The 111,834-nt window shown below is 71.4% G+C and carries 109 protein-coding genes (1 of these 109 only partly in view); 38 read left to right on the top strand and 71 right to left on the bottom strand.

Annotation, left to right across the window (positions count from 1 at the left end; all coding sequences use genetic code 11):
• Positions 1-262: 262 nt before the first annotated feature.
• Positions 263-418, bottom strand: a complete 156-nt coding sequence (locus tag ACERZO_RS30715; protein WP_167379779.1) for a hypothetical protein — start codon at positions 416-418, stop codon at positions 263-265.
• A 116-nt stretch (positions 419-534) separates the two neighbouring features.
• On the opposite strand from ACERZO_RS30715, the gene ACERZO_RS30720 reads away from it, so the two are divergent.
• Together ACERZO_RS30720 and ACERZO_RS30725 are read left to right on the top strand one after the other, a co-directional pair.
• Positions 535-1,308: a crotonase/enoyl-CoA hydratase family protein gene (locus ACERZO_RS30720; RefSeq protein ID WP_372668416.1), complete on the top strand. Its 774-nt coding sequence runs from the start codon at positions 535-537 to the stop codon at positions 1,306-1,308.
• Between the two features lie 221 nt (positions 1,309-1,529).
• Positions 1,530-2,060: a GNAT family N-acetyltransferase gene (locus ACERZO_RS30725; protein ID WP_372668418.1), complete on the top strand. Its 531-nt coding sequence runs from the start codon at positions 1,530-1,532 to the stop codon at positions 2,058-2,060.
• Here ACERZO_RS30725 and ACERZO_RS30730 read toward each other — a convergent pair.
• Together ACERZO_RS30730 and ACERZO_RS30735 are read right to left on the bottom strand one after the other, a co-directional pair.
• Complete coding sequence (locus tag ACERZO_RS30730; RefSeq protein WP_372668420.1) at positions 2,057-3,193, bottom strand: CaiB/BaiF CoA transferase family protein; 1,137 nt, start codon at positions 3,191-3,193, stop codon at positions 2,057-2,059. The two genes, ACERZO_RS30725 and ACERZO_RS30730, sit on opposite strands and share 4 nt — an antisense overlap.
• Positions 3,194-3,204: 11 nt before the next feature.
• Entirely contained in the window at positions 3,205-4,356 is a 1,152-nt protein-coding gene (locus tag ACERZO_RS30735) for an acyl-CoA dehydrogenase family protein (RefSeq protein WP_372668422.1), read from the bottom strand.
• A 94-nt stretch (positions 4,357-4,450) separates the two neighbouring features.
• On the opposite strand from ACERZO_RS30735, the gene ACERZO_RS30740 reads away from it, so the two are divergent.
• The 3 genes from ACERZO_RS30740 (at position 4,451) to ACERZO_RS30750 (ending at position 7,877) form a co-directional block, all read left to right on the top strand.
• Positions 4,451-5,068 (top strand): TetR/AcrR family transcriptional regulator, encoded by a 618-nt coding sequence (locus tag ACERZO_RS30740; protein ID WP_091389735.1) that lies wholly within the window; start codon positions 4,451-4,453, stop codon positions 5,066-5,068.
• Between the two features lie 84 nt (positions 5,069-5,152).
• Positions 5,153-6,154, top strand: a complete 1,002-nt coding sequence (locus tag ACERZO_RS30745) for a hypothetical protein (RefSeq protein ID WP_372668424.1) — start codon at positions 5,153-5,155, stop codon at positions 6,152-6,154.
• A 112-nt stretch (positions 6,155-6,266) separates the two neighbouring features.
• Positions 6,267-7,877 (top strand): succinic semialdehyde dehydrogenase, encoded by a 1,611-nt coding sequence (locus ACERZO_RS30750; RefSeq protein WP_372668426.1) that lies wholly within the window; start codon positions 6,267-6,269, stop codon positions 7,875-7,877.
• 6 nt (positions 7,878-7,883) lie between these two features.
• On the opposite strand, the gene ACERZO_RS30755 is transcribed toward ACERZO_RS30750, so the two are convergent.
• From ACERZO_RS30755 to ACERZO_RS30790, 8 genes are all read right to left on the bottom strand, one after another.
• Positions 7,884-10,907, bottom strand: a complete 3,024-nt coding sequence (locus tag ACERZO_RS30755) for a helix-turn-helix transcriptional regulator (RefSeq protein ID WP_372668428.1) — start codon at positions 10,905-10,907, stop codon at positions 7,884-7,886.
• A 61-nt stretch (positions 10,908-10,968) separates the two neighbouring features.
• Complete coding sequence (locus ACERZO_RS30760) at positions 10,969-11,175, bottom strand: hypothetical protein (protein WP_372668430.1); 207 nt, start codon at positions 11,173-11,175, stop codon at positions 10,969-10,971.
• Between the two features lie 175 nt (positions 11,176-11,350).
• Entirely contained in the window at positions 11,351-11,554 is a 204-nt protein-coding gene (locus ACERZO_RS30765) for a DUF397 domain-containing protein (RefSeq protein WP_372668432.1), read from the bottom strand.
• Between the two features lie 12 nt (positions 11,555-11,566).
• The gene (locus tag ACERZO_RS30770; RefSeq protein ID WP_086678774.1) at positions 11,567-12,469 is read right to left on the bottom strand and encodes a helix-turn-helix domain-containing protein; all 903 of its coding nucleotides are present in this window, start codon (positions 12,467-12,469) and stop codon (positions 11,567-11,569) included.
• Positions 12,470-12,847: 378 nt separating this feature from the next.
• The gene (gene tesB, locus ACERZO_RS30775; RefSeq protein WP_372668434.1) at positions 12,848-13,744 is read right to left on the bottom strand and encodes an acyl-CoA thioesterase II; all 897 of its coding nucleotides are present in this window, start codon (positions 13,742-13,744) and stop codon (positions 12,848-12,850) included.
• Positions 13,745-13,780: 36 nt separating this feature from the next.
• Complete coding sequence (gene pyk, locus ACERZO_RS30780) at positions 13,781-15,205, bottom strand: pyruvate kinase (protein WP_372668436.1); 1,425 nt, start codon at positions 15,203-15,205, stop codon at positions 13,781-13,783.
• Positions 15,206-15,331: 126 nt separating this feature from the next.
• Positions 15,332-15,997 (bottom strand): DUF2461 domain-containing protein, encoded by a 666-nt coding sequence (locus tag ACERZO_RS30785; protein WP_372668438.1) that lies wholly within the window; start codon positions 15,995-15,997, stop codon positions 15,332-15,334.
• Between the two features lie 56 nt (positions 15,998-16,053).
• Entirely contained in the window at positions 16,054-17,268 is a 1,215-nt protein-coding gene (locus tag ACERZO_RS30790; RefSeq protein ID WP_372668440.1) for a glycoside hydrolase family 18 protein, read from the bottom strand.
• 170 nt (positions 17,269-17,438) lie between these two features.
• Between ACERZO_RS30790 and ACERZO_RS30795 the strand changes: the two genes are divergently transcribed.
• Entirely contained in the window at positions 17,439-17,756 is a 318-nt protein-coding gene (locus ACERZO_RS30795; protein ID WP_372668983.1) for an ArsR/SmtB family transcription factor, read from the top strand.
• A gap of 43 nt (positions 17,757-17,799) precedes the next feature.
• Here the strand turns inward: ACERZO_RS30795 and ACERZO_RS30800 are convergent, their stop codons facing one another.
• A complete protein-coding gene (locus ACERZO_RS30800; RefSeq protein ID WP_372668442.1) occupies positions 17,800-18,141 on the bottom strand; it encodes a winged helix-turn-helix transcriptional regulator in 342 nt (113 codons plus the stop codon).
• A gap of 64 nt (positions 18,142-18,205) precedes the next feature.
• Between ACERZO_RS30800 and ACERZO_RS30805 the strand changes: the two genes are divergently transcribed.
• From ACERZO_RS30805 to ACERZO_RS30820, 4 genes are all read left to right on the top strand, one after another.
• Positions 18,206-18,679 carry a group II truncated hemoglobin gene (locus ACERZO_RS30805; RefSeq protein WP_372668444.1) on the top strand — a complete coding sequence of 158 codons (474 nt, stop codon included), beginning with the start codon at positions 18,206-18,208 and terminating at the stop codon, positions 18,677-18,679.
• Positions 18,680-18,714: 35 nt separating this feature from the next.
• Positions 18,715-20,151, top strand: a complete 1,437-nt coding sequence (locus tag ACERZO_RS30810; protein ID WP_372668446.1) for an aromatic amino acid ammonia-lyase — start codon at positions 18,715-18,717, stop codon at positions 20,149-20,151.
• 65 nt (positions 20,152-20,216) lie between these two features.
• Positions 20,217-20,789 carry an RNA polymerase sigma factor gene (locus tag ACERZO_RS30815; protein WP_372668448.1) on the top strand — a complete coding sequence of 191 codons (573 nt, stop codon included), beginning with the start codon at positions 20,217-20,219 and terminating at the stop codon, positions 20,787-20,789.
• Between the two features lies 1 nt (position 20,790).
• Entirely contained in the window at positions 20,791-21,645 is an 855-nt protein-coding gene (locus ACERZO_RS30820) for a CU044_5270 family protein (protein WP_372668985.1), read from the top strand.
• Between the two features lie 51 nt (positions 21,646-21,696).
• On the opposite strand, the gene ACERZO_RS30825 is transcribed toward ACERZO_RS30820, so the two are convergent.
• Entirely contained in the window at positions 21,697-22,722 is a 1,026-nt protein-coding gene (locus ACERZO_RS30825; RefSeq protein ID WP_372668450.1) for a 6-phosphofructokinase, read from the bottom strand.
• Positions 22,723-23,004: 282 nt separating this feature from the next.
• On the opposite strand from ACERZO_RS30825, the gene ACERZO_RS30830 reads away from it, so the two are divergent.
• Positions 23,005-24,087, top strand: coding sequence for a 3-deoxy-7-phosphoheptulonate synthase (locus ACERZO_RS30830; RefSeq protein ID WP_372668452.1), 1,083 nt, complete (start codon positions 23,005-23,007; stop codon positions 24,085-24,087).
• 35 nt (positions 24,088-24,122) lie between these two features.
• Here ACERZO_RS30830 and ACERZO_RS30835 read toward each other — a convergent pair whose 3' ends face one another.
• Positions 24,123-25,001, bottom strand: a complete 879-nt coding sequence (locus ACERZO_RS30835; protein WP_372668454.1) for a DMT family transporter — start codon at positions 24,999-25,001, stop codon at positions 24,123-24,125.
• Positions 25,002-25,110: 109 nt separating this feature from the next.
• Between ACERZO_RS30835 and ACERZO_RS30840 the strand changes: the two genes are divergently transcribed.
• Positions 25,111-25,566, top strand: a complete 456-nt coding sequence (locus ACERZO_RS30840; protein ID WP_372668456.1) for an Lrp/AsnC family transcriptional regulator — start codon at positions 25,111-25,113, stop codon at positions 25,564-25,566.
• 3 nt (positions 25,567-25,569) lie between these two features.
• On the opposite strand, the gene ACERZO_RS30845 is transcribed toward ACERZO_RS30840, so the two are convergent.
• Complete coding sequence (locus ACERZO_RS30845; protein WP_372668458.1) at positions 25,570-26,058, bottom strand: polyadenylate-specific 3'-exoribonuclease AS; 489 nt, start codon at positions 26,056-26,058, stop codon at positions 25,570-25,572.
• Between the two features lie 17 nt (positions 26,059-26,075).
• Positions 26,076-26,837 carry a lysophospholipid acyltransferase family protein gene (locus ACERZO_RS30850; protein ID WP_372668460.1) on the bottom strand — a complete coding sequence of 254 codons (762 nt, stop codon included), beginning with the start codon at positions 26,835-26,837 and terminating at the stop codon, positions 26,076-26,078.
• Between the two features lie 209 nt (positions 26,838-27,046).
• Here ACERZO_RS30850 and ACERZO_RS30855 point away from each other — a divergent pair, with 209 nt between their 5' ends.
• Genes ACERZO_RS30855 through ACERZO_RS30865 form a run of 3 tightly spaced genes read left to right on the top strand, consistent with a single transcriptional unit; the run spans position 27,047 to position 29,479 of the window.
• On the top strand, positions 27,047-27,814 hold the full coding sequence (locus ACERZO_RS30855) for an alpha/beta hydrolase (RefSeq protein ID WP_372668462.1): 768 nt from the start codon (positions 27,047-27,049) through the stop codon (positions 27,812-27,814).
• A complete protein-coding gene (locus ACERZO_RS30860; protein ID WP_372668463.1) occupies positions 27,811-28,329 on the top strand; it encodes a hypothetical protein in 519 nt (172 codons plus the stop codon). The genes ACERZO_RS30855 and ACERZO_RS30860 overlap by 4 nt, the downstream gene beginning before the upstream one ends.
• Positions 28,330-28,339: 10 nt before the next feature.
• The gene (locus ACERZO_RS30865; protein WP_372668465.1) at positions 28,340-29,479 is read left to right on the top strand and encodes a glutamate--cysteine ligase; all 1,140 of its coding nucleotides are present in this window, start codon (positions 28,340-28,342) and stop codon (positions 29,477-29,479) included.
• Here the strand turns inward: ACERZO_RS30865 and ACERZO_RS30870 are convergent.
• The 7 genes from ACERZO_RS30870 to ACERZO_RS30900 form a co-directional block, all read right to left on the bottom strand.
• Positions 29,476-30,318, bottom strand: coding sequence for an NUDIX domain-containing protein (locus tag ACERZO_RS30870; RefSeq protein WP_372668467.1), 843 nt, complete (start codon positions 30,316-30,318; stop codon positions 29,476-29,478). The genes ACERZO_RS30865 and ACERZO_RS30870 overlap by 4 nt on opposite strands.
• 270 nt (positions 30,319-30,588) lie before the next feature.
• The gene (locus ACERZO_RS30875) at positions 30,589-31,527 is read right to left on the bottom strand and encodes an ROK family protein (protein WP_372668987.1); all 939 of its coding nucleotides are present in this window, start codon (positions 31,525-31,527) and stop codon (positions 30,589-30,591) included.
• A 15-nt stretch (positions 31,528-31,542) separates the two neighbouring features.
• Positions 31,543-31,947 carry a hypothetical protein gene (locus ACERZO_RS30880; RefSeq protein WP_372668469.1) on the bottom strand — a complete coding sequence of 135 codons (405 nt, stop codon included), beginning with the start codon at positions 31,945-31,947 and terminating at the stop codon, positions 31,543-31,545.
• Entirely contained in the window at positions 31,944-33,071 is a 1,128-nt protein-coding gene (locus tag ACERZO_RS30885) for an ArsA family ATPase (RefSeq protein ID WP_372668471.1), read from the bottom strand. The genes ACERZO_RS30880 and ACERZO_RS30885 overlap by 4 nt, the downstream gene beginning before the upstream one ends.
• 4 nt (positions 33,072-33,075) lie before the next feature.
• Positions 33,076-33,510, bottom strand: coding sequence for an SRPBCC family protein (locus tag ACERZO_RS30890; protein WP_372668473.1), 435 nt, complete (start codon positions 33,508-33,510; stop codon positions 33,076-33,078).
• A gap of 27 nt (positions 33,511-33,537) precedes the next feature.
• Positions 33,538-34,332: a metallophosphoesterase family protein gene (locus tag ACERZO_RS30895; protein ID WP_372668475.1), complete on the bottom strand. Its 795-nt coding sequence runs from the start codon at positions 34,330-34,332 to the stop codon at positions 33,538-33,540.
• Between the two features lie 10 nt (positions 34,333-34,342).
• The gene (locus ACERZO_RS30900; RefSeq protein WP_372668477.1) at positions 34,343-34,753 is read right to left on the bottom strand and encodes a polyketide cyclase / dehydrase and lipid transport; all 411 of its coding nucleotides are present in this window, start codon (positions 34,751-34,753) and stop codon (positions 34,343-34,345) included.
• Between the two features lie 127 nt (positions 34,754-34,880).
• Between ACERZO_RS30900 and ACERZO_RS30905 the strand changes: the two genes are divergently transcribed.
• Complete coding sequence (locus tag ACERZO_RS30905) at positions 34,881-36,677, top strand: AMP-dependent synthetase/ligase (RefSeq protein WP_372668479.1); 1,797 nt, start codon at positions 34,881-34,883, stop codon at positions 36,675-36,677.
• 4 nt (positions 36,678-36,681) lie between these two features.
• Here the strand turns inward: ACERZO_RS30905 and ACERZO_RS30910 are convergent, their stop codons facing one another.
• From ACERZO_RS30910 to ACERZO_RS30935, 6 genes are all read right to left on the bottom strand, one after another.
• Positions 36,682-37,143 carry a peptidoglycan-binding domain-containing protein gene (locus tag ACERZO_RS30910; protein WP_372668481.1) on the bottom strand — a complete coding sequence of 154 codons (462 nt, stop codon included), beginning with the start codon at positions 37,141-37,143 and terminating at the stop codon, positions 36,682-36,684.
• A 71-nt stretch (positions 37,144-37,214) separates the two neighbouring features.
• Positions 37,215-38,165: a helix-turn-helix domain-containing protein gene (locus tag ACERZO_RS30915; protein ID WP_372668483.1), complete on the bottom strand. Its 951-nt coding sequence runs from the start codon at positions 38,163-38,165 to the stop codon at positions 37,215-37,217.
• Positions 38,166-38,275: 110 nt separating this feature from the next.
• Positions 38,276-39,634, bottom strand: coding sequence for a GH1 family beta-glucosidase (locus ACERZO_RS30920; protein ID WP_372668989.1), 1,359 nt, complete (start codon positions 39,632-39,634; stop codon positions 38,276-38,278).
• 17 nt (positions 39,635-39,651) lie between these two features.
• Positions 39,652-40,536 carry a carbohydrate ABC transporter permease gene (locus ACERZO_RS30925; protein WP_372668485.1) on the bottom strand — a complete coding sequence of 295 codons (885 nt, stop codon included), beginning with the start codon at positions 40,534-40,536 and terminating at the stop codon, positions 39,652-39,654.
• A 9-nt stretch (positions 40,537-40,545) separates the two neighbouring features.
• Positions 40,546-41,478 (bottom strand): carbohydrate ABC transporter permease, encoded by a 933-nt coding sequence (locus ACERZO_RS30930; protein ID WP_372668487.1) that lies wholly within the window; start codon positions 41,476-41,478, stop codon positions 40,546-40,548.
• Positions 41,478-42,761, bottom strand: a complete 1,284-nt coding sequence (locus ACERZO_RS30935) for an ABC transporter substrate-binding protein (RefSeq protein WP_372668489.1) — start codon at positions 42,759-42,761, stop codon at positions 41,478-41,480. The genes ACERZO_RS30930 and ACERZO_RS30935 overlap by 1 nt, the downstream gene beginning before the upstream one ends.
• 160 nt (positions 42,762-42,921) lie before the next feature.
• Between ACERZO_RS30935 and ACERZO_RS30940 the strand changes: the two genes are divergently transcribed.
• Entirely contained in the window at positions 42,922-43,965 is a 1,044-nt protein-coding gene (locus tag ACERZO_RS30940; RefSeq protein ID WP_372668490.1) for a LacI family DNA-binding transcriptional regulator, read from the top strand.
• 32 nt (positions 43,966-43,997) lie between these two features.
• Here ACERZO_RS30940 and ACERZO_RS30945 read toward each other — a convergent pair whose 3' ends face one another.
• The 4 genes from ACERZO_RS30945 to ACERZO_RS30960 form a co-directional block, all read right to left on the bottom strand.
• Positions 43,998-44,897: an aminoglycoside phosphotransferase family protein gene (locus ACERZO_RS30945; RefSeq protein WP_372668492.1), complete on the bottom strand. Its 900-nt coding sequence runs from the start codon at positions 44,895-44,897 to the stop codon at positions 43,998-44,000.
• Positions 44,894-45,988, bottom strand: coding sequence for an FAD-dependent monooxygenase (locus ACERZO_RS30950; protein ID WP_372668494.1), 1,095 nt, complete (start codon positions 45,986-45,988; stop codon positions 44,894-44,896). The genes ACERZO_RS30945 and ACERZO_RS30950 overlap by 4 nt, the downstream gene beginning before the upstream one ends.
• A gap of 67 nt (positions 45,989-46,055) precedes the next feature.
• The gene (locus tag ACERZO_RS30955; RefSeq protein WP_372668496.1) at positions 46,056-47,024 is read right to left on the bottom strand and encodes a ferritin-like domain-containing protein; all 969 of its coding nucleotides are present in this window, start codon (positions 47,022-47,024) and stop codon (positions 46,056-46,058) included.
• 116 nt (positions 47,025-47,140) lie between these two features.
• Complete coding sequence (locus ACERZO_RS30960; RefSeq protein WP_372668498.1) at positions 47,141-48,382, bottom strand: aminotransferase class I/II-fold pyridoxal phosphate-dependent enzyme; 1,242 nt, start codon at positions 48,380-48,382, stop codon at positions 47,141-47,143.
• 63 nt (positions 48,383-48,445) lie between these two features.
• On the opposite strand from ACERZO_RS30960, the gene ACERZO_RS30965 reads away from it, so the two are divergent.
• On the top strand, positions 48,446-48,925 hold the full coding sequence (locus ACERZO_RS30965; protein ID WP_372668500.1) for a hypothetical protein: 480 nt from the start codon (positions 48,446-48,448) through the stop codon (positions 48,923-48,925).
• Between the two features lie 759 nt (positions 48,926-49,684).
• Here the strand turns inward: ACERZO_RS30965 and ACERZO_RS30970 are convergent.
• The 14 genes from ACERZO_RS30970 to ACERZO_RS31035 form a co-directional block, all read right to left on the bottom strand.
• Entirely contained in the window at positions 49,685-50,911 is a 1,227-nt protein-coding gene (locus ACERZO_RS30970; RefSeq protein ID WP_372668502.1) for an HNH endonuclease signature motif containing protein, read from the bottom strand.
• Positions 50,912-51,087: 176 nt separating this feature from the next.
• Positions 51,088-51,570, bottom strand: coding sequence for a hypothetical protein (locus ACERZO_RS30975; RefSeq protein ID WP_372668504.1), 483 nt, complete (start codon positions 51,568-51,570; stop codon positions 51,088-51,090).
• The gene (locus ACERZO_RS30980) at positions 51,567-52,043 is read right to left on the bottom strand and encodes a hypothetical protein (protein ID WP_372668991.1); all 477 of its coding nucleotides are present in this window, start codon (positions 52,041-52,043) and stop codon (positions 51,567-51,569) included. The genes ACERZO_RS30975 and ACERZO_RS30980 overlap by 4 nt, the downstream gene beginning before the upstream one ends.
• Positions 52,044-52,045: 2 nt before the next feature.
• Complete coding sequence (locus tag ACERZO_RS30985; RefSeq protein WP_372668506.1) at positions 52,046-53,281, bottom strand: MCE family protein; 1,236 nt, start codon at positions 53,279-53,281, stop codon at positions 52,046-52,048.
• Complete coding sequence (locus tag ACERZO_RS30990; RefSeq protein WP_372668508.1) at positions 53,278-54,423, bottom strand: MCE family protein; 1,146 nt, start codon at positions 54,421-54,423, stop codon at positions 53,278-53,280. Before ACERZO_RS30990 ends, ACERZO_RS30985 begins: the two co-directional genes overlap by 4 nt.
• Positions 54,420-55,613, bottom strand: coding sequence for an MCE family protein (locus tag ACERZO_RS30995; RefSeq protein WP_372668510.1), 1,194 nt, complete (start codon positions 55,611-55,613; stop codon positions 54,420-54,422). Before ACERZO_RS30995 ends, ACERZO_RS30990 begins: the two co-directional genes overlap by 4 nt.
• Positions 55,610-56,641, bottom strand: coding sequence for an MlaD family protein (locus tag ACERZO_RS31000; RefSeq protein ID WP_372668512.1), 1,032 nt, complete (start codon positions 56,639-56,641; stop codon positions 55,610-55,612). Before ACERZO_RS31000 ends, ACERZO_RS30995 begins: the two co-directional genes overlap by 4 nt.
• The gene (locus tag ACERZO_RS31005; RefSeq protein ID WP_372668514.1) at positions 56,638-57,675 is read right to left on the bottom strand and encodes an MCE family protein; all 1,038 of its coding nucleotides are present in this window, start codon (positions 57,673-57,675) and stop codon (positions 56,638-56,640) included. Before ACERZO_RS31005 ends, ACERZO_RS31000 begins: the two co-directional genes overlap by 4 nt.
• A complete protein-coding gene (locus ACERZO_RS31010) occupies positions 57,672-58,994 on the bottom strand; it encodes an MCE family protein (RefSeq protein ID WP_372668516.1) in 1,323 nt (440 codons plus the stop codon). The genes ACERZO_RS31005 and ACERZO_RS31010 overlap by 4 nt, the downstream gene beginning before the upstream one ends.
• Complete coding sequence (locus ACERZO_RS31015; protein ID WP_372668519.1) at positions 58,991-59,833, bottom strand: MlaE family ABC transporter permease; 843 nt, start codon at positions 59,831-59,833, stop codon at positions 58,991-58,993. Before ACERZO_RS31015 ends, ACERZO_RS31010 begins: the two co-directional genes overlap by 4 nt.
• The gene (locus ACERZO_RS31020) at positions 59,833-60,564 is read right to left on the bottom strand and encodes an MlaE family ABC transporter permease (protein ID WP_372668993.1); all 732 of its coding nucleotides are present in this window, start codon (positions 60,562-60,564) and stop codon (positions 59,833-59,835) included. The genes ACERZO_RS31015 and ACERZO_RS31020 overlap by 1 nt, the downstream gene beginning before the upstream one ends.
• A 141-nt stretch (positions 60,565-60,705) precedes the next feature.
• Complete coding sequence (locus tag ACERZO_RS31025) at positions 60,706-61,470, bottom strand: glucose 1-dehydrogenase (RefSeq protein ID WP_372668521.1); 765 nt, start codon at positions 61,468-61,470, stop codon at positions 60,706-60,708.
• Entirely contained in the window at positions 61,467-62,324 is an 858-nt protein-coding gene (locus ACERZO_RS31030) for a 3-oxoacyl-ACP reductase (RefSeq protein ID WP_372668523.1), read from the bottom strand. Before ACERZO_RS31030 ends, ACERZO_RS31025 begins: the two co-directional genes overlap by 4 nt.
• A gap of 82 nt (positions 62,325-62,406) precedes the next feature.
• A complete protein-coding gene (locus tag ACERZO_RS31035) occupies positions 62,407-62,598 on the bottom strand; it encodes a ferredoxin (RefSeq protein WP_372668525.1) in 192 nt (63 codons plus the stop codon).
• 70 nt (positions 62,599-62,668) lie between these two features.
• Between ACERZO_RS31035 and ACERZO_RS31040 the strand changes: the two genes are divergently transcribed.
• The 3 genes from ACERZO_RS31040 to ACERZO_RS31050 are packed head-to-tail and all read left to right on the top strand — an operon-like array spanning position 62,669 to position 65,962.
• Entirely contained in the window at positions 62,669-63,832 is a 1,164-nt protein-coding gene (locus ACERZO_RS31040; protein WP_372668527.1) for an acyl-CoA dehydrogenase family protein, read from the top strand.
• Positions 63,833-63,841: 9 nt separating this feature from the next.
• Positions 63,842-64,873, top strand: coding sequence for an acyl-CoA dehydrogenase family protein (locus tag ACERZO_RS31045; RefSeq protein WP_372668529.1), 1,032 nt, complete (start codon positions 63,842-63,844; stop codon positions 64,871-64,873).
• A gap of 39 nt (positions 64,874-64,912) precedes the next feature.
• The gene (locus tag ACERZO_RS31050) at positions 64,913-65,962 is read left to right on the top strand and encodes an LLM class F420-dependent oxidoreductase (RefSeq protein WP_372668531.1); all 1,050 of its coding nucleotides are present in this window, start codon (positions 64,913-64,915) and stop codon (positions 65,960-65,962) included.
• 34 nt (positions 65,963-65,996) lie between these two features.
• On the opposite strand, the gene ACERZO_RS31055 is transcribed toward ACERZO_RS31050, so the two are convergent.
• The 4 genes from ACERZO_RS31055 to ACERZO_RS31070 all read right to left on the bottom strand — a co-directional run bounded on the left by ACERZO_RS31055 (position 65,997) and on the right by ACERZO_RS31070 (position 72,505).
• A complete protein-coding gene (locus tag ACERZO_RS31055) occupies positions 65,997-67,133 on the bottom strand; it encodes a serine hydrolase domain-containing protein (RefSeq protein ID WP_372668533.1) in 1,137 nt (378 codons plus the stop codon).
• Between the two features lie 2 nt (positions 67,134-67,135).
• A complete protein-coding gene (locus ACERZO_RS31060; RefSeq protein ID WP_372668535.1) occupies positions 67,136-69,817 on the bottom strand; it encodes a bifunctional acetate--CoA ligase family protein/GNAT family N-acetyltransferase in 2,682 nt (893 codons plus the stop codon).
• Between the two features lie 2 nt (positions 69,818-69,819).
• On the bottom strand, positions 69,820-70,989 hold the full coding sequence (locus ACERZO_RS31065; RefSeq protein WP_372668538.1) for an acetoin utilization protein AcuC: 1,170 nt from the start codon (positions 70,987-70,989) through the stop codon (positions 69,820-69,822).
• 670 nt (positions 70,990-71,659) lie between these two features.
• Positions 71,660-72,505, bottom strand: a complete 846-nt coding sequence (locus tag ACERZO_RS31070; protein WP_372668540.1) for a sulfurtransferase — start codon at positions 72,503-72,505, stop codon at positions 71,660-71,662.
• 215 nt (positions 72,506-72,720) lie between these two features.
• On the opposite strand from ACERZO_RS31070, the gene ACERZO_RS31075 reads away from it, so the two are divergent.
• The 3 genes from ACERZO_RS31075 to galE all read left to right on the top strand — a co-directional run bounded on the left by ACERZO_RS31075 (position 72,721) and on the right by galE (position 75,677).
• Positions 72,721-73,437, top strand: a complete 717-nt coding sequence (locus ACERZO_RS31075) for a metal-dependent transcriptional regulator (protein WP_329049808.1) — start codon at positions 72,721-72,723, stop codon at positions 73,435-73,437.
• Positions 73,434-74,618, top strand: coding sequence for a galactokinase (galK, locus tag ACERZO_RS31080; RefSeq protein ID WP_372668542.1), 1,185 nt, complete (start codon positions 73,434-73,436; stop codon positions 74,616-74,618). Before ACERZO_RS31075 ends, galK begins: the two co-directional genes overlap by 4 nt.
• A 78-nt stretch (positions 74,619-74,696) precedes the next feature.
• Positions 74,697-75,677 carry a UDP-glucose 4-epimerase GalE gene (galE, locus tag ACERZO_RS31085; protein ID WP_372668544.1) on the top strand — a complete coding sequence of 327 codons (981 nt, stop codon included), beginning with the start codon at positions 74,697-74,699 and terminating at the stop codon, positions 75,675-75,677.
• Between the two features lie 102 nt (positions 75,678-75,779).
• Here the strand turns inward: galE and ACERZO_RS31090 are convergent, their stop codons facing one another.
• Together ACERZO_RS31090 and ACERZO_RS31095 are read right to left on the bottom strand one after the other, a co-directional pair.
• Complete coding sequence (locus ACERZO_RS31090) at positions 75,780-76,940, bottom strand: DUF4192 domain-containing protein (RefSeq protein WP_372668546.1); 1,161 nt, start codon at positions 76,938-76,940, stop codon at positions 75,780-75,782.
• A 159-nt stretch (positions 76,941-77,099) separates the two neighbouring features.
• Positions 77,100-77,954, bottom strand: a complete 855-nt coding sequence (locus ACERZO_RS31095) for a M23 family metallopeptidase (RefSeq protein WP_372668549.1) — start codon at positions 77,952-77,954, stop codon at positions 77,100-77,102.
• Between the two features lie 96 nt (positions 77,955-78,050).
• On the opposite strand from ACERZO_RS31095, the gene ACERZO_RS31100 reads away from it, so the two are divergent.
• Together ACERZO_RS31100 and ACERZO_RS31105 are read left to right on the top strand one after the other, a co-directional pair.
• Entirely contained in the window at positions 78,051-79,166 is a 1,116-nt protein-coding gene (locus tag ACERZO_RS31100; protein WP_372668550.1) for a sensor histidine kinase, read from the top strand.
• Positions 79,163-79,804, top strand: coding sequence for a response regulator (locus ACERZO_RS31105; RefSeq protein ID WP_372668552.1), 642 nt, complete (start codon positions 79,163-79,165; stop codon positions 79,802-79,804). The genes ACERZO_RS31100 and ACERZO_RS31105 overlap by 4 nt, the downstream gene beginning before the upstream one ends.
• A 1-nt stretch (position 79,805) precedes the next feature.
• Here ACERZO_RS31105 and ACERZO_RS31110 read toward each other — a convergent pair whose 3' ends face one another.
• The 3 genes from ACERZO_RS31110 to ACERZO_RS31120 all read right to left on the bottom strand — a co-directional run bounded on the left by ACERZO_RS31110 (position 79,806) and on the right by ACERZO_RS31120 (position 83,720).
• Positions 79,806-81,203, bottom strand: a complete 1,398-nt coding sequence (locus tag ACERZO_RS31110; RefSeq protein WP_372668554.1) for an FAD-binding oxidoreductase — start codon at positions 81,201-81,203, stop codon at positions 79,806-79,808.
• Positions 81,204-81,276: 73 nt separating this feature from the next.
• On the bottom strand, positions 81,277-81,924 hold the full coding sequence (locus ACERZO_RS31115; RefSeq protein WP_372668556.1) for a YdcF family protein: 648 nt from the start codon (positions 81,922-81,924) through the stop codon (positions 81,277-81,279).
• Positions 81,924-83,720 carry a Xaa-Pro dipeptidyl-peptidase gene (locus ACERZO_RS31120; RefSeq protein WP_372668558.1) on the bottom strand — a complete coding sequence of 599 codons (1,797 nt, stop codon included), beginning with the start codon at positions 83,718-83,720 and terminating at the stop codon, positions 81,924-81,926. The genes ACERZO_RS31115 and ACERZO_RS31120 overlap by 1 nt, the downstream gene beginning before the upstream one ends.
• 83 nt (positions 83,721-83,803) lie before the next feature.
• On the opposite strand from ACERZO_RS31120, the gene ACERZO_RS31125 reads away from it, so the two are divergent.
• Positions 83,804-85,354: a DUF4139 domain-containing protein gene (locus ACERZO_RS31125; RefSeq protein WP_372668561.1), complete on the top strand. Its 1,551-nt coding sequence runs from the start codon at positions 83,804-83,806 to the stop codon at positions 85,352-85,354.
• Positions 85,355-85,367: 13 nt separating this feature from the next.
• On the opposite strand, the gene ACERZO_RS31130 is transcribed toward ACERZO_RS31125, so the two are convergent.
• From ACERZO_RS31130 to pdxR, 4 genes are all read right to left on the bottom strand, one after another.
• Positions 85,368-86,282 (bottom strand): hypothetical protein, encoded by a 915-nt coding sequence (locus tag ACERZO_RS31130; RefSeq protein WP_372668562.1) that lies wholly within the window; start codon positions 86,280-86,282, stop codon positions 85,368-85,370.
• A gap of 131 nt (positions 86,283-86,413) precedes the next feature.
• Complete coding sequence (locus tag ACERZO_RS31135) at positions 86,414-86,845, bottom strand: CBS domain-containing protein (RefSeq protein WP_372668564.1); 432 nt, start codon at positions 86,843-86,845, stop codon at positions 86,414-86,416.
• Between the two features lie 102 nt (positions 86,846-86,947).
• Entirely contained in the window at positions 86,948-87,394 is a 447-nt protein-coding gene (locus ACERZO_RS31140; protein ID WP_372668567.1) for a hypothetical protein, read from the bottom strand.
• Positions 87,391-88,797: a MocR-like pyridoxine biosynthesis transcription factor PdxR gene (pdxR, locus tag ACERZO_RS31145; RefSeq protein WP_372668569.1), complete on the bottom strand. Its 1,407-nt coding sequence runs from the start codon at positions 88,795-88,797 to the stop codon at positions 87,391-87,393. Before pdxR ends, ACERZO_RS31140 begins: the two co-directional genes overlap by 4 nt.
• 77 nt (positions 88,798-88,874) lie before the next feature.
• Between pdxR and ACERZO_RS31150 the strand changes: the two genes are divergently transcribed.
• Positions 88,875-89,447, top strand: a complete 573-nt coding sequence (locus tag ACERZO_RS31150) for a TIGR03086 family metal-binding protein (RefSeq protein WP_372668571.1) — start codon at positions 88,875-88,877, stop codon at positions 89,445-89,447.
• On the opposite strand, the gene ACERZO_RS31155 is transcribed toward ACERZO_RS31150, so the two are convergent.
• Positions 89,440-90,420, bottom strand: a complete 981-nt coding sequence (locus ACERZO_RS31155) for a neutral zinc metallopeptidase (protein ID WP_372668995.1) — start codon at positions 90,418-90,420, stop codon at positions 89,440-89,442. The two genes, ACERZO_RS31150 and ACERZO_RS31155, sit on opposite strands and share 8 nt — an antisense overlap.
• Positions 90,421-90,547: 127 nt before the next feature.
• On the opposite strand from ACERZO_RS31155, the gene ACERZO_RS31160 reads away from it, so the two are divergent.
• Positions 90,548-92,560: a prolyl oligopeptidase family serine peptidase gene (locus ACERZO_RS31160; protein WP_372668572.1), complete on the top strand. Its 2,013-nt coding sequence runs from the start codon at positions 90,548-90,550 to the stop codon at positions 92,558-92,560.
• On the opposite strand, the gene ACERZO_RS31165 is transcribed toward ACERZO_RS31160, so the two are convergent.
• Entirely contained in the window at positions 92,550-92,864 is a 315-nt protein-coding gene (locus ACERZO_RS31165) for a DMT family transporter (RefSeq protein ID WP_372668574.1), read from the bottom strand. The two genes, ACERZO_RS31160 and ACERZO_RS31165, sit on opposite strands and share 11 nt — an antisense overlap.
• Positions 92,864-93,475, bottom strand: coding sequence for an FMN-dependent NADH-azoreductase (locus tag ACERZO_RS31170; protein ID WP_372668576.1), 612 nt, complete (start codon positions 93,473-93,475; stop codon positions 92,864-92,866). Before ACERZO_RS31170 ends, ACERZO_RS31165 begins: the two co-directional genes overlap by 1 nt.
• 77 nt (positions 93,476-93,552) lie before the next feature.
• Between ACERZO_RS31170 and ACERZO_RS31175 the strand changes: the two genes are divergently transcribed.
• Entirely contained in the window at positions 93,553-94,092 is a 540-nt protein-coding gene (locus tag ACERZO_RS31175; RefSeq protein WP_372668578.1) for a TetR/AcrR family transcriptional regulator, read from the top strand.
• Here the strand turns inward: ACERZO_RS31175 and ACERZO_RS31180 are convergent.
• Positions 94,089-94,823 (bottom strand): ferritin-like domain-containing protein, encoded by a 735-nt coding sequence (locus ACERZO_RS31180; RefSeq protein WP_372668579.1) that lies wholly within the window; start codon positions 94,821-94,823, stop codon positions 94,089-94,091. The two genes, ACERZO_RS31175 and ACERZO_RS31180, sit on opposite strands and share 4 nt — an antisense overlap.
• A 101-nt stretch (positions 94,824-94,924) precedes the next feature.
• Between ACERZO_RS31180 and ACERZO_RS31185 the strand changes: the two genes are divergently transcribed.
• The 3 genes from ACERZO_RS31185 to ACERZO_RS31195 all read left to right on the top strand — a co-directional run bounded on the left by ACERZO_RS31185 (position 94,925) and on the right by ACERZO_RS31195 (position 96,454).
• Positions 94,925-95,083, top strand: coding sequence for a ribbon-helix-helix domain-containing protein (locus ACERZO_RS31185; protein WP_372668581.1), 159 nt, complete (start codon positions 94,925-94,927; stop codon positions 95,081-95,083).
• Entirely contained in the window at positions 95,080-95,394 is a 315-nt protein-coding gene (locus tag ACERZO_RS31190) for a VOC family protein (RefSeq protein WP_372668583.1), read from the top strand. The genes ACERZO_RS31185 and ACERZO_RS31190 overlap by 4 nt, the downstream gene beginning before the upstream one ends.
• Before the next feature lie 277 nt (positions 95,395-95,671).
• On the top strand, positions 95,672-96,454 hold the full coding sequence (locus ACERZO_RS31195) for a hypothetical protein (protein WP_372668585.1): 783 nt from the start codon (positions 95,672-95,674) through the stop codon (positions 96,452-96,454).
• Positions 96,455-96,506: 52 nt separating this feature from the next.
• On the opposite strand, the gene ACERZO_RS31200 is transcribed toward ACERZO_RS31195, so the two are convergent.
• Positions 96,507-97,208: a TetR/AcrR family transcriptional regulator C-terminal domain-containing protein gene (locus tag ACERZO_RS31200; protein ID WP_372668587.1), complete on the bottom strand. Its 702-nt coding sequence runs from the start codon at positions 97,206-97,208 to the stop codon at positions 96,507-96,509.
• Between the two features lie 91 nt (positions 97,209-97,299).
• On the opposite strand from ACERZO_RS31200, the gene ACERZO_RS31205 reads away from it, so the two are divergent.
• Both ACERZO_RS31205 and ACERZO_RS31210 read left to right on the top strand, forming a co-directional pair.
• Positions 97,300-98,841 carry an FAD-dependent monooxygenase gene (locus tag ACERZO_RS31205; protein WP_372668589.1) on the top strand — a complete coding sequence of 514 codons (1,542 nt, stop codon included), beginning with the start codon at positions 97,300-97,302 and terminating at the stop codon, positions 98,839-98,841.
• Between the two features lie 4 nt (positions 98,842-98,845).
• Positions 98,846-99,637: an isocitrate lyase/PEP mutase family protein gene (locus ACERZO_RS31210; RefSeq protein WP_372668591.1), complete on the top strand. Its 792-nt coding sequence runs from the start codon at positions 98,846-98,848 to the stop codon at positions 99,635-99,637.
• 27 nt (positions 99,638-99,664) lie between these two features.
• Here ACERZO_RS31210 and ACERZO_RS31215 read toward each other — a convergent pair whose 3' ends face one another.
• From ACERZO_RS31215 to ACERZO_RS31225, 3 genes are all read right to left on the bottom strand, one after another.
• The gene (locus ACERZO_RS31215) at positions 99,665-102,484 is read right to left on the bottom strand and encodes a vitamin B12-dependent ribonucleotide reductase (protein ID WP_372668593.1); all 2,820 of its coding nucleotides are present in this window, start codon (positions 102,482-102,484) and stop codon (positions 99,665-99,667) included.
• A 31-nt stretch (positions 102,485-102,515) separates the two neighbouring features.
• A complete protein-coding gene (gene nrdR / locus ACERZO_RS31220) occupies positions 102,516-103,010 on the bottom strand; it encodes a transcriptional regulator NrdR (RefSeq protein ID WP_086676168.1) in 495 nt (164 codons plus the stop codon).
• A gap of 625 nt (positions 103,011-103,635) precedes the next feature.
• The gene (locus ACERZO_RS31225) at positions 103,636-104,100 is read right to left on the bottom strand and encodes a LysM peptidoglycan-binding domain-containing protein (protein ID WP_372668595.1); all 465 of its coding nucleotides are present in this window, start codon (positions 104,098-104,100) and stop codon (positions 103,636-103,638) included.
• A 353-nt stretch (positions 104,101-104,453) separates the two neighbouring features.
• On the opposite strand from ACERZO_RS31225, the gene lexA reads away from it, so the two are divergent.
• Positions 104,454-105,113, top strand: coding sequence for a transcriptional repressor LexA (lexA, locus tag ACERZO_RS31230; RefSeq protein ID WP_051736098.1), 660 nt, complete (start codon positions 104,454-104,456; stop codon positions 105,111-105,113).
• 275 nt (positions 105,114-105,388) lie between these two features.
• On the opposite strand, the gene ACERZO_RS31235 is transcribed toward lexA, so the two are convergent.
• The 3 genes from ACERZO_RS31235 to ACERZO_RS31245 are packed head-to-tail and all read right to left on the bottom strand — an operon-like array spanning position 105,389 to position 108,429.
• On the bottom strand, positions 105,389-106,387 hold the full coding sequence (locus ACERZO_RS31235; protein WP_372668596.1) for a hypothetical protein: 999 nt from the start codon (positions 106,385-106,387) through the stop codon (positions 105,389-105,391).
• Between the two features lie 53 nt (positions 106,388-106,440).
• Entirely contained in the window at positions 106,441-107,883 is a 1,443-nt protein-coding gene (gene hflX / locus ACERZO_RS31240; protein ID WP_372668598.1) for a GTPase HflX, read from the bottom strand.
• Positions 107,884-107,925: 42 nt separating this feature from the next.
• Complete coding sequence (locus ACERZO_RS31245) at positions 107,926-108,429, bottom strand: ArsR/SmtB family transcription factor (protein WP_372668600.1); 504 nt, start codon at positions 108,427-108,429, stop codon at positions 107,926-107,928.
• A 64-nt stretch (positions 108,430-108,493) separates the two neighbouring features.
• On the opposite strand from ACERZO_RS31245, the gene ACERZO_RS31250 reads away from it, so the two are divergent.
• Together ACERZO_RS31250 and valS are read left to right on the top strand one after the other, a co-directional pair.
• Positions 108,494-109,747, top strand: coding sequence for an MFS transporter (locus ACERZO_RS31250; protein WP_372668602.1), 1,254 nt, complete (start codon positions 108,494-108,496; stop codon positions 109,745-109,747).
• A 9-nt stretch (positions 109,748-109,756) separates the two neighbouring features.
• Positions 109,757-111,834 carry the 5' portion of a valine--tRNA ligase gene (valS, locus tag ACERZO_RS31255; protein WP_372668605.1) on the top strand. It continues 436 nt past the right edge of the window, so only the first 2,078 of its 2,514 coding nucleotides appear in the window; its start codon is at positions 109,757-109,759; the stop codon falls past the right edge of the window.

The following is a 111,834-nucleotide window of genomic DNA, read 5'->3' on the forward strand; positions in this document are numbered from 1 at the left end:
CTGCGTACCGGGGGTCTCCGGGGGGAGGGCGAACCACCCGATCACGCAATGTGAGCACCGTAGGGCCGGGGTGGTCTCCTTCGCCAGACCCCGGCAGGCACGAATTCGCCGACCTGCGCGTTTTCGGCCGCAATCCACCCGGATGGTCGAGTGCCGGGGTCCGAAATCCGAGATTCGTGACGCACAGTGATTTACCGTCCGCTAACACTCAGGGTGACGACCGGCGCCGCGGTTCGCGGGGCCGGTGAGCGCAGAGCGCGGGTCAGGAGAAGAGCGACCGGAAGAACGTGACGATGGCTTCGGCGCCGTCCTTCAGCCAGCCGAGGACGCGGTGCACGAAGTCGGCGGACTGGTTGGGCTGGGTGATCAGGAAGAAGAGCACGAGCGCGACGACGCCCACGATGAGAACTTTCTTCATGCCGCTCGACATCGGCTTCCTCCCCGGCTCGCCGCGCCCGTCCTGGGAGTGGCCACGTCAATACTCTAGGGAAGGCGTGCCCGGAAGACACCCCGATCAACCCCCGAGGAGCGGCGATGACGCGGAACGTCCTGGTCGAGCGCGACGGCGAAGTGACGACGGTCACCATCGACCGCCCGGCCGCCCGCAACGCCGTCGACGGACCGACCGCCGCCGAGCTGGCGGAAGCGTTCCGCGAGTTCGACGCGGACCCGGAAGCCGCGGTCGCGGTCCTCACCGGATCGGGTGGCGCGTTCTGCGCGGGCGCGGACCTCAAGGCGATCGGCACCGACCGGATGAACCGCACTCACCCGGACGGGGACGGCCCGATGGGCCCGACCCGGCTGCGGCTCGGCAAGCCGGTGATCGCGGCGGTGCACGGGCACGCGGTGGCGGGCGGGCTGGAGCTGGCGCTGTGGTGCGACCTGCGGGTCGCGGACGCGACGGCGGTGTTCGGGGTGTTCTGCCGCCGCTGGGGCGTGCCGCTGATCGACGGCGGGACGGTGCGGCTGCCGCGGTTGATCGGCCAGTCGCGGGCGATGGACCTGATCCTGACGGGCCGGGCGGTCGAGGCCGAGGAGGCGTTCGCGATCGGTTTGGCGAACCGGCTCGTGCCGGCGGGCGAGGCGGTTTCGGCGGCGCAGGAGCTGGCGCGGCAGCTGGCGGCGTTCCCGCAGGCGTGCATGAGGGGTGACCGGCGGTCGGCGCTGGAGCAGTGGGGGAAGTCCGAAGAGGACGCTTTGACGGCGGAGTTCGGCGCGGCGATGGGGCCCGGGGTGCTGGCGGCCGAGGCGGTCGACGGCGCGGCTCGTTTTGCGGGCGGAGAGGGACGGCACGGCAGCTTCGGCTGACACGGAAGGCACGCTCGGCCCACGCGGGCCGGCCGCCGAAGCGGACCACGGCGCGGCTCGCTTCGCGGGCGACAAAGGTCGCCACGGCAGCTTCGGCTGAGCTGAGCGGCGCGCTCGGCCCAGGTGCGAAGCCGGCCACTGTCCGCAACCCCCGTTCACCGGACCGGCTGGATCGCGCGCCGTCGCCTCGGTTCCGGTCAAGCGGCCGATAAGGTCGCCCGATGGACGACGATGTCGACAGAGTCGTGCTCCGGCCCGTGGCCGAAGGCGATCTCGACCTCCTGGAACGTCTGACCAACGATCCCGCCGGCGCCGGGGAGCACCAGTGGTTCGGCTGGCACGATCCCGGCTACCTGCGCCGCCGGTGGCTGGAAACCGGGATGCTCACCGCCGAGACCGGCATGCTCGTGCCGACGCTCGGCGGCCGCGTCCTCGGGCTCGTCTCCTGGCACCGCAGCCGGAGCGGGCCGGCGTCCTACTGCTGGAACGCCGGCCTCGTCCTCGCCCCGGAAGCGCGCGGCCACGGCTACGGCACCCAGGCCCAGCGCCTGCTCGTCGAATACCTCTTCGCCCACACCCAGCTCAACCGGGTCGAAGCGACGACCGAGGTCGGCAACCGCGCCGAACAGCGCTCGCTCGAGAAAGCCGGCTTCACGCGCGAAGGAATCCTTCGCGGCTACGACTTCCGCGACGGCGAGTGGCGCGACCACGTCATCTACTCGGTCGTGCGCTCCGACCTGGCGAAGAACTAGGCGATCGCGCCCGCCGAACGCAGGCCCTCGAGGTCCGTGACGCCCAGTTCGGCGAGCACCGCTTCGGTGTCGGATCCCTTGGCGCGCGGGGCTTCCGGCGTCGACGGCGGCGTGCGGTCGAACCGCGGTGCCGGCGCCGGCTGGACCATTCCGCCGATTTCGACGAACGTCCCGCGCGCCGCGTTGTGCGGGTGCGACGCCGCTTCGCCCGGGGCCAGCACCGGCGTCAGGCACGCGTCCGTCCCCGCCGCGCGGGCCACGAGGTCGTCGCGCGTGTACTTGCCGATCGCCGCCGCGAGGATCTCGCGCAGCCGGGGCCACTGCGTCTTGTCCACGTGCAGGGGCAGCGAATCCGGGTCCAGTTCGAGGACCTTCACCAGGTCGCCCCAGAACCGCATCTCGATCGCGCCGACGGCGACGTACTTGCCGTCCGCGGTCTCGTAGGTGTCGTAGAACGGCGCCCCGCCGTCGAGCATGTTGTCGCCGCGGTCGCCGCCCCAGAGCCCGGCGGCGGCCATGCCGTGCAGGCTCGTCGTGAGCAGCGCGGCGCCGTCGACCATCGACGCGTCGACGACCTGACCGCGACCGGACGTGTTCCGCTCGTACAACGCGGCCAGGATGCCCATCGCCAGCAGCAGCCCGCCGCCGCCGAAGTCGCCGACGAGGTTGAGCGGCGGCACCGGCCGCTCGCCCGCGCGCCCGATCGGCTCGAGCGCCCCGGCGATGCCGATGTAGTTGATGTCGTGCCCGGCCGCCTTCGCCAAGGGACCGTCCTGGCCCCAGCCGGTCATCCGGCCGTAGACCAGCCGCGGGTTGCGGGCGTGCACGACGTCGGGGCCGAGGCCGATCCGCTCGGCGACGCCGGGGCGGAAGGGTTCGATGAGGACGTCGGCGGTCTCGCACAGCTTCAGCACCAGTTCGACGCCTTCGGGCGTCTTGGTGTTGATGCCGACCGACCGGCGGCCGCGGGCGAGCGGGTCGGTCGGGATGCCGAGCACGTCCTCCCCCGGCGTCGCGCGGTCGACCCGCACGACGTCGGCGCCGAGGTCGCCGAGGATCATCGCGGCGAAGGGCCCGGGGGCGAGACCCGCGAGCTCCACCACCTTCAGGCCGCTGAGCGGACCTGCTTTCATGGTCGGTCCTTTCAGAGCGAGCGGGAGATGATTTCCTTCATGATCTCGCTGGTGCCACCGAAGATCCGCGAGATGCGGACGTCGGCCCAGGCGCGCGCGATCGGGTACTCGGTCATGTAGCCGTAGCCGCCGAAGAGCTGCACGCAGTCGTCGATCACCTTGTTGACGCGCTCGGTCGTCCACAGCTTGGCCATCGCCGCGCCCTGGACGTCCAATTCACCGCGCAAGTGACGTTCGATGCACTGGTCGAGGAACGCGCGCGACACCGCGGCCTCGGTGGCGGCCTCGGCGAGGGTGAACTTGGTGTTCTGGAAGCCGAAGAGCGGCCGGCCGAACGCCGTGCGCTCCTTCGTGTACGCCAGCGTGAGGTCGACCGCGGCCTCCAGCCCGGCCACCGCGGTGACGGCGATGATCAGCCGTTCCTGCGGCAGCTGCAGCATCAGCTGGAAGAAGCCCTGTCCCTCGGCGTCGCCGAGCAGGTTGGCGGCGGGCACGCGGACGTCGTCGAAGAACAGCTCGGCGGTGTCCTGGCCCTTGAGGCCGACCTTGTCCAGGACGCGGCCGCGGCGGAAGCCGGGCGTGTCCGTCTCGACCACGATCAGCGAGACGCCCTGCGCGCCCGCGTCCGGGTCGGTCTTCACCGCGACGACGACCAGGTCGGCGTGGAACCCGTTGGTGATGAACGTCTTGGCGCCGTTGATGACGTAGTGGTCGCCGTCGCGGACCGCGCGCGTCTTGATGCCCTGGAGGTCGGAGCCGGTGCCGGGTTCGGTCATCGCGATCGCGCCGACCATCTCGCCGGTGGCCAGCTTCGGCAGCCACTCGCGCTTCTTCTCTTCCGAGGCGTAGGCGAGCAGGTAGTGCGCGACGATTCCGTTGTGGACGGTCACGCCCCACGCGCTGTCGCCGGCGCGCGCCTGCTCTTCGTAGAGCACGGCCTCGTGGGCGAACGTGCCGCCGCCCCCGCCGTACTCCTCGGGGATGGAGAGGCAGAGCAGCCCGACCTCGCCGGCCTTGGTCCAGAACTCGCGGTCGACCTTCTTCTCGGCCGCCCAGCGCTCCTGGTGCGGCACGGCCTCCTTCTGCAGGAACGACCGCGACAGCTCGCGGAGGTCTTCGAGCTCGGTGGTGCTCCAGGAGCTCTTCGGGAGTTGAAGCGGCACGGGACCCTCCTGCTGGAAAACATGACGATCAGCATGTAAGTTCTCTGCGGAATGTACATCCGTACCGGCCTGTAGGTAAAGCAGGGAGGCCGCGGTGACCGAGACGGCGCACCGGACCCAGGCGCAGCGGCGCGAACAAACCCGCACGGCGCTGCTCGACGCGACCATCGACTGCCTGGTCGACGTCGGCTACGCGCGCACGTCGGTGCAGGAGATCTGCGCCCGGGCGGGCGTGTCGAAGGGCGCCGTCCAGCACCACTTCACCGCGAAGGCCGAGCTGATGGCGGCCGCCGTCGAGCACCTCACGACGAAGCTGCGCCGCCAGCTCGCCGCGTCGCTGGACGAGCTGCCCAGCGGCGGTACCGGTGTCGCCGCGGCGATCGACCTGCTCTGGACCGGCTACTCGGGCACGCTCTCGACCGCCGTCACCGAGCTGTGGGTCGCCGCCCGCACCGACCCCGAGCTGCGCGCGGCCATCCGCCCGGTCGACCGCGCACTCGGCCGCGCGACCCTCGAGCACGTCACCCAGGTCGCCGGCGAGCTGCCGCCCGAACGCGCGGAAATGCTGTTCTGGCTCACCGTGAACCTGACCCGCGGGCTGGCGCTGGACGCCGAGCTCGGCGGCGACCCCAACCGGCGCCGGCAGCTCCTGGAGGAGTGGAAGCGGATCGCCGTCCTGCTCTACCAGGACGCAGCCACTGCGCCAAGCTGACCAGCGGGGCACCGCAAGGGCTGGAATGCCCCTTATCCGCCCGGCGGATTCGTGGTCCAATCCCCCCGATAGAGGGGAGCTTCCATGACCGCCACGCCGTACCAGAACCCCTACGGCCCTCCCCCGGGACAGCCGCCGCGGCCGCCCGCCGACCCCGGTGCGCGCCTGCGGCTCGTCGCCGCGATCGTCGGCGTCGTCGCCGCGGTGGTCGTGCTGGCCGGGTCGTTCCTGCCGCAGACGAAGTTCGAGCAGATCGTGAACGGCAAGACCGAGAGCAGCCAGGAGATCAGCGCCTGGTCCCGCTCGTTCGCCGTCGAACCCGGCGACGAGGCCAAGAAGTTCTACGAGAACACCCACGTCGCCCGCTACGGGATCCCGCTCTCGGCCGGTGCGCTGGTGCTGCTGGCCGGCGCCGGCCTGGCGGTCGCGGGCGCGCGGCGTTCGGCGGGCAACGGGGTGCGCTCGGGCGCCCGGACGGCGCTGGTGGCCGGCGGTGCGGGCGTGGCCGCGGCGGTGTGGATGCTCGGCATGGACGTCTCGGCGACGTTGAGCTACGAGTCCGACGACGACACGCTCAAGTCGCTCTACTCGACCGGCCTGGGGTTCTGGATCCTGCTCGGCGGTGGTGCGCTGGCCGTGGTCACGCTGGTCCTCGCGGCGCTGGCCGGCCGCCAGGCGCGGGCGACCGCACCGGCCGGGCCGCCGCCGGGACCGTACGGCGGGCCGTACCAGCAGCAGTCGAGGCCGTACCCGGTGCCGCCGCAGCAGTTCGCGCAGCAGCCGTACCCCGGCGCGCAGCCCCCGTACCCGGCGCAGCAGCCCTACCCGGGCACGCCGCCGTCCCAGCCGTTCCCGGCGCAGGGCGGCCCGGCCTCGCAGCCGTTCCCGGCCCAGAGCGGTCCGCCGTCGCAGCCCTTCCCGGCGCAGTCCGGGGAGCCGTCGCAGCCGTTCCCCGCGCAGTCCGGCGGGCTGTCGGCGCGGCTCGAAGACCCCTACGGCGGTGCGACGCAGGCCCACCCGCCGCCCAAGCAGGACCCCACCGAGCCGAACTACCAGCTCCCGCCGCTCAACCCGCCCAATACGTGAAAGATATTCATATCAGGCTGGACATCTGACGTACCGACGGTATGGTGTACTCGTCGGTAACCCCTGCGCGGCGTCGCGCCCGGACCTCCGGACGCCGCGGAACGGAGACGTCATGACCAGCACGACCCCCGCGAACGCGCTCGAAGACACCCCGCTGCCGCCGACCGTCGGCGGCGTCGCCGGGGCGCCCGATTCGGCGCGGGCGGCCCAGCTCGTCGCCCGCGTGGCCGGGGGCGCCGACTCGGCGCCGATCCGCATGCACGCGCCCTTCACCGGGCAGCCGATCGCGACGCTGCCCCAGGCCACCGACGCCGACGTCCGCGCGGTGTTCGACAGCGCCCGCACGGCCCAGCGGGCCTGGGCGGACCGCTCCCCCGCCGACCGCGCCCGCGTCCTCACCCGGCTGCACGACCTCGTGCTCGCCCGCCAGGACGAGGTCCTCGACCTGGTCCAGGTCGAGGCGGGCAAGGCGAGGCTCGACGCGTTCGACGAGGTCAGCGCGACGGCGCTGGTCGCGGCCTACTACGGCAAGCACGCGGCCAAGATCCTCGCCCCGCGCCGGGTCGCCGGCGTCATCCCCGGCCTGACCCGCGCCGGCGAGCTCCGCCACCCCAAGGGCGTCGTCGGCGTCATCTCGCCGTGGAACTACCCCCTCGCGCTCACCGCGATGGACGTCCTGCCGGCGCTGGCCGCGGGCAACGCCGTGGTGCAGAAGCCGGACAACCAGACCGCGCTTTCGGCGCTGTGGCTGCACGAGCTCGCCGAGGAGGCCGGGCTGCCGGCCGGGACCTGGCAGATCGTGCTCGGCCGCGGCTCGAAGATCGGCACGGCGCTGGTCGAGGAGTCGGACTACCTGTGCTTCACCGGTTCCACGCCGACCGGCAAGGAGCTGGCCGGGCAGGTGGCGAAGCGGCTGACGTCGTACTCGCTGGAGCTCGGCGGCAAGAACCCGATGATCGTGCTGCCCGACGCCGACATCGCGAAGGCCGCGACGGGCGCGGTGACCGCGTGCTTCTCCTCGGCGGGCCAGCTGTGCGTGTCGGTCGAGCGGATCTACGTCCACGAGGACATCCGCGACGAGTTCACCCGCGCGTTCGTCGCGCGGACCGCGGCGCTGAAGCTCGGCGGCGCGCTGGACTACCACGCCCAGATGGGGTCGCTGACGTCGGAAGAGCAGCTCGCCGCGGTGTCCGCGCACGTCGAGGACGCCCGCGCGAAGGGCGCGTCGGTGCTCACCGGCGGCCGCGCCCGGCCCGACCTCGGCCCGCTGTTCTACGAGCCGACGGTGCTTTCCGGCGTCACCCCGGACATGGCGCCGTTCGCGGACGAGACGTTCGGGCCGGTCGTCTCGATCTACGGCTACACCGACGTCACCGACGCCATCGACCGCGCCAACGACACGCCGTTCGGGCTCAACGCCAGCGTCTGGTCGCGCAACGGCCACGCGGGCTGGGAGGTCGCGGCGCGGCTCAAGGCCGGGACGGTCAACGTCAACGAGGGCTACGCGGCGACGTTCGGCAGCGTCGGCGTCCCGATGGGCGGTATGAAGGACTCGGGCGTCGGCCGCCGCAACGGTGCCGAAGGCCTGCTGAAGTACACCGAGTCCCAGTCGATCGCGCTGCAGCGCGGACTGGCGCTGCGGCCGCCGAAGCGGGTCCCGGGTTCGCTGTGGTCGCGCGGCATGACGGTCGGGCTCAAGGCCCTGCGCCGCCTGCCGCGCTGACGCACCTCAGGCGTGTTCGGCCGTGGGCGCCGTGAGGAGCCCACGGTCGTACGCGATCGCCACCGCCTCCGCGCGCCTGCTCGCGCCGAGTTTCGCCATCACGCGGGACAGGTGGACGCTGACCGTCTTTTCGCTGATGTACAGCTCTTCGCCGACTTGCCGGTTCGTGCGGCCGAGGGCGACGCGCTCCAGGACGTCGCGCTCGCGGTCGGTCAGCGGGTCCGCCACCGCGCGCACCGGCGCCACGGGTTCGGCACCCGCCAGCTCGACGCGGGCGCGGTGGGCCAGGTCGCGGACCGCGTCGCGCAGCGGGATCGCGCCGAGCCGGACCGCCACCGCGTGCGCCGCTTCGAGCGCCGGGCCCGCGTCGCCGTCCGCCGCCAGCAGCGCTTCCGCCTCGTGCCAGCGGCAAACCGCCTGCTCGTAGACGGCGCCGTAGCCGAACGCCGCCACCGCGGCCGCCCACTTCTCCGCGTCGCCCCGGCCGGTCAAGCAGGACGCCGCCGCCTCCAGCCGGGCCAGCCAGGCCCGGCCCTCGGGCCCGAGCGTCCCCGACCGCGGCTGCCCGACGACCGAGCACATCCGGCCGTGCGCCAGCAGCCGCTCGCCCGCCGCCACCGCGGCACCGGCCGCGGCCTGGTCGCCGCGGACCCGGGCGTCGGCGGCCAGCGCGGCCGCGGCGGACACGCCGAGCGCGGCCATCCGGATGCCCGCGAGCAGGCCGGGTTCGATCCGCTCCAGCCAGCCGATGGCCTCCTCGGCCCGGCGCACCGCCTCGGCGTGCTCGCCGCGCCAGTACGCCAGCTCGATCCCGGCGCCCCCGGCCGACAGCGGGATCTGCATGTCCGCCGTCCAGTGCTGCCGCAGCCCGGTGATCAGCTTCGCCGCGTCGTCGAACCGGCCGCGGGCCACGACGAACTGCGCCCAGATGGCCTGGATCCGCGCGGCGACCGCGCTGGACACCCCGCGTCCGGTCCGGCCGGCGCTCTCGTCCGGCCACTCGCCCATGACGTAACGCAGGACCAGCTGCCCCGCCCGCAGTTCGAGCCCGAAGGAGCTCCAGCTCAGCCCGGCTTCTTCCGCCCGCGCGACGCCGCGCGTGGAGTGCTCCAGTGCCTCGGCGAACTCGGCCTGGTCGTGGTAGCTCAACGCCAGGAAGTAGGTCGCGCGGATCTCGGTGTTCGGCGCCCCGGCGTCGCGGGCCTTCCGCTCGGCCTTGCGCAGCCACTCGCGGGCCTCGGCGGCGTCGCCGCGTGAGTCGGCCAGCGTGCCCAGCGTGACCAGCGCCGACGCCTCGGCACCCGCCGCCCCGACCGCCTGCGCGTCGGTGACCGCGGTGCGCGCGCTGTCCAGCGCCGCCTCCGGCTCTTCGAGGATCCGGAGGAACCCGGCCCGGCTGGCCAGCACCCATGCGCGAGTGCCGCTCGGCTCGGTGTCCTTCACCAGGTCCCACGCGCGGTCGATCGCCGCGACCGCCTCGTCCAGGGTGCCTTCCAGCGCCAGCAGCGCCTCCGCCAGCCGCCGCCACGTCTTCGCGGCGCGGTCGGCCGAGGTGTCCGGGGTCAGTGCCTGGGTGGCCGAGCGCGCGAACGCGGCCGCCCGCTCGGGCTCGCCGGACGTGCCCGCGAAGTAGGACGCCTCGTGCAGCAACCGCAGCTCGTCGAAGCCCTCGGGCCGGTCGGCGGCCGGCACGGCGTCCCAGATGGACAGTGCCTGCTCGACGTGCTGCAGCGCCGACCCGGGCGCGCCGAGCTTCTCGGCCTCGTCCATCGCGCGCAGCAGCGCCGGCAGCGCGGTGACCAGGTCGCTGCTCTGCATCGAGTGGTAGGCCAGCTTCGCGTCGTGCCCGCGGCCCTGCGGCCGCGCCACGATCCGGGCGGCGTAAGCGGCGTGCGTGCGCGACCGCTCCCCCGGCAGCAGATCGCCGTACACCGCTTCCTGCAGCAATGCGTGCCGGAACGTGTAGGAACCGTCGGAAAGCACCACCAGGACGTGGTGCTGGACGGCTTCGCGCAAGGCCTCGTCGAGCTCCAGGTCCCCCAGCGCGGAGACCTCGGCGAGCGCCGCGTGCATCACCGGCTCGTTGGCCACCGAGATCACCCGGGCGACCCGCCGCGTGTCCGGCGAGAGCCGCTCGAGCCGGGACAGCAGCACCTCGGCCAGTCCGGCGGGCAGGTCGTTGCACTCGGTCTTCGTGGCGAGCAGCTCTTCGGCGAAGAACGGGTTGCCCTGGGAGCGGGTGACGATGTCGGCCACGACGTCGGCGGACAGCGGCTCGTCGGCCAGCGCCTCGACGAACCTGCGGGCGTCGGCGGCCCCGAACGGGCGCAGGTCGACGCTCTCGACGGTGGCGAGCCGGACCAGCTCGGACAGCAGGCCGCGCAGCGGGTGGCGCCGGTGCACGTCCTCCTCGCGGTAGCTGCCCACGACCAGCAGCCGCTGCGCCCGCAGCCTGCTGAGCAGGAATGACAGCAGGTTGCGGGTCGAGGCGTCGGCCCAGTGGAGATCCTCCAGCAGGATCACCACCGGGCGCGCCTCCGCGATCTCGGTCAGCACCCCCAGTACCGCGTCGAACAACTGCAGCTGACCGAGATCCTGCTCGAGCCGGGGACGCACCATCGTCTCCCGGTCGTTCGAGGTCATCGGCGGGTGTTCGGCCGGGCGCGGTTCCTCCACGCCCTGGCCCTGCGGCAGGAGCCGCCCGAGCGCGGGCCGGAGCCGCACGGCGGCGGCCACCGCCGGGTCCGCCGCGCTGCCCAGCGGGGCGAGCGCTTCGGCGAACGGAAGATAAGGAAGACCGCCTTCGCGGACGTCGATGCAGCGACCGGTGAGCACCAGCCCGCCGCACGCCTCGACGTGCTCGGCGAGCGCGGTCAGCAGCCGGGTCTTGCCGACGCCGGCGTCCCCCGAGAGCAGCACCGCGCCGGCTTCGCCCCGTTCGGCACGGGCGAAGGCGGCGCGGAGCCGCCGCATCTCGTGGGTACGGGCGACGAGCGGGATTCCGGAGCCGAGTCGGGGCACGAGGAGCATTCTTGCTCACCCCACCGACAGTTTCCGACCGCTTATCGCCTTTGACACCATTACCCGGCCCTCACCGGGCGGTTTCGACGCCGGCGGTCTCCCGCGCGGCCTCGCGGCGCTGCTGCGCCGGTACCTCGACATCCGTCCTCGTGGCCCTGAAGTGCCGGGCGGCGCGACGGGCGCGGGCGGCCCAGGCGCTGCGCCCGGCCTTCCGCAGTTCCTCGGCCCGGTAGGCGGCTTCGGCTCGGACCGCGTCCAGAAGCAGATCGCTGTGCATTGTGTTCCCCTGTCCCTGAGTTCACCGGTTTGGTAGTACTCAGGTTCGTCCTGAGGGGGCACCTCAGGCATCGGGTGATCACGCAGCCCTAGGCGCGAAAAGACCCCTTACTCCCGGTCGAGCCCAGCTCGGCGGGGGTAAGGGGTCTTCTCCCAGTGCCTTGTTCCCGAGTGCCTCAGTCGTGCGCCGGGCCGCCGGTCCGCACCGCGGCCAGCAGCCCCCGCCAACCCGACGCGGGCAGGCGGAACGCACCACCTTCGGGGTCCTTCGAGTCGCGCAGCGCGGCCCCACCGTCGACGAACGCGACCTCGACGCAGTCGTTCCCGCCGCCGCTGTGGCTGCTCTTGCGCCACCGCGCCCCGGAGAATCCGTCTTCCATCGTCCCCACTCCTTACTGTGTCCTCGGTTCCAGTTGGTGCACCGGAGCCGGTACGGCCGCCTGTTCGGCGAACCGCCCGGCGGCCTCGGCGATCAGGTCCACCGAGTCGTCCGGCTTCAGTGCGGCCGCGCGCAGATGGTCGAACATCAGCCCGTAGCGCCGGACGTCTGTGGGTTCCTCCAGGTAGAGGCCGCTGGACGTGCTGTCGTCGACGTAGACGACGTCCGGGTCGGCCTGCTCGGGGAACCCCATGATCAGGAAGGGGCCTTCCATGCCCGGGTGCGCGCCGGCCCCGAACGGCACGACCTGGATGGTCACGTTCGGCTTCTCGGCGACCGCGACCATGCGGTAGAGCTGCTCGGCCATCACCTCGGGACCGTCGACGACCCGGCGCAGCACGGCTTCGTCCATCACCGCCCAGTACTCCGGCGGCGGGGTGTCCGACAGCAGCTCCTGGCGGGCCATCCGGGCGGCGACGCGGCGGCGGATCTCGGCGTCCTCGGCGTCCGGCCGCAGCGCCCGGATCACCGCCCGGGCGTAGCGCTCGGTCTGCAGCAGCCCCGGCACCAGCAGCGCCTGGAAGGCGCGCAGCGAGCTGGCGTCGGCCTCGAGCCCGACGAACGTGCCGGTGAAGACCTCGTTGTAGGCGTGCCACCAGCCGCGCTTGCGGGCCTCCCGGGCCAGCTGGACGAGGGCTTCCTGCTCGTCGCCGGTGATCCCGTAGAGGGCCAGCATGTCGCGGGCGTCGCGCGGGGTCACCCCCACGTGGCCGGTCTCGATGCGGCTGATCTTCGACGCCGAGCACTCGAGCTTTTCGCCCACCTCGTCGATCGTCAGGTCCGCGGCTTCGCGCAGCCTGCGCAGCTCGCCCGCGAGCCTCCGGCGGCGAACCGTGGGGCTCTGTCCCCTTGCCATGGCGCACCTCCGGGTGTCGACGGCGTCGTAGCCGAACGCTCGCTGCCAGTATCCAACATGAACGGTCGAGTAATCGCACGGCACCGATTACCCGACCCGGTCCCGCGCCGCTTCTGCAATTTGCAAAATGCTTCTGTATGCTCGCACCCTGCGCGACGACAGGACGCGGCCGGGGCGCGGCGGGCTTCTCCCCCAGCCCTGCGCCGAGCCTGTGATCAGCGTAGACGATGACCGGGCGGTACGCCGCGCGATCATCCGCGGAGAGGCCCGGGGCCGTCCCCCGATCGGTCCCGGACCTCTTCCCCGACGTCGATGCCTTATTGGCGGAATGATTATTCCGCGCATTTGTCGCCCGTAAGGGTGATTTCCCGACAGGCGTCAGAGGACGCGCAGGAGTCCTTCTTGGACGACCGTCGCGATCAGCGTGCCGTCCTCGGCGAAGAACCGGCCCGTGGCCAGGCCCCGCGCACCCGACGCGGTCGGCGAGACGCTGTCGTAGAGGAACCACTCGTCGGCGCGGAAGGGCCGGTGGAACCAGAGCGCGTGGTCGAGGCTCGCGCCGAGCACCTTGTCGGTGTCCCAGTAGACGCCGTGGCGCGCGAGCACCGAGTCCAGCAGCGTCATGTCCGAGGCGTAGGTGAGCACGCAGACGTGCAGCAGCTGCTGGTCGGGCAGCTTCCCGTCGGCGCGCATCCACACCTGGTTGCGCGCGGGCAGCTCCCCGGTTTCGCGGGTGACCCACGGCGGTTCGTTGACGTAGCGCAGGTCGATCGGCCGCGGCCGGCTGTGCGCGCCGATCGCGTAGCCCTCGGCGCGTTCCATCAGCGTCGGCAGCGTTTCGGGCGCGGGCACGCCTTCCGGCATGGTCTCGGCGTGCTCGATGCCCGGTTCGTCCTTCTGGAACGACGCCGAGAGCGAGAAGATCGCCTTGCCGTGCTGGATCGCGACGACCCGGCGGGTGGTGAACGACCGGCCGTCCCGGATGCGGTCGACCTCGTAGATGATCGGGACGCTGGGGTCGCCGCCGCGGATGAAGTACGCGTGCAGCGAGTGGACCCGGCGTTCCTCGGGGACCGTCCGCCCGGCCGCGACCAGCGCCTGGCCGGCGACCTGCCCGCCGAACACCCGCACCGGCGAGTGGGCGGGCGAGACGCCGCGGAAGATGTTCTCCTCGATCTTCTCCAGGTCGAGCAGCGCGATCAGGCGGTCCAGCACCGGCTGGCCGCCACCCGGGATCTCCAGTTCGGTGGCGGCCGTCCTGGCCATTTCAGTCATGGCCAGACCCTATGTGCTGCGGGGGCAAAGCGTCCCTTATGCGTGGTCGTCTTCACCGAGGCGGTGCACGTGGATCAGGTTGGTCGAGCCCACGGTGCCCGGCGGGGAGCCGGCGACGATGACGACCAGGTCGCCCTTCTGGTACTTGCCCATCTCGAGCATGGCGTGGTCGACCTGCTGGATCATCTGGTCGGTGGACTCCACCCGCGGCACGATGTGGGTGTTGGTGCCCCAGGTCATCGACAGCTGGCTGCGCACGCAGTCCTCGGGGGTGAACGCCAGCAGCGGCAGCCGCGTGTGCAGCCGGGCCAGGCGGCGCACGGTGTCGCCGGACTGCGTGAAGGCGACCAGCGCCTTGGCGTTGAGCCGCTCGCCGATGTCGCGGGCGGCGTAGGAGATCACGCCGCGCTTGGTGCGCGGGACGTGCGTCAGCGGCGGGACGACCGGCGAGTCGGTCTCGACCGCCTCGACGATCCGGGCCATGGTCTGCACGGTCTCGATCGGGTACCGGCCGACGCTGGTCTCGCCGGACAGCATGACCGCGTCGGTGCCGTCGAGGACCGCGTTCGCGACGTCGGAGGCCTCGGCGCGGGTCGGCCGGGAGTTGTTGATCATCGACTCGAGCATCTGCGTCGCGACGATGACCGGCTTCGCGTTTTCGCGGCAGATCTGGATGGCGCGCTTCTGCACCAGCGGGACCTGCTCCAGCGGCAGCTCGACACCGAGGTCGCCACGGGCGACCATGACCGCGTCGAAGGCCAGCACGATGGCCTCGAGGTTGTAGACGGCCTCGGGCTTCTCGATCTTGGCGACGACCGGCAGCCGGCCCTTGCCGACCCGGTCCATCACCTGGTGGACGAGGTCGATGTCGGCCGGCGAGCGGACGAACGAGAGGGCGACGAAGTCGACGCCCAGCTCGAGCGCGAACTCGAGGTCCTCGATGTCCTTGTCGGAGAGGGCGGGCACGGAGACGTCCATGCCGGGCAGCGAGACGCCCTTGTTGTTGCTGACCGGGCCGCCTTCGGTGACCTCGCAGACCACATCGGGGCCCTCGACGCCCTTGACCACCAGGCCGACCTTGCCGTCGTCGACGAGCAGGCGGTCACCGGGCTTGGCGTCCTTCGCCAGGCCCTTGTAGGTGGTCGAGACGCGGTCGTGGGTACCGGCGACGTCCTCGACGGTGATCCGGACGATGTCGCCGTTGTGCCACTCGACCGGCCCGCCCGCGAACGTGCCCAGCCGGATCTTCGGGCCCTGCAGGTCGGCGAGGATGCCGACCGCCCGGCCGCTCTCGGCGGCGGCGGTCCGGATGAGGTCGTAGACCTCCTTGTGGTCGCCGTGGCTGCCGTGGCTGAAGTTCATCCTGGCCACGTCCATGCCAGCGTCGACGAGGGCCCGCATCTTCTCCGGCGTGGCGGTGGCGGGGCCCATGGTACAAACGATCTTCGCGCGTCGGCTCACGTTCGCACAGCGTAGTCCCTCTTCGCGCGTTCGTCTGTACCGATCCCGAAAAGTTCAGAGAAACTGTTCAGAAACCGGTCCCGTCCAGGGGGCATCTCCTGAGGTGCCCAGTCGGGGTCGACCGGGCTAGCGCCGGGGTAACTCGCTCGGCCCGACGCGGTCGCGGGCCCACTCGTTGAACTCGCGCACCTGCCGCCACGCCTTCTTCACCCGCTCGAGGGCGCCCCGCTCGTGCAGGACGTCGTCCGGCTCCCAGACGCGGACCGCGTACACCGAGCGGTAGCGCAGCAGGTCGAGGCGGGGGTGGTCGGCGTCGAACCCGCGCGGCTTCGACTTCAGCCGGTCGCCGCGGATCTCCCAGCCCGCGCGCCGGAGCTTGGCGAGGATCTTCTCGAGCGCTTCGCCGTGCAGCTCGGTGTCGACGGCCTTGCGGAACCGCGCGATCTGGTCGGCCGCCAGGTGGAAGCAGCCACCGCCGACGCGCAGCCCCTCGGGACCGACCTCGACGTAGTACGCGCCGCCGCCGCGGCCCTGTTCGATCACCGCGCCGCAGTGGGTCTTGTACGGCGTCTTGTCCTTGGCGAACCGGACGTCCCGGTAGGGGCGGAACACCTTGGGGTCGCCGAAGCCGTCGGAGAACTCCGGGGCCAGCTCGGTGAGCAGCGCCTCCATCGGGGCGCGGACGTCGGACTTGTAGGTCTCGACGTGGTCGTCCCAGTAGGGCTTCGAGTTGTCCTCCACGAGACCGTCGTAGAAGTCGACGGCGTACTCGCCGAATCCGCTGAACTTCACGGGGAGGAACGATAATCGGGGGCACCGACACTTTTCGCGCCGGTGCCCCCGGGGTCCTACTTCGCGACCGCCGTGATCAGCTCGCCGTTCGTCGTGTCGCCGGAGAGCTCCCAGAACATCGCGCCGCCGAGGCCCTGCGTCTTCGCGTAGGAGATCTTGCCCGCGATCGTCGACGGGGTGTCGTAGCTCCACCAGTTGCTGCCGCACTTCGCGTACGCGGTGCCAGCCACCGTGCCGGTCGACGGGCAGGACGTCTTGAGCACCTTGTAGTCCTCGATGCCCTGCTCGTACTTGCCCGGCGCCGGGCCGGTCGCGGTGCCGCCCGGGGCACTTTGCGTGACGCCGGTCCAGCCGCGGCCGTAGAACCCGATGCCCAGCAACAGCTTGCCCGCCGGGACGCCCTTGCTCTTCAGCTTCTGGATCGCCGCGTCGGAGTAGAAGCCGGCGGTGGGGATGCCGGAGTACGACGTCAGCGGCGAGTGCGGAGCCGTCGGCCCCTGCGCCGCCCAGGCGCCGAAGTAGTCGTAAGTCATCACGTTGTACCAGTCGACGTACTGCGCCGCGCCGCCGTAGTCGGCCGCGTCGATCTTGCCGCCGCTGGTGCCATCGGCGGTGATCGCCGAGGTGACGAGCTTCGACCCGAACTTCGCGCGTAGGGCGGCCATCAGGTTCTTGTAGGCCGCGGCACCGCTGGTGTCACAGGAAAGGCCGCAGGAGTTGGGGTACTCCCAGTCGATGTCGATGCCGTCGAAGACGCCGGCCCAGCGCGGGTCGTTGACGAGGTTGTAGCAGGAGTTCGCGAACGCCGTCGGGTTCTGCGCAGCCTGCCCGAAGCCGCCGGACCAGGTCCAGCCGCCGAACGACCAGAGCACCTTCAGCCCGGGGTGCTTCGCCTTGAGCTTCTTGAGCTGGTTGAAGCTGCCGGCGAGCGGCTGGTCCCAGGTGTCGGCGACGCCGTCGACGCTGCCCGCGGCGTCGTAGGTCTTCTGGTAGTCGGCGTAGGCGTCGCCGATGGCGCAGCCGCCGTTCGTCACGTTGCCGAAGGCGTAGTTGATGTGGGTCAGCTTGCTCGCCGAACCGGAGGTCTCGATGTTCTTGACGTGGTAGTTGCGGTCGTAGACACCCCACTCGGTGAAGTAGCCGACCACCTTGCCGACGGAGGCCTCGGTGGCGGCGGTGGCCACCGGAGCGGTCGCGGCACCCGCGACGAGGCCCGCGGCGGCCGCCACGGTCAGCAGTGCCGAGAAGCTCTTCCTGCGGAAACGGGACATGCCTTCTCCCTTCGGAGAATAACTGACAACCAACGGGGACCACGTGGTGGAGACCACACCTACCGTAAGTGGACTAGACCACTAGGTCAATGGTTCAGACCAAGAAGCCCGGTGGTCGGTGCGTGCATTCCTTGACAGGAATATGCCCGGCGGAGCACATTTCGGGGGTGATGCAGACGTTCGAGGTGCTGGCCGAGCCCCGCCGCCGCACGATCCTGGACCTGCTGCGCGCCGGCGAGCGGTCGGTCGGCGAGCTGGTCGACGAGCTGTCCCTCAGCCAGCCCGCGGTGTCCAAGCACCTGCGGGTGCTGCGCGAGGCCGGGCTCGTGACGGTGCGCGTGGCGGCCCAGCGAAGGTGCTACGCACTGCGGCCGGAGCCCCTGGCCGAGGTCGACGCATGGCTGGCGCCGTACCGCGCCTTCTGGTCGGACCGGCTCGACGCGCTGGAACGCCGGCTGGCCGAGACCGACACCGGGCGTAGTGAATGACTCATTCCTGTCGTCTGGTGACAGGAATGAGTCGTTCACTACATCACGTCGGCGGCGCCGGGTCGAAGGCGAGCCCGCGGTCCGCCGCGCGGCGCTCGCCCCACTCGTACAGCGCCTGCAGCGCCGGGCGCAGCTCCTCCCCCACCTCCGTCAGGTGGTACTCCACGCGCGGCACCCGGCCGTCGAACTCCACGCGGCGCACGATGCCGTCCGCCGCCAGCTCGCGCAGCTGCTGGGTCAGCATCTTCTCGCTCACCCCCGGCATGCGCCGCCGGAGTTCGCCGTAGCGGTGCGCGCCCTCCTTCAGGTGCGCCAGGATGACCGGCTTCCACTTGCCGCCGATCAGGTCGACCGCCAGCTCCACCGCGCAGTGGTACCGCTTCATCTCGCTCCTACGCACCGGAAAGTACGTGGTTGCCCGCCCGGAAAACCACTGGTTGCCTGAGCGGGTGATCGTGCCAGAAACCCCCACCCTCTACGACTGGGCCGGCGGCCACGAAGCCCTCGTGAAGCTGCTGACGATCTTCTACGGCCACGTCCTGGAAGATCCGCTGCTCGAACCCGTTTTCCGCGGCATGGACCCGGAGCACCCGAAGCACGTCGCGGTGTGGCTCGGCGAGGTCTTCGGCGGGCCGGCCGGGTACTCCGCGAACCGCGGCGGCCACGCCCACATGGTCGGGCGCCACCTCGGGCGCGGCATCACCGAAGAGCAGCGCCGCCGGTGGGTGACGCTGCTGCTCGACGCCGCCGACGAAGCCGGGCTGCCCGCCGACCCCGAGTTCCGCGCCGCGTTCGCCGGCTACCTCGAGTGGGGCAGCCGGCTGGCCGTCATCTTCTCCGCTCCCGGCGCCGAGCCGGACCCGCACGAACCCGTGCCGCACTGGGACTGGCCCAGACCGCCCTGGCAGCCGTCCACGTCCTAGCCGCATAGTGAGGGGCAGCTGAAAGGAGGCTGCCTTTGATCCGGGTGGACGGCCGGACCCTCAGGTGCGCCGACGTCGTGACCGCGGCGCGCACCGATGGGCCGCTGGGTATCGACGTCTCGATCGCCGCGCTGCGCGCTGCCGAGCACGCGTGGAAGCTCGCCGAGGACCTGAGCACGCGGCGGGTGGTCTACGGGCGCACGACCGGCGTCGGCGCCAACAAGGACGACACCGTCGAGAGCTCGCGCGAGCACGGCCTGCGCCTGCTGCGCAGCCATGCGGGCGGCAGCGGCGAGGTGATGCCGCCCGGCCAGGTGCGCGCGATGCTGCTGATCCGCCTCAACCAGCTCCTCACCGGGCGCTCGGGCATCAGCCCCGAGCTGATCGGCGCGCTGGCCGACGCCGTCCGCACCGGCGCGTTGCCGCTGGTGCACCGGCTCGGCGCGATCGGCACCGGCGACCTCGCGCCGCTCGCCGAGGCCGCGCTGGCGCTCACCGGGGAACGCGGCTGGGTCGGCGGGCACGTCCCGCCGGTGCCGGTGCACGCGGGCGACGCGCTGGCGTTCATGAGCAGCAACGCCGCGACGCTCGCCGAAGCGACCCTCGCCGCGATGCGGCTGGACACGCTCACGCGCGCGAGCCACGCCGTCGCGGCGCTGACGTACGTCGCGCTCGACGGCAACCCCGAGGCGTACGCGACGCCGGTGCACGAAGCGCGTCCGCACGCCGGGCAGGTCGCGTGCGCCGCGGAGATGCGGCGGCTGCTGGGCATGCACCAGACGCCGAAGCCGGGCCGGCGGATCCAGGACCCGTTCGGGCTGCGGGCGTTCCCGCAGGTGCAGGGCCCGGCGCTGGACGCGATCCACTACCTGCGGGACGTCCTCGCGGTGGAGATCAACGCCAGCACCGAGAACCCGATGATCTCGACGGTCCACGGCGACGCCTACCACCACGCGCACTTCCACACGGCGTACGTGTCGACGGCGCTGGACCAGGCGCGCGCGACCGTGCATCAGGTGGCGGAGCTGTCGGTGGCGCGGCTCGGCGACCTCGTCGAGCCGGAGTTCACCGGGCTGCGGCCGTTCCTCGCGGCGGGCCCGGCGGGCAGCTCGGGCGTGATGATCCTGGAGTACGTGGCGCACGACGCGCTGACCGAACTGCGCCAGGCGGCGCTCCCGGCGACGCTCGGCACGGCGGTGGTGTCGCGCGGGATCGAGGACCACGCGAGCTTCTCGACGCAGGCGGCCCGCGCGGCGACGGCGGCCTGCGGCGCCTACCAGCAGGTGCTGGCGTGCGAGCTGGTGGCGGCGGTGCGCGCGCTGCGGATGCGCGAGGCCGACTTGGTGGACCTGCCCGTGCGCGACGCGTTCGAAGCGGCGTCTTCGGTGCTGGACGAGAGCGTCGACGACCGCCCGCTGACCGGCGACATCGCCGCCGCGGTCGGCGTCCTGGACGCCCTCGCCCGGATCTAGCGTCAACCCGGACCGCCCGCTCCGCCAATAACGGGAGCACGTGGCGGACGACAGGCGGGCGGTTCATGAGTTCACCAGGCGCGGCCGGCGCGGAGATCATCGCGGCGTCGGTGCGGCACCCCGAGCGGTTCGCGGCGGTCTTCGACCGGCACGCCGCGCACATCCACCGGTACCTGGCCCGGCGGCTCGGCGGCCAGCTCGCCGACGACGTCCTCGGCGAGACGTTCCTGGCCGCCTTCACCGGCCGCGGCCGGTACGACCCGGACTTCCCGGACGCGCGGCCGTGGCTCTACGGCATCGCCACCAACCTGGTCGGCAAGCGCCGTCGCGAGGAGGCGCGCGAGTACCGGCTGCGCGCCGCGCTCGGGCCGCCCGCCGCCCAGGAGGGGCACGCGGACCGGGTGGCCGCGCGGGTGAGCGCGCAGGCGATGAACGACCGGCTCGCCGCCGCGCTGAACGGGCTCGCCCGGGGTGATCGCGACGTCCTGCTGCTGATCGCCTGGGAAGGCCTGGCCTACGACGAGGTCGCCGCGGCGCTGGACATCCCCGTCGGCACCGTCCGGTCGCGCCTGAACCGGGCCCGCAAGAAGGTCCGCGCGGAACTCGCGCCCGCCGAGGAGGTCTCGAACCGTGGATGAGATGCAGCTGCTGCGCGACTTCGCCGGACCGGCGGAACTCCCGGCGCGCGACGACCTGGCCCGGCGGCGAGCCGATCTGCTCGCCGCCACGGCCGCGCGACGACCCGCTCGGCGCTGGGTGTGGGGCTCGGTCACCGCGGCCGGGCTCGCCGCGGCCGCCACCGCCGTCTTCGCCCTCACGCCGGCCGCCCCGCCGGCCCCACCGGCAGCCGCCGGCCCGGTCGAATTCCTGTACCGCGCCGCCGCGGCGGCGCGCGCCCAGCCGGACGTCGAGCCCCGGCCGGACCAGTTCCTCTACACCAGGACACGGCTCGCGGACGGCCGGGAGAACGAGTTCTGGGCGTCGGCGGACGGAACCCACGACGGCTTCGAGGTCCTGTTCGGCCACGAATCGGTGATCGCGGGCTGCCGCGACGGGAAGCGCGTGCAGCGGGAGGGCCGCGGGCGAACGGTGACCAGCCGGTGCGAGCCGCGTCCGGCCGCCCACCCGGACCTGCCGACGGACGCCGACGCCATGCTCGCCTACCTGCACAAGAGCACGTACGGCGAAGGCGACACCCGGCACGACCTCGGCACCGAGGTCGTCGACCTGGCCGGTGGCTACCTGAGGCCGGCGGCGCGGGCCGCGCTCTACGAGGCGGTGGCGAAGGTGCCCGGGCTGGTCGCCCGCACCGACGCGCAGGACGCCGCGGGCCGGCCGGTCCTCGGGATCACCTGGAGCAGCACGACCGAGCACGGGATCGGCAACCAGGACGAGTTCCTGTTCGACCCGGTCACCTTCGCCTACGTCGGCTCCGGGACGACCGGCGCGGTCGTCGGCCAGGGCATCGTCGACGAAGTGCGGCAGCGCCCCTGAACGCGCGAAGGGCCGCCCCGGAACTCCGGAGCGGCCCTTCGTCGCCGAGACTCAGCCGAAGAAGACTTCGGCTTCCTGGTAGCGCTCGGCCGGGACCGTCTTCAGCTCGGCCGTCGCCTCGGACAGCTTCACGCGGACGATGTCCGTGCCCTTCAGGGCCACCATCACGCCGAAGTCGCCGTCGGCCACCGCGTCGACCGCGTGCAGGCCGAAGCGGGTCGCCAGGACCCGGTCGTACGCCGTCGGGGTGCCGCCGCGCTGGACGTGGCCCAGGACCACCGCGCGGGACTCCTTGCCGGTGCGGTGGGCGATCTCGTCGGCCAGCCAGGTGCCGATGCCGCCGAGGCGGACGTGCCCGAAGGCGTCCTTCTCGCCGGTGAGCAGCTTCTCCTCGCCGCCCTCGGGCAGCGCGCCCTCGGCGACGACGATGATCGGCGCGAACTCCTTCTCGAAGCGGCTCTCGACGTAGGAGACTACCTGGTCGACGTTGAAGTGCCGCTCCGGCACCAGGATCACGCTCGCGCCGCCGGCGAGGCCCGAGTGCAGCGCGATCCAGCCGGCGTGCCGGCCCATGACCTCGACGACCAGCGCGCGGTGGTGCGACTCGGCGGTGGTGTGCAGCCGGTCGATCGCTTCGGTCGCGATGGAGACCGCGGTGTCGAAGCCGAAGGTGTAGTCGGTGGCGCCCAGGTCGTTGTCGATCGTCTTGGGCACTCCCACGACGCCGACGCCGTCGTCGGTGAGGCGCTTCGCGACGCCGAGGGTGTCCTCGCCGCCGATCGCGATCAGCGCGTCGACGCCCTGGTCGGCCAGGACCTGCTTGATCTTCTCGACGCCGCCTTCGACCTTGTACGGGTTGGTGCGCGAGGACCGCAGGATGGTGCCGCCGCGGGTCAGGATGTCCTCGACGTCGTTGAGGCCGAGCGGGCGGCTGTCCCCGGTCAGCGGGCCGTTCCAGCCGTTGCGGAAGCCCACGAGGTCCCAGCCGTGCACCTCGATGCCCTTACGCACCACGCCGCGGATCACCGCGTTGAGCCCCGGGCAGTCGCCGCCGCCGGTCAGCACACCGACACGCATGAGAAGCCTCCGTCTGTTCTCTGGAGATGACAGTCACATTTCGTCCAGGGCCAGCGTAGCGGCAAACGTCTTGATCGGTGCAGCCCGGACCACCTGCCGAATCGGTCCGGCTCCGGTCTGTGCTACCTTGGCGCCGTGCAGCGCTATTTCTGGTTTACGAAGCCGGCCCCGGGTGGGCACGGCGGCGTGAACCTGCGCTGACCTCCACCCCGAGCCGGATCTCGAAACCGGCTCGGCGAATCTTCCGCGGGTCGGTGTCCACCAGGAAGGACCACCCCCGCGATGACGCTCTCCGCCGGACCCGCCGCCATCGGCGACCTCGACGCCGCCCGCACGACGTCGATCAGTCCGCTCATTTCGCCCGCGCTGCTGCGCGAAGACCATCCCGCCGGCCCCGCCGTCGCCAAAGTCGTGCGGCAGGGCCGCGCCGAGACGGTCGACATCCTCGACGGCCGGGACGACCGGCTGCTCGTGGTCGTCGGCCCGTGCTCGGTGCACGACCCGGAAGCCGCGCTCGACTACGCCCGCCGGCTGGCCGCGAAGGCCGACGAACTGCGCGACGACCTGCACATCGTGATGCGCGTGTACTTCGAGAAGCCGCGTACCACGCTGGGCTGGAAGGGCCTGATCAACGACCCGGACCTCGACGGCACGTTCGCCGTCAACAAGGGCCTGCGGATGGCGCGCAAGCTGCTGCTCGACGTCTCCGAGCTGGGCCTGCCGGTCGGCTGCGAGTTCCTCGACCCGATCACGCCGCAGTTCATCTCCGACATCGTGACGTGGGGCTCGATCGGCGCGCGGACCGCGGCGAGCCAGGTGCACCGCCAGCTGTGCAGCGCGCTGTCGATGCCGGTGGGCATCAAGAACTCGACCGAGGGCGACGTCCAGGTGGCGGTCGACGCGACCCGCGCGGCCGCGGCGAGCCACGTGTTCCCGGGCATCAACACCGACGGCCTGGCGGCGCTGCTGACGACGAAGGGCAACCCGGACTGCCACGTGATCCTGCGCGGCCACGCGGGCGGCCCCAACTACGACGCCGGGACGGTCACCGACACCCTCGCCCGCCTGGCGAAGTCCGGCCTGCCGGAGCGCGTGATCATCGATGCTTCGCACGGGAACAGCGGCAAGGACCACGTGCGGCAGGCCGGCGTGGTGCGCGAGCTGGCGGCGCGGATCGGCGGCGGCGAGCGCGGGATCGCGGGCCTGATGATGGAGAGCTTCCTGGCGGCCGGCCGGCAGGACCTCGACCTGGGGCACCCGGAGAAGCTGACGTACGGCCAGTCGATCACCGACGCGTGCTTGGCTTGGGACGACACCGCTCCACTGCTGGACGAGCTGGCTTCGGCGGTCCGGGCGCGCCGCTGAGAGGTCCCCGGCCTAGGGGTCCCCCGGTTTTTACGTTACCGGGGGACCCCGACAGTTTTCGGCGGTCGGCGCAGGCTGCCGAGGAACACTCCGGTGAGCACGACGGCCCCGCCGGCCAGCTGCCACCAGGACAACCTCTCCCCCGCCAACACCACCGCCCAGCCGAGCCCCGCCACCGGGACCACGTTGAGCAAGTTGACCGCGACGCTCGGCTCCAGCCCGCGCAACCCGTGGTTGTACAGCAGAAACGCCGCCACCGAACAGAACACGGCGAGAAAACCGATCCGCAGCACCGTCCCACCGGACGGCACGCTCCACCGAGAAGTCTCCGTCAGCGACAACACGACGAAACCACCCGCGCCGGCCAGCGTCTGGTAGTACGTCACCACGATCGGCGAAGCGCCCGACGAATCCCGGCGCACCACGATGTTGTAGACCGCCCACGCGACACCACCCGCGATCAGCAGCACGTCGCCCCACAGCCGGTGGCCTCCGCCGGTCTGCTCCCGGACGACCAGCCAGACCCCGGTGAGCGCCACCAGCATGCCCACCAGCCGGACCGGCGAGAACGCCGTGCGGCCGGACAGGGCCAGCGTGATGATCGGGTACGCGGCGACGATCAGCGTCGCGTCGGACGCCGTCGCCAGGTCGACGCCCGCGTTCTCCAGCGCGAAGTACGCCGTGATCCCGAGCAGGCCCGCGAGGCCCATGGACCGGCGTTGCCGAGGCGACGGCCGGGGAAACCGGCGCGCCGCGACGCCGAGGACGAGCGCGGCGAGCACGAACCGCAGCGCGCCCAGCGTCATCGGCGGGACCTCCGTCAGCGCCACCTTGGTGACCGCGAACGAGCTGCTCCAGATCAGCGCGGCGGCCAGGACGGCGGCCACCGAGAGGCCACGCGTTTCTGTGATCATGGGGCGAGACTAAGCAGCGAACGGACGCACCCCGACGAACAGCGTGCTAGATTCGGCAACCTACCAGGAACACCGAATTCGACACCGACGCGAGGAGAACACGGGCCGGATGGACGAACTGGATTCGGCGCTGCTGACCCTGCTGCAGGAGGACGCCAAGCAGACCAACAAGGAGCTGGCGCGCAAGCTGCACATCGCGCAGTCGACGTGCCTGGAACGGGTGCGGGAGCTGACCCGGCGCGGGATCGTGCGCGGGCATCACGTCGAGGTCGACCTGAAGAAGATCGGCCGGCCGGTGCAGGCGATGGTCGCGGTGCGGCTGCGCCCGCCCGACCGCGCGGTGATCGAATCGTTCCGCGCGTTCGTGGCGGGGCTGCCGGAGGTGCTGTCGGTGTTCGTGATGTCCGGCAGCGACGACTTCCTGCTGCACATCGCGGTCGCCGACAACGACCACCTGAGCGGGTTCGTCCTCGACCGGCTGACCCAGCGCAAGGAGATCGTCGACGTGCGGACGTCGGTGATCTTCAGTCACGTCCGCCGCACGGTCGTCACCCCGGTGGAGTGAAGGTCAGCGGCGGTGGAAGTACTCGTCGATGACTTCCCAGCGCGCGAGGTTGTGCTTCGCGTCCGCGAGCGCGTCGTGCTGGTCGGTGGGGGCCGACGGGAGCTTCGGCTTCCCCGCGTCCTCCCACCGCTGACGCAGGTCGCGGGTGAACCGCGGCAGCTGGCGGGGCAGCGCCGGCATCGGGCCCCACAGCTGGGCCAGCGCCACGTGGTCGTAGGCGGCGAACCAGGCCCACAGCTCGATGCCGCCCGGCGGCTTGCCGAAGAACTCCAGCAGGTCGGTGCGGATCTTCTCGCGGCTGCGCCACGCCTTGTCGGCGGGCGACGGCAGCTTGTCCAGGACGTTGTCCCGTACCCACGGGCCCGCCTTCGACGGGTCGAACTCCGTCGAAACCGCGTAGAACTCGCGGCCGCGCTCGTCAACGACACCGATGGAAACCAGGTCGATCGTGACGCCGTCTTCGATGAACTCGGTGTCGTAGAAAAAACGCACTGGTGAACAGTAGTGGGTCAGCCGACCTTGGACTCCGGCACCCGGGCCGCGTCCCGCGCCGCGGGCTGGGCCGGCACCGAAGGCTTCACCCCGGCGGCTTCGGCGGCCAGCAGCTCCTTGGCCTTCGCCGCGTAGATGTCCACGTACTCCTGGCCGGACAGCTCCATCAGCGCGTACATGATCTCGTCGGTGATCGACCGCTCGATGAACCGGTCACCGGCCAGGCCCTCGTAGCGCGAAAAGTCGAGGGGCTTGCCGAAGCGGACCTCGAGGCGGCGCGGCCACCACATCTTCGAGCCGATCGGGTTGACCTTGTCGGTGCCGATCATCGCCACCGGGACCACGACGCCGCCGGACTCCAGGGCGATCCGGGCGACGCCGGTCTTGCCCTTGTACAGGCGGCCGTCCGGGGAGCGCGTGCCCTCCGGGTAGATGCCGAGCAGGTGGCCGTCCTTGACCAGCCGGGTCGCGGTGTCGAGCGCGGCCTGCGCCGCGTTGCCGCCGGACCGGTCGATCGGGAACTGGCCGACGCCGGTGAAGAACCACTTCTTGAGCAGGCCCTTGAAGCCCGGCTCGGTGAAGTACTCGGACTTGGCCGGGAAGGTCACCTTGCGCTTGACCCGCAGCGGCATGAAGAACGAGTCCGCGACCGCCAGGTGGTTGCCCGCCAGGATCGCGCCGCCGGACTCGGGGATGTTCTCCGCGCCGACGACCTTGGTCGGCCACAGCGTCTTGAGCAGCGGTCCGATGAATACCCACTTCATGAGCCAGTACAGCACCGGTGCCTCAGTCCTCCATCGCAGCTCAGCCCCATTCACCCGCGCGGGACAGCCTACGAACCCCGGTGGCCGGCGCACAACGGAGACCACCCGGTTACCCCACGGGGGCGATCGATCTCACAGGGAATTCCGGGCCCGGCCGGACCCCCACAACGCCCGCGAGCCGTGAGAGCATGGACGAATCCACCGCTCACACGGAAGGCGATCGCATGGGCGTGCTCGCCGGCGCGGAACCGTTCGGCCACACCGGTTCGGCCGAGACCGGGTTCCTGCTCTGCCACGGGTTCACCGGCACCCCGGCGAGCATGCGGGCCTGGGGTGACCACCTGGCCGGGGCCGGGTTCACCGTGCGCTGCCCGCTGCTGCCGGGGCACGGCACCCGCTGGCCGGACCTCAACCGCACGACGTGGGAGGACTGGTACGGCGCCGTCCGCGAGGCGCTGCTCGCGCTGCTGTCGACGTGCAAGACGGTGTTCGTCGGCGGCCTGTCGATGGGCGGCACGCTGACCCTGCGCCTGGCCGAGGAGTTCGGCGACCGGATCGCCGGGATCGTCCTGGTCAACCCGTCGGTGACGCGGCTGAAGTGGGACACGCGGCTGCTGCCGGTGCTGGGCCGGATCGTGCCGTCGGTGCCGGCGATCGCGAACGACATCAAGAAGCCGGGCGAGACGGAGCTGGCCTACCCGCGCACGCCGGTGCGGGCCGCGGCGAGCCTGGCGAAGCTGTGGGCGGTCGTGCGCGCGGACCTGGCGAAGGTGACCCAGCCGGTGCTGCTGCTGCACTCGTCGGTGGACCACGTCGTCGAGCCGGTGAACTCGCAGCTGGTGCTGCAGGGGGTGTCCAGCACCGACGTCACCGAGGTCGTGCTGGAGAACAGCTACCACGTCGCGACGCAGGACAACGACGCCGAAGTCATCTTCACGCGTAGCGTCGAGTTCGTGAAGGCGCACGCGGCACAGCCCGAGGAGACCGCATGAGCCGGGGGAAGGACGGGCCGGAGGACGTCGACGCGACGTTCGCCGAGATCGTCGCCGACCTGCGCGCCGACGGGTTCGGGCTCCCGGAGGAAGACACCGCCGATAACTCCGACAAGGCGGAATCCGGCCGTGGCGTGGAGAGCGAGTCGCGCCGGACGCCCGACCGGCCCGTGGAGCCGCCCGCCGCGGACACCCCGCCGGAACCCGGCTGGCGGTCCGGGGGCACGTCGTGGGACACGACGATGTTCTCCGACGACCCGGCCGGCGACGACGAGCACTACGTCCCGCCGGAGCCGCCGCCGCTGCCGCGGCCGAAGATGGGCGCGTTCCTCATCCTGCTGCTGTTCCTGGCCGGGCTGTTCCTGCTGATCCTGCCCGGTGCGATCGGGGTGGGCCCGACGGTGGCGACGCCGCTGGGCATCCTCGCGCTCGCGACGTCGATCGCGTTGCTGCTGCTGCGCGTCCGGCAGGGCCCGCCGCCCGGTGCCGACCCCAGCAACGGCGCCCAGGTCTGATCCGACGGCCATGAACATCGAGTTCAGCCCTTCGCGGCGATCGACCGTCGGCGCGGAATGGGAGCTCGGCCTGGTGGACCGGCGCAGCGGTGAGCTGTCCTCGGTGGCCGAGCAGATCCTCGAGGCCGTCCGCCCCGACGGGCAGGCCGAGCACCCGAAGATCAAGCAGGAGCTGCTGCTCAACACCATCGAGGTCATCACCGGCGTCTGCGACACGATCGCCGAGGCCAAGGCCGACCTGGCCGGGTCGCTCGACGTGCTGCACGGCGTCGCCGACCCGCTCGGCGTCGAGATGTTCTCGGCCGGGACGCACCCGTTCTCGAACTGGTACCAGCAGAAGGTCACCGACAAGGAGCGGTACGCGAAGCTGATCGACCGGACCCAGTGGTGGGGCCGGCAGATGCTGATCTACGGCGTGCACGTCCACGTCGGGGTCGACCACCGCGACAAGGTGCTACCGATCCTCGACGCGCTGCTGAACTACGCGCCGCACCTTCAGGCGCTCTCGGCGTCGTCGCCGTACTGGGGCGCGGAGGACACCGGGTACGCGTCGAACCGGGCGCTGATGTTCCAGCAGCTGCCGACGGCCGGGCTGCCGTTCCAGTTCCGGAAGTGGGCGGAGCTGGAGAGCTACGTCGAGGACATGTTCACCACCGGCGTGATCGACCACTTCTCGGAGATCCGCTGGGACATCCGGCCGGCCCCGCACCTGGGCACGATCGAGATGCGCGTCTGCGACGGGCTGCCGACGCTCGAGGAGGTCGGCGCGATCGCGGCGCTGACGCAGTGCCTGGTCGACGACTTCAGCGAGCGCCTCGACGACGGCGAGGTCCTCCCGGCGCTGCCGCCGTGGCACGTTCAGGAGAACAAGTGGCGCGCGGCCCGCTACGGCACCGACGCGATCATCATCCTGGACGCGGCGGGGCGCGAACGGCTGGTGACCGACGACGTCGCCGACCTGCTGGACCGGCTGGAGCCGGTGGCGCGGCGGCTCGACTGCGTGGCGGAGCTGCGCGACGTCGAGACGATCCTGAAGTGCGGGCCGAGCTACCGGCGGCAGCGCGCGGTCGCGCAGGCGCACAAGGGCAGCCTCAAGGCCGTGATGGCGTCGCTGGTCGCCGAGATGCGCGACGGCATCCCGAAGGATTAGAGCTCGTCGAGCCGGCTGCGCAGCGTGCCGGGGCCGAGGATCGACGCGCCGAGGGCTTCGACGCGTCCTTTCAGCTCCCGGTCGGCCGTCGCGACGAGGACTTTGCCCTTTTGCTGCGCGACGACCTCGACGATCTTCGAGTCACCGTCGGTGTCCGCGGCGACGACCTCGACGCCCGGGGTGCCGGTGACGTGCTTGGCCTTGCCCTCGACGACCAGGATGATCCGCGGCCACCACGACACGGCGGGGTCGCCGGGGTCGGGCACGCCGGCTTCGGCGAGTTTCGCGAGCTGGTCGCGCAGGCGTTCGGCGGCGCCGTGGCGATCGCGCCACCAGCCGTCCGGCCGCGAGCCGACGACGTTGGCGCCGTCGACGACGAGGACGAGCTCCTGCCCGACGCGGTCGCGCAGGCCGGGCCAGGCGGCGGCGAAGTCGCGGTGCAGCCGGTAGCCGGGCACGTCGTCGGGGTCCACCCAGCGCACCTCCGCACTTTCGGTGTTGGCGACCCGCGCCTCGGCACCGTCGGCGAGGGCGAGCACGGTGGTGTAGCTCCAGTCCCCATGGTCCACCACGGAGGCCGACACCGCGCGAAAGGCTTCGGCAGGGACGGAGGCTTCTTCGAAGGCTTCGCGGGCGGCGGCGGTCACGGCGGTCTCGCCGGCTTCGATGGCCCCGCCGGGCAGCGCCCAGGTACGGCCGTGGTGCACCCACCAGGCCCGCCGCTGCAGGAGAACGCCCCGGGCAGGGTCGACGAGCAGCAGGCCGGCGGCGCCGTAGCGGCCCCAGTGCAGGTGCCCGCAGGAACACTTGACGAAGACACTCGCGGACGGGGCACTCACCGGTCCAGCCTGTCACAGGTCGGCCGAAGATCACCTCTCCGCGGAAGCCGGTGCTCGCTTCCAAGGGCCGCCGAAAACCAGCTCGCGGGAGAGGCCGCGGCAGACAGACCAACCGCAACGTGAACGGGCCCAGACCCCCCGCAACCCCGATCCGAAGCCAGAACACGGCCGGCGACGCCGGGTCAAGGCATCTTTCCCGCCTTGACGCGGTGCCGCCGGCCGTAGTCACAATCGGGCGTCGGGGTTGCGGAAAAGACCGCTGACGGAGGGTCAGACCGGGGTCTTGGCCGCTTCCAACGCCAACGCCGCCGCACCCACGATCGCCGTGTCGTCACCCAAGTGGGCGGTCCGGATCCGCGCCAACGGCCGGTGCCGGGCCCCCGTGATCGCGCCCGCGTAGTGCTCGCGGGCCTCGTCCAAAAACAGCGGGGCCGACTCCGACACCCCGCCGCCGATCACGATGATCTCCGGGTCGAACACGTCCGCCACCAGCGCCAGGCCCTCGCCCAGCCACTTGGCCAGCTCCGCCATCGCCAGCTGGGCGATCGGGTCACCATCGCGCGCCGCGCCGGCCACGCGCCGCCCCGTCACCGAACCCGGGTCGCCCGCGACCTGCGGGGCCAGCACCGTCGAGCGGCCCGGATGCCGCGCCAGCAGCTCCACCGCCGTCGCCGCCAACGCCGTTCCGCTGCAGTAGCGCTCCCAGCAGCCGTACTTGCCGCACGGGCACGGCCGGCCGCCGCGGACCACCGTCAGGTGGCCCAGCTCCGGTGCCACGCCGTACGCGCCGCGGAACAGCTTGCCGTCCAGCAGCAGGCCCGCGCCGATGCCCGTGCCCAGGGCCACCAGCGCCGCGACATGGGCGCCGCGGGCCGCGCCGAAGCGGTGCTCGCCCACCATCGCCGCGTTGACGTCGTGCTCCAGCAGCACCGGGAGGCCGACGCGCTTCTCGATCCGGTCCGCGACCGGCGCGCCGCGCCAGGCCAGGTGCGGCGCGAACATCACCGACCGGCGGTCGCGCGCCACGAACCCGGCCACGGCCAGGCCCACTCCGGCCACGTCGTGCCGGTTGCGCAGGTCCTCGATGACACCCGAGATGGCGTCCTCGAGGGCGCCCTCTTCGCTCGGCGTCGCGACGCGCGCCGTGTCCAGCAGGGAGCCGCGCTCGTCCACCACGCCGGCCCGGACGCTCGTCCCGCCGACGTCCACCCCTATCGTCCGCACTCAGCTCTCCCACTCGTCGCGCCTGCGGACGGTGATGTGCTGCACCCGCACCGAAACCGAGGCGTCCGCCGGGGGCCGCGGCGCGGGCCGGAACCCGGGCATGTGCACGCCCTCGTCCGGCTCCCAGCGGTCCGCGAGCACCGCCCGGAGCAACGCCACGAGCTGGGCCAGCTGTTCCAGCAGCCGGGCCGCGAATTCGGGACGCTCACCCCGCACCACCGCGACGATCGCACACAGCGGGCACCAGCCGCACGCCGAGCCGTCCGGTTTCGCCTGGTCAGGGTCACCGTGCCCGGCGGCGACGACGCCCTCCAACCACGGCGCGGCCTTCTCCACGACCATCTCGACCAGCAGGCGGATCTCCTCCGCGAGCCGCGGTCCGGCCGCCTCGTCCTCTTCGCTCACCCGCGTCCCCGGTTCCCGGCCAGGTGCACGACCAGGCCGTCGGCGTCGGATTCCGCGCCGGTGATCCGGCACGGCCGCAGCGACTCCGGCAGGGCGATGAGCCTGCGGAAGCCGTCCACGGTGATCGCCAGGTCGTCGTCGACGCGGGCGAGGTCGACCTCGGCGTCCCGGACGAGCGGGATCGCGATGCGCAGCGTGTACCCGTCCGGCGCCGGCCGCACGCGCTGCAGCGGCGTGACGGGTGTGCCGTCGCCGGCCAGGGGGTCGCCGCCGCGGTAGAGCTCGGCGGCGATCTCCAGCAGCGCGGGCAGCCCGACCGGTTCGACGGCCCGGTGCTCGACGCGCGACACGCCGTCGAACCCGGCTTTCGAAAGCTCCGCCAGGACAGCGTCCTGCTGGGTCCGGCGGGTGCGCAGCCACGACGCGGCGCCCCCGCGCCAGAACCCGGGCGCGGGCATGAGCCGGTTGGCGATCAGGCCGTCCACGGCGATGCCGCGCAGGGCCAGCGAGCTGAGCGTCCGGCGCGCTTCGGCGACGACCACCCGCTCCGGCGTCAGCACCAGCCGGACCGTGGTCACCGACGGTTCGGTGAGCAGCGCGCGCAGGCCGTCGAGGTGGACGCCGAGCCGGCGCACGGAGTCCGTGACGCGGCGGCCGAACACCCGGGTCAGGTAGCCCGAGACGGCTTCCGGGAGGGCGAGCAGCCGCAGCGTCTCGGCCGTCGGCCCGCAGTCGACGACGATGGTCTCCCACGGCCCTTCCTCGGCCAGCCGGCGGACCTCGGTGAGCGCGAGCAGCTCGTCGACGCCGGGCAGCACGGTGAGCTCTTCGGCGTCCAGGGTGTCGAGACCCGCGCCGGACAGCGCCGTCTGCAGCTCGGCGCGCAGGCGGTGCCAGGTGGTGTCCACCAGGGTGCGCGAGTCGATCTGCACGGCCGAAAGCAGCGCGTCCACTTCGGACGGTTCGGCGCCGAGGGAGTGGCCGAAGGCGTCGCCGAGCGAGTGCGCCGGGTCGGTGGAGACGACGAGGGTCTTCCTGCCGCGGGCGGCGAGCGCGGCGCCGGTGGCCGCGGCCAGCGTGGTCTTCCCGACACCCCCCTTGCCGGTGAACAGCAGGATCCGCACGCGGCTACCCCTCGGCCCGCTTCTTCAGCTCCTTGAGCGCGGTGTCCATGACCATCTTCTCGGCCTTGCGGCGCAGCAGCCCGATCATCGGCAGCGCCAGCTCGACCGACAGCGTGTACGTCACGCGCGTCCGGCCGCCGAGGTCCTCCAGCGCGTACCGGCCGTTCTGCGCCTTCTGCATCTGGCCCTTGACCAGGTGCCAGCTGACGCCGAGACCGTCATCGTCCCAGTCGTACTCGAGGGTGTAGACGTCCTTGATCGGGCCCGCGTCGAGCGTGAGCTTGACCTGCTTGGCGCGCCCGTCACCGTCGGTGTCGAGGACCTCGGTCTGCCGGACGGCCTTGGCCCATTCCGGGTACGCGGGGAAGTCGGCGATCACGGCCATCACCCGGCTGGGCTCGGCGTCGACCTCGATGGACTGTGTGGACTGCTCGGCCATGGGACGAAGCGTAGCCGCCGCGGCCGGTCACCAACGCAGCACGTACGGCTGCCCGGTCTCCTTGAAGTGACCCACGTTACGGCACTCGGTCAGGCCGACCCGGGCGCGCGGTGCCAGGGGCTGGTGGACGTGGCCGAACACCGACCAGCGCGGCCGCTGGGCGCGGATCAGGTCCAGCAGCGCCGTCGAGCCGATCTCGCTGCGGCGCGCGACGACGTCGTAGGTCAGCTCGGGCAGGGCGGGCGGGCCGTGCGTGCAGAGGACGTCGACCTCGGTCAGCGCGGCCACGCTCGCGTCGTAGTCTTCGCGATCCCGCAGGTAGGGGCGCCAGGCAGCGCCCTTGCGGCGGCGCGGGACGACGCCGTCGGGCAGCAGCGCGCCGCCGACGAACCCGAACCGGAGGCCGCCGATCTCGGCCACCTCGCCGTCGAGGACCTGGATGCCCTCGCCTGCGAACTCGGGCCACAGCGCCGGGGTGTCGACGTTGCCGGGGGTGGCGTAGGTGGGCGCGGTCATCGCCGCGAACAGCGCCGCGTACTGGGTGCGGATGGCCTCGTCGACGGCGCTCGCCGGGTCGTCGAGGCTCGCCCAGAGCTCGCGCGAGTAGGCAACGGTTTCGTCACGGGTGCCCTCGCGGCGCAGGCGCGCGAACCCGGCCACCTTCTCCGCGCCGAACAGGGCACCCATGATGCCCTTCTCGTGGTCGTGGTAGTCGACGAAGTCGATCAGGTCGCCGAGCACGACCAGGGCGTCGGCCCCGTCCCCGGCCCGCTTCAACGCGTCCGCGTTGCCGTGCACGTCCGAGACGACGTGTACCCGCACCCCTGGCCCCCTAGCTGTCGGTTCGCGGTGGAACGCCGGGCTCGCGCCCGTCCTCCAGGATCTCCTTGAGCCCGAGTGCGATCCCCTTCGCCGCGCGGGCCCGCCGGTCGAACTCCCGGCGCAGGTCGCGCGGCGCCAGCGCACGAGGCGCCCCGGCCGCATCAGCAGGCGTCGCCCGCAGGAAGTAGTGCAGCAGGGTGCCGTCGAGCACCGGCTCGAGCCAGACCTCCATCGTACCGACGAGCGCGCCGCGCACGGTCCAGCGCAGGCCCTTGTCGCCCCGGTCGGTGTAGACCTCCAGGACCAGGTCGGGCCAGTAGCGCGTCCACGACCTGGGATCGGCGAAGACGGCGGCCACGGTGGACGGCGGGACCGCGAGGAACGTCTCGTCGACGACGTCGATGGCGGGCGGTGCGTTCACGTGCGAAGAATGTCACGCCCTCGCCGTGCAGGGTCGATCAGCATGGTCTTAAGGTGCTCACCACGCTAAGTTGACTGGCGGGTAACAGCGGTGTCGCCCACCGCACGCGTTGAACACGGAGGTCCACGTGCGCGAATACAGCGCTCCCGCCGGGAAGCCGGTGGCCGACGACGAGAACATGTCCGATGTCGTCTGGGCGAACGCCGAGCGGTTCTCGGACGTGGTGAGCTTCCGCCGCCAGGTCGACGGGACCTGGCTGGACGTCACCGCCAAGGAGTTCGCCGGCCAGGTGCTGGCGGTGGCCAAGGGCATGGCCCAGGCCGGGATCGGCCGCGGCGACCGGGTCGCGATCATGTCGAAGACCCGCTACGAGTGGACGCTGATCGACTTCGCGATCTGGGCGGCGGGTGCGGTGACCGTGCCGATCTACGACACGTCCTCGCCCGAGCAGGTGTACTGGATCCTCTCCGACTCGGCCGCCAAGGGCGTGTTCGTCGAGACGAACGCCCACCGCGGCGCCGTCGAGGAGATCCGCGACCGGCTCACCGAGCTGGACAACACGTGGCAGATCGAGGGCGACTCCCCCGCCGTCGAAGAGCTGGCCGCGCTGGGTGCTTCGCTGTCCGACGACGAGCTGCACGAGCGCCGCCGCGAAGTCAGCGCCGACGAGCTCGCCACCATCGTCTACACCTCGGGCACGACCGGCCGCCCCAAGGGCGTCGAGCTGACCCACCGGAACCTGCTGGCCGAGATCCGCGCCGACATCGAGGCGTTCCCGCAGCTGATGGAGCAGGGCAACTCGCTGCTGTGCTTCCTGCCGCTGGCGCACGTGCTGGCCCGCGCGATCGCCGTGACGGCGCTCACCGCCCGCGTCACCCTCGGGCACACCCCGGACGTCAAGAACCTGGTCGCCGACCTCGGCACGTTCCGGCCGACGTTCGTCGTCGCGGTGCCGCGCGTGTTCGAGAAGGTCTACAACTCGGCGAAGCAGAAGGCCCACGGCGACGGCAAGGGCAAGATCTTCGACGCCGCCGAGGCGGTCGCGGTCGAGTACAGCCAGGCGCAGGACACCGGCGGCGCCGGGTTCGCGTTGAAGCTCAAGCACCTGGCGTTCGACAAGCTCGTCTACGGCAAGCTGCGCGCGGCCCTCGGCGGCCGCTGCGTCGCGGCGGTGTCGGGTGGCGCGCCGCTGGGTGCGCGGCTGGCGCACTTCTTCCGCGGCATCGGCGTCCCGGTGTTCGAGGGCTACGGCCTCACCGAGACGTCCGCGGCGGCGAACGTCAACACCCAGACGGCGTTCCGCGTCGGCACGGTCGGCAAGCCGGTCAACGGCACGTCGGTCCGCATCGCCGACGACGGTGAAGTGATGCTCAAGGGCGACGTCGTGTTCCGGGCGTACTACAACAACCCCCAGGCGACCGCCGAGGCCCTGACCGACGGCTGGTTCCACACCGGCGACCTCGGCGAGCTGGACAGCGACGGGTTCTTGAAGATCACCGGCCGCAAGAAGGAGATCATCGTCACGGCGGGCGGCAAGAACGTCGCCCCGTCCGGCCTCGAGGACACGATCAAGGCGGCCCCGCTGGTCAGCCAGGCGATGGTGGTCGGCGACCAGCGCCCGTTCATCGCGGCTTTGGTGACGGTGGACGAGGAGTACTTCCCGTCGTGGAAGTCCCAGCACGGCAAGCCGGCTTCGGCCACGGTGGCGGACCTGGCCGCGGACCCGGACCTCCTCGCGGAGATCCAGGCCGCGGTCGACGAGGCGAACAAGTCGGTGTCCAAGGCCGAGGCCATCAAGAAGTTCACGGTGCTGGCCAACGACTTCACCGAAGCCGGTGGCGAGATCACGCCGAGCTTGAAGCTGAAGCGCAACGTGGTCACCAAGAACTACGCGAACGACATCGAAGGGCTGTACAAGAAGTAGCCCGTCAGTCGCGGTAGTCGCACCACCCCTCGTGGTGCCCGTTGTTCGCGTGGTCGTAGGCCTGGAACTCGAAGTACTCGCTGGTCTGCGGGCCGAACCGGCCGTCCTCGGCGACCACGGGTTCGGTGGGGTAGCTGTTGATGATGTGCTGGGCGTTGCGCACGGCCCGCTCGGTGGCCGGACCGAAGTCCCAGTCCTCCGCGATCCCCTGGTGGTAGCAGGCGTTCAGGCTCTCCTGCAGGACCAGCACGGCGACGTTGTGGTGGCCGCGCACCACGACGCAGCCGTAGTCGAAGGTGTTCCAGTCCGTGGATGGCACGTGCATGTAGTAGGACGCGCCGATCAACACGTTCGAGTAGCTCTTGCACGGGATTTCGGCCGCCGGTGCCGCGTCGGCGGCGGACACCCCCGTGACCAGCACCCCCGGCACCACCGCGGCCAGTAGTGCGTACACCGTTCTGCGCATGTCGTTTCCTCCCTCTCGGTCCCTGGTCACAGTCTGGGAGACCGGGCGGGCCGGAGGTTGGGCATCGCGCGTCACGGGTTTGGCTCTCCGCGCCACGCTCGCGGGGTGGTGCCGTAGCTGCGGCGGAAAACGCGGCTGAACTGTGCCTGGTCGGAGAACCCCCAGCGAGCGGCGATGGCCCGGACGGTGAGCCCGGCCAGGGCCGGGTCCCGCAGCTCCTCGCGGCAGCGGTCCAGACGGCGACGGCGGATCCAGGCCGCGACGGTGGCGTCGTGGCGGGCGAACAGGCGCTGGAGGGTGCGCGGGGAGATGAAGTGCGCCGCGGCGACGGCGTCCGGGGTCAGTGCCGGGTCGGCCAGGTGGGCGTCGATGAACTTCCCGATCCGGAGGAACAGCGTGCGGTCGGCGGCGTCCCGGGCGGGGACGGGGTCGAGGAGCCCACCTAGCTGCACCGTCAGCAGGTCGAGCCAGGCGCACGCCAGCCGTTCCCGGGCGGCCTGCCCGGCGACCGCGCCGTCCGCCAGCTCGACCAGGAAGTCGCGGACCAGCCGGGCCACGCCGCCCGCCGGCAGGCGCTCGCCCAGCAGCTCCCGCGGGTCCACCGGCAGAGCGCCACGGGGGAAGGTCGCCGCGAGGATGTGCTCGCAGCCGTCGCCGCCCGGCTCGCGGCGGCCGGCGAACGTCCGGGAGCTGTCGTAGAGCGCCATCTCGCCGGGTGTCAGGACGGTGCTGCGGCCACAGTGCCGGAACGCGCTGCGGCCGCCGACGCCCAGCACGACCCGGAAGGCCTCCGGGTCCGACCGGCCGATCGACGAAGGCGTCCTGGCCACCTGGTAGGAACCCGCCCACGACCGGACGGACATCACCGTCACGCCCCCGACGTCGGCCGCGCACAAGCGCGCCCGGAAGCCCGCGGGCCGGTCCGAGCGGAGCTCCATCCCCATGGTGGCCCCGGCGAGCGCGTCCCGGAAGTAGGCGAACCCATCTCCCTGGTCCACGTCGTCGGTGTCGATCACCAGCATCGCGAGCCCTCCCCTCGGGCGAGCCGGAATCGTCCCCTGCGCCCGATTGTCCGGCCACCCGCGCGGCGGGGACACCGCCGATGGCGGGTCGTGCCTTCACCCCTTCGGCATCACCCGCGCTGCGCCGCGACGAAGTCGCGGTACCACCGGAAACTCGCCCTCGGGGTGCGAGCTTGCGTCGCGTAGTCCACGTGCACCAAGCCGAACCGGTGCTTGTACCCGTGGGCCCACTCGAAGTTGTCCAGCAGCGACCAGCAGAAGTACCCCCGCAGGTCCACCCCCGCCGCCGCGGCCGCGCGGGCCGCCTCGATGTGCTCGTTCAGGAACGTGATCCGCTCGTAGTCCGCGAAATCACTCCGGTCCGCGTACACGCAGCCGTTCTCCGTCACGTACATCGGGGGCAGCCCCGGGTAGCGGTTGTGCAAGCCCACCAACGCTTCCGTGAGGCCCTCCGGCTCCACCGGCCAGCCCATCCCCGTGCGCGGGACGTCCGGCAGCCGCGAAGTGTCCACCCCGATGTCGGCCACCGTGCGCTGGGCCGGGTCGGGCTCGCGGTGCGGGGCGTCCGCCACGTGCAGGCGGTAGTAGTAGTTGACGCCCAGGTAGTCCAGCGGTGCGCCGATCGTCTCCAGGTCGCCGTCGAGGCGGAACGAGAAGTCCGACACGCCGCTGAACATCGCCGCCAGGCCCGGGGCGTACCGGCCGCCGAAGAGCGGGTCGGTGAATTGCCTGCGCAGGAGCGTGTCCTGGCGCGCGGCCGCTGCCGCGTCGGCGGCCGAGTCCGACACCGGTACCACCGGCGACTGGTTGAGCACGATCCCGAACTGGTGCTGCGGTGTGGCCTGCCCGCGCATCGCCTGTACGGCCAGGCCGTGGCCGAGCAGCAGGTGGTGCGCGGCGGCGAGCGCGCCGTGCCCCTCGCGCGCGCCCGGGGCGTGGCGGCCTTCGCCGTAGCCCGCGACCGCGCACGGGTACGGCTCGTTCAGCGTCGTCCAGTGGTCGACGACGTCGCCCAGCTCCTCGTGCACCAGCGACGCGTACTCGGCGAACCGGTGCGCCGTGTCCCGGGACCGCCAGCCTCCCGAATCCTCCAGTGCCTGCGGCAGGTCCCAGTGGTACAGCGTCAGGAACGGCTCGATCCCCTGCTCCCGCAACGCTTCCGCGAGCCGCCGGTAGAAACCGAGGCCACGGCGTTCGAAGCGGCGCCCGTCCGGTTGGACGCGCGGCCAGGACACCGAAAACCGGTACGAGTCGACGCCCAGCTCGCGGAGCAGGGCGAGGTCGTCGCGCCAGCGGTGGTAGTGGTCCGCCGCCGGCTCGCCGGTGTCGCCGCCGGCCACCGCGCCGGGCACCCCGGCGAAGGTGTCCCAAATGGACGGTCCGCGGCCGTCCGCGGTGGTGGCGCCCTCGATCTGGAACGCCGAGGTCGCGACGCCCCAGCGGAAGCCGGGCGGGAAACTGGTGGTCACGGTCATCTCCGGGAGGGTCAGCCCTTGAGCGCGCCCTGCATGATGCCGCCGACGATCTGACGGCCGAACAGCAGGAACACGAGCAGGACGGGGACGGTGCCGATGGTCGCGGCGGTGAGCACGAGCGTGTAGTCGGTGGTGTAGCCACTGGCCAGGGTGGACAGTGCGGTTTGGACGGTCGGGTTCTCCGGCACCAGCACTACCAGCGGCCAGAAGAAGTCGTTCCACGCCTGCATGAACGTGAACAGCCCGAGCACCGCCGCGGCCGGGCGGGCCGCCGGCAGCGCGACGTGCCAGAACAGCCGCAGCGAGCCGCAGCCGTCCATCCGCCCGGCCTCCAGCAGCTCCAGCGGCAGCGCGCGTTCGAAGTACTGGCGCATGAAGAACACGCCGAACGCGGTGACCAGGCCGGGCACGATGACCGCCTGCAGCTGCCCGGCCCAGCCGAAGTCGGCCATCATCATGTACAGCGGCACGACGCCGAGCTCGGTCGGGATCGCCTGGGTGGCGACGACGATGAGCAGCAGCAGGGTCCGCCCGCGGAAGCGCAGCTTGGCGAAGGCGAACCCGGCCAGCGTCGAGAACAGCACCACGGACACGGTGATCGTGCCCGCGACGATCAGCGAGTTCCCCAGTGCCAGCGCGAAGTCCGTCTCGTCGAAGACGCGCGCGATGTTCTCGAACAGGTGCCCGCCGGGGACGAGCACCGGCGGCACGCTCCCGACCGCCTCCGTCGTCTGCGAGGAGACGACGAACGACCAGTACACGGGGAACGCCGAGCCGGCCAGGATCGCGATCAGCGCGGCGTAGGTCCACGGGCTCGCGACGCGGCGCACGAGGCGCCGGGCCCGCCCGGGTGCCGCCGGGGGCGCGGGGGCCGCCGGGGTCAGCACGGTGGTCATGTCCGCTCCTCAGTCCGTTTGGATGCGCCGGGTCACCAGGTACGACAGGCCCGCGACGAGCATCGTGGCCACGGCCAGGATCAGCGCGATCGCCGAGCTGTAGCCGAAGTCGTACTTGGTGAAGCCCTGCTCGTAGAGGTAGAGCGCGGCGGTCTGGAACTGCCGGTCCGAGCCGCCGGTGGCAGCCGCTGTGCCCGGGTTGAACAGCAGCGGCTCGGCCAGCAGCCGCATGTTCCCGGTCGTCGCGATCACCGTGGAGAAGATGATCTGCGGCCGCAGCAGCGGGACGGTGATCCGCCAGAACTGCTGCCACCCGCGGGCGCCGTCGAGCGTCGCGGCCTCGTACATGCTCGACGGGATCGCCTGCATCGACGCCAGGAAGATCAGCGCGTGGTAGCCGGTCCAGCGCCACACCACCATCGCCGCGATGGCGGTGTGCGAGCTGGCCGTGCCGGCCTGCCAGTCGACCTGGCCGGCACCGAACCAGCTCAGCACCCAGTTGACCAGGCCGAAGTCCCGGCCGAACAGCTGCGCGAAGATGATCGTCACCGCCGCCACCGAGGTGATGTTCGGCAGGATCATGCCCATCCGGAACAGCGTCCGGCCGCGCAGCCTGCGGTTGAGCAGGTGCGCGATGCCGAGCGCGAACAGGATCTGCGGGATCGTGGTCAGCAGCCACAGGCTGACCGTGTTCCCCATCGCGTTCCAGAAGTACGGGTCGTGGAACAGCAGCTGCTGGTAGTTGCCGAACCCGATGAACGTCGCGCCCTCGGCGTCGAGCAGGTTCCGGTCCTGCAGCGACACGAAAGCCGTGTACAGCAAGGGGAACAGCCCGAAGACGCCGAAGATGAGGAAGTACGGGCTGATGAAGCCGAACGGCGACAGCTTGACGTCCCACTTGTGCCGCCGGTCGGCCCAGCTCAGCGTTTCCTTCAGCGCCATTACTTGATCTTCTTGACGTCGTCCACGAGCTGCTGCCACGCCGCCGCGCCGTCCTGCTTGCCCTGCTCCACGCGCTGCATCGCGTTGCCGAACTCCGTCTGCACGTCGCCGGCCTTCGGGCCCTGGTACTGCGGGTTCAGCTTCTTGGCGGCGTCGGTGAAGAGCTTGCCCACCGGGGCGTTGTTGAAGAACGGGTTGGTGTAGCCGGTGATCTTCGGGTCGTCGTAGAGCGACGGCGTCGAGGGCAGCAGGCCCTGGCTGGTGAAGACCTTCGCCTGCTGCTCGGGCGCGGTCAGCCACGCGGCGAGCTCGGCGGCTTCCTTGGTGTGCTTGCCCTGCTTCGGCACGGTCAGGTACGAGCCGCCCCAGTTGCCGCCCCCGCCGGGCACGGTCGCGACGTCCCACTTGCCCTTGGTGTCCGGCGCCTGGTCCTTGATCTTGGTCATCATCCAGGCCGGGCAGGTGACGGTGGCGAACTGCCCCTGCGTGAACCCGGTGTTCCAGGTCGGCGTGCTGTAGAGCAGGCCGGCGGAGAGGTTCGCCTTGACGGCGTCGACGACCTGGTCCCAGCCGGTGCGCAGCGCCGGGTTGCTGCCGACGACGATCTGGTCGCTCTGGTCGTAGTACCCGACGGGCGCCTGGCCGAAGATCGCGTTGAGGACGGTCGGGCCGCCGTCCATGAACTTGACGCCGTTCGGCGCCTTGGCCTGGAAGCGCTTGCCGGTCTCGAAGAACGCCTGCCAGGTGGGCCAGAGCGCGGAGACGGCGTCGCGGTCGGCGGGCAGCTGGGCCTGCTCGAAGAGGTCGCGGCGGTAGCAGATGGCCAGGCCGCCGACGTCGGTGCCGTAGCCGATCTGCTGGCCGCCCTTGCCGAGCGAGGCCGCCCACTTCCAGCCCAGCCAGCGGTCCTTGAGCTTGTCGCCGCCGACGGTGTTGAGGTCGACGAACTTGTCCGGGTTCGCCTTGAACTGGGCGACGTACCCGGTGTCGATCGCCTCGATGTCCGCGGCGCCGCCGCCGGTGGCCAGGTGCGCGGCGAGGTTCTTGTGGTGGTCGGAGTAGGACGCGGTCCGCTCGGTGATCTCGATGTCCGGGTGCGCGGCCTGGTACTCCTTGATCAGGTCGGTGTAGCCGAAGTTGCCGAAGAGGCCGAGGCTCAGCTTGACCTTCCCGCCACCGCCGGCGTCGCTGCTCCCGCAGGCGCTCAACGCGGTGACCGCGGCCAGGACAGCGCCCGCCACGGCGATCAGGCGGGTCCGTCGGGTTGTCGTTTTCGGGCGCATGAGATCTCCGTTGTTCTGCGGGCCGGTCGGAAAACGCGGGACCCATGAGAGCGCTCCCAGCCGGTGTTCGTCAAGTAACGAAGTGATAACACACCCTGGCATTTCCCCAGCCCGAGATCATGTGCTACCAATGTAACCGGTTACAGCATCGGAGGTCACCATGGTCACCGCCCGCGAGATCGCCCAGCTCTGCGGGGTTTCGGTCGCGACCGTCTCGCGGGTGTTCAACCGCCCCGCCACGGTCAGCGCGACGACGCGCGAGCACGTCGAACGCGTCGCCCGGGAACTCGACTTCTCGCCGAACGAGTCGGCGCGGGCGCTGTCGCGGCAGCGCTCGGCGATGGTCGGGCTGGTCTGGGACACCGACCACCGGCGGCCCGGCTGGCGGCACCCGTTCCTGCAGGACCTGTTGCTGGGCCTCAAATCCGCGCTCAGTTCGCACGGTTACCACCTGCTGCTGCTCGCGACGAGCGACGACGCCCGCGACCGCAACCCGGGCGTGTCACTGGCCGACCCGATCGCGTACGTGAGCATGACCCGCCGCCACCACCTGGCCGGGCTGGTGCTGATCGACAGCGGGACGGACGCCGACGCGTTCGGCACGTTCGCCCAGTCCGGGCTGCCGTGCGTCGCGGTGGACGTGGCGCTGTCCGGGCCGCGGGCGACCTACGTGACGTCGGACAACGCCGCGGGCGCGGCGGAGGCCGTCCGGCACCTGGCCGCGCTCGGGCACCAGCGGATCGCGACGATCACCGGCCCGCGCGGCAACGCCCCCGCGGCCGCCCGCACCGACGGCTACCTGCGCGGACTGGCCGAAGCCGGGTTGCCGGCCCGCGAGGACTACGTGGTCACCGGGGACTTCTACCGCGAGAGCGGGTTCGTCGGGATGCGTCGGCTGCTGGCCCGCAAGGACCCGCCGACGGCGGTGTTCGCGGCCAGCGACGAGATGGCGGTCGGCGCCCTGCTGGCGGCCCGCGCGGCCGGGCTGCGGGTGCCGGACGACCTGGCGGTGGTGGGGTTCGACGACATCGAGGTCGCGTCCCTGGTGGACCCGGCGCTGACGACGGTGGCCCAGGACAAGCCGGGCTTCGGCACGGCGGCGGCGGGCGCGCTGCTGGCGATGATCGACACGGGGGTGGCCCCGGATCCGGTGCGGCTGCCGACGAAACTGGTGGTCCGCGACTCCTGCGGCACCCGGTCGTGAGTGAGAAACAGTGTTCTAACCCTGTTTCTCACTCACGACGAGCCGCGGCAGACTTGGTACTCCGCGCGGATTTCGTCGAGCACGCGCCGGGATTCGGTGGCTTCGCGGTCGTCGCGGCGCCGGGTGCGGGCGTACGTGCCGAGTGCCTTCCAGAGCGCCCAGCCGCGGCCGCGGGCCCATTCCGCGTCGTCGACGGCGAGGCGCTCGCGGAACTCCCGCCGGCCGTCGCCGGTCAACAGCGTCCACGCGATCGCCAGGTCGCAGGCCGGATCGCCGGCTCCGCACGTCCCGAAGTCGATCACCGCGGCCAGTTCGCCGTCGGCGAGCAGGAGGTTCCCCTCGGCGATGTCGCCGTGGAACCAGCTTTCGACGCCGTCCCACGGGGTGTCCAGCGCGGTCTGCCAGGCTTCGCGGGCCCAGTCCTGGCCGTCGAGGGAACGCTGGACCAGTTCGTCGAAGGTCCGCAGGGTGCCGCCGCGGAACCAGTTGTGCTTGCCCGGCCGGGGCGCGCCGGCGGTGTCGAGGCTCCGCAGCGCCGCCACGAACCCGGCCAGGTCGGCCGCGAACCCGACGGGGTCGGCGACGCGCTCCGGCCGCGCGGGCTCGCCGTCCAGCCACGGGTGGATCGACCACGCGAAGGGGTAGTCCGCGCCGGGCCGGCCTTCCGCCAGCGGGACGGGGATCGGTAACGGCAGCCGGGACGCGAGCACCGGGAGCCAGCGCTGTTCCTTTTCGACCGCCAAGGCGTACTCGGCCGCGCTGGGCAGCCGCGCGGTCATCGCGTCGCCGAGGTGGAAGGTCCGGTTGTCCCAGCCGCCCTCGGCGACCGGGCGGACCGGAAGATCCGCCCACTGCGGGAACTGTTCGGCGACGAGCCGCCGCACCTGGTCCGCGTCGACGGAGATGCGCTGCGGCGGCGGACCGAGACTCATCGGATCTTCGCGTCCCAGTCGATGTGGTGCGCGTAGACCCAGCCCGGCTTTTCGCCGACGTCCTGGCCTGAACTCGACGCGACCAGCTTTTCGACACGCTCGCGCCGAAGTCCTTCGTACGCCGCGAAAGCCGAGGCCGGGTCGGGCAGGTCGCGCAGGCACTGCGCGAGAACGACGCTGTCCTCGATCGCCATCGACGCACCCTGCGCGTCGGCCGGGGCCGCGGCGTGCGCGGCGTCGCCGACGAGCACCATCTCCGGCGTCGACCAGATCCGCGTCCGCGGGAGGTCGTAGGAGTGACCGCCGAACACCTCTTCGCCAGTGGCGGCGATGATGTCCGTGCAGGGCAACGGTTCCCCGGCGAACGCCGCGTGCGCGAACTCGCGCCACCCCGCCGGCGTCACCTCCGCGATCTCCTCGCGGGAGCGCTCCGGATCGGGAATGCGGGCGAACCAGAACGTCGCACCATCGGGGCCGGTCGTGAACCCGAAGGCCGCCTTGCTGCCGCGGACCATCCGGTAGATCCCGGCCGCCGGCGGCAGCCCGGGCGCCCGGGTGTAACCCCAGACGATGGTCTGGCCGGTGTAGCGCGGCGCGTCGGCGTCCGGGTCGATCAGCTTCCGGACCACCGAGTGCAACCCGTCCGCGCCGACCAACACGTCACCCGTTTCGGTGGTGCCGTCGGCGAATTCGGCCGCAATGCCGGCCCCGTCCGGCTTCGCGCCGACCAGGCGCTTGCCGCGCTCGATCGGGACGCCCCGGCGCGCGGCTTCGTTCTGCAGGACGCGGTAGAGCGCCGCGCGGGTCATCGTGCGCGGCCCGTCGGTGTCGAACTCGCGCCGCCCGATCGTCTCGCCGGTCGGGGCGACCAGCTCGACGCCGTACGCCGCGAAGGAACTGTCGATCACCGGCTGGTCGGCGCCGATCGCGCGCAGGGCGTCCATGCCGTTGTGCATGATCGTGAGGAACGCGCCGATGTCGTCCCCGCCGGCCGGGTAGGCCTCGAAGACGACCGGGTCGTGCCCGGCCAGTTTCAGCGCCATCGCCGTGACCGTGCCGGAAATCCCGCCACCCGCGACCAGTACCCGCACCCCGCGCCCCCTCGTGAACTCCGCGTGCCGCCGCTCACGACGTTACCGTGAGGGCGGCACGCGGCGCTCACTCCTTGGCGCCACTGGTGGCGATGTCGCCGTTGAGGCCCCGGGGGTAGAAGCCGCCCGAGGACACCTTGTCCGGGTTGAGGTAGGCGATGTTGAGGACGCGGTCGGCCGAGCGCCCGAACGCGATGCCGTTGGCGTCCGCGGGCACGAGGTTCGCCTTGCCGTCCTTGAGCACGCCTTCGTCGTCGTCCGCCTTGCCGTCGAGGCTGTCGCGGGCGTCGGAGATCTTGTTCGTGACGTCGCCGAGGCCGCGTTCGAACAGCTGTCCGCGCACGATGCCCGCGTGGTAGGCCTCGACCGCGAGGATGCCCGCCGCGGCGTCGAGGAACGTCTTGTTGTTGACCAGCGGCGCCGCACCCTTGTAGGCCGACACGCCGACGTCCTCGAAGAGGAACGCGGCGAGCAGGAAGTTGTTCTCGCTGGCGAACGGGTCGAAGGTCTGCTTCTCGTTGATCACCCCGGCCGCCTGCATGGCGGCGGTGAAGCTGTTCTGGAAGTCGATCTCCGGCTGCGCGACGGCGGCTTTGTCGAGCGCCTTGCGCAGGAAGTTCACGTGGGCGACCTCGTCGCCGGCGATCTCCTGGACGATCTGCTTGGTGTGCTCGCTCTTGAACTTGACGGCGTGCCCGCCGGAGACCTTGCCGAGGTTGCCGACGCCGTTGACGTACTTCTCGTTCAGCCCGTAGCCGTAGGCGGCGAACGAGTACAGGTTCGCCTCGAGGTACTCCAGGTTGAGCGCGAAGTTCAGCACCGCGGCGTCGCTGGCGGCGGCGTCCTGCGCGTTCTGCTCCGGGTACTGCGAAGTCGCGCCCGCCGAGCCGAGGCCCAGCGACAGCGCGGTACCGAGCGCACCGGCGCCCGCGACGCCGAGTCCCGCCGCTCCCGCAGCCTTGAGGAAGCGGCGGCGGTCGGTCGCGTTCTCCGCGCTGCGCTCGATGAGCTGCTCTGTGTAGCGTTTTCCGAACACCGGGGGACGTCCTCTCGTGACGAGTTCGTCCACCTCACCCAACGGTCATACGTACCTGGACGGCCCCCGGCTCGGTCAAATCGGGAAAAAGTTCTTCCCGATTCTGTTCTCGCAGGTCAGGAGCGTTCCGCGGCGGCCAGCCGGACGCACACGGCGAGCGCGCGGACGGCCTCCTCGACGTCGGCGAGCTTCGGGAAGGTCGGCGCGATCCGGATCACGGCGTCGGCAGGGTCGGCCCCGTGCGGGTGGGTCGCCCCGGCGGGGGTCAGCGCGACACCGGCCTCCTTCGCCAGCCGCACGACCTCCTTCGCGGTGCCCTCGGGCACGGTCAGCGACACGAAGTAGCCACCGGTCGGCTTGGTCCAGGACGCGAGGTCCGAGAGCTCCTCGGTGAGGATGCGGTCGACGGCCTCGAACTTCGGGCCGATGATCTCGGCGTGCTTGCGCATGTGGGCGCGGACGCCGGCTTCGTCCTTGAGGAAGAGGGCGTGGCGCAGCTGGTTGACCTTGTCCGGGCCGATGGTGCGCTTGCCGATGTTGCCGACCCACCAGGCGAGGTTGGCCTCGGAGGCGCCGAAGAAGCCCACGCCGGCGCCGGCGTAGGTGATCTTCGAGGTGGAGCCGAAGACGAAGACGCGATCGGCGTTCCCGGCCTCGGTGGCGAGGGCCAGGATGTCGGCCAGCGCCGGCTCGTCGTCGGTCAGGTGGTGCACGGCGTAGGCGTTGTCCCAGAAGATCCGGAAGTCGGGCGCCGCGGTGGTCATGGTGGCGAGCCGCTTGACGACGTCGTCACTGAACGTGACCCCGGTGGGGTTGCTGTACTTGGGGACGCACCAGATGCCCTTGACGGCCGGGTCCTCGGCGACCAGCGTCTCGACGGCGTCCATGTCCGGGCCCTCGGCGGTCATGGCGACGGGGACGAGCTCGATGCCGAAGCGCTCGGTGAGCGCGAAGTGGCGGTCGTAGCCCGGGACGGGCGCGAGGAACTTGAGGACGGGCTCGTCGGCCCAGCGGCGCTCGGCCCCGGGCAGCTTGGACAGCAGCGCCTGCGCGACGGCGTCGTGCATCAGCTCGAGGCTTGAGTTTCCGGCGGCGAGCAGCTGCTCGGCCGGGACCTGCAGCGCGCCGGCGAAGATGCGGCGCAGCTCGGGCAGGCCCTTGAGGCCGCCGTAGTTGCGCACGTCGGTGCCGTCCTCGGCCTTGAAGGAGCCGTCACCGGGGAGGGTCAGCAGGCCGTTCGCGAGATCGAGCTGCTCCGGGGAGGGCTTGCCGCGGGTGATGTCGAGGGAGAGGCCGCGGTCGACCAGGGCCGCGTAGTCGCGGCGGGCCGTGTCGACGTCGACGGAAGCAGTGGTCATGCCGTCAACGCTAAACCCGGCGTCGATACCATTTTGGGGCGGGTCCTGGCTAGGGTGGTAGGTGTGCATTTGGTAGTCCACGCCGACCAGCGCCAGTTCTCGTTGCGCGACTCGCGTTCCCGGCTGGACGGCAGCGGCTGGACCGCGTCGGCGGTCGAATCTCACCGGATCGGGTCAGAGCCGGGCGGGATCGCGATCGCGACGGCCCGGTCGGATCTGGTGGAGTCGTCGATCTCGCTGGTTCCCTCGGCGCCGGCGTTGAATTCTTCGGCCGAGCACGTCGTGGAAGCGGATCTTCCGGTCCCGAGCGGCCGGCTGGTGATTTCCGGGCCTGCGGACTATCCGTCGCAGGAAAAGTTCTTTTCGGTGTTGCCGGGGTTGTACCGGGCACGGGTGTCGTACGTGCCGGCCGGGCCGCCATCGGTCGACTGGAACGACCATGAGTACGGGGAGCACTACCGGTACGTGGTGGAGATGTGGCCGGTGTCGTCTTCGTCGGGAGTCGAGGTGCTGAGGCAGGGCGCTTCCGTCTGGGACGGGTAGGTGCTTGGGGTGGGTTCACCGTCGCCGGTCGGTTCGGCTGGATGCTCGCTTCGGTTCGCTGCGGTCCGGCCGGGCATGCGGAGACCGGGGCGGATGCAGGTTCAACGCTCGGACGGCGCGCTTCTGTTGGGAAGGCGAGGCGGCCCGGACGGCGAGTCGGATGCATGGCCACCCTGAGGGGCGGGGAGCGCGGCCCTTGAAATGAGGGCATGGGTGGAGGCCTCGTAGCCGGTGACTGCGGGGAGTTGGCAGGCTGCGAACCGCGAACAGAAGGCACAGCCTTCGGGACATGAGGACACGAGCATCGGCCCACAGCCGACAACTGCGGAAGTTGCCAGGCTAAGAACGGCAGACGGCGAGCACGGCCTTGAAGCAACTTGGGCACGGGGTGAGCCGAAGCCGATGGCTGCGGACCCTCCGCGTTCGGATGCAGGAACGCTCTGCGGACTGCACCCGAGGTGCGGGGACATGGCGAGTGCAGTTGCCGTTGCTGCGGCTCGGAGCAGCTGATGGTTCGGGATTGGCGCTGTGCCTGGTTGGCTGCTCGCGGGCGGTGGCTCTGGTGCGCGATGTCCAGTTGGTCTTCAGGCGGAGCGGCGGCTGGAGTTTCTCTATTCAGCGCCCGGTGGGATGAGCGTCGATGTGGGTTGTGGGCTTGGGTGGGTGAGGTCGGGATCTGGGCCTGGGTAAGTTCGGGATCTGGGCGTGGGTGTAGGCCCGTAGCCGTCTGGCTGCGGGCCTGTCCCATGTTTGGTTGTCTCACGCTGCGAAGGGCAGCGGTTGGTGCAGGTTGTTGCGCCTGGGTTTTCGTTCCTTGTCCAGGAACACGGGTGGCAGGAACTCCGGTAGGCCGTCGGCGGCGATGCGGACTTCCCAACCCGAGCGGTGCAGCAGCCGGTGGTGGTGGGCGCACATCAGGACCAGGTTGTTCAGATCCGTTGCCCCGCCTTCGGACCAGTGATGGATGTGGTGGCCCTGGCAGTGCCTCGGTGGGCGGTGGCAACCCGGGAACGCACAACCCCGGTCGCGCAGGTAGAGCGCTCGACGCAGACCTGCGGAGATCAGGCGGCGGAGACGGCCCAGGTTCAACGGCTCGCTTTTGTCGCCGAGGACGGCGGGGATGAGCATGGCGTCGCAGGCGTGCAGCCGGGCTTCCGCCGCCGACATCGTGCCGGTGTCGCCGAGGGTGGCCTGGCCGAGGCCGGTCTTGAGGTCGTTGAGGTGGACCGCGACCATCACGTGGGCGCGTTCGCCGGCCTGCATCGGCAAGGTCGGAGAGTTGAGGGCCAGGTCGATCGCGTCGGAGAAGGCGTCGCCGTAGCGTTCCTGCGGGGACCGCAGGTCGGCGCCCTCGCCGGTGGTGGTGCGGCGTTCGGCCAACGCGTCGAGCAGGGCGCTGGCCCGGGTGCCGGTCTCGTCGTCGAAGCGGCCGTGCAGTTCCCATACCCCGGTTCTTTTGCGGCGGAGCGACAGTTCGCGGCGGGGGATCGCGGGTTCGGTGGTGTCGGGTTCGGGGCCGTCGGGGTCGAGGTGCGCGATGATGCGGGCACCCAGAGCGGCGACTTGTTTGTGGCCCGCGTCGGCGGCCAGAGCCAGCAGGTGCTGCTCGGCGTCCTCGCGGTGCTCGGACGGGATCTGGGTGAGGGCGCCGACGATCGTGTCGATCATCGGGTTGCTCAGGCGACCTTCCGCGGCGGCCGTGGCGGTCGCGGGGGCGACGGCAGGGGTGCTGTCGAGGTGGTGGCCGGGGTGGAGGGCGCGGGCGCGTTTGACCATCGTCTCGGCCGCGGACTTCGGGAGATCGGCCAAGTGCTCGAGCAGGCGCGCGGTGGAGCGGTAGCCGAAGAGTTCCATCACCCCGCGGGACTCGATTTCGGCCAGCAGCGCACCGATCTCGGCTTCGGCGGAGCGCACGACGGTGAGCAGGGTGGAGATGCGATCGGCCAACACCGTCGCATCCGTCTTCCACACCGCTTCCGTTGCCATACAACAAGGTTAGCCGAACTCGAACGCATGATCACCACACGATCAGGTGGTACCGAGAACTCCGGTAGGGGCACCGTCGCGTGGGGAATCGGCGCTGCCGACCACCACGAGAAGGCAACCACAAGGAGCGCCGATTTCCCACGCCCCGGCGAAGCCGTATCTTTAGAGCCGAGCCCCTACAACGCAGTCAGAGAAGCAAGTTTCCAGCGCCCATCAACCCGCTTGGCACCAACAGCAAGCTGAGCAACCGAAGAAGCCGGCGCACCGCCACCCTGAGCAACGGTCTGCTGATCCAAGAACAGCAAGAGCGAAGCATCATCCCCCACCAAGGACCGCACGCCGACAGCCCGAACAGTAGTAGTCCGAACGAGCTTCTCCGCAGCAGCCCGCGTACGAGCCGAAGCGAACTGATCCCGATACTGACGGACGGCATCCCCCACCAAGACCTGAGAAGCCGCCCGCTCAGTACGATCCAGATTGGCGTAGTCGTAAGAGAAAACCGACTTCACGGCATCACTGACCTCAGCCGACACAGCAGCGGTCGCAGCGGAGTCCACCAAGGCCTGGTTGTCTCCAGGAGAAAGCGAAGCCGTCTCGACACCGAACCAAACGGCGCAACCCAAGGCCAGAGCCACCACGACAGCCAACACCCGAGTCACGACCCGGCCGCCTGAACACCCGAGATCTTCCACCCGTCAGCGGAACGGGAAACGTCCACAGTCAACCGGTTCAGACGCGGAGCAGCAGCCGAACCGCCTGTCGAGACCCGCACGTCCAATACCGCCAAGAGACGGGCAGCCCCGCGAGCAAGATCGATCTCCGTGACCGCCGCCTGAACCAGCGACGCCGAAGAAACCGTGCGCGCCGTCGAAGCTCGATCGATCTGCACCTGGCGATCGCCGGCGAGATCCTTCCCGTACTGCCCCGTCGTCGCCGCGATCCACCGGTCCACGTCCGCGCCGGCCGAGCGGTAGTCGATCGTGTTCAGCGTCACCAGCTCCGGGCCCGCCGCCGCCAGGACCGCGTCGCGCTCACGGCCGCGGGCCAAGGAATCGTCAGTGGCCGCCCGCCACCAGGACCAGCCCGAAAACGCGGCCGCCAACACCGAAAGCACCGCGGCCACGACCAGCACCCTCACGGCGCGCCCAACAACCGGCCGAGGCCACCGGACGAAGGACCCGTCAGCAGGCTCAGCATCCCCGGCAGCTGCGGCGGCGAAGAAGCGGCAGCCTGCTGCGAAGGCGCAGCCGGAATCGCCGGCGGCTTCCCCGCATAAGGCGCGTTCTGCGCCCCACGCACTCCGGTCGGGCTCCCCGGCGGCTCGGCGCAGTACGCGTTCATGTTCACCGGCGCCTCAGTGAGATCATTCGCCGGACGCTGCTTCGTCCCCTCGTACCCCTTCGTGCACGAAGCCGGGTCGAAGAAGTTGAACACCACGCCCAAGTGACCCGTCCCGTCCGGGGACGTCGACGGCGAGAACGCCCCGATGATCGGGTACGCCACCAGCAGTTCCTCGAGGGAGTCGCGCCGGGACGACGTGATTTGGGCCGTGGTGAGCAAGTTCGCGAACAGCACACCCAAGTCGGTACCCGACGCGGCGAGCACGTCGCTGATCTGCCGGCTCAGCTGCGGTGCCTCCGCGATCACGCGCCGCAGATCCGGATCGGACTTCTTGAGCTGACCCGCGATCGTCTTCAAGCCGGCGGCGAAGTCGGTGATGTTCGCCGCCTGCCGCTGCTGCGTGTCCAGCACCACTCGCGAGTTCGACAGCAGCCCCTGCGTCTGCGGGACGTACTGCGCGGCGACGGCGGTCAGCGATCCCGTGCTGTCCAGCAGCTGCTGCAGTTCCGGTCCCGCGCCCGCGAACGCGTTGTACGTCTCGTCGACGACCGTTCGCAGCGAGTCCGGGTGGACGCTCGCCACGAGGTCGTCCAAATGCGACAGTACGGTGTCCGGCGACGGCGGCAGCGACGTCTTGTCCGCCGTGATCACCGAACCGTCCTTCAAGTAAGGCCCGCCGTCGTGCAACGGGAGGAGGTCGACGAACTGCTCCCCCACCGCCGACCGGTTCGCCACCTGCGCGTGCGCGTCGGCCGGGATGTCCGGGGCGCCCGCGTCGATGTCGAGCGCCACGTCGACGCCGTGCTCGGTCAGCGTCATCCCGGTCACCCGCCCGACCGTCACTCCCCGGTAGGCAACCTCGGAGTTGACGAAGACGCCGCCGGAGTCGGTCAGCTGCGCCGTGACGACGTAGCCGCGGCTGCCGAAGAGCCGGTCCAGCCCCGCGTAGTGGCCGCCGGCGTACACCACCGACACCACGGCGATCACGACGAACGCGAACAGCTGGATCCGGATCTTGCGGGTGGTCACCTGCCGCCCCCGATCAGGCCCAGCAGGCCGCCCAGCAGGTCGGGCCCCGCGGACTGCGGGACCGAACCGAGGTCGGGCAGCGGCAGCGGTGGCGCGACGGCGGAAGGCTGCCCGGACGGCAACGCGATCGGCGGCTGCGACGAGTTCGTGAAGTTCGAGATCAGCGTGTCCAGGTCGAGGTTCACGTTCGCCTCGACGTTCGCGTAGTCGCCCTTGATCACGTTGCCCGCGTAGTCCGGGAACGGGTACGTCAGTAGGATCTGCAACGCGTTCGGCAGATTCGATCCTGCTTCGCCGAGCTTCGTCAACGTCGGCTGCAGCGCCTTGAGGTTCGCGACGAGCTGGTCACGGCTCTTCGTCACGGTGTCGACGGCGACGCCGGACAGCGCGTTGAGCGCGTTCAGCATCCCGACGAGCTGGTCGCGCTGGTCGGTGACGACCTTCAGGCCCGGCGCCAGGTTGTCCAGCGCGTTCGTCAGGTTCTGCGTCTGGCCGGCCAAAGTCTGCGACAGCTTCCCGAGCCCGTCGATCGCGCGGAGGATCTCGGTGCGGTGCCCGTCGAGCTGGGTCGCCAGTTCGTCCACTCGGGACAGCAGCGCGCGGATCTCCGGCTCGTTGCCGGACAACGCGTCGTTCAGCTCGTGGCTGATCTTCTGGATCTGCTCGACGCCGCCACCGTTGAGCAGCAGCGAAAGCGCGCCGAGCACTTCCTCGACCTCGGGGTTGCGGTTGGTGCGCCCGAGCGGGATCTGCGCGCCGTCGCCGAGGTGGCCGGTGGCCGGCTCGGCCGTCGGCACGCTCAGCTCGACGAACTTCTCCCCCAGCAGTGAAGACTGCTTCAGCTCGGCGCGCGCGTTGGCGGGCAGCGCGATGTCGCCGTTGACGGTCATCGCGACCAGCGCGGACCGCGTGTCCGGCGTCAGGGAGATCTTGTCGACGCGGCCGACGGCGACGTCGTTGACCTTGACGCTGGACTGCGGCACCAAGTCCAGGACATCGGTGAACAACGCCGTGACGTGGTACGGGTGGTCGCCGACGTCCGCGCCGCCCGGCAGCGGCGTGCCGTAGAGGCCGTTGAACCCGCCGTCGCTGCAGGCCGCCAGCACGAGCACCCCGGCGAGCACTCCCGCGAGCCGCTTCACTTCGCACCGCCCGTCAGCTGCTCCATGACGTCGACCAGCGGCAGCGGCAGTGGCGGCAAAGTGCCGTTCTGCAGGGAATTCAGCACCTGCGGGATGGTCGGCAGCTTCAACGCGCCGTCCAGGACCGGCGCCAGCTGCTTGCAGATGTTGCCGAGCGTGTCGGGCACTTCCTTGGGCGTGAACGAGCTGATCAGCCGGCACACGGTGAGGATCGGCGGGTTGGTCAGCTCGTTGAGGTTGTCGCGGACGGCGATCGTGCCCGACGCCGCGTCGTAGGAGTTGATGAAGTTCGTCGCGCCGGTCGGGGCGATGTCGAGGACTTCGGCGAGCGCGGCCCGCTGGTCGACCAGGACCTTCGACAGCGAAGCCAGCTTGTCCACATTGGACTCCAGCGCCGTCTTGTTGTCGTTGACGAACGTCTGGACGTCGCCGAGCGCCCCGCCCAGCGACTGCAAAGCCGCGCCGACGTCGGACGAGTCCGCCGCGAGGAACTGGCTGACGTCGGCAACGCGCCCGTAGAACTCGTTGAGCTGCTGGTCGCTCTGAGCCAGGGCCCCGGTGAAGGAGTTGAGGTTCTGCACGGTCGAGAACAGGTCGTCCTTCGAGCCGTCGAGGGTCTTGGCCAGCTCGGCGAGCTGCCCGACCGTCGAGTTCAGCGAAGCGCCGTTGCCCTTCAACGTGTTCGCCGCGGTGTCCAGGACGCCGGACAGCGCGCCGTCCTTGTTGGCGCCGTTCGGACCCAGCGCCGTCGACAGCTTGTCCAGGCTCGAGTACAGGTCGTCCAGCTCCACCGGCGTCGCCGTGCGGTCCTTCGCCAGCACTGTCCCCGAAGCGAGCACCGGACCGCTGTCGTAGGCCGGGGTCAGCTGGACGTACCGGTCGCTGACCAGGCTCGGCGCGACGACGACCGCGCCGACGTCGGCCGGCAGGGACACGTCGTCGACGCGCATGTCCACGCGCACCGCGTCGCCCTGCGGCGTGACGTCGGTGACCTGCCCGACCGGCACGCCGAGCACCCGCACCGACGAACCCGCGTAGAGCCCGACAGTCTTGCCGAAGTAGGCCGAGACCACAGTGCCGGTGGCGGCGCGGAACACCAGCCACAGCCCGGCGGTGACGACCAGCGCCACGATGCACGCGAACGCCAGCCACGTCACCAGGCTGCGGCCGCGGTAGGTCCGGATGGTCATCGGCCGCCCACCCCCTGGTTCGGCGCCGCGATCGGCGGGGTGCAGCCTTCGGGGTTGATGGTGACGACGCCGGCGTTGATCGTCGGCGGCAGCAGCCCGCACAGGTAGCCCTCGAACCAGCGGCCGTTGCCGGTGGCGTTCGCGCCGACGCGGGCGAACGGCGCCATCAGCTGCAGGCTCTTGTCGAGGTTGCCCTGGTTGCGCTGCAGGATGTCGGTCACCTTGCTCAGTTTGTCCAGCGTCGGTTTCAGCTGCGCCCGGTTGTCCTGGACGAGCCCGGTCAGCTGCTGCGAAAGCTGCTGGGTGCCGGTGAGCAGCGCGTTGATCGCCTTCTTGCGGTTCTGCAGCTCGCCCAGCAGCAGGTTGCCGTCGCTGATCACGCGTTGCAGCTGGGCGTTGCGGTCGGACAGCGTCTTGGAGACCTGGCTCGTGTTGGCGAGCAGCGTGTGCAGGTCCGCGTCGCGAGAAGACACCGTGCGCGCCAGCGACGACAGCCCGGAAAGCGTGTCCTTCAAGTACTGCGGGCTGTCCTTGAGGCTGTCGGAGAGCGCGTTGAAGCTGTCCGCCAGCTGCTTCGTGTCGATGTCGCCGACCGTCGTCGACAGCTGCTCGAACGCGTCCTGCAGCTGGAACGGCGTGCGCGTGCGGGCCTGCGGGATCGTCGAGTCCGGCTCCTGCGCGCCGTCGCCCTTCGGGTCGAGCGCGAGGTACTTCTCCCCCAGCAGCGTCTTGATCTCGATGGACGCCGTCGTGGCGTCGCCGACCCGGACGTCCTTGACGCGGAAGCGCACCAGCACCTGCTTGCCCCGGAGGGAAACCGACGACACCGTGCCGACCTTCACCCCGGCGACCTCGACCTCGTTGTCCGGCGCCAGCCCGGCGGACTCGCCGAAGTACGCCGAGTACGTCGTGCCGTTGCCGAAGAACGGGAGCTGGTCGGAGAAGTACGTCGTGGCCGTGACGAGCACGATCAGCACGAGCGCGACCGCGCCGACTCCCGCCTGGTTGCGATCCTTCAGCGGCTTCACGGACCACACCTCTCCGCGCGCTGGGTGCCGGGCAGCGGGACGATCGGCACGGTGATGTCGAGCGAGGAAATGCCGATGGTGCCGGTGATCCCGCACAGGTAGTAGTTGAACCAGCTGCCGTAGCTCAGGGTCCGGGTGAACTTCTGCAGGTTGCCCGGCAGCACCTCGAGGAGGTGGTTGATCAGCTCGCCGGAGTCGCCGAGGTTCTGCGACAGCACGCCGAGCTGCGCGACGTCGTCCTTGAGCGCCGGGCGCGCGTCGGCGAGCAGGCCCGTCGTGGACACGGCGAGGTCGCCGAGCGCGCTGACCGCGTCGCCGATCGGCTTGCGCTGCTCGGCCAGCCCGCTGACCAGCTTCTGCGTCTGCTCGATGAGGTCGCCGAGCTGCGGGCCGCGGGCGTTGACCGTGCCGAGCACGGTGTTGAGGTTCGCGATGACCTGGCCGATCACCTGGTCCTTGCTCGCGATCGCCGTCGTCAGCGATGCGGTGTGCTGCAGCAGGCTGGTGATCGTGCCGCCCTCGCCCTGGAAGACGCTGATGATCTCGGCCGAGAGCTGGTTGACGTCCTTGGGGCTTAACGCCTTGAACAGCGGCTTGAAGCCGTTGAACAGCACGGTGAGGTTCAACGCGGGTTTGGTGCGCTCCGGCGGGATCGTGCCACCGTCCGGCAACGCGCGATCGCCCGGGACGTCGGTGCCGAGCGCGAGGTAGCGCTGGCCGACGAGGTTGCGGTACTTGATCGTCGCGGTCACCGTCTCCGGCAACCGGTACGCCTGCTCGACGTCGAACCGCACCTCGGCGAGGTTCCGCTCGCCTTCGACCACCCCGATCGCGTCGACCTGGCCGACCTTCACGCCGGCGATGCGGACGTCGTCGCCCTCCTTGAGCCCGGACGCGTCGGTGAACTTCGCCAGGTATCCGGACGTCTCGCCGAAGTTCGTGTTCGCGATGGTCGCCGCGAGGACCCCGGTGAGCAGCACGGTGACGACGGCGAACACCGCGAGCTTGATCAGCGACCCGACGAAGCTCCTCACTTCAGCTCCACCTCCGCCCCGCGGTAGAGCGGCCCGACGATCAGGCCGGCCCAGCCGGGCACGTCACCGGGCGAGGTGCCGAGCGCGGGCGACGCGAGCAGGTCGATGAGGTCGTTTTCGTAGGCCGAGCCGACGATCGTGCCGTCGCCGCCGACGGCGCCACCACCGGCGGGCAGCTCCTCGGGCGGGTACTTCGGCGGTGGGGGCTTGGTGGAGCCGTCCTTGATGGCGCCGTCCGGCGGGTACTGCGGCCACACGCCGGGGTGCGGCACGCTCGGGTAGCAGCGCGGGCCGCGCTTGTCGTCGTACTTCGGCTCGTCGACGCCGGGGAGGTACTTGCCGCGGCTGGCGGCGAACTCGATGGTGACCCGGCTGACCTCGGGGTGCGCGGTGCCCTTGCCGAACGCCAGTTCGGCGCGCGGCACGGATTCCGCGAGCTGCCGCATCAGGCACGGGTACTCGGGCGCGTACTTCGCGAGGACGTCCAGCGTCGGCTGGACCGCCGTGGTGAGCCGGATCAGGTTGTCCTTGTTGACCTGCAGGAAGCTCGTGAGGTCCACGGAAGCCGCGGTGACGGTGGCGTAGAGGTCGGTCAGCTGCGCCCGCTGGTCGACGATCGTCCGGCTCGTCGTCGTCAGGTCCGACAGCGCCTGCAGCAGGTCGGGCGCGGCCTTGTCGTAGGTGTTCGCGACGTTGGCGAGGCCGGTGATGTCGGCCTTGACGTCCGGCAGCGACGGGTTGAGCTTGCCGAGGTAGTCGCTCAGCTGGACGAGCGTCTGGCCGAGCTGCTTGCCGCGGCCGTCGAGCGCGGTCGACACCGCCGTCAGCGTGCTCGCCAGCTTTTCCGGCTGGACGGCCTGCAGCAGCGGCATCACGTCGTCGAGGACCTTCTGCAGCTCGATCGCCGCGCTGCTGCGGTCCTGCGGGATGACGTCACCGGCCTTGATCGGCCCCTCGGCGGTCTCGGGCAGCTGCAGGGCCACGTACCGCTCGCCGAAGAGCGTCTTCGGCAGCAGGCGCGCGGACACGTTTCGAGGGATGACGTGCGTCTTGTCCGGGTCCAGCGCCAGCTCCAGCTCGGCGTGGTCGCCTTTCGCCAGCACCGAACGGACTTCACCGACGAGCATGCCGCGGACCTTGACGTCGCCGCCCGTGCGCAGCTGGCTGCCGACGCGGTCGGTCTCCAGCTTCACGAGCGTCACCGGCGTGAACGCCTTGTTGTAGACGGCGAGCGTGAACGCGATGAACAACGCGGCCACGAGCAGGAAGGCGAGCCCCAGCACCTGGTACCGGAGCCGCTGCCACAGCTCGCGCCTCATCCGGAGATCCTCACCGTCGTGTTGGCGCCCCAGATCGCCAGCGACAGGAAGAAGTCCAGCACCGAGATCAGCACGATCGACGTCCGCACCGCGCGGCCCACCGCGACGCCGACGCCGGCCGGGCCGCCGCTCGCGTTGAAGCCGTAATAACAATGGGACAGGATCACGAGCACGCTGAACACGATCACCTTCCCGAACGACCACAGGACGTCGCCGGGTGGCAAGAAGAGCGTGAAGTAGTGGTCGTAGGTGCCCGCGGACTGGCCGTAGAGCCAGATGGTGATCTGCCGCGACGCGAGGTAGCTCGACAGCAGGCCGACCGCGTACAGCGGGATCACCGCGGCGACGCCGGCGAGCACCCGCGTCGTCACCAGGTACGGCATGCTCGGTACGCCCATGACCTCGAGCGCGTCGATCTCCTCGGAGATCCGCATCGCGCCGAGCTGGGCGGTGAAGCCGCAGCCGACGGTCGCGCTCAAGGCGAGGCCGGCCGAGAGCGGCGCGACTTCGCGGGTGTTGAAGTAGGCGGAGATGAACCCGGTCAGCGCGGCCGTGCCGAGCTGGTTGAGCGCGGAATAGCCCTGCAAGCCCACGATGAGACCGGTGAAGAGCGTCATCCCGATCATCACGCCGAGCGTCCCGCCGATGACCGCGAGCCCACCGGTGCCGAAGCAGACTTCCGTGAGCAGCCGCAGGGTTTCCCGGCTGTAGCGGCGGATCGTGCGCGGCGACCACGCGAGCGCTTTCGCGGCGAACGAGAGCTGCTTGCCGAGTCCTTCCAGGCTCTGGCCCGGACGCGCGATGTATTCGAGCGTCCGGTCGCTGTCGACGGCCGTCATCACATGGCCTTCGGCGGGACGATCCGCAGGTAGATCGCGGTGAGCACGACGTTGATGAGGAACAGCAGCAGGAACGTGATGACGACGGCCTGGTTGACGGCGTCGCCGACGCCCTTCGGCCCGGGCGGCGGGTTCAGCCCGCGGAACGCCGCGACGACGCCGGCGACGAAGCCGTACAGCAACGCCTTGATCTCGCTGACCCACAGGTCCGGCACCTGGGCGAGGGCGTTGAAGCTGGCCAGGTACGCGCCGGGCGTGCCGCCCTGCAGGACGACGTTGAAGAAGTAGCCGCCGAGCACGCCGACGACGCTGACCAAGCCGTTCAACAGCACCGAAACGACCATCGCGGCGAGCACGCGCGGCACGATCAGGCGCTGGATCGGGTTGACGCCGAGGACTTCCATGGCGTCGATCTCTTCGCGGATCTTGCGCGCGCCGATGTCCGCGCACACCGCGCTGCCGCCGGCACCCGCGACGAGCAACGCGGTGATCAACGGGCTGGCCTGCTGGACGATCGCCAGCGCGCTGGCCGCGCCGGTGAACGACTGCGCGCCGATCTGCGCGGTCAGCGAACCGAGCTGCAGCGCGATCACCGCGCCGAACGGGATGGCCACCAGCGCGGTCGGCAGGATCGTGACGCTGGCGAAGAACCAGCACTGCTGGATCCATTCGCGGGCCTGGAACGGGCGTTTGAAGATCGCGCGCAGGACTTCCCAGGAGAGCGTCGCCATGCGGCCGACCTGGGTCAGGGCCGCGGTTCCCGGGAGCGTGCCCGTGCTCTCGCTCACCACACCTCCCAGTAGGTCGTCGCTGACCTCCGAGTGTTCTCCATACCCGGTGCCCGATTTTCGTTAGCGGTGTTAACTGATCGTCTAGAAACTCAGGTTGAGCGCGTGCGACGCCGTGGCGCCGCCGTCCGCGACGAACTCCGCCCCCGTGCAATACGCGCTTTCGTCGCTGGCCAGGAAGAGGACGAGCTTCGCGATGTCCTCCGGCTGCCCGACCCGGCCGAGCGCCACCTTCTTCCCGACGTACGACATGTCGACTTTCTGCCCGCCCGCCGCGGTCTCGACCATCTGCGTGTCGATCGCGCCGGGGTGCACCGAGTTGACGCGGATGTGCTTGCGGCCGAGCTCCATCGCGGCGACCTTGGTCATCCCGCGGATGGCGAACTTGCTCGCGGTGTAGGCGACGAGGTAGGGCATCCCGGCCAGTCCCTCCACAGAGGACACGTTGACGATGGAGCCACCGCCGGCGGCGGTCATCGGTTCAACGACCGAGCGCATCCCGAGAAACGCCCCGATCTGGTTCACCCGGATGACGCGTTCGTAGTCGGCCAGCTTCGTCTTGCCGAGCTCGGAGAAGTGGAGGATGCCCGCGTTGTTGACCAGCACGTTCGGCGCGCCGAACTCGGTCGTCGCCCGGTCGACTGCGGCGGCCCAGCCGTCCTCGTCGCCGACGTCGAGGTGCTGGTAGACGGCCTGCTCCCCCAGTTCGGCGGCGAGCTGCTTGCCCTCGTCGTCGAGGATGTCGGCGATCAGCACCTTGGCGCCCTCGGCGACGAACGCGCGGGCCGCGGCCTCGCCCTGGCCGCGCGCGGCGCCGGTGATCAGGGCGATCTTCCCGTCCAGCCTCATGACTCTCCCAGGATCTCGGTGGCGGCGAACATCCGGCCGGGGTCGCGGTCGGCGAAGAAGGCGCTGACCGACGTCTCGAGCTCGTCGAGGGACCAGCGCTGCTCGATCCGCGGCGCCCCGACGAGCGACACCGCGCCGCCGTGGACGATGAACACCTGGCCGTTGACGTGCTCGGCCGCGGGTGAAGCGAGGTAGGCGACGAAGGGGGCGACGTGCTCGACCGAGAGCGGATCGGCGCCCTCGGCGGGAGGAGCACCGAACACGCCCTCGGTCATCGCCGTCCGCGCGCGCGGGCAGATCGCGTTGGCGCGGACGCCGTACTTGGCCAGGCCGCGGGCGGCCGACATGGTGAGCGCGGTGATGCCCGCCTTCGCCGCGGCGTAGTTGGGCTGGCCGGGCGAGCCGATGAGGAACGCCTCGGACGCGGTGTTGACGAGCCGGCCGTACACCGGCCGACCGTCCGCTTTGGACTTGTCGCGCCAGTACCTGGTGGCGTTGCGGGACAGCAGGAAGTGCCCGCGCAGGTGGACGCGCAGGACGGTGTCCCACTCGTCGTCGGACATCGAGAAGAGCATCTTGTCGCGCAGCACGCCCGCGTTGTTGACCACGATGTCGAGCCCGCCGAGGTCGAGCGCGGCGGCCACCAGCGAGTCCGCGGTGGCCCGGTCGCCTACGTCACCGGCGACCGCGACGGCCTTGCCACCTGCGCCTTCGATCTCTTCGACGACGTCCTTGGCCTCGGTGATGTCGTTGACGACGACCGTCGCCCCGCGCGCGGCGAGGGCGAGGGCCTCGGCCCGTCCCAGTCCGGCGGCGGCGCCGGTTACGATCGCTGTCCTGCCGGTCAGGCTCACGCGAGGCCTCCTCATCGAGTCCTGTGACCGCGCCTACACTAGAATCTGTTCTTGCTCTCCGCAAGGGTTTCAGTGAACGGTGCTAACCCGTGATGAACAGGGCGTTCTTTGGGCAGCCTTTGACCGCATCTGTAACTTGTTCTATCTGATCGGCCGACACAGGGCCCGGCTGGATGACGAGCTCCTCGGCGTCGTCCAGGTCGAAGACGTCCGGCGCGAACCCGACACACACCGCGTTCGCCTCGCAGAGCGAACGATCGACGCCGATCTCCATGCTTCCTCCGCCGCGTGAGTCCTGGTACAACTAGAACAGGTTCTACTATAACGCCGGATCGAGGTGACGGGTGCGGATCGACTACACGCCGGAGCAGCGCGCGCTGGCCGCGGAGCTTCGGGAGTACTTCGCCGAGCTGATGACGCCGGAGCGGCGGGAGAGCCTGCGCGCGGGGGGCGGCGAGTACGGCGACGGCTTGGCGTACAAGGAGATCGTCCGGCAGCTGGGCAAGGACGGCTGGCTCGCGCTGGGCTGGCCGAAGGAGTACGGCGGGCAGGACCGGTCGATGCTCGACCAGCTCATCTTCACCGACGAAGCGGCGATCGCCGGGGTGCCGGTCCCGTTCCTCACGGTCAACACCGTCGGGCCGACCATCATGCGCTACGGCACCGACGAGCAGAAGGCGTTCTACCTGCCGAAGATCGCCGCGGGCGAGCTGCACTTCTCGATCGGCTACTCCGAGCCGGAGGCCGGCACCGACCTCGCGTCGCTGCGGACGCGCGCGGTGCGTGACGGCGACGAATACGTCGTCACCGGGCAGAAGATGTGGACGAGCCTGATCGAGTACGCCGACTACGTCTGGCTCGCCGTCCGGACCGATCCGGACGCGAAGAAGCACCGCGGGTTGTCGATGCTGATCGTGCCGACGTCCGCCGAAGGTTTTTCGTGGACGAAGGTGCACACGGTCGCGGGCGCGGGCACGAGCGCGACCTACTACGACCAGGTGCGCGTGCCGGTGTCGGCGCGGGTCGCCGAGGAGAACGCGGGCTGGCCGCTGATCACCAACCAGCTCAACCACGAACGCGTCGCGCTGACCTCGGCGGCGCCGGTGCGCAAGGCACTCGCCGACGTCCTGGCGTGGGCGAAGGAAACCGGCGCCATCGACCAGGAATGGGTGCGGGTGCACCTCGCGCGGGTGCACGCCGGCGCGGAGTACCTGAAGCTGCGGAACTGGCGGATCGCCTGGGCGGCCGCGGCGAGCGAGCTCGGGCCGGCGGAGGCGTCGGCGACGAAGGTGTACGGCACGGAGTTCGCGATCGAGGCCTACCGGCTGCTGATGGAGGTGCTGGGCGCGGCCGCCGTCGTCCGCGACGGCTCGCCGGGCGCGCTGCTGGCCGGGCGGATCGAGCGGCTGCACCGCTCGGCGCTGATCCTCACCTTCGGCGGCGGCACCAACGAGATCCAGCGGGACATGATCGCCGCGACCGCCCTCGGCCTGCCCGTCACGCGCTAGGAGCGTCTCATGGACTTCACCCCTTCCGAGGCGTCGGCCGACCTCGCCGGGCTGACCCGGCGGATCGTCGCCGGCAAGGCCAGCCACGACCCGCACGGCACCGGCGGCTTCGACGCTCCTTTGTGGACGGCGCTGGGGCAGGCGGGCGTGCTGGACGCGGCCCTGCCGTCGTCGCTGGGCGGCGGCGGGTTCGGCCTGCTGGAGCAGTGCGCGGTGCTCACCGAGATCGGCCGCGCGGTGGCGGCGGTCCCGTACCTGCCGTCGATCACGATGGCGGCGTCGGCGCTGGCCGAGTTCGGCACGCCGGAGCTGGTGGACCGCTGGGTGCTGCCGGTCCTGCGAGGAGAACGTGTTCTAGCGGTGGCGCTGTCCGGGTTCACGGCTTCGGAAGGCGTGCTTTCGGGCTCTCGGTCCGCGGTGGCGTTCGGCGCGTTCGCCCACGGGTTCCTGGTCGCCACCGACGACGAGGTCTTCCTGGTCGACGCCGCCGCGCCCGGGGTGACGGTCCGGCCGCAGGCGACGACCGACCACGCGGACGCGTGCCTGCTGGAACTCTCCGGCGTGCCGGGGACTTCGCTGGGCGACATCGGCGAGTGGCTGCGGCTGCGCGGGACGGCCGGCGTGTGCGCGCAGCAGCTCGGCGTCGTCGAGCGGTCCCTGGAGCTGACGGCGGCGTACGCGGCCGAGCGCAAGCAGTTCGACCACGTCATCGGCGGTTTCCAGGCGGTCCGCCAACGCCTCGCGGACGCGTACGTCGACGTCGAAGCGGTCCGGCTGACCTCGCTGCAGGCCGCGTGGCAGCTGGCGTCGGACCTGCCCGCCGCGGAGGCGGTGGCGACGGCCAAGTTCTGGGCCGCGGAGGCGGGACACCGCGTGGCCCACACGACGGTGCACATCCACGGCGGCGTCGGCATCGACGTGGACCACGAGGTGCACCGCTACTTCACGGCGGCGAAGCGCCTCGAATTCGAGCTGGGCCCGGCGACCCCGCAGCTGCTGGCGCTCGGCACCCTGCTCGGCACCCCTGTCCCACCCCAGTAAACCCGTAGTTCGTTGGTTACCAACGGTAACTTCGGGTGAGTGAAAATCGGACTGAACATCGGGTATTGGGGTGCCGGAAACGACTGGGCGAACCTGGAGCTGGTGGCGGAAGCCGACCGCCTCGGGTTCTCCGTGGCGTGGGTGGCCGAGGCCTACGGTTCGGACGCCGCGACCGTGCTGGCGTGGCTGGCGGCGCGGACCGAGCGGATCGAGCTGGGCAGCGCGATCCTGCAGATCCCGGCGCGCCGCCCCACCATGACCGCGATGACGGCGGCGACCCTGGACAACCTGTCCGGCGGCCGGTTCCGGCTCGGGCTCGGCGTTTCCGGCCCGCAGGTCGCCGAGGGCTGGTACGGCGTCCCGTTCGGGAAACCGCTCGAACGCACGCGGGAATACGTCGAAATCGTGCGCAAAGCCCTGCGGTACGAACGGGTCCGCCACGACGGCGCGCATTTCCGGCTGCCGCTGCCGGGCGGGCCGGGCAAGGCTTTGCCGCTCGCGGTACCGCCGGTGCGCGAGCACATCCCGCTCTACCTCGCCTCGCTCGGCCCGAAAAACCTCGAACTCACCGGGGAGATCGCGGACGGCTGGCTCGGCCTGTTCTTCTCGGCGGAGCACGGCGGCGAGGCGCTCACCCGGATCCGCGCGGGCCGCGCGAAGATCGGCGAGACCCTGGCCGGGTTCGACGTGGTGACGACGGTCCCGCTGGCGGTCGACCCCGACTGGCGGAAGGCGGCCGACCACGCCCGGCCGTACGTGGCGGGGTTCGTCGGCGGAGCGGGCAGCCGGGAGCGCAACTTCTACCGCGACCTGGTGGCCCGCATGGGCTACGAAGCCGCGGCCGACGAGGTCCGCGAGCGGTACCTGACGATGGACTACGCGGGCGCGATGGCGGCGATCCCGGTGGAGTTCCTCGACGCGACGTCGCTGCTCGGCCCGAAGGAGCGCATCGCCGACGGCATGCGCGCCCTCGCCGAAGCGGGGGTGACGACGTTGGCGGTGTCGCCGACGCACGACGACCCGGCGGCCAACAAGGCAGCGCTGCGGTGCGCGGTGGAGGCGTTGGAGCTGGCCGGGGTCGGCGACTGAGCCGCGCGCGAGCAGTCTGCCGCGGCCGGCGCCGTCACTGCTCGGCGGCGTACTGCCAGAACTCCTGCATCAGCGGCGTCGGCTCCGGGCTCGTCATCTCCACCTGCGTCAGCAACACCGTCACCGTGCCCGTCGCCGGGTGCAGGTGCCAGGCCGTGCCCGCGCCGCCGACCCAGCCGTAGCGGCCCGGGACCTCCCACGGCCGCGTCGCCTGGACGTCGACCGATCCGCCGTAGCCCCAGCCCTGGCCGTGCAGGAACACCCGGCCGGCTTCGCGCTGGGCCGGGGTCAGGTGGTCGGTCGTCATCCCGTGCACCGACTGCGCCGTCAGGAGCCGGTGGCCGTCGACCGTGCCCTCGTCCAGCAGGAACCGGGCGAACTTGAGCAGGTCGTCGGCCGTCGAGACGAGGCCCGCCGCGCCGGACGGGAACGCCGGCGCGCTGCTCCACCGGCCCTCCGGCGAGTCGATCAGCCGCAGCCCGCTCTCGCCGGGCCGGTACGCACTGGTGAACCGGCCCAGCGCGGCGGTCGGCACCGCGAACCCCGTGTCGGCCATGCCCAGCGGCTCGAACAACCGCTCCGCCAGGAACTCCGGCAGCGGCCGGTCCGCCACCCGCGCGATCAGCGCGCCCTGGATGTCCGATCCGGTGTCGTACAGCCACGCCTCCCCCGGCTGGTGCAGCAGCGGCACCTGCGCCAGCGCGGCCAGCCACTCGTCCGGCGCGAGCGCCCGCGGGGCAGCCGCCGGGTGGCCGAGCACCTGCAGCAGCAGGTCGACGGCGGGCAGCGTCATGTCCGCCGCGAGGCCGTACCCGCAGCGGAACGTCAGCAGGTCGGCCACCGTGATCGGGCGGACGGCGGGCACGACGTCGTCGACCGGCCCGGCCGGCGTCCGCACGACCACCGGCGACGCCAGCTCCGGCAGCCACCGCGCGATCGGGTCGTCCAGCGCGAGTTCGCCGTCGTCGACGAGCAGCAGGACCGCCGCCGCGACGATCGGCTTGGTCAGCGACGCGATCCGGAACAGCGAGTCGCGCGCCATCGGCACGGTGCCCTCGGCGTCGGCCGAGCCCACGGCCGCCACCTCCAGCCGGCCGCCGTGCGCGACGAGCGCCACCGCACCCGGTACGTCCTCGATGTGCTTGGCCAGCACCTCGGTCAAGGTCACCATGGTCAGTCCAGGGGGTTGATGGCGCGCAGGCGCCGCGGGCCGGTGTCGGGCCGCGACGGCGGCGGCCCCAGCACGAGACGGGCGTTGGCGACGAAGGCGCCGTCCGGCGACGCCAGGATCGGGTCCAGCACCAGCGACCGCACCTCCGGGTTGTCCTCGGCCAGCGCGGCGACGCGCAGCACCATGTCCTGCAGGGCGGCGAGGTCGGCGGGCTCGTCGCCGCGGTAGCCGGTGAGCAGCGGCGCCGTCCGCGGCTCGCGCAGCAGCGTGGCCGCGTCGACGTCGGTGAGCGGCACCGCCCGGTACGCGCGGTCGCCCAGCAGCGTGCTGACCAGCCCGGACAGCCCGAACGACACGAGCGTGCCGAACGACGGGTCGTCCTGCAGCCCGATCACGCACGACAGGCCCTTCGGGGCCATCCGCTGGACGTACACGTCGTCGTCATCGGAGATCTCGCGCAGGGTTTCGTAAGCGGTGCGCACGGAGTCCTCGGACGCCAGGTCGAGCCGCACGCCCGCCAGGTCGGGGCGGCCGCGCAGCCGCTCGTCGACGGCCTTGAGCGTCACCGGGTAGCCCAGCTCGGCCGCCGCGGCGACGGCTTCGTCCACTGTGGACGCCACGCGGAACGGGACGACGTCGATGCCGTAGCACCCCAGCAGCCGCACGACGTCGGTGTCGGACAGCAGCGTCGTCTTGCCGCTCTCGTTTTCGAGGAGCTCGCGCACGAGTCCCTGCGCCTGCTCGGTGTGCGTCCCGGCCGGCCGCACGAGCGTGCCCTGCGGGCGCTGCCGCCACGCCGCGTACCGGACGACCCTGGCGAGCGCGTTCACGGCGCGTTCCGGGCTCGGGTACGACGGGATCGAGCCGCGCGTCGGCACGCCGTCGCCGGTCGAGACGGCCAGTTCGTCGGGGACGCCTTCGGCGGCGAGGAACGTCGAGACGATCGGCTTGCGCTGCCCGAGTTCGACCACGGTTTCGCGCAGGGCGCGCGCGTACGCCGTGCCGGGGATCGCCACCGGCGGGGCGAACACGACGACGAGCGCGTCGGTGTCCGGCGAGGTGAGCGCCTCGCCGACCGCCTTGGCGAAGTCCTCCGGGCCGGCCTGCGGACCGACGTCGACCGGGTCGAAGGCCAGCCGCAGGCCCTGCATCCGCGCGGTGTCGGCGGCCAGCAGCCCGATCGCGCTTGAGTTGCCGACGATCGCGACCCGCGGCCCGGCGGGCAGCGGCTGGTGGGCGAACACGAGCGCGGTGTCGAACAGCTGCGCCAGCGACTCCACGCGCACGACGCCGGCCTGCTCGAACAGAGCCTGGACGCTGGCCTCGTCGATCTCCGTGGACGTCGCCGCGAGCTGCGGGCGGACCGCGTGCCGCCCCGACTTCACCGCGACGATCGGTTTCGTGCGGGCCAGCCTCCTCGCCAGCCGCGCGAACTTGCGCGGGTTGCCGAAGGATTCGAGGTACAGCAGGACGAGGTCGGTGTCCGGGTCGGTTTCCCAGTACTGGAGCAGGTCGTTGCCCGAGACGTCGGCGCGGTTGCCCGCCGAGACGAACGTCGACAGGCCGAGGCCGCGCGACTCCGCGTCGGCGAGGATCGCGGTGCCGAGTGCGCCGGACTGGCAGAAGAACCCGGTGCGCCCGCGCACGGGCAGGCGCGGGGCGAGGGTGGCGTTGAGCCGGATCCCCGGCGCGGTGTTGAGCACGCCGAGGGCGTTCGGGCCGACGACGCGCATGCCGTGCGCCCGCGCCTCGCCGACCAGCCGCAGCTCCGCGTGCAGGCCGTGCGGTCCGGCTTCGGCGAAGCCGCTGGAAAGGATCAGCAGCGTCTTGACGCCCTTCGCGAGACAAGCGTCCAAAACGGACTCGACGGACTCGGCCGGCACCGCCACGACGGCCAGGTCGACCGGGTCCGGGATGTCCAGCACCGACGGGTACGCGCGGACGCCGCGGACCGAGCGGTGCTCCGGGTTGACCGGGTAGACGGTGCCGGTGAACGCGGCGGCGAGCAGGTTCGCGAAGGCGACGTGCCCGACCTTGCCCGGCTCGGCGGACGCGCCGATCACCGCGACCGACGTCGGGTGCAGCAGGTTGTGCACGCTGCGCGCTTCGGCGGCCTGCTCCCGGGAGCGCGCGACCGCGAGGGACTCCTCGGTCGGGTCGATGTCGAACTCCAGGTGCAGCACGCCTTCCTCGATCTCGCGGCTGACCTGGTAACCGGCGTCGCGGAAGACGCGGACCATGGCGGCGTTCTCGGCGAGCACCTCGGCGACGAACCGGCGCAACCCGCATTCGGACGCGGCCGCAGCGAGGTGTTCGAGGAGGATCGAGCCGAGCCCGCGGCCCTGGTGGGCGTCGCTGACGACGAAGGCGACCTCCGCCGACGGGCCGTGGTCGAGCCGTTCGTACCGGCCGACCGCGACGATGTCGTCGCCGAGGAAGGCGCCGAACGCGACGCGGTCGTGGTGGTCGACGGTGGAGAACCGTTTGAGGTCCTTCTCGGGGATCCGCGGGTACGCGCCGAAGTAGCGGAAGTAGCGGGTGCGCTCGGACAGCTTGGCGTGGAAGGCGACCAGGCCGTCGGCGTCGGTGGGGACGATCGGGCGCAGGTGGACGGTGCCGCCGTCGGACAGCACGACGTCGGCTTCCCAGTCGCGGGGGTAGTCGAAGGGATCCCGGCCGGTCATGGTCAGTCCCTGGGGTCGTCCGGGTCGAGGCCGTGCAGGGGGAAGACGGCGCGGCGCGTGTCCCGGACGGCGACGTCCACCGGGTCGTCTTCGCCGTCGCCCCACGGCTTGAAAGCGGTCTCACGGTCGTCGGTCATCGCTTGCGGCAGTTCGGCGTTCGGGGCGGCTTTGGAGACGGTGGAGACCCAGCCCGGCGGCAGCGGCGTCGCGGGGGCGACGTCCCGGTCGAGGACGGTGGCGATCAGGTGCGTCCACGACCGCGGGACGACCCGGATCAGCTGGTACCCGCCCCCGCCGACGGCGATCCACTTGCCGCCGGCGTAGGTCTCGGCGAGGTCGCGGAGGGTGGCGTAGATGGTGCGGTGGCCGTCGACGGAGAGGGAGAGGTCGGCCAGGGGGTCTTCCTCGTGCGAGTCGACACCGCACTGGGTGAACAGCAGCTGCGGCTCGAAGTCGGCGAGCAGTGACGGGACGACGGCGTTGAAGGCCCGCAGCCAGCCGGGATCTTTGGTGCGCGGGGGCAGCGGGACGTTGACGGAGGTGCCGTCCGCTTTGCCGCGGCCGGTCTCGCCGGAGTAGCCGGTGCCGGGCCAGAGCGTGAAGGGGTGCTGGTGCATCGAGACGGTGAGGACGCGGGGGTCGTCGTAGAAGGCGGCCTGGACGCCGTCGCCGTGGTGGACGTCGGTGTCGATGTAGGCGATGCGCTCGAAGCCGTGGTCGAGCAGCCAGCTTATGGCGACGGCACAGTCGTTGTAGACGCAGAACCCGGACGCCTGGTCGCGCATGGCGTGGTGCAGTCCCCCGGCGATGTTGACGGCCCGGGTGGCCTCGCCTTCGGCGATCTTGCGGGCGGCGAGCAGGGTGGAACCGACGACGAGGGCGGAGGCGTCGTGCATGTCGGTGAAGACGGGGTTGTCGGAGGTCCCGAGCCCATGCCCGACATCCCACCCGACGAGCGGCGCCTCCCGCACGGCGGCGATGTATTCGGGGGCGTGGACCCGGAGGAGCTCCTCGTCGCCGGCCCCGGTGGGGATGAGGAGGGGGACGTCGTCGAGCACGCCGAGCTCGGTGGCCAGCCGGACGGTGAGCTCCAGCCGAACGGGGTTGAAGGGGTGATCCCCACCCAGGTCATAACCGAGAAGGGCGGAGTCCCAAACGACGGCCGGCGACATGCGGTCGACTCTAGTGCCGATCGGGGGAACGCGTGGCCCGGAAGTGACGGGCGCGGGGTAGCCCACCGGGCGCGGCGGCTCGGCGCGCGGGGGCGGCCACCCCTGCGCAGGCTCGCGATGGCTCGGGCGGGCGGGTTGGCGGCGCCGCCCGCCCGCCGGCGCGGCGAAGCACACCGCCGCGAAGACTCGGCCAGCTGCCCCGCGACCCCGCCCGCCCGCCGGCGCGGCGCCCTCGGCGACGGGGCTCGCCGGCGCGGCGGCTGCTCGCTGGGCTGCCATCCGCCGGTCCGCGATGGTGCGGCCAGGCAGCTCGCCGACTCACTCCCTTCGCGGAGTGCCGCCTCGCCGCCCGCGGTGGCGGGGCGAACGCCCACCGCCGCGAAGGCTCAGCCAGCTGCCCCGCTGAGGCGGCCCCGCCGCTCGCGATGGCCAGCCAGCTCGCTGCGGGCGCCAACGCACTCCGCCCGCCGGCGTGCAGGCCCGCCGCCCGCAGCGGCGCGGCGAGCCCCACCGCAGCGAAGGCTCAGTCCGGTGCTCGCCACCCTTGGCGCAGGTCCGGCTGCCCGCCGCTTCCCCACAGTTCGGCAGGCTTGTCTCCCGAGCCTCGGCTGCGCACCCTGCAGCTCCGCAGTGGCTCTGCCGGGCGAGTTATCCCGCCGCCCGCTGCTGCTCAGCCGGGCAGGTCGCCCGTCGCGGCCGGGCGCTGCGGGTTGCGGGACCAGTGCGACCACGAGCCCGCGTACAGCCCCGCACCCGGGTGGCCGGCCAGCTCCAGGGCCAGCACCACCGAACTCGCCGTCACTCCCGAGCCGCAGTACGCGCCGACCGGCTCGCCCGGGCGCAAGCCCAGGTCCGCGAACCGGGCCGCCAGCTGCTCGGGCGCGTGCCAGTGGCCGTCTTCGGTCGTGTGGGCTGCGAACGGGGCGTTCACCGCGCCCGGGATGTGGCCGGCCCGCGGGTCGATCGGCTCCGTCTCGCCCGTGTAGCGCGGCTTCGCGCGGGCGTCCAGGAGCAGGCCGTCGCGGGCCAGGGCCGCTGCCTCGTCCGCGTCGAGCACCGGCATGCCGCCCGGCTGGACCGTGATGTCGCCCGGCTCGGGCATCGCCGGCTCCGTGCTCACCGGGTGGCCGTCGGCGGTCCACGCAGCGTAACCGCCGTCGAGCACCGCCACCTCGTCGTGGCCGGCCCAGCGCAGCAGCCACCACGCCCGCGCCGCCACCGAGCCGTCGGCGTCGTCGTAGACCACCACCGGCGCGCCCGTGCGGACGCCCGCCGCGCGCAGGTCGCGCTGCAGATCCGCCGGGTCGGGCAGCGGGTGCCGGCCGCCCTCGCCCGGCTCGGCCGCGAGCACGCGGTCGAGGTCGGTGAAGACCGCGCCGGGCACGTGGCCTTCGCGGTAGGAATCGGCGCCGGGCGGGCCGGCGAGCCGCCAGCGGACGTCGAGGACGACGGGCCGGTCCCCGGCCGGGCCGGCCAGCGCGGCGGCGAGGTCGGTGGTGCTGATCAGCGGACGCATACCTCCCATCTTCCAGCGGCCGCGCGCCCGGCCGCGCCGGGGTGCGGACATATCCGCCACCTGCGAGTTGTTACCGATCCGGCCGAAAGCACGCGGAGACGGACGGCAGCGGATCTGCTCGCGGTACCGGTTTCCGCCGTGGCTGCCGGTCTGATCGGTAACCATCGGCGCAGTATCCCGAACGCCCGCCGCCGCTGTCGGGGTCAACGACTACGATGAGCAACGCGGACGAAGGGGACAGCGTGAACGATCTCATCGACACCACCGAGATGTACTTGCGTACGATCTACGAGCTCGAAGAAGAAGGTGTCGTTCCGCTGCGCGCCCGCATCGCCGAGCGCCTGCAGCAGAGCGGCCCGACCGTGAGCCAGACCGTCGCCCGGATGGAGCGCGACGGCCTCGTCGTGGTCGCCGACGACCGGCACCTCCAGCTGACCGACCACGGCCGCGAGCTGGCCATCGCCGTCATGCGCAAGCACCGCCTGGCCGAGCGCCTCCTCGTCGACGTCATCGGGCTCGAGTGGGAGCACGTGCACAACGAGGCGTGCCGGTGGGAGCACGTGATGAGCGAGGCCGTCGAACGCAAGCTGGTCAAGCTGCTCGACCACCCGACCACCTCCCCGTACGGCAACCCGATCCCCGGTCTGGACAAGCTGGGCGACGGCGACCCGGCCCCGCCCGCGGAGGCCGACCTCGTCCGGCTCGACGAGTTCGCCCGCACCGGCGGCGGCCGCGTCGAGATCCGGCGCATCGCCGAGCACGTCCAGCTGGACGAGTCGCTGATGACCGAGCTCAAGTCCGTCGGCATCGTGCCGGGCGGCACGGTCACCATCGGCAGGGCCAACGGCGGCACCGTCGAGGTCACCGGCGGCGAGACCACCGCCCAGGTCGCCAGCTCAGCGCTGCACGCAGTCCTGGCGCAGGCCAGGTGAGCCCCGCTTCGGAGGCCGTGGCGGCGTTCCGCACGGTCCACGGAGTCGCGCCCGCCGGCGTGTGGTCCGCGCCCGGGCGTGTCAACCTGATCGGCGAGCACACCGACTACAACGACGGCTTCGTGCTGCCGTTCGCGCTGCCGCACCGCCTGGCCGCGGCGGCGTCACCCCGCGAGGACGGCGTGCTGTCCGTGGCCACCCTGGGCGACGACGGCCAGCTCCAGCGCTCCGGCGAGCTCAAGATCGCCGACCTGGCGCCGGGCACCGTCGACGGGTGGGCCGCGTACCCGGCGGGGGTCGCCTGGGTGCTGCGCGACCAGGGCTTCAGCGCCGGCGCCGACCTGGTGATCGCCGGGGACGTGCCGTCGGGGGCGGGCCTGTCCTCCTCCCACGCGCTCGAGTGCGCGGTCTCGCTGGCGTTGCTGGGCCTGGCCGGGCTGGAGCTCAACGTGCCCGGCGACCGCGTCCCGACGCGGCCGCAGGTGGCGCGGTGGGTCCAGCGCTCGGAGAACGACTTCGTCGGCGCGCCCACCGGCCTGCTCGACCAGACGGCGTCGCTCTGCTGCACCGAGTCCCACGTCCTGTTCCTCGACGTGCGCTCCGGCGAGCAGGAGCAGGTGCCCTTCGGCCTGGCCGACGCCGGGCTGCAGGTGCTGATCATGGACACCCGCACGAAGCACTCGCACGCCGAAGGCGGGTACGGCGAGCGCCGCCGCGGCACCGAGCGCGCCGCCGAGCTGCTCGAGGTGAAGGCGCTGCGCGACATCACCCTCGAGGGGCTCTCGGCGGCTCTCGACCGGCTGCCCGAGGACCTCGTGCCGCTCGTCCGGCACGTCGTCACCGAGAACCAGCGGGTGCTCGACACGGTGGAGCTGCTGCGCGCCGGCCGGCTGGCCGACATCGGCCCGTACCTGGACGCTTCGCACGTCAGCATGCGCGATGACTACCGGATCTCCACGGCCGAGCTGGACCTCGCGGTCGACTCGGCGCGGGAGGCCGGCGCGCTCGGTTCGCGGATGACCGGCGGCGGCTTCGGCGGCTCCGCAATCGCGCTGGTCCGCGACGCGGACCTCGACGGGGTCAAGGCGGCCGTCGAAGCGGCGTACGAAAAGGCCGGCTACCGGCGGCCGCGGATGTTCACCGCGGTGCCGTCGCGGGGCGCCGGTCGCGACGAGGTCTGAGGCCCCGCGCGGACGCGCACGCCGCCGAGGGGGAAGACTGGCCGTCACAGTCATCACCCTCGGCAGGAAGGCCTGGATGTGTCGGAGCAGAGCAACGCCCTGAAGCTGGTCGTGACGGGCGGAGCCGGGTACGTCGGCAGTGTCTGCGCGGCCCGGCTGATCGAGGCCGGGCACCAGGTCACGGTCGTCGACGACCTGTCCACCGGGCACGCCGACGCCGTCCACCCGGACGCGCGGTTCGTCGAGGGCGACGCCGCCGAGGTGGCGGGCAGCCTGCTTCGCGAAGGCTTCGACGGCGTGCTGCACTTCGCGGCCAAGTCGCTGGTCGGCGAGTCGATGACGGAGCCGGCGAAGTACTGGGAAGGCAACGTCGTCACGTCGTTGCGGCTGCTCGAGGCCATGCGGGAGCACGGCACGCCTCGCCTGGTGTTCTCCTCGACCGCGGCGACCTACGGCGAGCCGGAGCAGTCGCCGATCCCGGAGTCCGCGCCGGCCCGGCCGACCAACACCTACGGCGCGACGAAGCTCGCGATCGACCACGCGATCACCAGCTTCGCCGGCGCGCACGGACTGGCCGCGGTGAGCCTGCGGTACTTCAACGTCGCGGGTGCGTACGGCGCGTTCGGGGAGCGCCACACCACGGAAACCCATCTCATCCCTCTCGTTCTCCAGGTCGCCACGGGCGACCGCGAAAAGATCCAGATCTTCGGCGACGACTACCCGACGCCGGACCACACGGCGGTCCGCGACTACATCCACGTGGTGGACCTCGCGGACGCGCACCTGCTGGCGCTGAAGAGCGCGACGGCGGGTTCGCACCGGATCTACAACTTGGGCAACGGCACGGGGTTCTCCGTTCTGCAGGTGATCGAGGCTTGCCGTGAGGTGACGGGCCACCCGATCCCGGCGGCGGTGGCGCCGCGGCGGGCGGGCGACCCGTCGGTGCTCGTGGCGGCCAGCGACCGGGCCCGCGAGGACCTGGGCTGGAAGCCGGAGCGGACCGAGCTGGCGGGGATCGTGCGGGACGCTTGGGAGTTCACCCAGGCCCGGCGTAGCTGAGGCGGAACCGGGTCGCGGGGGTCGGGCTGACCGTCGCCGAACGTCGACGGTCAGCCCGTGAACGCGAGCGCCGCGAGTCGATCGCCCAGGGCGCCTGGCCGCTCACCCCGGCTCGACGGTGTGCGGACAGGGTGGCGCGACCTCGGCGGCCGGCTCGCCTCCCACCAGTTCCGGAAGTCCACAAACGACAGTCATCGGGAATTCGGCACCACCGTCGTCGAACTCCGGGGGCTCCAACCCGAACCCGGACACCCCTGCCGCGTCCGCCGCCAAGGCCAAGCCCAGCAACTGCTCGGGTGGCATGCCCCGCCGCAGCACTGTTCTCAACAACCCGGCCAACACGTGGTCCGGGTCAGCGTCCAGCGCGTTCTCCAGGGCCATGCCTGCGAAAGCCCCGTCGCCGCGCATGAAGGCCGTGTAGCCCAACAGCGTTGCCGCTTCGGCTCGCTCTGGTGCCGGGAGTTCCTGGACCAGCGTCAACCACAGCCGCTCGGCCTCGCGCGCCTGCCGGCTGTGGGGTGGGACCGCCATGCCCAAGCACGCGTCGCGGATCTCCGGGAGCGTCAACGCGCTCGCCAGCAGGACCGCTTGGTCGTCCGTCGGTGGGCCCGCGCCACGGCGTTGGCGCTCGAACGCTGCCCGGATCACCGACGCCGCCTCGGAAACGCACGTCGGCTCGGGCCAGGGCAACGACGACATCCCGGACAACGACGCACTCCGGCGAGCCACTGCTTCCGGGGCACGGGGAGCCAGCAGCGCCTCCAGCTCTTCACGGCTGTCGAACGCGACCCAGCCGGCTTCTGCCGCCGACGCGGCCGCCACCGTCGCCCGGGGGTCCGGGAGCTCGCCGCTGCAGTCCGGGTCCGTGTAACAGCCCCAGGGCGCTCCCTCGGTGATGTCCGCGGCCCACAACGCGTGCAGCACCGGGATGCTCAGCTCGTCCAGCGCGTCGACCAGTTCGGCAGCGAAGCCCGCGTGCGGTGGCGGGCTGCCGGGTCTTCGGCCGCCGCCGATCAGCGCCAGCGTCACCGCCGTCGGCGGCGACAGGACGTACCTCGCCGCCAGCGCGCGGGCTTGCTGTGCTTGGTCTTCCGGGTGCGGGAGGTCGCCGCGCACGACCAGGCCCACGCGGTCGGTGCGGTGGCCGAGCAGGACGACGGAGTTCGCGGGCCGGAACCCGATCAGGTACGGGAGCGCGGCCAGCAGCAGCGCGGGCTTTCGGAGTTCCACCGGCGGGCGGCCGGTCGGGGTGGAAGTGGTCATGCCTCCAGCGTGGGGCAGGACGGGGCCGGATGGGGCGGGGGCGGCGAATCTGTGGATGGCCGGGGCCGATGTGGACGGAACCGGGCGGGCGGCGTCCGGGTGGCGGGTTTTTGTCGGTGGGGCGGGCTAAAGTGCCCGGCCCCACCGACCGGTCCGGCCTCAGCCGCAGTGCTCGAACCCGCTCTCGTAGGTGTTGCTGCCCACCGAGCCGCCCCACTTCACGCAGGTGGCGGCGGCGGTCTTCTTCACCGGCCCGGCGTAGTAGGTGAAGCTGCCGGAATCGGTCACCCGCGCGGAACCTTCGACCTCCAGGAACGCCGAGACCGGGCTGGCCGTGCCGAGCGACGTCGCCTTTAGCGTCGTCACGCAGTTCGCCTGGGTCGAGGAGTTGTACAGCAGGTACGCCGTGCCCGAAGAGTTCGCCAGCGCCTGCTGGTCGACGACCGAGAAGCCGTCGCCGCAGACCTCTTCGGCGGAGTACGGGTTGCCGCCGCAGTTGTTCTTGCTCGTGAAGTTCGTGTGGCCGTAGTACGGCACGGCGACGCCGTTCAGCTTCGCCTTCTGCACCACGCCGTCCAGCCGCTCTTCGAAGTGCAGGTGCGGGCCGGTGACGCCGCCGGTCGCGCCCGCCTTGCCGATCTCCTTGCCGAGCGCCACGGACTGCCCGACCGAGACCTCCTGGGCCGACAGGTGCGCGTACCGGGTGCGCCAGCCGCCGCCGTGGTCCAGTTCGATCCACTTGCCGTAGCTCGTGCTGCCTTCGTCGGCGACCCGGGTCACCGTGCCGGACGCCGAGGCGAGCACGGGCATGCCGGTGATGCCGTCCTTCTGGAAGTCGACCGAGTACGCCGGGCTGTGGCCGCTGAACGTCGCCGCGGTCACGGTGACCCCGCACTTGAACGGCACCTGGAAGTTGGGCGCGGCCGACGCGGGCGTCTGGCCGGCGAGGGTGAGGCCGAGCGCGGGCAGCGCCGCGGCGGCGGCGAACACGGCGAGCCGTCGCAACCTGGACATGGGGCTTACCTCCTGACAAAAGGGACAGCTTGACCCCACGAAGGGAAGCCCCCGTCGGTACATTTTCCGTACAAGCACCCGCGGAGGACACCCGGAATGACACCCCCACGACCCCGGTTCCCCACGGCGCAGGGCTGGCTGCGCTGGGGGCTGATCGCGGTGCCGATGGTCACCGCGATGCCCCGCGCGCACGCGCTCGCCTGGGTGCTGATCGGCATCACCCTCGTCCTGTCGATCCCGATGCCGTGGATCGCCGACCTCGGCGCCCGGAGGACGTCGGCGGTCCTGTCGCTCGCCGTGATCGCGACCGCGGGCGCGCTGTGGGTGGTCCTGCCGGGCAGCTGGGCGTCGGTGGCGATGTTCAGTACGACGTTCTTCGTGGTGCTGCGGCAGTCCCCGGTGCCGGTCGTGCTGGCGGTCGTGCTGGACGCCGCGCTGATCACCGCGGCCTGGGTGGCCCACCATGACCAGTGGGAAAGCGCCCTGTCGACGTATGCGGTCCTCGCCGTGATCGTGCTGATGGGGTTGAACCGGCGGACGCGCAACGCCCGGGTCGAGCAGACCGAGCTGGCGCTGGCCCGCGCGCAGACCGCCAACGAAGAGCACGCCCGCGCGGCCGCCCTCGCCGAACGCGCCCGCATCGCCCGCGAGCTGCACGACGTGCTCGCGCACTCGCTGGCCGGGCTGTCGCTGAACCTCCAGGGCGCCCGGCTGATGCTGGTGCGCGACGGGGCGAGCCCGGACGCCGTCGCGCAGATCGAACGGGCGCAGAAGCTGGCGTCGGACGGCCTCGCCGAGGCCCGCCAGGCCGTGGCCGCGCTGCGCGAGGACGCCGTGCCCGTCGAACGCGCGATCGCCGACCTGCTGGCCGCCTACCGGCTGGACAGTGGGGCGCGCGCGGACCTCAAGGTCGAAGGCGAACCCCGCGAACTGGACGCGGCGGTCGGCACCGCGCTGGTCCGCGCGGTGCAGGAAGCGCTGGCCAACACGCGCAAGCACGCGGCGCAGGCCGACGTCGACGTCACGCTGGGGTACGCCGACGGAAAAGTGGACCTGACCGTGGCCGACCGGCAGGGCAGGCGCCCGCCCGCCGCGCCGGCCGCAGGCTACGGTTTGCGCGGGATGGACGAGCGGGTCGCCCTGCTCGACGGGCGCCTGGACAGCGGGCCGGGGGAGGACGGATGGCGGATTCACCTGACGGTGCCGGCGTGAGCTTGCGCGTCGTGCTGGCCGACGACCAGGCGGTGGTCCGGGAGGGCCTGGTCACGCTGCTCGGGCTGCTCCCCGGCGTCGAGGTGGTCGGTGCCGCCGCCGACGGCCTGACCGCGCTCGACCTCGTCGCCGAGCACCACCCCGACGTCGTCCTGGTCGACCTGCGGATGCCGCACTGCGACGGCGTCGAGACCACCGAACGGATCCGCGCCGAGCACCCCGGCACCGAGGTCGTCGTCCTGACCACCTACGCCGACGACGAGTCCCTGCTGGCCGCGTTGCGCGCCGGCGCCCGGGGCTTCCTCACCAAGGACGCCGACGCCGAAGCGATCGCGCGGGCCCTGCGCTCGGCGGCCGCCGGGCAGTCCACAGTGGACGGCGAACTGCAGCGGCGGCTCGTCGAAGCCGCCACCCGCAGCACGCCCCGGCGGGTCAAGGAGGTCGAAGGCCTGACCGCCCGCGAGATCGAGGTGCTGCGGCTGATCGCGGCGGGCCTGTCGAACACGGAGATCGCGCGCACGCTCGTGGTGAGCGAAGCGACCGTGAAGACCCACGTGAACCACCTGTTCACCAAGGCCGGGCTGCGGGACCGGGCGCAGGCGGTCGCCTTCGCCTACCGGGCGGGCATCGCGGAGTGACTCACCCCGCGGGCGGGATGTTCGCGTTGTGGTGGAACACGTTCCGCGGGTCGTACTGCGCCTTGATCCGCGCGAGCCGCTCGTACTTCGCGGGCCCGTACGACGTCCGGACGCGGTCCGCTTCGTACTCCGCCATGAAGTTGACGTAGCCGCCCGAGTTGTCCGCGAGCGGCGCCAACGCCGCCCAGAACTCCCGCACCCAGGCCCGGTCGGCCGCGAACAACTCCGGCTCGGGGGCGATCGCGGAGATGCCGATGACGAGGCCGGGGCGTCGCGCGCCGCCGAACGCCGTCGCCTCGTCGCCGACCGCGTGGTATGCGCCGCGCATCGGGAAGATCGGCATGATCGACATCGGCGAGGTCTTCCGCGGCAGGAAGTCGGCGATGACGTCGATGACCTCGTCGGTGAACCCGTCGGCGTAGACGGCCTTCTCGTAGCCGAGGATGCCCCACGGCGCGGAGTCGTCGATCATCCGCTGCAGCTCGACGTACGGGATCGGCGAGACGAACTCGAACAGCGGCGCCGGCCCCGACCGCGCCGGCCGGATCGCCTCGGCGTGCTGCTCTTCTCCCGCGAAGCCGGCGATGATCAGGGCGTAGCCGGGACGGAAGTGGTGCGCCTCGGGGACGAACGGCGCCGGCGGCGCGTTGAGCCCGGCGACCAGCGTGCCCAGCTCCGCCGGCAGGGTCTCGAGCACCTCGCGGATGTGGCGCAGCGCGGCCGCGCCGTCTTCGGCCGCCCAGAAGAACATTCCCAGGTGCACCAGCGGGCCGACGGGGTGCAGCCGGAACTCGAACTCGGTGACGACGCCGAAGTTGCCGCCGCCCCCGCGCAGGGCCCAGAACAGGTCGGGGTGCTCGTCGGCGGACGCGCGCAGGACCTCGCCGTCGGCGGTGACGACCTCGGCCGAAAGCAGGTTGTCGCAGGACAGCCCGTGCTTGCCGGTGAGCCAGCCGAAGCCGCCGCCGAGGGTCAGGCCGCCGACGCCGGTGTGGCTGATCGTGCCGCCCGGCACCGCGAGCCCGTGCTCCTGCGCGGCGGCGTCGACCTGCGCCCACGTCGCGCCGCCGCCGACGCGCGCGGTCCGGCTCTCCGGGTCGACGCTGATCGCCTGGAGCGAGCTGAGGTCGATGCAGACGCCGCCGTCCACGACCGCGGTGCCGCCGAAGTTGTGGCCGCCGCCGCGCACCGAGACATCGAGCGCCGCTGCACGCGCGTACGCGAGCGCCGCGGCGACGTCCCCGGGCCCGGCGGGCTGCACGACGACAGCAGGACGGCGGTCGATCTCGCCGTTCCAGACCGATCGGGCGACGTCGTAGCCGGCGTCGCCGAGGGTGAGGAGCGATCCGGTCAGCTGGGCACGCAAGCTCGCCAACGTGGGTTCGGCGGTCGAGGTCATGGCGGTTCCTCTCGCAGCGGACAGAGCCCCCATAAGTCGCCTGACCTGCGAAGATCGTTACAGTGCGTGATCTTCAGCGGCGCGGGAGCAGACGCTGCGTGAACCCCGCCGCGGCCAGCCGGCCGAATGCCCGCTCGACACCGGCCGGGACGGGCTGCGGGATCGCGAAGCCGCGCGCCGCGTACTCGGTGATCCGCTGCGTCTCGCCGACGAGCATGCTGACCACGCGCTCGACGTCCTCTTCGCCGGTGACGTGGTCCTCGAACGAGGCCGCCTTCGACGCGCACACGACGTCGACGCCGGGCCAGAGCCGCTTCGCCGTCGCGTAGGCCCGGCGCTGCTGGTACGGCCGCGTCACCAGCGTCACGGACCGGACCCCCCGCTCGGCCAGCAGCCGCCGGGTGAACGCGATGTTGTCGCCGGTGTTGCGGGCGGCCGGCTCGACGAGGATCACCTCGTCGGGCACTCCCAGCTCCAGCGCGATTTCGCGGTAGTGGACCGCTTCGCCGCGCGGGAAGCGCTCCACCGTCGTCGGCGCGTTGGCCCCGGTGAAGACGACCAGCGGGAAGCGCCCGGCGTGGAACAGCTCCGCGGTGTGGACGGCGACGCCGGGATCGCGGCTGCCCAGCCCGATCCCGACGTCGGAACGCCGGGGTTCGTGCCGCAGGTCGTGGTACTCCCACAACGTGCGGACATCGGCGTCCAGGTGTGCCGGCAGCATCAGCCGAACGCGGCTCGCAGGGCCGGCTTGCCGCCCGTCACCGGCAGCGTCACCGACGTCCTCGTCAGGTCCAGCGCCAGCCCCGCGCCCGGCTTGGGCCGCAGCGTGTAGTCGTGGTCGCTGGAGGCCAGCAGGAACTCCAGCCGGTGCCCGGCCGCGAGGATGTAGTCCTTCGGCATCAGCTCGACGCCGATCCGGTACGTCTGACCGGGCGTGATCGGCTCGGTGCGGGCCGGCGACGTCCGGTTCTGCGGGTCGGTCCAGCCGCGGCTGATGATGTGGGACGTGCCGTCGGGGGCGCGGTCGAGCAGGATCGCCGAGACGTTCGCCGCGGGCCGGTCGAACGCCAGCGCCAGGTCGGCGCGCGCGGTGCCGGAGAGGCGTACGGACTGCTTCGCCGCCGAAGTCGCGTACAGCAGCCGGTTGCCGGAAGACGCGAGGCCGGCGAGCTGCTCGATAGTCTTCGACGAGTCGTCCGCGAGGGTTTCGACGGCCGCCGTGCCCGGCACCGGGTTGCGGGTGTCGATGGCACCCTTCGCCTTGCCACCCGGCCACGGGTAGACGCGGACGTCGGCGGTGCCCGGCGCCGGCCAGTCGGCCTCGTCGGTCCACGACAGGTCTTCGCGCTGGATCGTCGCCTTCGGCTCGTTCTGGATGCCGTTGCCGACGCCGTAGAGGTAGTGCGACATCCACTTGTTCAGCGTCGTGAGCCAGACGTCCCGCCGCAGCGAGTACGGGTCGGCGTGGCCGGACTGGTGCAGCCAGATCTTGTGCTCGACGCCACGGGCCTTCAGCGCTTCGTACCACTCGGCGACCTGGTCGGTCTTGACGTTCCAGTCGTTGAGGCCGTGCACCGCGAGCACCGACGCGTGCACCTTGGCGACGTCGTTGCGGTAGTTGCGGACGTCCCAGAACGGCGTGTAGTCGCCGGTCACACGGTCCTGGTCGCGCGCCAGGCCGTCGATCACCGGGCGGCAGACCTGGCGGTCGGCCCGGGTGTAGACGTACTCGGCGAGCACGTCGGCGTCCTCGCCCTGGAACCCGCCGGCCGCGACGACGGCGCCGTCGTTGCGGTAGTACTGGTACCAGCTGGAGATCGCGGCGATGGGCACGATCGTCTCGAGGCCCTCGACGCCGGTGCTCGCGACGGCGTTCGGCAGCGTCCCGTTGTAGGAGACGCCCATCATGCCGGTCTTGCCGGTGCTCCAATCGGCCTTCGCGGCGGCGCCGTTGGCGTCCTTCGCGGCCGCGCGGCCGTTGAGCCAGTCGACGACCGAGCGCGCGCCGATCGTCTCGTTGACGTCGCCGGTGGTCGGGCAGCCGGTCGAGAGGCCGCTGCCGAGCGACTCGCCGTACACGACGGCGAACCCGCGGGCGGTGAAGTAGTCCTGGTAGCGCCAGGTGATGGGGGTGGCCGGCCCGACGCCGTGCGCGGCGACGCGGGGGCCTTCCGGGCCGCGGGCGTACCCGGGCGCGTAGAGCTCGACGTCGACGTCGTGGTTCGCGATGTCGTTGCCGCCGGCGTAGTACGGGCTGGCCTGGTAGACGACGGGGACCTTCAGCCCCTGCTGCGTCGCGCGCGGGCGGACGACCTGGGCGTGCACGAGGTCGTCGGCGCCGTCGTGGTCGCTGTCGACCGGCGCGGTGACCCAGACGTCTTCGCGGACGACGTCGGCCGGGTCGAACACCGGCTGGGCCTGGCCGCCGGTGAAGACCGGGGCGGGCGGCGCGGCTTCGGCGGTGACCGCCGTGAGCGGCAGCGCGAGGACGGCGGCGAGCACGACTGCGGCTTTCATCAAACCCCCAAGCCGGGCGAAGCGGACGACTGTCGAGACTTCCGTTCCGGCCGCGGGGGTGTCAAGAGACTAACGTCGGGGGCATGCCGACCGTGGAAGCGCCGATCGCCGCCGTGACCGTCTACCCGCAGCAGGCCCGGATCACCCGCCGGGGCAAGGCTCCGCTCGACGGCGGGCCGCGCCTGACGTTCGCCGGGCTCCCCCTGTCGCTCGACCCGGGCTCGGTGCGCGTCACCGGCACGGGTCCCGCACTGATCACGGGAGTCGACGTCCGCACCGAGCGGCACGCGTCCCCGGCCGACGCGGCGTTGCGGGAGTTGGTGGAGCAGCGGCGCGCCGACCAGGCGACGCTCGACGGCGTCGTGGACGACGAAGCGGCCGAAGCGATGAAGGTGGATCTGCTGACTTCGCTCGCGAAGCGCAGCGGCGGCAGCTTCGCGAAGGCACTGGCTGCGGGGACGACCGAGCCGTCGCGGGTTGCCGAAGTGACCGATGCGTTGAGTTCGCGTCTGGCGTCGGCGCTGAAGGCGCGGCGGGTTCTTTCGGACCGGATCACGCGGCTGCGCGAGGACCTCGCCGCTTTGGACCGGCGGATCGAATCCCACAGTGCCCGGTCCGAAGAGGACAGTACGTCGGTGGTGGTGGAGCTGGAGATTTCGGATCCTGCCGGATCTGCCGATCTGGAACTGTCCTATGTGGTCCCCGGGGCCAGCTGGGAGCCAGGGTACGACGTCCGGGTCCGGGGGACCGATGTGACGGTTCTTTCTTATGGTCTGGTCAGCCAGTACACGGGTGAGGACTGGCCGGAGTGCGAACTCGCTTTGTCGACCGCGCGGCCGGCGGTTTCGGTGGTGGTGCCGGAGTTGTCGCCGTGGTTCTTGGACCGGGTCCGCCCGATCCCGGCCGCGCCGGCGGCGGCTTATGGCGGGTCGGGTGGCGGAATTCCGGAGGGGGCGCGGTTCGCCGCTTTGGCCGCTGCTCCGATGGCGCCCAAGTTGGCTTCGGTGGAGCAGGGAACGACGGCGGTGACGTACCGGCCTTCGCGTCCGGTGGCGGTGCCGTCGGGGGCGTCCGGACATCGGACGACGTTGGCTGAGCTTTCGCTGACGGCTGTTTTGGGTTACGTGACCGCACCGGTGCTGGCCGAGGAGGCTTACTTGCGGGCGACGGTCGTCAACACGTCTTCGTTCGCTTTGCGGCCGGGGCGCGCTTCGGTTTTTCACGACGCCGAGTTCGTCGGGACTACTTCTTTGGAGGCTTGGGCTCCCGGGGAGGAACTGGAGCTGGCGTTGGGGGTGGACGACCGGATCCGCGTCGAACGGGAGCTGATCCGGCGGACGGCTTCGAAGGCGACTTTGTCGGGGCAGAAGCGGCGTGAGGCGGAGTACAAGATTTCGGTGGGGAACCACGGGCCGCGTTCCGCTGTCGTCACCGTGCTTGATCAAGCGCCGGTTTCTCGGGACGACGGGGTCACGGTGAAGGACGTTCGGACGTCTCCAGAGCCGGTGGAGACGTCCGAACTGGGCGAGTTCACGTGGAAGCTGACGCTGGCGGCGGGCGAAACGGGCGAGGTCAAGCTGTCGTACCGGGTGGATGTGGCGAAGGGTGTGGAGCTGTCGGGCTGGCGCGAGTGACCGGCGTACGAGATCAGTTCTTGTAGTTCTCCCAGTACCGGATCACGGCCTGGACAGCTGTAGCGGCGCCGGCCACGGCCAAGCCTGTCGGTGTGGAGAAACTGCTCAGTTTGGCGACCACGAAACCGGCCACCGGCAAAGCGATGACCGACAGCAATTCCGGCACCGAAAGGGAGTGCAGCCGCCACGCCCACGTCTTGAGCGGAGCGGAGCGCGCCGCGCAAGCGGCCGGAACCGCGCGGACGGCGCGCTCCAGCCGGACGTACGGGTCGGCTTCCATGACCGCGAGGGAAAGAACCGCCAGGAACTTGCGGAGCTCTCTCCGTTCGGCTGCCGATTCCGGCCTCGGGACAGTGGTCATGGCGTCGAGGAAAACGTTCTTCACCTTGTCGGTCGTGACCAGGTCGCCTGCTTGGTGACCACGACCGCTCAGCCGCAACAGTTCGCCGGGAACGGTCGCCGCGGCCCGCCGCAGGAGGGCTCTGAGCTCCCGGATCCGGATCTGTTCGAGACGGGCCGGGTTGCCGTACCGACAACGAAAGGACGCACCGGTGCCGATTACGTCCAGGTCACCCAGCTCGTCCAACAGCCTCGCGATCTGGCGCTGGATCCGGTTGCCCGCGAACCGCGCACCCCAGGCCCCCACGAACAAGTAGACGAGGGGAATCAGACTGGGTCCCATCGCGAGTGGCACGACCCCGAGCCACTCGTCGCGTGGCACCGGCTGGACCAAGTCGTACCCGAGACGCCCCAGCACCAGGCTCGCTACGACCAGGTAAAAGGGCCCGTACGCGAAGCGGTGGGCGCTCCAGCGTGCCCGGCGCGCTTCCGTGGCGGAACACAGCCCTTCCTGGACGAACACCGCGAAGTCCCCCAGGTTTCTTTCGCGAAAAAGGCTGTTTCTCAAACGTTCCAGCACCGCCGCCACACCGATTCCCCTCTCGCCGAAACCTGCCGTCGGACCCTAGTCGGTGCCTACGACAGTCCGGGAGAACCGGAACAACGCCGAGGGCCGGCTACCCCTTGTCGGGTGAGCCGGCCCTCGCGCGCCAACGCCGCTCAGCCTTGGGAGATGTACGCCTCCAGCTGCTCCTGGCTCTTCTCCAGCTGCTCCATCCGGTTCTTCACGACGTCCCCGATGGAAACGATCCCGGCCAACCGCCCATCGGCCAGTACCGGCACGTGCCGGATCCGGCGCTCCGTCATCAGCACCGACAGCTGGTCCACCGAGTCATCCGGCGTACAGCTTGCCACCAGCTTCGTCATGATCGATGACACCGGCCCGTCCAACAGGCCCGGCCCGTGCTCGTTCAACCGCCGGACCACGTCGCGTTCCGACACGATGCCCGCTATCGATCCGTCCGGGGCGACCACCACCATCGCACCCACGTTGTTCTCGGCCAGGCCGGCCAGCAACGCGGTCACCGTGGTCTCCGGGGTGACCGTTGCGACCGCCGACCCCTTCTTGCGCAGCAGATCCGCAATCCGCATGGCGATCCTTCCCGTCGGTGAGCTGGATCACCACAGGGTAAGGGTGCCGGGACCCCGGCGAAAGTCCGGCAAACGGGGCGTTCTCGTGGTATTCAAACCGATTCAGCCGAGACGCTCGGCCAGGCCGTCCAGGGCCGCGCGGATCCCCGCCGCGTAGTCGTCGTCGCACAGGGCGTCGAGGCGGGCTCGGGCCAGTTCCAGCTGCTCACGGGCCGCCGCGAGGTCACCGAGCTTGCGGTAGTCCTCGCCCAGGTTGAGGTGCAGCGACGGGTAGAACCCGCGCACGGCCAGCGACGCGTGATATTCCTGGGCGCGCGAGTCGGTCAGCGAGTCCGCCGCCGCCAGTGCGCGCAGGTCCCACTCCAGCTCCTCCGCCGGGTCGTCGCAGACGTCGGCCATGTGGTGCGCCAGCGCGACGCGGTGCAGCGGGTCGCCGTCCGGGCCGATCGACGCCCACAACGCCGTGAACGTCGCGTACGCCCCCGCGCGGTCGCCGCCGATGTGCTGCCGCAGACCGGCGTCGATCGCCACCATAACGTCGTCGGTCACGCCGCTCCCCCGTCCGCCAGCTCGCGCAGCCGGGCCAGTCCCGGCCCGATCCGCTCGGTCGCGACCGCACCGTAACCGAACACCAGCCCGTGCCGCCGCTCGCCCACGGCGAAGTCCCCCAGCGAGTACAGGCGGACGCCGGCGCGGCGGGCGCGACGCACCAAAGGCGACAGATCCGACGGGGAAACCGCGCTCACGTGCAGCCCGGCCGAGGACGGCAACGGCGTCAAGAAGCCGAAGCCCGGAAGAAGCGACGACAGCAGCTCGTGCCGCTCGCGGTAGACCTTCCGCATCCGCCGGACGTGCCGCGCGAAGCCGCCCTCGGCCATGAACGCCGCCAGCGCCGCCTGCTCGACGTTCGGCGCGTGCCAGTCCGTGAGGTACCGCGCCTTCACCAAAGCCGGCACGAGCGCCGGCGGCGCGACCAGGAACCCGAGCCGCAGCGCCGGCGAAAGCACCTTCGAGAACGACCCGACGTACACGACGCGGCCACGGGAATCCAAGCTGTGCAACGGTTCCAGCGGCCGTCCGGTGTGGCGGAACTCCGTGTCGTAGTCGTCCTCGACGAGCACGGCGTCGTGCCGCTCGGCCCAGTCCAGCAGCTCGAGCCGCCGCTCGAGCGACATCGACAGCCCCAGCGGGTACTGGTGCGACGGCGTCACGTACACCAGCCGTGCCTCCGCCGGGATCGCGCCGACGACGATCCCCTGGGCGTCCACCGGCACCGGCGCCACCCGCACGCCCCGCGCGGCGAGCACCAGCCGCGGCGGCGGGTAGCCCGGGTCCTCGACGGCGGCCACGTCACCCGGACGCAGCAGCACGCGTCCGACCAGGTCCGTCGTCTGCTGGGCGCCGGCGGTGACGACGACCTGCGCCGCGCTCGCCCGGACGTCCCGCGACACCCCGATGTGCCGCCCGATCTCGGCACGCAAGGAAGCAAGGCCCTGCGGATCGCCGTAGGTCATCAGGTCGGCCTGGCCCGCGCGCAGCCGCTGCGTGACCAGCCGGCGCCACGTGTCGAACGGGAACCGCGAGAGGTCCGGGACGCCGGGCCGGAAGTCGAACTCCGGCGCCGGTGCGAACGGCGCGGGCGGCGGCGGCACCGCGTCCCACTCCGGCAGCGGGCGGACGCCCGACACCGACGACGGCGCGGGGCGCGTCAGGAACGAAGCCGTGACGAACGTGCCCGCGCCGACGCGCCCGGCGAGGAACCCCTCGGCGGTGAGCCGGTCGTAGGCCGCGCTGACCGTCGTCCGGGAGACCGCCAGGCGTTGCGCCAGCTCCCGCGTCGGCGGCAGCGCCGCGCCGGGCCGGATCCGGCCGTCCAGGATCGCCGCGCGCAGCTGCCGGTAGATCGCGTCGCGGTGCCCGCGCGTGCCGGTCAGGTCGATGTGGACGTCCATCGCTCCAGATTGGCACACCGGAAGAAGCGCGGATTTGGCACTTCTCGTGGTCCGCTCCCCCACCTAGCGTGCGAAGCATGGATCTCCGCGAACTCGACCGCCGCACGCTGCTCGTCCTCGACAAGATCGTCGCCGCCGCCAAGCCGGAAGACCTCCGGCGCCCGACCCCGTGCGCCGGCTGGACCCTGGCCGACCTCCTCCGCCACCAGGTCAGCGAGAACCACGCCTTCGCGACCGCGGCCCGCGAAGGCTCGGCCCCGGACTGGGACGCCGGCGACCTCGGCGACGACCACCGGGCCGCCTACCAGGCGTCCGTCGAAGACTTCCTCGCCGCTTTCGCCGACGACGGCGTGCTGGACCGGCAGCTCACGATCAACCACTTCGGCACGTTCCCCGGCACGATCGCCGCGCACATGCACCTCGTCGACACCGTCGCGCACGGCTGGGACCTGGCCCGCACGCTCGGCCTGCCCTACGAGCCCGACGCCGAAGCCGTGCACGTCGCCCTGAAGCTGGCCGAGCGGATCCCGGACGAGGGCCGCGAGAAGAACGGCTCCTTCGCCCACAGCGTCGAGACCGGACCCGACGCGAGCGAGCTCGACCGGTTCCTCGCCCTGCTCGGCCGCGACCCGGCGTGGACCGTCAGCTGATGTCGGCGGGCGCGGCGCTCCACGTGTCGCACGCCTTGGTGTTCTTGCCGTCGTAGCCGGCCTTCGCCCACGACAGCTGGTGCGCCCGCGAGCCGTGCGTGTCACTGTCGTTCGCGCGGCCGTAGTCGGCGACGGCGGCGTTCGCCAGCGACCGGCTGACCGACCCCGAGCCGGCGACCGCGGCCAGGAACAGCGCGCCGAAGCAGTTCGCCTGCAGCTCGATCCGGCGGACGACCTCCTTGTCGGCCGCGCTGTCCTCGTCCGGCGAGGTCATCTTGTCCGCCGCCGCGGACAGGATGCCGCTTTCGCGCTGCACGTGGTGGCCGTATTCGTGGGCGATCGTCGCGATGTGGCGGGCCTTGTTGAGCCCGGCGTCCGACAGCATCCAGTCGGTCGGGGCGTAGATCGTGGTGTCGCCGCCGCAGTAGTACGCGACGGCTTCGTTCTCCGTCGGCGCCGCGCCGCACGCGCTGTGCTCGGGCAGCGTCACCGAGACCGTGGCGGTCAGCGTCGGCTCGTTCGCCTTCTGCAGCGCCGGGCGCCACGACTGCTCCAGGCAGTCGACGAGCGCGCCGTAGTACGCCTTGAGCTGCGCGGGCGCCCGGCCGAGGTCGGGCAACGCGCACGTCGCGGGGCCGGGGGTGATGCCGGCCGACAGCAGCGGGTTGCGCGCCAGTTCCGGCACCGGCTTCGCGGGCTTGCCGTCCGAACCGCCGCTGTACGCGCGGCCGGTGTCGACGCCTTGGGCGACGTACGCGTGCCCGTCGACGCGGTGCGGGATGGTGGCCGCGATCAGCGAGATCGCCAGCACGACGATGAGGACCCCGGCGACGGCGCCCCAGAGCCGGCTGCGCGGCGGGGCGATCGGGACGGGCGGCGCGGCGGCCCAGTTCGGCGCCCAGGGGTTCGGCTCCGGGGTCCACGCGGGTTCCGGCGACCGGTCCCCGGCCGGCGGCGCGGGAAAACCGGACATTCCGTCGTCGTTCACGTTCTCCCCCTGCTCAATGGCACCAGCATACGGACCCCCGGAGAGGGAAGGATCACGAAACGGGAACACGTCCCGGTGGCCACCAGGACCGTTGACGGACGAAACTGTCGGCATGAGTGTCGAGGACCCTTACCTGTGGCTGGAAGACGTGACCGGCGACGACGCGCTCGGCTGGGTGCGCGCCCGCAACGACGAGACGCTCGCCGAGCTGACCCGCGGCGCGCGCTTCGCCGAGCTCCGTGACGAGCTGCGCGAGGTGCTCGACGCCGACGACCGGATCCCGTACGTCCGCCGCCGCGGCGAGTTCCTCTACAACTTCTGGCAGGACGCGAGCCACCCCCGCGGCCTGTGGCGGCGGACGACGCTGGAGTCCTACCGGCGGCCCGAGCCCGAGTGGGAGCTGCTGATCGACGTCGACGCGCTGGCCGAGGCCGAGGGCGAGAACTGGGTCTGGCAGGGCGCGACCGTGCTGCGGCCGGACTACCGGCGCGGCCTGGTCGAGCTCTCGCGCGGCGGCGCGGACGCCACGGTCGTGCGCGAGTTCGACCTCGACGCGCACGAGTTCGTCGAGGGCGGCTTCACCGTGCCGGAGGCGAAGACTCGGATCGGCTGGATCGACGAAGACCGCGTCTACATCGGCACGGACTTCGGCGAGGACACGCTGACCAGCTCCGGCTACCCGCGGCTGGCGAAGGAGTGGCGCCGCGGCACGCCGCTCGACGAAGCCGTCACGGTCTACGAAGGCAAGCCCGACGACGTCTCGATCGGCGCGTCCCACGACCCGACCGAAGGCTTCGAACGCGACTTCGTCAGCCGCGCGATCGACTTCTACCGGTCAGAGCTGTACCTGCGGACGCCCGAAGCGCTGGTCAAGATCGACGTCCCCGACGACGCGAGCGCGTCCGTCCACCGCGAGTGGCTGCTGGTGCGGCCGCGGACGGCGTGGACGGTCGGCGGCACCGAGCACCCGGCGGGGTCGCTGATCGGCATCCGGTTCGACGACTTCCTGGCCGGCGACCGCGCCTTCGCGACGCTCTTCACGCCCGACGACCACACCTCGCTCGACTACTGGGCCTGGACGCGCAACCACCTGCTGCTCGGCACGCTGCGCGATGTCCGCACCGAGCTGCGCACGTTGACGCCGGGCCCGGACGGCTGGACCGAGGAACCGCTTTCCGGCGGGCCGGAGTTCGGCAGCGCGGACATCTTCGACACCGACCCCGACGTCAGCGACGAGTACCTGCTCAACTCGAGCGGCTTCCTCCAGCCGTCGACGCTGAGCTACGGCCACGTCGGCGAAGAGGTCGAAGTCCTGAAGCAGGCTCCGGCGTTCTTCGACGCTTCGGGGATGAGCGTCGCGCAGTACTTCGCGACGTCGGAGGACGGCACGAAGGTCCCGTACTTCGTCGTCCGGCCGTCCGGCGCCGAAGGCGGCCCGACGCTGCTGACCGGTTATGGCGGCTTCGAGGTCTCGCTGACGCCGTCCTACAGCGGGATGATCGGCCGCGGCTGGCTGGCGCGCGGCGGCACGTACGTCGTCGCGAACATCCGCGGCGGCGGCGAGTACGGGCCGGGCTGGCACACGCAGGCGATCAAGGCCGAGCGCCACCGCGTGTACGAGGACTTCGCGTCCGTGGCCGCGGACCTGGTCGAACGCGGCATCACGACGCCGGCGCAGCTGGGGATCCAGGGCGGCAGCAACGGCGGCCTGCTGATGGGCGTCATGCTGACGCGCTACCCGGACCGGTTCGGCGCGATCGTCAGCCAGGTGCCGCTGCTGGACATGCGCCGCTACCACCTGCTGCTGGCCGGGGCGTCGTGGATGGCCGAGTACGGCGACCCGGACGAGGCCGCGGAATGGGAGTACATCGCGAAGTACTCGCCGTACCAGAACGTCCACAGTGGACGTGCGTATCCGCCGTCGCTGTTCGTGACGTCCACGCGCGACGACCGCGTGCACCCCGCTCACGCCCGCAAGATGGTGGCGCGCATGCGTGAGCAGGGGCACGACGTCCGCTACCACGAGAACATCGAAGGCGGCCACGGCGCCGCGGCCGACAACGAGCAGCTGGCGTTCAAGTGGGCGCTGGTGTTCGAGTTCCTGTGGGAGCAGCTCACGAAGTGAGGCGGGCCAGCACGACGCCGCCGACGATCAGGGCCAGCGCGGCCACCCGGCCGACGCTGAGCGGGTCCTTGGTCACGACGACGCCGAGCACGATCGCGCCGACGGCACCGATCCCGGTGAACACCGCGTAGGCGGTGCCCACCGGGACGGTGTCCATCGCGCGCGAGAGCAGGTAGACGGCGGCGGCGCCGAGCACGAAGCACAGGAGCGTCGGCCACGGGCGCGTGAAGTTCTCCGTCGGCTTGATGCTCTGCGACCAGGCGATCTCGACGAGCCCGGCGCAGACGAGCGTCACCCAGCCCATCAGAGCGCCTTCAGAGCCGCTTCACGCGACGCGATCCGCTCGCCGTCGCGTGCGGCCAGGTGCGGGTCGACGAGCGCGTTGGTCAGCTCGGCGTGCACGAACCGGACGTCGTCGACGTCGTAGTGCCCGGCGATGAAGTCGCGCAGGTAGCGCTCGTGGTGGTCGAACGGCGCGCGCGGCGTCCCCGGCGCGTACGTCCCGCCGCGGGCGCCGGCGATGACGAACGCCTTGCCCCGCAGGGACATCCGCGGGAACGTCACCTGGTCGATCCACGTCTTGAGCGCCGCCGGGATCGAGAAGTTGTACATCGGCGCGCCGATCAGGACGACGTCGGCTTCGAGCAGCTCGGCCAGCAGCGGCTCGACGATCGCCCAGGCCTGCTTTTGCGACGGCGTTCCGACGACGTCGGCGTAGTGCGAGGGGTCGGTGATCCCGGCGGTCAGCAGGGCGTCGCAGATCTCGGTCCACGCTTCGCCGATCACCGGGACGGGGTCCGCGGCGAGGTCGCGGTAGGTCCGGGTGCCCGCCCAGCCGGCGGCGTAGCGCGCGGACAGCTCGCGCGAGAACGACGTGCGGCGGGCGCTGGAGTCGAGGTGCAGCAGGTGGGTCACGGTTCCTCCTCAAGTGGACGCGGTGTCCGCTTGACGCCAACTGGACGCCGCGTCCGCTTATTCCCTAGGCTGCCGCCATGCCCGAACGCGCCGACGCGGCCCGCAACCGCGCGAAGATCCTCGAGGCGGCGGAGGAGCTGTTCACCGCCCGCGGCGCGGCGGACGTGACGATGGAGGACATCGCCCGCGCGGCCGGCGTCGGCCGCGGCACGCTCTACCGCCGTTACCCCGACCGCGCGTCGATCGCCGTCGCGCTCCTGGACGAGCACGAGCGCCGGCTGCAGGAGTCCTTGCTGCGCGGCGACCCACCGCTGGGCCCGGGCGCGCCGCCGGCCGAGCGGCTGTCGGCGTTCTACGCGGCGATGGTCGAACTGCTGGAGCGGCACGCGCCCCTGGTGCTGGGCACCGAGGTCGGCCACTCCCGCTTCACGACGGGCGCGTACGGCTTTTGGCGAACGCACGTGAAGGTGCTGGCCGCGGACGCACCGGACCCCGACGTCCTGGCGGACGTCCTGCTGGCCCCGCTCGCGCCGGAGCTGTACCTGCACCAGCGCGCGCGAGGGGTGACGCCGGAGCGGATCACGGCGTCGCTTTCGGAATTGGCCCGTCTCCTTTAGACGAGCCCACGTGGCCGCGCGCGCTTCGGGATGTACCGCGACTTCGGTTTCGGCTCATCGCCACGGATTTGCGCGAGGGCGGCTTCGAAGGCGGTGAGCACATCGGCGACGAAGACGAGCCGTCCGACGCCGAGCCGGTGCAGCGCCGGCCCGTGGTCGGCGGCGACCGTCACCGCGACGCCGAGCAGCAGCACCCGCCAGGCCCCGAACACCGCGGCGCGCACGGGTTTCGGGAGACCCGCGAACCCGATCCGCAGGCGGTCGCAGTGGAAGGGCACGTGCCGCTCCTCGTCGGCGAGGATCCGGGCCGCGACCTGCGTGACGAGCGGGTCGCCGCCGCCGTCGCGCAGGGCGCGGTAGTACCGCAGCGCGACGACCTCGGCGATGAGCAGCACCATCAGCTCCAGCCGCAGGCCGAGCGCTCGTCGCAGGCGGACGAACACGGTGTCGGACCAGTGCCGTTCGATCGTCGGCACCCCGGCGGCGCCCAGGAGTCCGGCGAGCATGCGCGCGTGGTTCTGCTCCTCGGCGACGAAGAGCTTGACGGCGGCGAGGTAGTCGCCGCCGCCGGCTTTCGCGATGAGGTTGGCGCCGTCCCCGGCCTCGCCGACCTGGAACCGCTGCACGCTTTTGGCGACGTCGGGGTGCAGCCGGGCCCCACGCGCCCAGGGAGGGTCGTCCCGGCGGTGACGGCGTTCGGCTTCCGCTTCGAATTCCCGCAACCAGTTCATCGGGTCCGATGATGCCGGGCCGGCGTGGGCTTTCCGAGCGGGTCCGGTGGAGATCTCGTGAAGGTTGACGCGCTAGCTGTCTAGAATGCTAGCATGCTGTCATGGCGGACAAGGACGTCAAGCAGTTCAACGTGTACCTCCCCGTGGACCTGATCCGGGAGGTCAAGCACCACGCCGTCGACCACGGGCAGTCCCTCTCGGCACTCGTGACCGACGCCCTGCGCCAGTACCTGGCCAAGAACGAAGGAGACCAGCGATGACCATCGAAGCCGTGTACCTCGAGACCCACAACTGGGGCAAGGCAGCCAAGTTCTTCCAGGCCCTCGGGTTCGAGCTCGACTTCGCCACCGACCACAACTCGGGGCTGCTGCGCAACGGCGACGGGCCCTACATCTTCGTCGCAGAGGTGCCCGAGAGCCAGCCCACCGGGATGAAGATCGTCCTCAAGGGAAAGGAAGTCACACCTGACGTCGACGTCGTCTCCCCCTTCGAGGACACCCACTTCGGGACGCGCGAGATGACCGTCCGCGACCCCGACGGGCGGGAGTGGATCCTGCAGGCCGGGAGCTGACGCGCGAACCGTCGATTTCCGGGTTAAACAGTTGACTACCTGAGCGTGTGATTCGACGCCATTCACGCCGACATCATTTGACGCCCGGCCTACGCTGTTCCGGTGCCTTTCCGCCGTTGTCCTCCGGCGGGCGGGTTCGCCGCACCGATCGGGTATCCGTGCAGGTCAGAAGGCCGGTTTGCCGGGTACCGTCCGAAGTGGGCAGATGTTCTGTCCCGGCACCCGGAAACCCCGAGAAATCCCGGGAGCCGCAGCCAGGAAGGAACCCCGATCAACCATGTCCACATTGCGTCGACTCGCCTTGGCGGGCGCATTCGCATTGCCGATTTCCCTTGTCGCCGTCGCCCCGTCGTCGGCCGGCACGCTCGACGGCCCCTATGAGCCCTGGACCCCCTGGAGCCACTTCGAAACCTCCGGCAGCTACGCCGGGATCGGCGGCGCGGCCACGACCGACACCGAAGGCGGCTCCGACTGGTGGGGCCACCACTGGTCGGAGAGCGACAGCACCTACGCCGGCATCGGCGGCGCGGGCGTGTTCCACAGCGAGGAGTCCGGCACCGACGACGACGGCGACTGGGACGACGACGACAACGGCTGGTCCGGTGACGACGACGACGTCGCCGTGACCCACCACGTCCACCACGCCGTGTCCCACCCCGACCCGGTGGACACCGCGGACCACGTCACCTACACCCAGCCCGCGGCCGACACCGACGACGATGACGAAGCCGACGACGCCGATGACGAAGCCGGCTACGTCCACGAGGCCCACTGGGCCGGCGCGGACGGCGCGTCCTCGACGCACATCGCGAGCCACGCCGGTGACCACCACGCCGTCTACGACTCGGGCCACCTGACGGCCGGTCCCGATGGCGCGTCGTCCGAGGGCGTCCACGCCCTGGCGGTGCCGGGGTACGCCGGTTACCACAACTGGTACACGGCGGCCGGCACGGGCGGCACGGCCGTGCACTCGGTGACCGCGGAAGCCGACGCCGACGCCGACGACCACGGCTGGCAGGACTACGACGAGGACTTCGACTACGACTCGTACGACGGCTGATCCGCGAACGCACGAGCCGGGCCCGCGCACGCGAGCCCGGCTCGTTCGCGTTTCAGGGCCGCGGCGCGCGGGCCGCGATGCCGTCGAGCACGCAGGCCAGGCCGAAGGCGAACACCTCTTCGGCGGTCCGCTCCTCCCCCTCGATCACCCGGCGCGAGAACTGCGGGTACTCGCCGCTCTCGATGACTTCGCGGATGTACGGGCCGACGCTCGCCTGCCACTGCTCCTTCGTCAGCCCGGACCGGCGCTGAGCCTGCAGTTCGGCCAGCTCCTGCGTCACGGTGCCGAAGACGTACGCGAGAACTACGTCCACCGCCCCCGCCGCGAAGGTGATGTCGCCGCTGAGCTGCACCGCCGCCGCGAGGGCGGCTTCGTGGCGGCGCAGCGAGTTCGTCCCCAGCGCCGGGCGGCCGGGGATCTCGCCGCTCAGCCAGGGGTGCCGCAGCAGCGTCGCGCGGACCTGGTGGGCGACGCTCGCCAGGTCCGCACGCCAGTCGCCGCTGAGCTCGGTGCGCTCGGCGCCCTTGACCTCGTCGATCATCAGGTCCAGCAGCTCGTCGCGGCTCGCGACGTAGCGGTAGAGCGACGCCGTGCCCGAGCCGAGGTCCGCCGCGACCCGGCGCATCGAAAGCGCGGGCAGCCCCTCGGTGTCGGCGATCGCGATCGCCGTCCGCACGATCCGCTCGACGCTCGGGGCCTGGCGCCGCGGGCTGCGCCGCTCCTTGGCCCAGACCAGCGCCGGCTCGTCGGCCATCGTCGTCCTCCCGTCGTCGTTGCGAACAGCGTACCGGAGTGGATACGGTGTAGCCGTAGCGAGAACACCGTAGCCACAACTGGGGGTCACCATGTCACGCGTCCTCGTCGCCGGCGGCGGCACCGTCGGCCTGTCCACCGCGCTCTTCCTCGCCTGCCACGGCGTGCCGGCACTCGTCGTCGAACGCGCCGACGGGCCGTCCGCGCACCCGCGCGCCACCGGCCTCGGCTTCCGGACCTTGGAGTTCTTCCGCCAGGCGGGGATCGCCGACGCGATCGAGGCGGTCGCCGTCCGGCGCTCCGCCAGCCTCGGCAAGATCTCCGCCGACACGCTGGTCACCGCGGATCTGCCCGACACGCCGCCCGCGACGCCGAACAGCCCGAACGTCGCCGCGTCCCGGCACAGCCCGTGCGTGCTGCGCGGCACCTGCCCGCAGGACCGGCTCGACAAGGTGCTCCTCGCCGCGGCCCGCGAGCGCGGCGCGGTGGTCGAGTACTCGACGACGCTCGTCTCCCTCGAGCAGGACGACACCGGCGTCACCGCGGTCCTCGACGGCCCGGCCGGGCGGCGGACCGAGCGCGTGGACTACCTGGTCGCGGCCGACGGCGGCCGCAGCGAGGCGCGGGCCGCGCTCGGCATCGGCACGACGGGCCCGGGCGCGCTCGGGCAGCCGTTGCTGAACATCCTGTTCCGCGCCGACCTGACGCCGTACACGAAGGGCCACCACTTCGCGAACTGCACGATCACGACGCCGGACGCGCCCGGGATGCTGGTGACCGTCGACGCCGAGAAGGACTGGATCTTCCACACCGAGCTCGGTGACGAGCCGGTGGAGGCCTTCCCGCCCGCGCGTTGCGTCGCGTCGATCCGGGCCGCGGTCGGCGTCCCGGACCTCGCGGTCGAGGTGCTGAGCGTGCTGCCGTGGCGGGTGCGCGGGCTGCTGGCGGACCGGTTCCGCGCCGGGCGGGTGTTCCTCGCCGGCGACGCGGCGCACGCGGTGCCGCCGCTCGGGGCGTTCGGCGCGAACACCGGCATCGCCGACGCGCACAACCTGGCGTGGAAGCTGGCCGCGGTCCTCGACGGCACCGCGGGGCCCGCGCTGCTGGACACCTATGAGGCCGAACGCCGTCCGGTGGCGGCGCTCGCGCTCGATCAGGCGCTGCGGCGGCTGGCGGATCCGCGGCTGCACTGGGAGCAGGGCCCGGCGGCCGCCGCGGCCCGCGCCGCCGCGGGTGTGGTCAACGCGCCGGTCGTCCACCTCGGCTACCGCTACGACTCCGCGGCGGTGCTCGGCGCGCGGCCCGGGCTGCCGTCGACGGAGGACGTCGTGCTCGACGGGACGCCGGGATCCCGGCTCCCCCACGCCTGGATCGCGGCCGACTTGTCTACTTTGGACCTGGTCGGGCGCCGGCTCACGCTGCTCACGGGCCCCGGCGCACCCCCGGCGGGTGATTTCGACGTCCACGTCGTCGAGGATGAAGAATGGCTGCGGGACACGGGAATCGCCGACGGCGGCGCGGTGCTGGTGCGCCCGGACCACTTCATCGCCTGGCGCGGGCAGCCGGAAGAGCTCCCGGAGGCGGTGGCGCGGGTGCTGGCCCGTTGTCCGGCGGCCGTCGCGGGAGGAAGCTGACCGCATGACGACTGCCGACGACTTCCGGGCCCTGCACGAGCGGCCCGAGCCCTTCCTGCTGCCGAACCCGTGGGACGCGGGAACGGCCCGGCTGCTGGCCCACCTGGGGTTCCCGGCGCTGGCGACCACGAGTCTCGGGGTGGCCAACGTGCGGGGCCGGCCCCGGGCGACCCGGGCGGAGATCCTGGCCAACATCCGGGAGATCGCCGACGCGACGCCGTTGCCGGTGAACGCGGACCTCGAGAACGGGTTCGCCGACGAGCCGGCGGAAGCGGCGAAGATGATCGATGCGGCCGCCGGGGCGGGCGCGGTGGGCGCGTCGATCGAGGACCAGTCGAGCGACCCGGACAACCCGATCTACGACTTCGGCTTGGCGGTCGACCGGGTCCGCGCGGCGGTCGAGACGGCCCGGGCGCGCTCGGTGGTGCTCACGGCCCGCACCGAAAACCAGCTGTGGGGCGCGAACGACTTCGCCGACACGATCAAGCGCCTGCAGGCGTTCGAGGAAGCGGGTGCGGACGTGCTCTACGCGCCGGGCCTGCGGACGCTCGAGGAGATGCGCGCGGTGGTGTCGTCGGTCGGCAAGCCGGTGAACGTGGTGATGGGGTTCGCCGATCCGTCGATCACGATCGAGCAATTGGCGGAGGTCGGCGTCCGCCGGATCAGCATCGGCGCGGCGTTGTCCCGGCTGGCGTTGAAGTCCTTCATGGACGGTGCACGCGAGATGCGCGCCGGGCGGTTCGGGTTCGTGGCCGAGCTGCCGCCGATCTCGGAGCTGCAGCGGGCGTTCGGCTGAACCGAACGCCCGCCGCGGCTCCGGTCGTCAGCTACAACCGGAAGTCGCGCCGCAGCCTTCGCAGGCGTAGCACGAGCCTGCCGGGCGCATCTTCGTTCCGCACGTCATGCACAGCGGGGCGTCCGCCGCCTTGCCGAGGCGCAGCTCCATCAGCTCCGTCGTCGTCTGGGCTTCGCGGTGCGGGTGCTCCGGCTCCGCCACGTGCGGCTCCGGCGAGGCATCCACTGTGGACTGAAGGGCCTCGAGGTCGACCTTCGGGGAGCCGTAGGTGGCCTCCACCTCCGCCGAACGCTCGTCCGCCGACAGGATGCCCAGCTGCGAGCGCTTTTCGTACGGCAGGTAGTCCAGCGCCAGGCGGCGGAACAGGTAGTCCATCACGCTCGTCGCGATGCGGATGTCCGGGTCGTCGGTCATGCCGGCCGGCTCGAAGCGCAGGTTCGAGAACTTCGAAACGTAGAACTCGAGCGGGATGCCGTGCTGCAGACCGACCGAAATGGACATCGAGAACGCGTCCATCACGCCGGCCAGGGTCGAGCCCTGCTTGCCCAGCTTGACGAAGATCTCGCCGAGGCCGTCGTCCGGGTACGAGCCCGCCGTCAGGTAGCCCTCCGCGCCGCCGACCGTGAACGACACCGTCTGGCTCGGGCGCTTCTTCGGCAGGCGCTTGCGGACCGGGCGGTACTCGACAACCTTCTCCGGCTCGGCGGAGGCGGCCGCCGTTTCCTTCTTCGCCGTGGACAGCGGCTGGCCGACCTTGCAGTTGTCGCGGTAGATCGCGAGGGCCTTGAGGCCGAGCTTCCAGCCCTGGAAGTAGATCTCCTCGACCTCTTCGACCGTCGCCGACTCCGGCATGTTGACCGTCTTCGAGATCGCGCCGGAGAGGAACGGCTGCACCGCCGCCATCATCCGGACGTGGCCCATCGGCGCGATCGAGCGCTCGCCGACCGCGCAGTCGAACACCTCGTAGTGCTCGGGACGCAGCCCCGGCGCGTCGACGACGTGGCCGTTCTGCGCCACGTACTCGACGATCGCCTCGACCTGCTCGTCCTGGTAACCCAGCGCGGTCAGCGCGCGCGGCACCGTCTGGTTGACGATCTGCATCGAGCCGCCGCCGACGAGCTTCTTGAACTTCACCAGCGAGAAGTCCGGCTCGATCCCGGTGGTGTCGCAGTCCATCATGAAGCCGATGGTGCCGGTCGGGGCGAGCACCGACGCCTGCGCGTTGCGCCAGCCGTGCTTCGCGCCGATGTCGATGCCCTTCTTCCACTCCTCGGTCGCCAGCGCGCGGACCGCGGCGTCGTTCGAGTGGTAGGTGCGGACGAGCTCGTTCGCCGCCGCGTGCTTGCGCATCACGCGCTGGTGCGACTCGGCGTTGCGCGCGTAGCCCTCGTACGCGCCGACGACCTGGGCCATCTCCGCCGAGCGGCGGTAGGACACCCCGGTCATCAGCGACGTGATCGCCGCCGCGAGCGCGCGGCCGCCGTCGGAGTCGTACGCGTGGCCCAGCGCCATCAGCAGCGCGCCGAGGTTCGCGTAGCCGATACCGAGCTGGCGGAACTTGCGCGTGGTGTCGGCGATCGGCTCGGTCGGGAAGTCCGCGAAGCAGATCGAGACGTCCATCGCGGTGATGACGAACTCGACGGCGCGCGCGAACAGCGGCGCGTCGAAGGTGCCCTCGGGCGTGACGAACTTGAGGAGGTTCAGCGAGGCGAGGTTGCAGCTCGAGTTGTCGAGGTGCATGTACTCGCTGCACGGGTTCGACGCGGTGATCCGGCCCGACTCGGGGCAGGTGTGCCAGTCGTTGATCGTGCCGTCGTACTGGATGCCGGGGTCGGCGCACTCCCACGCGGCCTGCGCGACGCTGCGGAACAGCTTCTTCGCGTCGGTCCGGTCGATCACCTCGCCGGTGAGCCGGGCGCGCAGGCCGAAGTCGGTGCCGTTCTCGACCGCCTGCATGAACTCGTCGGACACGCGGACCGAGTTGTTCGCGTTCTGGTACTGCACCGAGGAGATGTCCGCGCCGGAGAGGTCCATGTCGAACCCGGCGTCGCGGAGGACCTTGATCTTCTCCTCTTCGCGCGCCTTCGTCTGGACGAACTCCTCGATGTCCGGGTGGTCGATGTCGAGCACGACCATCTTCGCCGCGCGCCGGGTGGCGCCGCCGGACTTGATGGTGCCCGCGGACGCGTCGGCGCCGCGCATGAACGAGACCGGGCCGGACGCGGTGCCGCCGGAGGTCAGCAGTTCCTTCGAGGAGCGGATGCGGGAGAGGTTCAGGCCGGCGCCGGAGCCGCCCTTGAAGATGAGGCCCTCCTCGCGGTACCAGTTGAGGATCGACTCCATCGTGTCGTCGACGGCGAGGATGAAGCAGGCGCTGACCTGCTGCTTCGACGCCGTGCCGACGTTGAACCAGACCGGGGAGTTGAAGCTGAAGACCTGGTGCAGCAGCATCCAGGTGAGCTCGTGCTCGAAGATCTCGAGGTCCTGCGGCGAGGCGAAGTAGCCGTGGTCGCGCGCGGCCTTGACGTAGGTCTTCACGACGCGGTCGATGAGCTGCTTGAGGCTGCGCTCGCGCTGCGGGCTGCCGACGGCGCCGCGGAAGTACTTGCTGGTGACGATGTTGGTGGCGTTGACCGACCAGAAGTCGGGGAACTCCACGCCGCGCTGCTCGAAGTTGACCGAGCCGTCGCGCCAGTTCGTCATCACGACGTCGCGCTGTTCCCAGGTCACCTGGTCGTAGGGGTGCTTCCCCTCGGTGGTGAAGACGCGCTTCACGCTCAGCCCGCCGGCCGCCTTGCTTTTCTTGCCGGCGGCCGTGCCGGCCCCGGTTCCCACGGTTTCGGTCATCGGTCGAACCCTCACTCCCGCAGCGGGACGGTCAATCGCCGTCTTCGCGCTGATCGCTCTCCTCCGGAGCAGCAGAACCCGCCATGGCCTCACGAAGATCGGCTATCTCCTTCTCGAAGTCCTCGACCGAGGAGAAGGAGCGGTAGACGCTGGCGAACCGGAGGTAGGCGACCCCGTCGAGCTCACGCAGCGGGCCCAGGATGGCCAGGCCGACCTCGTGACTCGGGATCTCCGCCAGACCGGCGGAGCGGATCGACTCCTCCACGCGCTGCGCGAGCTGCTGCAGCGCGTCGTCGTCGACCGGCCTGCCCTGGCAGGCGCGGCGGACGCCGCTCACCACCTTGTCCCGGCTGAACTGTTCGGTGACCCCGGACCGCTTGACGACGGCGAGCACCATCGTCTCCGAGGTCGTGAACCGCCGCCCGCACGACGCGCACGAGCGCCGCCGGCGGATCGCCTGGCCTTCATCCACCTCTCGCGAGTCGACGACCCGGGAGTCCGCATGCCGGCAGAACGGGCACCTCATCCGCCGATCACCTTCCCCTCCTCGCCGGCCGCCCGCGGTCGACGTCCTCCGCGGCCACCATGCACCCCTGCACCTGGTGATCGTTTTGTGGACATCCGGTGGGTAAACGCCGACCAGCTGTGGACAACTGCTGCCCAGTCTACCCCAACCTGTGGACCAACTACAGCGGTGTAACTACTACATATAGCGGGCGAGCGTAGAACTCGGCGAGGGTGTGCGCAAGCGACGCGGCCGGTGGCGGACCCGCCCGGGTGGCGCCTCGCCGGGGGTGTCGCGCGGTGGCGATCGGCGGGCGGCGGAGCAGTCGCCCAGGTCGGGACGGGGTTGGTCTGTTCGGGTGGCGCGACAGGACGCTTCGGCGGTGGCCCGGATCGGCCGGGCGAGTGGTTTCGACGGGCCGGCGGATTCACCGGGGAGGGTGACTTCGCGGCCCGTGTTCGCGGCGCGCGACGAAAGCGCGAGGTTCAGCGCGCGCGACACCGCGATCGCAACTCCGAAGCCGGCGCCGTTATTCGCCCGCGCCTCAGCGCGCGACACCGCGATCGCAACTCCGAAGCCGGCGCCGTCGTTCACCCGCGCCTCGGCACAGCCCCACTGCGAACATCCCTGGAAAACCGGCGAGCGATCACGGCGCGGGAACGTCGGCGACCGGGACCGTCAGCGGCAACCCCGGCACCAGCACCGCGTCGTCCAGCCGGTTCAGCTCCTTGATCCGGGCCACGACCGCGCCGGGGTCGCTGTCCGGGGCGAACCTCGCCGCGATCGACGAGAGCGTGTCGCCCTGGCCCACCGATACCGTCGCCGTCTGCGCCGGGACCGGGGCTTCCGCCGTCCCGCCGCCGAACAGGCCCAGGCCCGTGACCACCAGGCAGCTCGCCACCGCCAGCGCCGCCAGCCACGGCCAGCGGACCGGGACCCGGCGGGGCGCCGCGCACGGCGCGCCGGCCGGGCGGCGGCCCGCCACGACCCTCGCGCGCGTCGGCGGGCGCTGGACCTCGCCGCGGCGGCCGCGCAGGACGCGGACGGGACGGGGCTGCGCCGGGACCGGGGTCGCCGGGCGGGCGTGCCCGCGTTCGGCCAGAATGGACATCCGAACCTCCTCGAAACCCTGGTGTCCGCCCGTTTCCATGGCCGGTGCCGGCCCGTGGATCAAGGTCGAACAGGCGTTCTATCGAACGCCCGTGCGAAGGTCTACCACCTACCACCGACAAAATCGAGCGGACACGGCGTGTCGATCGAACAGATGTTTGAAATCGTCGTGCCCGGGGGCTAACGTCGGTGACCAGGGCATCTGCCGGGCAGATGCCGCCGGCGAGGCTGCCCGCACCCGGCGGGCGGCGGCCGGCGCGCGATACGTGCAGCGAACGTCTGGGAGGCGACGCAGTGGCGAAGGAGAACAAGGCGGGCAGGACCAGTGGGTCCCCCGGGGGCAGTGTGCACCCCATGCCCGAGGTCTACGACGTGGACGAGACCCTCACCGTCCGCCAGCAGCAGGTGCTCGACGTGATCCGCTCGTGGGTGAGCCGGTTCGGCTACCCGCCGAGCGTCCGCGAGATCGGCGAGGCGGTGGGGCTGACGTCGACGTCGTCGGTCTCGCACCAGCTGCGCGCCCTGCAGCGCAAGGGTTACCTGCGCCGGGACGCGAACCGGCCCCGCGCGGTGGGTGTCCTCTCGGCGACCGACGACAACCCCATGGGCATCGAGATGGACCAGCAGCCGGTCATGCCGAAGGCGGCGTACGTGCCGCTGGTCGGCCGGATCGCCGCCGGTGGCCCGGTGCTGGCCGAGCAGGCCATCGAGGACGTGTTCCCGCTGCCGCGGGAGATCGTCGGCGAGGGCGAGCTGTTCCTGCTGAAGGTCACGGGTGACTCGATGGTCGACGCGGCCATCACCGACGGCGACTGGGTCGTGGTCCGCCAGCAGCCCGACGCGGACAACGGCGAGATCGTCGCGGCGATGATCGACGGCGAGGCCACGGTCAAGACGTTCAAGCGCAAGGGCGGCCACATCTGGCTGATGCCGCACAACGAGGCGTACGAGCCGATCCCCGGCGACGACGCCACGGTGCTCGGCAAGGTCGTGGCGGTGCTCCGGCGCCTCTGACGAGGTGAACCCGGGCTATCGCACGGCCCGGGAGGTTCACCGGATCGGATGATCTTCGGCCGTGGGGAGCCGAGATCGGGAAGCGAGCCTGACCGCGATGCGGCGGGCGGACGGGATGCCCGGCCCTGTCCGCCGCCGCTCCGGTCGAGGTTTCCTTCGCGCGGTGCGCAGGACGCGCGGCTCACGCGGCCGCGCCCCGCACCGCGCGAAGGACGATCCCTTGTGGACGGCGAAGAGCGCGAACGGACCGTTCGCGCCCCCGAGGCAAACCGCGCTCAGCCCCTCCGGCGGCGCAGCCGGCTGAACCCGAACCACCCGAGCCCCACCACGGCCACCGCGATCCCCGCCGCCGGCAGCACCGGCACTCCCCCACCGTCCGAACCGGACTCACCACCCGCGCTCGAAGCCGGCTTCCCGTCCGAAGAAGGCGCAGGCGCCGAGGCCGCCGCCCCGCGCACCGCGCGGATCGGCTCGCCCACCCCTTCGCTGCCCGACAGCAACGTCCCATCGGGGTCGAACGCGATCGCTTCGCCCTGCTTCTCCCCCGGCAACGGGATCCGGACCGGCGTCCGCTGCAACGCGGCGAGCACATCGCCGTCCGGGGCCGCGTACACATACGCGTCCGTGTAGGTCCGCAACGCCACCACGGTCCCGTCGGCCGACGACGCGCCGCCCGTGACCAGCACCGAGCCGATCGAGCCCACCGGGCCGCCCTGGGTGTCCGTGGTCGCGATCTTCACCGTGCCGACCTTCTCCAGGTTCGTCGGCCCCGGGCTCGCCAGCGGCCCCTGCGGCCGGTACACCCGGGCCTCGCCCAGGATGTCCTTGGTGATCAGGTACGGCGTCCCCGATTTGTCCATGATCAGCGCTTCGGTGTCGTGCTGGCCGTCCGGGTACGTGAGCCGGTGCACCGTCAGCTTGCCCGCCGGGCTCAGCTCCAGCAGAGCGACCGTCAGCCGCCCCTTCTTGTTGTCCCCCGTGTCCGACAGCCACAGCGTCCCGTCGGGCGTCCGGGCCAGGTCCTCGACGTCGAACGGGTCCGTGCGATCCGACAGGACCTTCTGGACCTTGCAGTCGCGCCCGAGCACGAACACCTGGACCTTGGTGCCGCCGTCGTTGATCGCGTAGAGCTTCGAGCCGTCCGACACCAGGCCGGACAGCTCGCCGATGCGCGGATCCTTCATCGTGCACAACGGCTGGGGCGTCTCCGCGGCCGACGCGGGTACCGCCCCGCCGAACACGGCCATGAAGACGAGAACGACCACCCAGCGCACCCAGCCACCTCCGTAGTGTGCGACCCCGATGGATCGCACACTACGGAGACGTCTCAGGCCCTGGTCGAGTTGGTCTCGTAGTCGCGCAAAGCCGCGGCGAGGTCCGGGCGGACCCGCACGAGCAGGCGCGTGCCGTCCGCGACGTGCTCCTCTTCGAGCACCTCGCCGTCCGCGTGCGCCCGCGCGACCAGCTCGCCGCGCGAGTACGGCACCAGGACGTCGACCGTGACCTCCGGCCGCGGCAGGCGGTCGGCGATCACCTCGACGAGCTCCGCGATGCCCGCCCCGGTCCGCGCCGACACCGGCACCGAGCCGGCCAGCGCGTGCCGCAGCCGGGCGAGGCTGACCTCGTCGGACGCGTCGATCTTGTTGATCACCAGCAGCTCCGGCGGGAGCGGTTCCTTGCGCTTGCGCGTGATCTCGCCGAGCACCTCGCGCACGGCGCTGACCTGCTCCTCCGGCGCCGGGTCGGACCCGTCCACCACGTGCAGCAGCAGGTCCGCGTCCGCGGCCTCCTCCAGCGTCGAGCGGAACGCGTCCACCAGCTGGTGCGGCAGGTGCCGCACGAAGCCGACGGTGTCGGTCAGCGTGTAGCCGCGGCCGTCCGCGGTCTGCGCGCGCCGCGTGGTCGGGTCGAGGGTGGCGAACAGCGCGTCCTCCACCAGCACCCCGGCCCCGGTCAGCGCGTTGAGCAGGCTCGACTTGCCGGCGTTGGTGTAGCCGACGATCGCCACGCTGGGCACCTCGTTGGCCAGCCGCCGCCCGCGCTTGGTCTCGCGGATGGTGTCCATGGCCGCGATCTCGCGACGCAGCTTCGCCACGCGCTTGTTGATCCGCCGCCGGTCGGTCTCGAGCTTCGTCTCACCGGGACCACGCAGGCCCACACCGCCGTTCGCGCCACCGGCGCGGCCACCGGCCTGCCGGGACAGCGACGCACCCCACCCGCGCAGCCGCGGGATCAGGTACTGCAGCTGGGCCAGCTCGACCTGCGCCTTGCCCTCCTTGGACCGGGCGTGCTGGGCGAAGATGTCGAGGATCAGCGCGGTCCGGTCGATGACCTTGACCTTCACCTTCTCCTCGAGCTGCCGCAGCTGGCCGGGCGAGAGCTCGCCGTCGCAGATCACCGTGTCGGCGCCGGTGGAGGAGACGATGTCGCGCAGCTCCTTCACCTTGCCCGAACCGATGTAGGTGGCCGGGTCCGGCTTGGGCCGGCGCTGGATGAGGCCTTCGAGGACCTCCGAGCCCGCCGTCTCGGCCAGGCGCGCCAGCTCGGCCAGCGACGCCTCGGACTGCAGGGCCGTGCCCTCGGTCCACACGCCGACCAGCACGACGCGTTCCAGCCGCAGTTGCCGGTACTCGACCTCGGTGACGTCCTCGAGCTCCGTGGACAGTCCCCGGACCCGGCGCAGTGACGCGCGGTCTTCGAGCTCCATCTCGCCTGTCGACGGGTCGTACAGGTCGTCGTCGTGGTCTTCGGTGTGTGTCAGTTCTGTCATCGTGCCTCCATGTTCCCACGTTTCGCCGCGGGAACCGAACTTTTACGTGCTGGGATAGGTGGCGAGGTAGATCGCGGTGCGTTCCGCGCCGGGACGGCGGGGACGCGCACGGAACTCCTCGAGCAGGGCGTTGAGCCGGTTTTCCAGCTCCGCCCGCTCCTCGGGGGCCACCTGGACGACCAGGCGCGACTGGTGCACGCCCTCGAATCCGGTCTCGGCGATCTCGGCCAGATAGGCCTCGAGAACCGCCTGTTCCACGCCCTTGTCACCGCATGAGTCGAGTGTCCACGAAAGGCCCGTCGAAAGATACGGGATTTCCTTGGCGCCCCGGGCTCCGCGGCGCGGCGGCTGCGCGGCGAGGAAGCCGGTCTCGACGAGCTTGCGCACGTGGTGCAGCGTCGTCGCCGGGTCCCGGCCCAGCCTTTCGGCGAGCTCCTTGTTCGTCAGCGCCTCCGAGAAGGTCAACCGGATGATGCGCAGCCGTATTCCGGAGGCCAGCGCGGCGGCCTCGGCTTCGGTGGCGGTACGTCGTTTCTCGGGCGGCACGGCGCACAGCTTAGAGCGAACAGTGATTGACACTTTCCAATCACTCGGTCCACACTCGGGAGCCATGCACCGGGGGTCACTCTTCCGCCACGCCGACTTCAGGCGGCTCTTCGCCGGCGACACGGCCAGCCAGTTCGGCGTGTTCGTCGGCAACACCGCCGTCCCGCTGCTCGCGGCGGTCACGCTCGCCGCGACGCCGTTCGAGATGGGCCTGCTCACCGCGGCCGAGACGCTCGCCTTCCTGCTCATCGGGCTGCCCGCGGGCGTGTGGGTCGACCGGATGCGCCGCCGCCGGGTCATGCTCACCGCCGACTTCACGCGGGCGGCGCTGCTGCTGAGCGTGCCGGTCGCCTGGTGGGCGGGGGTGCTGACGCTCGCCCAGCTGCTCGTCGTCGTGTTGTTCGTCGGCATCGCGACGGTGTTCTTCGACATCGCCTACCAGTCGTACCTGCCTTCGCTCGTCGGCCGGGAGCACCTCCTCGAGGGCAACGCCAAGCTGCAGGCCGTCCAGTCGACCGCGCAGATCGCCGGGCCGAGCGCGGCCGGCGTGCTGGTCCAGCTGATCACCGCGGCGAACACCGTGCTGGTCACCGGCCTGGGCTTCCTCAGCTCGGCGCTGTGCCTGCTGCGGATCCGCGCGGCGGAACCCGTGCCGCGGCGCGACGGTCACGCCCGGCTGCTCCCGCAGATCGCCGAGGGCCTGCGGTTCGTCTTCTCCGACAAGCCGTTGCGGGCGATCGTGGGCACGACGGCGACGGCGAACTTCTTCAACGGCGCGTTCATCGCGGTGAACGTGCTGTTCCTGACGCGGACCGTCGGGCTGCCGCCGGCCGCGGTGGGCGCGCTGATGGCGGTCGGCGGCGCCGGTGGCATCCTCGGTGCGGTCTGCTCGGGCGCGGTCACCCGCCGGGTCGGCCAGTCCCGCGCGATCTGGCTGGTCCCGCTGGTCACCGCGCCCGGCTACCTGCTGGTCCCGCTCGCCGCGCCGGACTGGCGGCTCGCGCTCTCCGGGTTCGGGCTCGTCTTCAGCGGGTTCGGGATCATCATCTACAACATCGCGCAGGTTTCCTACCGGCAGGCGATCTGCCCGGACCGGCTGCTCGGCCGGATGAACGCGAGCGTGCGGTTCGTCGTCTGGGGCACCATCCCGCTCGGCGGCCTGCTCGGCGGCGCGCTCGGCGAAGGGCTCGGGCTGCGCGGCGCGATGTGGGTCTCCGTCGCCGGCGAGGCCGCCGCCGTCCTGTGGGTCGTGTGCTCGCCCCTGCGGCACCTGCGCGACCTGCCGACCGAGGCGAAAAGCGATTCCGCGGCCGCCTAGAGTTGCTTCATGAGTACCCCATACGAACGCCCGCGAGTCCCGGACAAGGTCGGTGTCGACGGTCTGGAGGCCAAGTGGGTACCCGTATGGGAATCCACCGGCGCCTACCGCTTCGACCGCACCAGGAACCGGGACGAGATCTACTCGATCGACACCCCGCCGCCGACGGTCAGCGGGTCGCTGCACATCGGGCACGTCTTCTCCTACACCCACACCGACGTCCTGGCGCGGTTCAAGCGGATGCGCGGGTTCGAGGTGTTCTACCCGATGGGGTGGGACGACAACGGCCTGCCGACCGAACGCCGCGTGCAGAACCACTTCGGCGTCCGCTGCGAACCGTCGCTGCCCTACGACCCGGACTTCCGCGCCCCGGAGAAACCGGGCAAGGACGTGGTCTCGATCTCGCGGCGCAACTTCGTCGAGCTGTGCGAAACCCTCACCGAGACCGACGAAAAGGTCTTCGAGGAGCTCTGGCGGCGGCTCGGGCTGTCGGTCGACTGGACGATGACCTACCAGACGATCGGGCACGACTCGCGGCTGATTTCGCAGCGCGCGTTCCTGCGCAACCTCGAGCGCGGCGAGGCGTACCAGGCCGAAGCGCCGACGCTCTGGGACGTGACGTTCCGGACCGCCGTGGCCCAGGCCGAGCTGGAGGACCGCGAACGCCCGGGTGCCTTCCACGACCTGGCGTTCACCGGCCCCGACGGCGCCGACGTCGTGATCGCGACGACCCGGCCGGAGCTGCTGCCCGCGTGCGTCGCGCTGGTCGCGCACCCGGACGACGAGCGCTTCAAGCCACTGTTCGGGAAGACCGTGCGGACACCGGTGTTCGGCGTCGAGGTGCCCGTCGTGGCGCACCACCTGGCGGACCCGGAGAAGGGCCGCGGCATCGCGATGGTGTGCACGTTCGGCGACACCACCGACGTCACATGGTGGCGCGAGCTGCGCCTGGCGACGCGGGTGGTGCTGGGCCGCGACGGCCGGTTCCTGCCCGACGCGCCCCACGACGTGCCGGCGGAGGCGTACGCGCCGCTGGTGGGCAAGACCGTCCACACGGGACGCGAGATCATGGTGCGCCTGCTGCGCGAAAGCGGTGCCCTGCAAGGGGAACCTCGGCCGATCACGCACTCGGTGAAGTTCTACGAAAAGGGCGACAAGCCACTGGAGATCGTCGCCAGCCGGCAGTGGTACCTGCGCAACGGCGGGAACGACCCGGCATTTCGGGAGAAGATGCTGGCGCGCGGCGAGGACCTGACCTGGGTGCCGAAGCACATGAAGGTGCGCTACTCGTCGTGGGTGGAGAACCTGGCGGGCGACTGGCTGGTCAGCCGCCAGCGGTTCTTCGGCGTGCCGATCCCGTTGTGGTATCGGCTCGACGCGAACGGCGAGCCGGACTACGACGCCCGTCTGCTGCCGGACGACCTGCCGGTCGACCCGAGCAGTGACGTCCCGCCGGGCTTCACCGAAGACCAGCGCGGCGTCCCGGGCGGGTTCGTCGCCGAGGCCGACGTGATGGACACGTGGGCGACGTCGTCGCTGACGCCGCAGATCGTCGGCCGCTGGAGCCTCGACGACGACCTGTTCACGCGCGTGTTCCCGATGGACCTGCGGCCGCAGGCGCACGAGATCATCCGCACCTGGCTGTTCTCGACGGCGGTGCGCGCGGAACTGGAGCACGGCGTGCTGCCGTGGCGAGCGGCGTCGATCGCGGGCTGGGTGCTCGACCCCGACCGCAAGAAGATGTCGAAGTCCAAGGGCAACGTGACGACCCCGGTGGACCTGCTGGAGCGGTTCGGCTCGGACGCGGTCCGGTACTGGGCGGCGAGCGCGCGCCCGGGCGTCGACACGGCGGTGGACGAAGGCCAGATGAAGGTCGGCCGCCGCTTGGCGACCAAGCTGCTCAACGCGAGCCGGTTCGTGCTGGGACTGGGCGTGCCTTCAGCTGACGCGGTGGCGACCGAGCCGCTGGACCGGGCGCTGCTGGCGTCGCTGGCCGTCGTTGCCGAGCAGGCGACGACGGCGTTGGAGGCGCTGGACTACGCGCGTGCGTTGCAGGTCACGGAGACGTTCTTCTGGACGTTCTGCGA

The sequence above is a fragment of the Amycolatopsis kentuckyensis genome, from assembly GCF_041679295.1.
GTDB lineage: Bacteria > Actinomycetota > Actinomycetes > Mycobacteriales > Pseudonocardiaceae > Amycolatopsis > Amycolatopsis kentuckyensis_A.

Excerpts from the sequence above, each read along its gene's own strand:
- ACERZO_RS30715 (WP_167379779.1), bottom strand. The coding sequence starts at position 418 with ATGAAGAAAGTTCTCATCGTGGGCGTCGTCGCGCTCGTGCTCTTCTTC.
- ACERZO_RS31070 (WP_372668540.1), bottom strand. The coding sequence starts at position 72,505 with ATGCGTCCGCTGATCAGCACCACCGACCTCGCCGCCGCGCTGGCCGGC.
- ACERZO_RS30890 (WP_372668473.1), bottom strand. The coding sequence starts at position 33,510 with ATGGCCGAGCAGTCCACACAGTCCATCGAGGTCGACGCCGAGCCCAGC.
- ACERZO_RS31060 (WP_372668535.1), bottom strand. The coding sequence starts at position 69,817 with ATGACCGGCCGGGATCCCTTCGACTACCCCCGCGACTGGGAAGCCGAC.
- ACERZO_RS31120 (WP_372668558.1), bottom strand. The coding sequence starts at position 83,720 with ATGAAAGCCGCAGTCGTGCTCGCCGCCGTCCTCGCGCTGCCGCTCACG.
- ACERZO_RS31100 (WP_372668550.1), top strand. The coding sequence starts at position 78,051 with ATGACACCCCCACGACCCCGGTTCCCCACGGCGCAGGGCTGGCTGCGC.
- ACERZO_RS31155 (WP_372668995.1), bottom strand. The coding sequence starts at position 90,420 with ATGTCCGGTTTTCCCGCGCCGCCGGCCGGGGACCGGTCGCCGGAACCC.
- ACERZO_RS30935 (WP_372668489.1), bottom strand. The coding sequence starts at position 42,761 with ATGCGCCCGAAAACGACAACCCGACGGACCCGCCTGATCGCCGTGGCG.
- ACERZO_RS31055 (WP_372668533.1), bottom strand. The coding sequence starts at position 67,133 with ATGGTGACCTTGACCGAGGTGCTGGCCAAGCACATCGAGGACGTACCG.
- ACERZO_RS30860 (WP_372668463.1), top strand. The coding sequence starts at position 27,811 with ATGAGCCGGGGGAAGGACGGGCCGGAGGACGTCGACGCGACGTTCGCC.
- ACERZO_RS30970 (WP_372668502.1), bottom strand. The coding sequence starts at position 50,911 with ATGGCAACGGAAGCGGTGTGGAAGACGGATGCGACGGTGTTGGCCGAT.
- ACERZO_RS31020 (WP_372668993.1), bottom strand. The coding sequence starts at position 60,564 with ATGGCGACGCTCTCCTGGGAAGTCCTGCGCGCGATCTTCAAACGCCCG.
- ACERZO_RS30840 (WP_372668456.1), top strand. The coding sequence starts at position 25,111 with ATGGACGAACTGGATTCGGCGCTGCTGACCCTGCTGCAGGAGGACGCC.
- ACERZO_RS30790 (WP_372668440.1), bottom strand. The coding sequence starts at position 17,268 with ATGTCCCGTTTCCGCAGGAAGAGCTTCTCGGCACTGCTGACCGTGGCG.
- ACERZO_RS30915 (WP_372668483.1), bottom strand. The coding sequence starts at position 38,165 with ATGCTGGTGATCGACACCGACGACGTGGACCAGGGAGATGGGTTCGCC.
- ACERZO_RS30750 (WP_372668426.1), top strand. The coding sequence starts at position 6,267 with ATGACCAGCACGACCCCCGCGAACGCGCTCGAAGACACCCCGCTGCCG.
- hflX (WP_372668598.1), bottom strand. The coding sequence starts at position 107,883 with ATGACAGAACTGACACACACCGAAGACCACGACGACGACCTGTACGAC.
- ACERZO_RS31205 (WP_372668589.1), top strand. The coding sequence starts at position 97,300 with ATGTCACGCGTCCTCGTCGCCGGCGGCGGCACCGTCGGCCTGTCCACC.
- ACERZO_RS31090 (WP_372668546.1), bottom strand. The coding sequence starts at position 76,940 with ATGACCACTTCCACCCCGACCGGCCGCCCGCCGGTGGAACTCCGAAAG.
- pdxR (WP_372668569.1), bottom strand. The coding sequence starts at position 88,797 with ATGGACGTCCACATCGACCTGACCGGCACGCGCGGGCACCGCGACGCG.
- ACERZO_RS31125 (WP_372668561.1), top strand. The coding sequence starts at position 83,804 with ATGCCGACCGTGGAAGCGCCGATCGCCGCCGTGACCGTCTACCCGCAG.
- ACERZO_RS30945 (WP_372668492.1), bottom strand. The coding sequence starts at position 44,897 with ATGAGTCTCGGTCCGCCGCCGCAGCGCATCTCCGTCGACGCGGACCAG.
- ACERZO_RS30995 (WP_372668510.1), bottom strand. The coding sequence starts at position 55,613 with ATGACCATCCGGACCTACCGCGGCCGCAGCCTGGTGACGTGGCTGGCG.
- tesB (WP_372668434.1), bottom strand. The coding sequence starts at position 13,744 with ATGACTGAAATGGCCAGGACGGCCGCCACCGAACTGGAGATCCCGGGT.
- ACERZO_RS31010 (WP_372668516.1), bottom strand. The coding sequence starts at position 58,994 with ATGAGGCGCGAGCTGTGGCAGCGGCTCCGGTACCAGGTGCTGGGGCTC.
- ACERZO_RS31210 (WP_372668591.1), top strand. The coding sequence starts at position 98,846 with ATGACGACTGCCGACGACTTCCGGGCCCTGCACGAGCGGCCCGAGCCC.
- ACERZO_RS30795 (WP_372668983.1), top strand. The coding sequence starts at position 17,439 with ATGCAGACGTTCGAGGTGCTGGCCGAGCCCCGCCGCCGCACGATCCTG.
- ACERZO_RS30760 (WP_372668430.1), bottom strand. The coding sequence starts at position 11,175 with ATGCACAGCGATCTGCTTCTGGACGCGGTCCGAGCCGAAGCCGCCTAC.
- ACERZO_RS30820 (WP_372668985.1), top strand. The coding sequence starts at position 20,791 with ATGCAGCTGCTGCGCGACTTCGCCGGACCGGCGGAACTCCCGGCGCGC.
- ACERZO_RS31185 (WP_372668581.1), top strand. The coding sequence starts at position 94,925 with ATGGCGGACAAGGACGTCAAGCAGTTCAACGTGTACCTCCCCGTGGAC.
- ACERZO_RS31190 (WP_372668583.1), top strand. The coding sequence starts at position 95,080 with ATGACCATCGAAGCCGTGTACCTCGAGACCCACAACTGGGGCAAGGCA.
- ACERZO_RS31045 (WP_372668529.1), top strand. The coding sequence starts at position 63,842 with ATGGACTTCACCCCTTCCGAGGCGTCGGCCGACCTCGCCGGGCTGACC.
- ACERZO_RS31110 (WP_372668554.1), bottom strand. The coding sequence starts at position 81,203 with ATGACCTCGACCGCCGAACCCACGTTGGCGAGCTTGCGTGCCCAGCTG.
- ACERZO_RS30940 (WP_372668490.1), top strand. The coding sequence starts at position 42,922 with ATGGTCACCGCCCGCGAGATCGCCCAGCTCTGCGGGGTTTCGGTCGCG.
- ACERZO_RS30770 (WP_086678774.1), bottom strand. The coding sequence starts at position 12,469 with ATGGCAAGGGGACAGAGCCCCACGGTTCGCCGCCGGAGGCTCGCGGGC.
- ACERZO_RS30930 (WP_372668487.1), bottom strand. The coding sequence starts at position 41,478 with ATGGCGCTGAAGGAAACGCTGAGCTGGGCCGACCGGCGGCACAAGTGG.
- ACERZO_RS31075 (WP_329049808.1), top strand. The coding sequence starts at position 72,721 with ATGAGCAACGCGGACGAAGGGGACAGCGTGAACGATCTCATCGACACC.
- lexA (WP_051736098.1), top strand. The coding sequence starts at position 104,454 with ATGCCCGAGGTCTACGACGTGGACGAGACCCTCACCGTCCGCCAGCAG.
- ACERZO_RS30830 (WP_372668452.1), top strand. The coding sequence starts at position 23,005 with ATGACGCTCTCCGCCGGACCCGCCGCCATCGGCGACCTCGACGCCGCC.
- ACERZO_RS30745 (WP_372668424.1), top strand. The coding sequence starts at position 5,153 with ATGACCGCCACGCCGTACCAGAACCCCTACGGCCCTCCCCCGGGACAG.
- ACERZO_RS31160 (WP_372668572.1), top strand. The coding sequence starts at position 90,548 with ATGAGTGTCGAGGACCCTTACCTGTGGCTGGAAGACGTGACCGGCGAC.
- ACERZO_RS30865 (WP_372668465.1), top strand. The coding sequence starts at position 28,340 with ATGAACATCGAGTTCAGCCCTTCGCGGCGATCGACCGTCGGCGCGGAA.
- ACERZO_RS31165 (WP_372668574.1), bottom strand. The coding sequence starts at position 92,864 with ATGGGCTGGGTGACGCTCGTCTGCGCCGGGCTCGTCGAGATCGCCTGG.
- ACERZO_RS31150 (WP_372668571.1), top strand. The coding sequence starts at position 88,875 with ATGGATCTCCGCGAACTCGACCGCCGCACGCTGCTCGTCCTCGACAAG.
- ACERZO_RS30960 (WP_372668498.1), bottom strand. The coding sequence starts at position 48,382 with ATGACCACTGCTTCCGTCGACGTCGACACGGCCCGCCGCGACTACGCG.
- ACERZO_RS31175 (WP_372668578.1), top strand. The coding sequence starts at position 93,553 with ATGCCCGAACGCGCCGACGCGGCCCGCAACCGCGCGAAGATCCTCGAG.
- ACERZO_RS31215 (WP_372668593.1), bottom strand. The coding sequence starts at position 102,484 with ATGACCGAAACCGTGGGAACCGGGGCCGGCACGGCCGCCGGCAAGAAA.
- ACERZO_RS30755 (WP_372668428.1), bottom strand. The coding sequence starts at position 10,907 with ATGCTCCTCGTGCCCCGACTCGGCTCCGGAATCCCGCTCGTCGCCCGT.
- ACERZO_RS30730 (WP_372668420.1), bottom strand. The coding sequence starts at position 3,193 with ATGAAAGCAGGTCCGCTCAGCGGCCTGAAGGTGGTGGAGCTCGCGGGT.
- ACERZO_RS31035 (WP_372668525.1), bottom strand. The coding sequence starts at position 62,598 with ATGGAGATCGGCGTCGATCGTTCGCTCTGCGAGGCGAACGCGGTGTGT.
- ACERZO_RS31115 (WP_372668556.1), bottom strand. The coding sequence starts at position 81,924 with ATGCTGCCGGCACACCTGGACGCCGATGTCCGCACGTTGTGGGAGTAC.
- ACERZO_RS30855 (WP_372668462.1), top strand. The coding sequence starts at position 27,047 with ATGGGCGTGCTCGCCGGCGCGGAACCGTTCGGCCACACCGGTTCGGCC.
- nrdR (WP_086676168.1), bottom strand. The coding sequence starts at position 103,010 with ATGAGGTGCCCGTTCTGCCGGCATGCGGACTCCCGGGTCGTCGACTCG.
- ACERZO_RS31095 (WP_372668549.1), bottom strand. The coding sequence starts at position 77,954 with ATGTCCAGGTTGCGACGGCTCGCCGTGTTCGCCGCCGCCGCGGCGCTG.
- ACERZO_RS30725 (WP_372668418.1), top strand. The coding sequence starts at position 1,530 with ATGGACGACGATGTCGACAGAGTCGTGCTCCGGCCCGTGGCCGAAGGC.
- ACERZO_RS31225 (WP_372668595.1), bottom strand. The coding sequence starts at position 104,100 with ATGTCCATTCTGGCCGAACGCGGGCACGCCCGCCCGGCGACCCCGGTC.
- ACERZO_RS31200 (WP_372668587.1), bottom strand. The coding sequence starts at position 97,208 with ATGGCCGACGAGCCGGCGCTGGTCTGGGCCAAGGAGCGGCGCAGCCCG.
- ACERZO_RS31015 (WP_372668519.1), bottom strand. The coding sequence starts at position 59,833 with ATGACGGCCGTCGACAGCGACCGGACGCTCGAATACATCGCGCGTCCG.
- ACERZO_RS31250 (WP_372668602.1), top strand. The coding sequence starts at position 108,494 with ATGCACCGGGGGTCACTCTTCCGCCACGCCGACTTCAGGCGGCTCTTC.
- ACERZO_RS30765 (WP_372668432.1), bottom strand. The coding sequence starts at position 11,554 with ATGGAAGACGGATTCTCCGGGGCGCGGTGGCGCAAGAGCAGCCACAGC.
- ACERZO_RS30925 (WP_372668485.1), bottom strand. The coding sequence starts at position 40,536 with ATGACCACCGTGCTGACCCCGGCGGCCCCCGCGCCCCCGGCGGCACCC.
- ACERZO_RS31065 (WP_372668538.1), bottom strand. The coding sequence starts at position 70,989 with ATGTCGCCGGCCGTCGTTTGGGACTCCGCCCTTCTCGGTTATGACCTG.
- ACERZO_RS30910 (WP_372668481.1), bottom strand. The coding sequence starts at position 37,143 with ATGCGCAGAACGGTGTACGCACTACTGGCCGCGGTGGTGCCGGGGGTG.
- ACERZO_RS30825 (WP_372668450.1), bottom strand. The coding sequence starts at position 22,722 with ATGCGTGTCGGTGTGCTGACCGGCGGCGGCGACTGCCCGGGGCTCAAC.
- ACERZO_RS31195 (WP_372668585.1), top strand. The coding sequence starts at position 95,672 with ATGTCCACATTGCGTCGACTCGCCTTGGCGGGCGCATTCGCATTGCCG.
- ACERZO_RS30815 (WP_372668448.1), top strand. The coding sequence starts at position 20,217 with ATGAGTTCACCAGGCGCGGCCGGCGCGGAGATCATCGCGGCGTCGGTG.
- ACERZO_RS30720 (WP_372668416.1), top strand. The coding sequence starts at position 535 with ATGACGCGGAACGTCCTGGTCGAGCGCGACGGCGAAGTGACGACGGTC.
- ACERZO_RS30835 (WP_372668454.1), bottom strand. The coding sequence starts at position 25,001 with ATGATCACAGAAACGCGTGGCCTCTCGGTGGCCGCCGTCCTGGCCGCC.
- ACERZO_RS30800 (WP_372668442.1), bottom strand. The coding sequence starts at position 18,141 with ATGAAGCGGTACCACTGCGCGGTGGAGCTGGCGGTCGACCTGATCGGC.
- ACERZO_RS31180 (WP_372668579.1), bottom strand. The coding sequence starts at position 94,823 with ATGAACTGGTTGCGGGAATTCGAAGCGGAAGCCGAACGCCGTCACCGC.
- ACERZO_RS31135 (WP_372668564.1), bottom strand. The coding sequence starts at position 86,845 with ATGCGGATTGCGGATCTGCTGCGCAAGAAGGGGTCGGCGGTCGCAACG.
- ACERZO_RS31025 (WP_372668521.1), bottom strand. The coding sequence starts at position 61,470 with ATGAGGCTGGACGGGAAGATCGCCCTGATCACCGGCGCCGCGCGCGGC.